We start from the raw sequence: 111,611 nt of genomic DNA, 5'->3' as shown, positions 1-111,611 counted from the left end.
ATGACGCGTCTTTCACGTCCTACCCCTGTCTCTTTTTTAGAAGGGGCACGTTTTAACACTTCATGCTGGAGGTAGCAAGGGATTGGGGCATCCCTGCCCCGGATAACGAGATGGAACGCTTAGAATTCGTAGCCAACCGCGATCTTAAAGGTACGCGGTTCGCCCTGCGTGATGTAGGTACCGGAATCGTCCACGCTGGCCCAGTAGTTTTCATTGGTCACGTTGTCGATGCCCGCACGCACCATCATCTGGTTTGCATTGTGGTTCACCGCGAAGCGATAGCGCATCCCCAGATCCAGCGTGGTGTAGCTGTCCAGCTTTTTGGTGTTTGCCAGGTCAGCGTACTGCGCACCGGAGTGGTTGACGCGGGCGGTCGCCGTCAGGCCATCAATCGGCTTGATGTCATACTCTGCACCCAATACGGCGTAAAAGTTCGGAATACCGATCGCATCGTTACCCTGATTGACACCATTTTTGGTTTTGGTCAGCTCGGCCTGCAGCCAGGTGGCGCTGGCGTTGAGGCGCATCCCGAGCATGGGTTCGCCGAAAATGTTCAGCTCCACGCCACGGTTACGCTGTTCAGCATCCAGGCCGTAGTAATTGTTGCTGTCGAGGATCGCCGACGGCATCTTGATTTCAAACAGCGCAAGCGATCCGCCTACGCGGCCAAAGTCCGCCTTTACGCCCACTTCGTTCTGCTTAGAGTGAACGATACCAGTGCTCTGGCCGTAGTTGGTGGCGGTATTAGGCGCGGTTTTGCCCGGCTGCAGCGCTTCGGTATGGTTAGCATAGAGCGAGATTTCCTCCCACGGCTTGTAGACCACGCCGTAGGTTGGCATCCAGCGGCTGCCGTCGAAGCCGTCTGCCGCGTTTTCCGCACCGGTAATTTTGTTATACCCGCGAATGACCACTTTCTGGTGGCGTGCGCCAGCGGTGAACAGCAGTTTGTCGTCCAGCACGCCCAGGGTATCGCTCAACAGCCAGCCCTGGGTACGGGTGCGTCCGCTGGTCAGCGGGTCGCTGTACTTTCCGCCAGATCCGTTGAAGTTGCTGCTGTCCGGCATATCCACGCCGGTGTTGTGGTAGATGTTGGTCGTCGGGTTATCCTTCGTCGCCGACATTTTCCACGCGATTTTTTCGTTTTTGGTCATCGCCGAATAGCCAACGTTGACCTTGTGCGAGATAAAACCGGTATCAAAGTTACCGCGAATGCCCGCCATGCCGCTGACGGAATCGCTGATGCGGTTGGTATCAAGGCGGCTGACCGTTGCCTTACCGCTTTTATCCACCAGCTTCGGCGCGCTGTAGATCCCTTCCTCGTGCGCGTGCTGCGCGCCAAGCCCGGTATAGGCGGTCCAGCCGTCGGTGATGTCGTACTCGCTGCGCCACATCCCGAACTCGTTTTCGATATTGCTGTAGGCCCACTTCTGCGAGAAGTTGCGATCGTTTTTCGGCGGCTCGGGCACGAAATCCACCGCCGATATGTTGACGCTGGTTGGGCTGCCGTGGAAAGTTTTCTTCTGATAGCCCAGATCCAGCGAGGTGCGGAAGCGGTCACCGCTGTAATCCAGGCCGGTAGAGAGCAGCGTGGTTCGGCGGCGATCGTTCGGTATACCGGTTTCCCCTTCGCGGTGCACCAGGTTCACCCGCGCGCCAAACTGGTCGTTGTCGCCGTAGCGACGGCCCGCATCCAGCGTGGTGCCAATTTGAGAATCGGAAGTGTAGTCGACGCCCACTTTCGCCTGCGGGAGTTCGCCCGCATGTTTTGGCTCAAGGTTGATCATCCCGCCCACGCCGGAGCTCGCCGCGCCGTTCATCAGGGCGTTTGCCCCTTTGAAGATCTCAATGCGCTCAACCATCTGCGTATCCACCACCTGCCGCGGCAGCACGCCGGACAGACCGCCAAAGGTCATGTCGTCACCGTCGAACTTCAGACCACGGATACGGTAGGTTTCCGCGCTGTTGCCGAAACCCTGGACGAACTGCACGCCCGCATCGTTGGCGACTACGTCAGCAATGGTTTTCGCCTGCTGATCTTCCACCAGCTTTGAGGTGTAGCTGATGATGTTGAACGGTACGTCCATGGCGTTCTGCTGGCCCAGCATCCCCATCCGTCCGCCGTTTGCCACCTGTCCGTCGAGGAAGGCCGGTACCAGCCGATCGCCACCGGGTTTGAACTCGCTGGCAGGCTTAGCCTGCACGACGAGGGTATCTTCTTTTTGATCGTCCGCCGCGAAGGCGGAATGTGTTACCGCGCCAACGGCGAGCGCCAGCAGCGTTTTGTGTATGTTGGTGTTGTTCATCGTTAACTCATTTGAAAGTGCGCGCAAAAATGACCCGTTGTCGGGCCTTAGAATGTATTGATAGCAATGCAAATGAGAACTATACGCATTATCCATGCGTTAGCAAGCGTAACTGCGAACAACAAGAAGAGATGGGGAGACAGGGGAGGAACAGCCACCCCGAACACGGGGTGGCTGCAGTGACGTTATTTTTTCTTGTAGATATTGGCCGTACCGTGAATTTTATTGTTGGTGTTCCCTGAGGTGAGCACCAGAACATCCGCGCCTTGCTTATCGGCTTTCTCAATCAGTTCTTTTTTTGCATCATCAACCGATACTTCATTTGAAGTGCTTACCGTACCGATTTTTTGATACTGAGACTCGACTTTCTTGAACTCATTTTTAGTCAGCAGTTGGGCAGCAAAAGCATTGGTCGTAAACAGTAACGCCGTTCCCAACAAAATAGCAGTCGTCTTTTTCATAACCTTTTTCCTTGAGATTAATCAGCAACTACGAAAAACCTCACGCATTATGGTGAGGTTTTATGAGCATGGTAGAGAATCTCAGGAAATGCCATTTTTTCGGGAAAATTCTTTTATAACAACCCATTGCATGAAATTATTAACGAATATTAAGAATAGTCGAATATACGCGCGGCGCCAGCAATATCAATGCGTACCGCCGTGCCCGGGTTCCATCCTGGCTGGCTGACGGTCTTCAGGGTCACGGGCTCGTGCTGCCCGGCGAGCCCAAGGGTGAGCGTCGACAGGTGGCCGGTAAAATCCACATCAAGAATGGAGATTGGGCTTTCATGTGAGGCACATGCCGTCACGCTCAGCTGCTCCGGGCGCAGCATCACTCTGCCCTGCCCTGTCGCCTGCGCGTTGTCCGTCGGCACCTCACCCAGGGCGCACAGGGCGTAGCCCGCGGTGAGCTGCGCAGGCAGGATTAACGCATCACCAAGAAACAGCGCCGTCTCTTCGTCAACGGGACGGGTGTAAACCTCATAAGGCGTCCCGACCTGCGTGAAACGTCCGGAACGCATGACGGCAACCTGCGTGGCAAAAGACAACGCTTCGTTCTGGTCGTGGGTGACCAGAATCGAGGCCACGCCCGCTTCGGCCAGCAGATCGGCCGTTGCCTTACGCGTCATCGCGCGCAGGCCGGTATCCAGCGCCGAGAACGGCTCATCCAGCAGCATCAGTGAAGGACGCTGGGCCAGCGCACGAGCAAGCGCCACGCGCTGCTGCTGTCCGCCGGAAATCTCGTGGGGCCAGTGTGTTGCGAGCTGCCTGTCCAGCGAGACCATCTCCATCAGCGCCTCAACGCGCTGGCGCTTCTCGTGGCGGGTCCCGTCCAGCCCCCAGGCAATGTTATCTGCCACGTTGAGGTGGGGGAACAGTGCGCCCTCCTGCGGCACAAAACCGATCCCGCGCTGGTGGGCTGGGACAAAACGGTTTTCATCAAACAGCGTTCTTCCCTGCATGACAATACGTCCGGTGTCGGGCGTCTCAAACCCGGCAAGAATACGCAGCAGCGTGGTTTTACCCGACCCCGACGGCCCGACAATGGCCGTTCTGCTCCCCGGCGCAACGCTCAGGTTTAAGCTGTCGAGCACCTGCACATCAGCAAACGATTTAGAAATGGCGGTTAATTCAAGCATGTCATAGCCCTGCAATTTTCTTCGACTGCATATAGAGAATGGCGGTCAGCGGGAGGGAAATCAGGATCATCAGCATCGCGTAAGGTGCCGCAGCCACATAATCAATTTCGCTGGTCAGCGCCCAGAATCCGGTGGAGAGCGTGCGCGTGCCCAGGGGAGAGAGCAACAGCGTGGCGGTCAACTCGTTGCTGACGCCGAGGAAAACCAGCGCGGCTCCCGCCGCCGCACCCGGCGCGGCCAGCCGCATCGTGACGCTCCAGAGCGCCTTCGCGGGCGTGCTGCCAAGGCTGCGCGCCACGTTTTCCAGCTCAACCGGTGCCTGCGCAATTCCCGCCCGCAGATTGATGAGCGCACGGGGCATAAACATCAGCAGATAGGCAAGGAACAGGGTTATTTCCGTCTGGTAAATGGGACGGGCGTAGTGAATGGTGACGGTGACCAGGGCCAGCGCCGTGACAATGCCCGGCAGCGAACTGGTGATATAGATGCACCCTTCCAGCATCCGGAAGATACGGTGCGGATAGCGGATACCGAGCCACGCGATGGGGATCACGCACGTCGTCGTCAGCAGCGCGCCGCCCACGCCGAGCATCAGCGTCTGGCGCAGCGAATGCCAGAGATCGGCGCTCATCCAGTTTTCCACACCGCCGAGCCAAATCCAGCGACACAGGACAACCAACGGCACGCCCAGCGCCAGCACGATCAGCACGATGAAAAACAGTTGCCCCAGCGCGGCAGCCGCAGGCTTCAGCGGCCAGCGTTTCTGTTCGCGCGCGGCACCGGCGCCAATGCGCGCGTAGCGTGCCTTTCCACGCGTCACGCCTTCCAGCACTAAGATAGCCAGGCAGCATAACGCCAGCACGCCCGCCAGCATGTTTGCCGCCGGGCCGCTGAAGGTAGACTGAAACTGGTCATAAATTGCCGTGGTGAAGGTATCAAAGCGGATCATCACGTACAGGCCATATTCCGCCAGCAGGTGCAGCGCCACCAGCAGCGCGCCGCCGCAGATAGCCAGCTTGAGCTGGGGCAACACCACGCGGAAAAAGACCCGCCACGGCGGGGTGCCGAGCGATGCGGCCACATCTTCGAGCGTCGGGTCAAGGCGGCGCAGCACCGCCGCAACCGGCATGTAGATAAAGGGATAGTAGGCCAGAACGGAGAGAAACACGCCCGCGGAGAGCCCGTGCATGGACGGAACAACGCTCACCCAGGCATAGCTTTGCACAAACGCGGGGATCGCCAGCGGGGCGACCGCCAGTGCAGACCAGATCCCTCGCCCGGCAAGCTGCGTGCGCTCGGTGAGCCAGGCTATCGCCACGCCCGTCACGATACACAGCGGAACCGCTAAAGCCGTCAGCCACAGCGTGTTGCTGAGCAGCTCAGCCACACGCGGGCGAAACACCAGCGCCTTTATCGTTTCCCAGCCCGTCTCAATGCCAATGGCAACGATAAAACCCAAAGGCAGAAGCGCCAGTAATGAAAACAAGACAGCTAACGCAACCATCGGCAGTGCAGGACGCCTGCGAGCAGGCTCCTGCACTCTGTTTTTTCCGATGTCGAGACTCAGACCAGACATAAGACGTTCACTTCACTCTCAGGATCACAGCAGACCGGCTTGCGTCATCAGCTCGATAACTTTCTTACTGTTGAGCGTTGAAGGTTCAACTTTCGGCGCATCAAGATCTTTCAGCGGAACCAGTTTCGGGTTGGAGGCCGCGTTCACACCCACGGCGTATTCAAAGGCGTTGTTGGTACGCAGACTTTCCTGACCTTCTTTGCCGGTAATGTATTTGATGAAGGCCTGCGCCTGCGCTTTGTGTTTGCTGGACGCCAGCACGCCACCGCCGGAAAGGCTTACGAACGCGCCCGGATCCTGGTGCTTGAAGTAGTAGAGCTGGGTGTTTTTGCTGTTTTCACCGGTTTTGGACTGATCGACAAAGCGGTAGTAGTGATAAATCACCCCGCCATCAATCTGACCAGCATTGACCGCTTTCATCACCGTGCTGTTACCTTTATAGGCAACGAAGTTGGCTTTCATCGCCTTGAGCCATTCCAGGGTGGCTTTTTCGCCTTTCAGGGCCAGCATCGCGCTCACGATGGCCTGGAAATCGGCGCCTGAAGGAGATGCCGCCCAGCGGCCTTTCCACTCGGGTTTCGCCAGATCCATCAGCGATTTAGGCAGCTGCTGTTCGCTCAGCTTCGCCGGGTTATAGACGAATACGGTGCTGCGGGCGGCAATGCCGATCCAGCGGCCGTGCGCCGGACGATACTCTGCCGGTACCTGCTCCAGAGTGTCGGCATCCAGCGGTGCAAACAGGTTGGCGTTATCCACCAGCACCATGGATGGCGAGTTTTCCGTCAGGAATACGTCTGCCGGCGATGCGCTGCCTTCCTGAACCAGCTGGTTACCCAGCTCGCTGTCATCACCATTACGCAAAGTCACTTTAATCCCGGTTTCTTTGGTAAAACCGTCAACCCACGACTTCACCAGGTTTTCATGCTGCGCGTTATAGACAACGATACCGTCGTTGTTATCGGCGGCAACCGATTGTGTGGAAAGGAAAAGGGATGAAGACAACAAGGCAAGCGAGAAGCAGGACAGCAGGCGAGAATTCATGAACATATCCTTAATAGACCAACGGGAGTAACCACTCATAGCTTTGTGGGACAGGATTAAAGCATACAACAACGCTAATGATAATTAGTATCAATCCAGTTTACGCGTAAAAGTGTAAAATTTCTTTTTAGCAGATTTTGTAATGATAAAAATCCAAATTTTAATGCGAGATAATTTCTAGATTAAGAAAACCTTAAGCCTGCCAACAACGAAATTCATTAGCCTTCTATTCATTATGGCGCGAAGGTAAATCTGTTATTCGCGCTCCCGGCAGATATAAAAAAGCCCCGATATTGCGGGGGCTTTTTATGGTTATCCGGAGGTAGCTAAATTTATTAGGCTACTCATTTAAAAAGCATTACATAGCCGCATGAGGGGCATACACAGGATAGGTGAAGAACAATAAATGCACGCAGTTCAGTCCAAAATGGAATAACGTTGCAACCCAGAGCCTGCCGCTCCACATCCACGCCAGGCCGTAAATAATGCCGGAGAGACTGGCAAAAATAATCAGTAGTAAACCGCCGCTAAAATGCATCAGCCCAAAGATGACTGAGGCAATCAACAACGCGACAACAGGATGAACGATCCGGGACAAGCGCTGCTGCAGGTAGCCTCTGAACAGGGCTTCCTCGGCCAAAGAGACGAAGAAAATATTCGCAAGGGCAAATTGCGCGAACCATTCTGGCGCATGTGGCTCAATTCTCAGCCCGCCCAACGCCACAGCCAGAAGTAACAGCGCGGGTACCGCAAGTACCAATATTCCCCAGCTGAGCTTGCCAATTTTATAGAGGGGTTTTGCTACGAATAGCGTTGGCATGCACGTAATTAAAAAGAACGGCACCACCGCCTTGTCCATATTAAAGTACATACTGAACGGTATGCTTTGCGGACCAACGACGACAGCATCCAGCACTTTGGGATTATGGAAGCCCGGGAGCACATGCATAACCAGGGCAACGGCGATGACCACGCACAGGCCTTCAATCAGATAAGTATATTTATCATCTTTATTACGTAGCCATTCAACAACAGACCAGCCAATAACGATTGATGCAATAACCAGCAGCGCCGGGGCGTCAAGAATGCTCTGTTTCCAGCCGAGAAATGCCGTTAATCCCAGCAGCAGGTAAGCCAGGCTTTTATTAAGGGAAAGTGCGGCAAGCGAAATCGCGAGTAGATACCACATAAATGTCCTTCATGACCGATAAATTTTAGGGTCGATGTCCCAAATATGTCCCACAACGGAAATCAGGAGGATGTGAGTGAGGCGTAACTCTATGAAATGAAATGGCACGCCCTGTAGGATTCGAACCTACGACCTACGGCTTAGAAGAACGTAGAGTACTATTTAACACACTGTAATGTCATTAGTTTTTCCGCGCTCGCACGTGATTTGTGTCATTATGTGTCGTTACATGCTTCTGCGTTTCGTTATGTGGCATCCATGTATGACACACCTGTGACACAGAGAGTGCACAGCCATGCCTGAGGGCATAGCTATGCCTTTTCCCCATCACATCACCGGACAATCATCAAACTCGCCAGAACGCGCATCGTTGATGATGTAGGTGATCACGCCGAACACTGGCCGATCGGAATCAGCCATCTCATCCTTTATCCGCAAAAACTCCTTCCTGCCATTCTCCAGATTCTCCAGATGCGGTTGCGGGTGAGTCCGGTAGCGCTTAATCCTGAATTCACCTTCGTCAGTACATACCAGCAGTGATCCGTCACACGGAGTTAGCGATGCGTCGACAACGAGAAGCGAACCAATGAGGATGCCTTCCCGGTAATGCGTCGCACCGGCTCGCATGAAGTACGTGGCCGCTGGCCTGGTGATGATGCGCTTGTCGAGTGATATGCGTTCTTCAACGTAGTCTGCTGCTGGCGATGGAAATCCCATGATGCACCTCAATAATACTGTATACGCATACAGTATTACTGATGGCAAACTTTGATCAATACTAAGATACAAAGAAACAAACTAAACTTCTCTAAGCATCTGTTATTTGGTATGTTTTATTTAGCAGCATGGTGTCAGGTTCGTTTCATTTTCTAAATTACTCACCCCCAATCAATCATTGCTCACTATGAATTCATGTAACACCGAAGAGGCTACTTAGCTATGGTGCGTGTCTTTAGTAGGATAACTTGCTTTACAATGCCTGCCCCATATTACAGAATACGCACAATCATTTTTATATAGTGAATATCAATGAATAAGAACTACAAAACGGCCCTTACTGCTGTTGCCGCGATTGCGTTTCTGACCATAATAGCAAAAATGAGAAACGGCTCTTCTCCTGAAGTGAATGACTGGCAAGCGTTCAGTAAGGAACATAAATGCATTAGAACTGATATAACGAAGGAAGGCGATCCTGTCTTTACAGCCAGTCCGGCGCTGAAAAAAATAAAATATTCATGCGAAGATGGTGATGTTTATTTCAGAGATGAGTAAAAAAAGGCCGCATAAAGCGGCCTTTTTCTATTATGCGGCAGATTCAGACATATTATCTTTCTTGGTCTTGCGTTTTATAATCCATTTACCAAAGTTCATGCCAGGAACTTCTATGTATTTGTAAGTGATGCTGGATGCAATAACTGTTAAGCCACAAGCCACAAATGCAGCGATGAGAAACTTAACTACAGGACTAACACCAATTTGATTAATATATACAAACACATGCGTGCTTTCGAGTAAATAGAGTACGATACCATGCATTAAATAAATGCTATAACTTGCTTTACCTAAGAATCTGGTAAATCTAGTGTTTATGAGAGATGGCATCCCGATGATCGAAACGGAAATCATGCCAATCCAGATCAATGAGTAAAACAGGTACATATTTACAGGGTAATCTTTAAGGCTAAAGTAATAAATAAGCAACGCAAACATCACGGTCAGCGCTATACCACTTACCATTCCAGCGTTGTTGCCCACTACCCCCCTGGCCTTTCTTAATTCAGGAAGCCATAAATATACAGCGATACCAGAGATAAAGAAAACCATATGGTTCAGGATGTTCATATAGACTTCAATACCAGTAGCGCCTGGTGCAAGTGCAATATTTGATGATACGAATATCGATATAAGCCATAGTATAGCTATGAGCTTTTTATGGTTACATAGAACAAATATAACTGGATAAAGAAGATAGAACACCCATTCAATACTCAAAGACCAGCCCGCCCATACAATACCATTCTGCATTTTTGGAACAAGATTGAACAGGAACGTACCTGACATTAACAATTCAAATAAAGAAGGAAGGTGGTTGAATGCATTGAATATAATCACACCTTCAACAAGCATTGCGAAGTAAAACAATGGTGCAAGCCTAAAAAAGCGCTTAATAAAGAATGCTTTAAAATCTGACTTGTTTATGAACTCATCATTGTATGTATATGCAATAGAGAATGCGCTGATCGCAAAAAATAATGTCACACTTGCTGTAAATCTACTGCCAATTTGCGAAACGACAGGGCCGAAATCAATACCTGATTGTGCGATAAGGTGCACAATTATCACTGATATCGCGGCAAACCCGCGTAATATATCTGGCCCTATAATTCGTTCTTTGCTTGTTGATTGCATGATAATTCGCCAAAAATATAGATAACAACATCACATCCAGCGATGCCAACCGTAAAGTGGAAACAAATATACAGGGTTTACCGTGGCATTTCTCGATCTTTTTGGCGGCATAATTTTTGATGACAGGCGTCCCTGCCATGTCGGTTTGCCAGTTAGTCTGGAAGGGAGTAGTGAATGTTCCCGAAGAAGATATAGCGTGATGTAGATGGCACGCCACGAACAGCAATGCTCCCTGTTGTGTCTATCCTAGCAGTTGCCACACTGGTCAGGAATACTCCAGATACATCCTGGCAGGTTACTGGTATATACCGCTGCTCAGTAGGCGCATAAGCCTGCGGAAGTTGTAAAATAATGGTGTTGTCCGGAACTGGTGCTGGGGTATCCATCAGGCCTGACATCGAAAACTCATTCCCGACAACAGAGAATGATGGCTTGGATGCCACACCGTAGCTTCCGGATATTGCAGAAGGTATCCATGCTGGTTTTATCGTTCTTGAGGCAATATTTTTCCTTACGTTTGAAAACATAAATCCTATCAATGCCTTTGCCCACCCCATACCTTTAAGTTCTCCACCCCATGCGCTCTGGTGCACGTTGTCCTGTACAACCGGGTCAAGTGATGTATTTCCAAGCAGGCTTGGAACTATAGCCCCCATGTCCTGGATGGGAAGCATGGCAACCTGCACGTTAAGCTCCGCCAGCTTGCGAAGCAACTGCAGGCGATAGGGTGCACCACGGTCCGCATTCGCAGTTCCCTGACCTGTTTGACCGTATGGGGCAGCCGCCGACTGGTTATAAAACATTGCAGGAATACCGATGATAGGGATCATGTTGTACGTTGTACATGTGTTTACCATGCTCACAATTGAGTTGATAAATTGCGATGCCGTAGCACCTCCCCCGATATCGTTAATTCCGACATCTATTAACGCATAATCGAATCCCCCAAGAGATTGGAAGTCAGTGCTGTTGAAAATCTGAGCTTGCTGGATAGATGTCTGCCCAGATATCGCCTGATTAAGAACAGATTTGAACTGTATACCGCCGACACCACTGGCTACTCGTATCATATGGTTAACCCATGAAAATGGGTTAACTTTATCTGCAGTTGAGTCGCCAACGGTTACTATTCGCAATGGTCGCATGCCATATGTGAAGTTGCTTTTCACCCTGGCTGGATAAGAGATGTATGCAGTATTGGTGTTGTTAGCAAATCCGGCTCCCCACCCTACTCGGATTATATTAGATGTGATCCCATCCATACGGGAGATTTCTACATGGTTACAGAGCAATGAGAATGACGTCGGTGAGTGGACTTTAATACCTATTTCAGCCACCCCCATATTATATGCGGGATTATCTGACAGAGGATTTGATATGCTTACTGATTGCACCGCAAACCCTTCAAGGAATACATATCGCGTAATCACCCCACCACCTATTGGCTGGCAATACATAATCCATCCATTCTCTGTCTGAATGTATGCTGAGGCACTTGCTGTTGCTCCAGGCATTGTGACCTGAGCGTGATACTCCCATCCAGGTCGAACAGAGAAATGGCCGACGATAAATTGGCCGCTTGGAATATTATTGAAAGACGCTATTTCTCCGTCTGCGCTTGCAGTTGCTGCAGACTGTGCGCCAGTAGATGGATTAACGGTATTGAACGCCATTTCAGTGGATGTGTTGCCACGCTCAAGAATGGGTGCTTCCCCATCTCCAGAGCTAAGCACATAGGGCTTACCAGATACAGCACCGTAGGGTGTTGGGCTTAGATGGTATGTGTAACCAAGCGTGGTAAGTTTTATTTTTAATTCTCGATTAACAACTAGCCCGGGCCCGATAAGTGGAGTGTTTGACCCAGTATGGGTCACGTCTACACCTGGATCTATGTCAAGATAATATTTAGACATGTCGGCAGAACCACCGGTGCCATTCATAAAATAACGCCCTGTTCCTCCTACTGTTTTAGGTAATCTAATTCGGCAACCGTTCGGAAAGTCGGAAATGATATTCAATAATGAGGACCAGCTATTGGTGCCAGAAGTTCCATTGTAATCATCTTTCCCTCCATATTGTTGGATAGATACCGTTTGCAGATTTATATCATGTTGGGTTATTAAGACTGAATTTGAAGTTGCTTGCTTTACCCCAACAAGAGCATCCCCCTCTCCAACATCACCACCTGCAAGTCGAGTTGTGAACTGGTCAGGGTCGTATTTAAGCACGTTAGGGTAGTAGAACTGCTGTGTCCCATAAGCATCATAGATAGCCATAGAATGGCCCTGCACAGTCACAAACTTCGCAATCTGACCATTATAGACTGGGTAGCCTCCAGCATTGATGATAAGCGGCTGAGTAACTGGGACGTGGCTTCCATCTTCGTTCTCAAGATAAACCTGAATTTGATTGGCTGGGTTAACTGGGTCGGTGTCAATATTACCGATGTAAATTCTACCATTCGCGTTTGCCTTAAATTGGCGAGCGATGGTAAAAAGTTGAGCTGGCTGGCTTACAACGACATTAGCAATGATGTCTGACATTTACTGTGCTCCGGGCGCAGCAAAGCCACACAAGCTAAAACTTGCGTAGCGTTGCATTAAGGTCGGTTATAATTGGTTTAAAGAATGGAGGATTTATGGACAGAGACTTATTAAACTTTGCGTTCTTGATGTTCGGACTTGTTGTTGGCAAGATTTTATTCACTTAAGGCTTCTGATTTAGCACCCTGAGAGAATGAGTTAACAACACGCTCAACATCAGATAGGGCTTTCTCAAATGCGGTAGAGCCTCGTGGAGTATTAGCCAGTCGAAGCATTGCATTACGTGCTGGCTCGCTCTCATACATCCTTGCAAGCAATCCATATCCTCCGCCAACCCCTAATAACGCCGGGTTAGTTACAGTTCCAATGCCCATAATGAAAGGGATCGCCTGCTGGCCGGTTGGTGTGGTCACCCCAGCCTGCCCTGCTCTCTTCGTTGACTCCAGGTAGTTCTTAAGTCCTTTCAGATAGGCAGCATCACGCCCCTTAAATGCAATTCCTGTCTGGTTAGACATCAGATTAACCTGTCGAAGGAACTGGTCAGGTGATCCACCTGATTTCTCCATTGCCTTGCCAATAATGCCATTACGCATCTGAGCTCTACCAATCTGACCGACAGAGTTATAAAGGTTCTGCACTTCTGATTTGTTCTTGCTGAAAAGCATGTTATTCACGACTTCCGGTGTTAAATCACCTTTCATCAGAACATTCTTCAAGCGTGTATTCTGGAGCTTGCTAGCCTCGTCAGCGTATACCGCATTAGCTTGCTTATAACGGCGCAGCGTGTCGTTTCCAAGGTTCTGTCCTATGGAGTTGTCTATATCTCCTGTCATAGCCTTGTAGACGCGCTGAACTGCTGCCTCTGCTGGGGGAGGCATCTGTGTCCTCTCTCCTCTAACATCCATTCTGAACTGCGTTCTTAGCCTGCTTAATTGTTCAAGATCTACGTTTCCTTTAGCTAATTCATTTCTGTAGGATTGAAGTTTACTAATTGTATCTGAGTCGGCGACCTCGCCTAATTTCTGCAGTTTTCCAATTTCGTCGTCTATTTGCTGTATGGCTCGCGTAGGCTGGAGGTTTACACCGGTCATTGCACTTTGTACCTGCTCAAGACGGTTTCCGGCTGCTTTACGAATTCCTGACGTCTTTGCCTTTAGGCTGCCAATTACGATGGATGGGTCGTACTCTCCAAATCGTGACGCAAACTCATCTACCAGTTGACTGCGAGCTTCCTGCTGGCCTGCACGCATTGAGCTAGTGCCTGCGAATGGAATATTCTCAGCTGTTGTTTGCGCCATGCGGCCGACGCGCGAATTAGGCTGCAGAACGTCAGTTGTATGCAGAGGGGCATCAGCAGAATTAGCGAATCGGATAGCCTGCTGCGCTTCTGGTGAGATTGCACCTTTAACACCACGATATGCAGCTCCAGCAACACGTCCAAGCTGATTAATAGCGCCACCCAATACAACACCAGTTCCGAGGTCGGTAGCTAGTGCTGATGGGTCATTCTGCTCACTATTCGCAGCCATAGAACCTACTGCGTTTTCTGCTAGTAAGCGGGATGCACCCTGCGCTAGACGACCGGCAATCGTCGGAGCTTGAGTGGCTACTCGTTCAGCACCTACCGGTGTGAGATATGGCAATGCTTCAGCAAAGATTTTACCTTCTGTAGTCTGTGGAGTTAGCGCCCCCTGCTGAAGCCCTAAATCCTGAGCCAAACCTTCAGTGGTTACTCGTGGCGCTGGCTGATATGTTCCATCACCTAATCCCAGCTTATTTCCCGCCCATGCACCTGCACTTACCACAGCGTCAGCCATTGATGCAGGGATGTTTGCCAGGTTAACGCCAGCCTGAAGTAAGCCTCTTCCTGTTTCTGCTGCTGCATTTCCAAGGTCAGACAGGAAGCCGCCTTGTTCTTGTGGCTGCGCTTGCTGCTGAGGTTGTTGTGCCTGCTGTGGCTCTGCTGATGGCACTGGATATGCAGCATAGAAAGCCTGTTTAGCCTGCTCTGCATTGCTGCCAGCCTGTGGAGCAACTACCTCATTAAAATATTGCTCCTGAGCTTGCGCCTTCTGCTCTGGTGCCAATGCCTGATACTGCGGAGAGGCAATAACGTCTTTCCATGCCTTAGCCATTAGTCACCCCATAGTGAAGAGAAGCCGGTGCTTTGCTGTGATTGCTGTGCTGGTTGAGATTGCTGAACAGGTTTCTGAGCAGGCGATTGCGCTGCTGGCTCTTGATAATCGAACTGCTTTTTAACACTGCCAAGCTTGCTTTCAAGCTGCGATCTAATTTTACCAATTGATGACCTGAAAGCTTCTTCGCTCATTTTCGGGCTCAATGCACCTACAGCATCAGATAACTTCTTACCCTCTGCATCTGATAAAGCCCCCATCCCCTTTAGGCTGGATACCATTGGCAGGAACGTCTGAGCCTTGAATGTATCAAGCCGCGCTTCGAAGTTGGCCGCATCAGAGCCGGGAATTGTCGGAAATGCAGAGCGAACACCAACAGCCTTCGATAGGCCTGGGCTTTTCTCAAGCTCACCAAGAGAATCCAGTGCGGTACTGAATGTATCAACCGCACCTTGGGCTGCAGCCTGACGGTCTGCTCGTGCTATATCGGCCTTTTGGCGCACATCAGCCTGCTTCTGTTTAAGATCTTCCAGTTTAATCTGGTTGGTTTCTCGTGCGATTTGACGATCGAGAACCTTATCCTGAAGCTCCGCCCGCTGAATCTCGCGAGACAATGCCGCGTTTTGTGCGCTAATGTTTTGACCTCGAATAGTAATATCCTGGCCTCTTGCCGTCAGAGCCTCTCCAGCTTGATTGCTGCGAATCTGCTCAGCAAGTTTGTCTCTGTCAATTGCGCGAACAGCTATCTTGTCCTGAGCATTAAAGTAATCAACGGGACCAAGCGCTGCCATTCCAAGGTGATCAACAAATTCACCGAACTGCTGCGGATTCTGTTGGTATGTCTGCGCTACGTCAGCAGGATTGAGTCCGACTCGCTGGAGCTCCGCCGCGTTATTCTGCAGCCATGTTCCCATTGCTTCAGGAGAAGTGGCAGCAAGGCGAGCTCCTGCAGCAAGATTACCAACCGCTTTCTGCTGGTCTTCATCGATGAATCCCATACCTTTGCGCACAGCATCAATCTGGTCTGGATACTGGGTGGCAAGTTGACGTAACGCATTGCGATCACCTGACGCATACGCATTAGCATATAACTGCTGAAACTCCTGCTGGCGCTGAGCCTGCTGATTCTTTTGATATACGTCAGCCAGTCCGCTCAATCCCTGCAGTGCCTGCAGACCGATGTTATTGGCACCTGAGCGCTCAAGGTCATTGTTCTGACGAATCAGGCTCAATGCCGTATTGGCATCACTCACTCCTGGTGCGTTGGAGTTAACACCACCAATACCAGCCAGTAATCCACCATTTGTTCCTTGCCATGTAGCCATGATTACCTCTTAGAATAGAGAGCCAAGCAGGCCTAATCCACCGCCAACTGCTGCGCCAATGCCTGTGCCAATTCCTGGGATAATGCTCCCAAGAGCAGCACCAGAGGCTGCACCACTCAATCCACCGCCAAGTGCAGACTGCAACCCTGATGGTCTATTTGCATTAGCTGCGGCTAGATTGGCCTGTTGCTGGTATAGTGAGCCCATGTTGTTAGCATAAGTCTGTCCTGCGTTAGCTTGTCCCTGTAATGCGCCAAGGCCAATGTTTGCTAGGTTTTGCGCATTCTGCATCTGACCAGAAAGCCAGTTTTGTCCTAAAGTTGGAGCGATAGCGGCCAATTGATTGCTTGTAGCAGTTGATCCAAGGCCGCCTGTTGCTTCTGCAGACTGTAATGTCTGATATCGAGCCTGGTCTGCAAGTCCTTTGTACTGCCCTGAATTGTAATAGCTGTTAAGTGCATCATTCTGACCCTGTAGTGTTGACAGTCCTTGCAATTGCTGGACATATTGCTGAGCTAGAGGGGTAAATGGCGCAAGGTTGTTCATGATGGTGTTCCACTGTTCACGCTGGAGCTCTGTTTGCTTATTCAGCGCCTTTGCCTGCGCGCCAGCCCCACCATCACCACCTTTCCCACCTTTCAGATATAGGCGATTCTCGAGGTGCTTACTCGATAATTGAAAAATGAGCATAATTTTACCTATTTTGAATGACGGGAAAGGAATTCCTGAATTTCTTCACGTGTTGCTGAGTAGAAAGTGACGTCATCGACGCCTTTGAAGTATTTGCGGATGGTTCCTACGCGTTTTAACCCGATTGAAGAGCAGTACATCTGACCATGACGGAATTTACGCGCGGCGTAGGACATCACACAGGCGAATCCGGTGTTTGCAAGCAAATATCGCCAGAACGCCATCGCAATATCGAAGCTGAATCCCCTTGCTTCTGGCAAATACATCGCGTGAGTGTCGAAGGTTAGCGGCTGCGTCTCGTGGTAATAGACGATGCCTCCGAACTCACCATGCACGTGGACTTCGAAGTATTTCGTGTCAGGCTTATAGTCGTAACCGTCACCGTTATTACTACCAGCGATGATTTCTGGATGATTTCCTACAGCCTCAACCAAATCGGCATCTCGCGTTGGCTTGAATGTAATCATCATTGCTCCGCGATAATTTTGATTGTCGTTGCTGTAAATGCACCGCCATTTGCCTGAATGGTGATAGTGCTGCCATTTGTTGCAAGGAATCCTCCCTTATCTACACTAAAGAATGTTGCAAGGAGAATGTTATCAGTAGCTGTTGCTGAGTTACGACTTGCTACTAGAGTATCAGGAACCGATCCGGAAAAAGTAAGCTGCATCGAACGGTTTGTGGTTCCTGCTGGGTAACTTCCAATCAGAGATAGTTTAAAATTCAGTGTCTTGTTCTCGTTGAATACAACCATCTTGTTCGATGTTGTATTAAAGAACGGCGAAAGCGTACCGGATGTCGGAGTAAGGGCCTTAAGCATCGTAACAAGATTTGTGGCTGTGGTAGGGATTACCTGCGATATTCCTGTATAAACAACCTCAGATTTCTTACGTGTGGTAGCATATTCCAGAGAAGCGATACGCGATTCGTGGTTTGCTAGTGTAATTTCGGCCGCATCAATACGTACTTCGTGGTCAGCAATAGTTAATTCAGCTGCTGAAATACGCTCCTCGTGATTTTCGAGTGTGATATCCTGCTCATCATTTTTAACCTGAGCATCGTAAGCACCTTGCCCTGCTTCATTTGCTTTGGCAGCAACACTGATGAAATCAACATTCTGAGACAGAATATATTGTTCATACGCTGGGCTATACCCAGTAGGTAGTGATTTTGCGCTTAAATTGGTTGCCCTAAGGGTTACTGGGTTTTTAAGGGACGGATCGGCCATCACTCAATCCTTATCTGTGCACCCGATAATGTGACAGGTGACTTAGTGATAATACGTAGTTTGAATCCAACACTTTTTCTAATGCGGCCTACGCGCTTCCAGATGACGCGCTTGTCGTAAACGAAAGGAGAGTTTTGTTCAATCATCTGCTCTCTTCCATAATTTATTCCGTCCGTTGTCACTGAAAGGAATAAACGATCTGCGTATTGTGCCACTCCTGTCGACGACTCTACCTCTAAATCAAATACCCTAGCATTATCAGCTTTGAAAAGCGGTGTGAATAACAGGTGTTCTTGATGGCTTTCGTACTGACTGGAAATGTTGAATTTAAGAGCCCCTTTCACTGATTCAAGTTTATCTCCGCAGGTGATCGCATTCCCTTCATACATAAAGTCAATAGCTCTGTACGCATCGTCATACAAGCCTGTTTTCAGGATGCACCATTGTGGGCCGCCCTGCGAAGCTGTACCGTCATATACCAACACATGGCGTGGCAAGTGAATCAACAGAAGTTCGTGAGAATCGAATCGCAGGGATTCCATAATTGATGCAGCCAGTTCATCAGCATCGTAGTCACGAAGAATTTTCTCTATACTTGCAGTTGCTATCGGAGTTGCGCGTCCAGAGTCTATGATATACACAGACGGCGCACCTGTGGCCGGATTGCTTACAATGGCATAAGCATCCATAAATACGCATTTGCAAAATGTTCCAGCGATACCTTTTGACACCATGTACGCCGGATTTGATACGTATATAGGCGCTCCAGAGTTACTTGCTCCAGTAAGTGAAAAATACTCTGTTGTTGTTGATCCGAAGCACACTACAAAGTCACGCCATGTGCCGATACCTATAATTCCGTCAGGTTGAGATTCAGCACGGTATTCTCCAGCATATCTGTCAGGGTGCGATTCATCTTCAAGGTCAGTAATAAACCAAGAATCAGAACCATCTTTCGACCATGCGTAACGACCACGTAATCTTGTTACATCGCGAGCTGAACCCAAATCATACTGTGCATATCCGCTGCTTACTGGCCAATTAAGAACGGTACTTGTCGTTCCATCATAGCGGTACTCAACTATATTGCCGTTAACGCAGACTGCTTGTGACGTTCTTCCATGTGCCATCGAAACCCTGGAAGAACCGGTAACATCTCCTACTACTAAATCACCCTTATATAGTTTTCCACCCATAACCCGATATACGACGTTTTGAGATGTGTTGTAATCGGCTCCGCGAGATGTGCCAGCAACGTCTGATACCTTGGTTATTCCCGGGAAAGATCTCATGTAACCGCTGGAATTAAGAACCTCTTTAGGAGTTGCCAGCATGTTCACCGGCAGGAAATCGACGTAATCGGCATTGGTGAAGTCTTTGCCGACCCCCTTCATTAACGGCAATTGCTGAATCGGCATTTACTCACCTATGGATTTGGAACATCACCGTCTATCGGTGGCAGATCGCCAGGGTAGTAGCGGTCAGATGTGAACACGTCATATTTGTTGCCCTGACCAACAGGGAAGTCACCACGACGGCGCATTGATGGAACGACAAGCGTGTCTGTCAGGAGTGCGTCATATGAGCGCTGAGCGTTTGTTTCTGTGCGCGGAGTTGGCTCCAGCCCGTAGTCTGTTATCATCCGCAAAATAAGCTGATAGCCAACAGCATGCTTGTATTTACGCGGCAGTCCGGAGTCGTCGTCAGGCAACGGCTCCTCACCATCCGCCGCGAAGATATATCCAATGTCACCAGGAACAATCATCCACTCGGACATCATATCTTCTAGGTCGTGAATGGCATCTTCTACAGATTGGGGCTCTACATCAGTTAGCGTCGCATTAGAAGCCAGGGCTGGCTTTCTCAATGCAAAGTTAACAATCTCACCCTTTGTTAGAGTCGTCGCCATTGTCTGCCGCCTTACGTCCGCGTTTGGTTGCTGGCTTCAGGTCATCGACTGATGCGACAAAGCCGAGCTTTTCGTAAATCGGGAAGTCTTTCTCTACGATAACGGCCTGAACATGACCCGCTTCGTTATCTGCGGTAAGGAATACGCTCATGCGATCCATATCGTCTCCTCAAAAAGAAAGGGGCCGAAGCCCCTTGTGATTACGGATTGCCGAAGAACTGTCCGCCCATGTGTGGGTTGAAGCACACGTAGGCAGGCAGCAAGTCGAAACGCATTTTCTGCACGTTAGCGTCACCGTCTGCGTATTTGTGTACGCGGATAGAGAAGCCTTCGTAGGTAGCCACTGCTGAGTCGATGCTGTTCAGTTTTGGCAGAGGGATGGTGCCGAGACCGCAGAAGAATTTGTTGTAGAACAGATTCGGCTTCATGGTCTGGCTTGCGGTACCAATCACGGTCACTGCATCACCTGCAGTTACAGCGCGGCTTACTGCGTTGTACTGTGGGTTGGTAGTGTCGTAAATCGGCACACCAGACAGCGTCACAGTAACCAGGCCGCCTGCAGTGGAGTTAGCATCAGCCAGAACTGTCGCGGTGAAGCTAATAGGCGTAGAGCCGTTATACAGAGCCTGCTTGCTCTGCTGCTGCAGCCAGTAGGTGTTGGTGAACTTAATCTGATCGCCAGCCTTCAGGAAGCCAGTGATAGATGCTGTTGCGCCAGCCAGGGTTACAGTGAACTGATAGGTATCTTTCACCGCGTTGTAGGTAACGGTAGGGGTAGAAGATACTGTCAGAGTACCGCCAAATGCGCCCTGAGTGCGAGATGCCAGGCCATTGGACATCAGAGCACGGATACCGCCAAAGTTAGAAGCAATCTGAGCCTGCTCCCATGCGGTGCGAACCAGTTGGTCAGAAGCATGCAGTCCGGACTGAGCATCCGCCAGACGCTGTGCAGACCATGGGTCCATTACCGCGTAGTTCTCACCTTCTTCCACGCCCAAATCCTTCAGGAAGGATGCTGTCTGAGCAACATCTGACCATTTGTTGATTGGGGTATTTGGGCTACCCAGTGACAGAGCGCCGTTGTTCATCATGAACTTGGCAAGCTCAGTCTCCAGGTCGGTGACGATGCGCTGACGCACAGGTGCCAGGATTTCATCCAACTGGTTAAGCTTGATAGCTTCTTCCAGTTGGCCGTATTCCACGGCGACGGTGATGTAGTTACCGACTTTGCCAGTGGCTTTACCGGAGATCAGGTTGTTCTTAGCCTGTCCTGAGATGTCACCTGTCGCAGTACGCAAAGACGCGAACTGGTGTGGGCGCTTGAAGCTTACGCTATCGCCGGTGCTGGAGTTGATTTCACCAGCCAGCAACTGGCGGTCGACGGTTTTAGCGAGTACCAGATCGGACATGAAGCCAGGCAGGAATTTTTTCAGAACGATTTGACTGACGTTACTGTTGAGATCGTTAGTAGCCATTTAGCAGTTTCCTTTATTCGATTTTTGCGCCGGGGCAGAGTTTGTTGAAGTCATCTTGTTTCGCATCAGCGCCGCCACCGCGAACTTCCGGCTCTGGTTTGATGGCTTTCTTAGGCTTCGGCGCAAGGCTTACTTGCTTGCTAATCTGGCCTAAGAGGAATGCTGCGCGAATTGGGTCTGTCTCAGCGGCTACACGCTGGCGTAGTTGTGGATTCTTACCGAGCGCATAGGCGATCAGCTCTGAACCCTCGTCTGCTGCATGAATCAGAATCTCCTGCTGAATAACTGGAAGCTCACGACGGACGATTTCCTCTGTCTCCCGATAGTCTTTAACCGGAAGCTTTGTGGCTCGTTCCTGATGCTTCTGAAGTCTCTGCTGGAACTTCTGAATGTTTTCCTGCTGCTGACGCTCCTGTTGCTGCTTATGCTGTTCGGCACGGCTCTTTTTCTCATGCCAGTCAGTCATTGCCTGTTCAAACGCTTCCTCGTCGTATTCGCACGACTCAAGAGTCGGCTTGGGCGGGATGACGTCTGTTTGCTGCTGTGGTAGCTGCTCCGATGGCCTGGATTGAACTTGCTCAAGCTGGCGGCGCAGTTCCCGTAACTCTTTATCTTTCTCGCGGTTGTTCTTGCGTAAATCTTTCACCCACTGAGGCGCAGGCTGACCATCAACATGATCGTCATCCTCTTCCGTCAGGGGGATTTCTTCATCACCGACGCGCAGGGAGTATTCTTCCGGCTGCTCTTCGGCCTGTTCACTCTCGGTCTCCGCTTTCACTTCAGATTCCTGGACTTTCTCCTCAGGTTTCGGCTGCTCAGCGGTTACTTCTTCGGCTGATTCCTGTTTTTCAGACAGGTCAATAACCTGACCGTCGATGATCAGTTCGCTTTCCATTGATTACTCCTGCTTAGCTCGGCATTGAGTCTGCCGGTGACTGTGGTGATGTAGGGATTTGTGATTGTTGCGATTGAAGGACTTCATTCAGGAGCTTGATAGCATCCATGACGCCCTGTTTGTTGATGTGTTCTGCCTGAGAAAGCTTGTAAACAACGTTAGCCTGGCTTTCCTGTGCATCCTGCTGCGCAGTAAACGCTTTGATGAGCGTGTTGCGCGTTTCGTTGTCTGCTTTCTTCTCTTCGGCTTGTGCTGCAACCAGATTAGCCTGTGCAATGAGCATTTCGGGGTTAGGCTGGTTGGCTGCTGCCTGCTGTGCCTGCATGACAATCTGCTGCTCTTTCTCGTTTCTCGGCTTAACAATGCCTGAGGTAAGCAACTGGTTGCGGTTGTACTCTTTGAAGTCATCCAGACCTTCACCATCGATGTTATCCAGGATGATTCCCTGAATAGCAGGACGCATAGGGTCGTTTGGTAGCATCGTGCTGAGGACATTCGTCAGAACGGATACGGTTGCATCACGTCTGGCTGTGTAGCTTGGACCAACATCAACAGTTACATCGTAACGACCTGTGGAAAGGTCATTCAGAGCAACTACTCGACCAGTCTGGCGATCAACTACCTGCGCATTCATTAAGGCGATGTCGTCAGTGCCGTCCTCGTTGACAACGCGAACCTCACGGTCTGAACCATAAACCTCGCGAGCCATCGACAGCCAGACTTCACCTGCACGCTTAAGGCTCTTAGCCATGTTGTCCAGGTAGATGAACGATGCCATGTCAGATCGGTTCATCAGGTTGTTAACTGTCTCCTGGGCAACGTTGCTAGGCATCTGCTGCATTGCCTGGCTGCCACCGGTTACTTCCTGAATGTCTGCGCTGGTCTGCTGGAGTAACGCGGCAAGAGCCTGGTTCATGACTGCTGGTTGCGTATATCCTGCTGGCGTTGCACCTGCGATAATGTTTCCGGCTTTATCCTTCACTTCACGTAATGGCAGGAACGCAGGACGTTTCTTATTGCGAGCCTCCCAGTGCTTCTCAAGGCCTCGTATCTGCTCCATGCCGACAATAGGAATCTGCCCAGGGTCTTGCGCAGCAGTGTCGGCCAACATAGAAACCTGAAGGTTGTAGAGCCGCTGCGGGTCCATCGCTTTTGCAATGTGACCCTCTACACGCTCTATGTCGTCAATGAACCAGCGCTTGCCATACACAGGGATGAGCGGGATATGCTCACCGGGAATGCGGCGAGGCTTCTCAAGGAAGTTCTGCCCATCAACCACTGAGACATAGACGCGGCGACGCTTAACAGAACGACGTGCAACCTCTTCGAAACCTGCAATGGCTAACTCATCCTGAATATCTTCAATCTGGTCGCTGTCGTAGGTAGCAATCTCTCCAGTTAGCGGCTGGCGATAGCTGATTACGTCTACCGACTCTTTGCGCACTTCGTAGTACTTGGCGATGTACACAACTTCAGGCTCGAACCAGTCATACTCCCAACTGGTCATCGTCGTTACATCAAGCGATGCGGGAGGAGTCTTGCCATATTCCGCTTCGTACTTCTCGGGAGAGAGCGAGTACATGCAAAACGCCCACATAGCGTCTGACTTGTCGTACTTCTTAGCGTCAGGATCAAACCAGACAGAGCGTGACGGGTCGTAGATGGGCTCAATAGCGATGCGTTGGCGCTCATCCATCGGGTCATACTCGTTGACCAGCATCGATGTTAAGCGGAAGCAGCCAAAGCCACCTGTCGCAGCATCATCAAACGCGTTATCGCAAGCCTCGCCACCGTCAGTCTCTTCGTAGTCTGCGCGGAACAGGCCGTTGAGCTTATTGGCTAACTCTTCGCTGGCCTCTTTGTCACCAGGGCGAAACTTAACGGTGATACGGTTGTTTCGGTATTCGGCGATGATGCGGTTAAGCTCGGTCGCTACCTTGTTAATCTCAAACTTTGGGTACTTCTCAAACTGATCATCAAGCTTGGTTCCCGCTGCCGTTGCTCCTTCCCATTGACCGCCAGGGACACGAGCGAATCGCGTAGCCTCAATGCACTTTTCGCGCACGTCTTGCTGCGGCGTATAGGCGCGGTCAAACCTGAGCATGACGCGCTCATGTTTTTTCTCTAATGTCTCTGCCATTTTTACCAACCGGAGGATGAGGGAACGTAGACATCCTCTTCAACTGGAGGATTCTTTATATCTGCAAAACGAATTGCATAGCGACGCATCATGTAGGCGTAACGGACGGCATCGAGAATGTCGTCGCGCACCTTCACAATCTTTCCTTTCTCGTCGCGGTGATAGAAGTTGTACTCTTCGAAGAAGTCACGCAGGCCAGAGAACACTCTGAACTTACCTCTTCGCATCAGGTCGTATATCTCGAACAATCCAGGCTCTACTGCTCTGCTGCCATCCTCCCACTGAGCATGCTCTGGAAGCATCTGGAATCCAGCTTCTTCGTAATATGACTTCTGCTGTAGTCCGGAGCCTTTCTCTGTCTGCAAGCCATCAGGAGGCCATGCAGTAGGAACATTGTCAGCCCATGCCTTAACGGCGCTGAATGCTTCTGCTGGAGATACCTGCCGCGCCTTGTAAGCGCGAGTGAGATAAAATGCTTCGTTCTCAATATCCCAGGCTAATTGCACATGTGCCTGCGGGTGATCCCAACCAAAGTCCATGCCATCAATAACAAGCCAGTGGTCAGGGATAGGAAACGGATCGCACTTAATGAAATCTTCGCCAAGGTCATAGATGCGACCATGTCCGAGCATTGGTATGCCCTTAGTTCGCATGTCCTTCTGGTGTGGAGGATAGGATTCAAGCAGGTCTTTCTTGACCTTCTCGCTCAGGTGCGGAGCATCATCCCAGCCAACGTTCATGCAATGCTGACCAGATGATGGGTTATCCATGAAGGCGATAACCAGGTCAGTTCGTCCGTTCTCTGGGGTAAACGTCAGGATGCCGCGACCACCATTTCCTTTGTCGCCGGTTGCGGTACGAGTAAGAACCTGCGGATAAATCGTCGCGTCCTTTGGCTCTTCATCGATATGGAACCAGTCGACGGCATCACCCATCAGGGCGTGTTGACCTTGCGAGTATGACCAGAACTGAATCTTTGCCAGCTGTCCTGACTTGTGCCTTATGTATGCTGAACGAACTGCATTAGGCGTGCCCTGCATTGGCTCAGTATCGACAATCAACTCTCCGGGGATTAATCCTCCTTCCCATCCATTGTCAGTACGCCGACCAAGAATAGGTGTCTGCAACAGGTCGCGGCATTTCTCACCAGAGTATCCAAGGCACCAGATGAGCGGTGCGTTGTCGAACTTATGGCCATCCCATCCTTCAGGGTAATCACCCATTGCATGTATAGCGTCGATGCCTGTGCCGGTATCGGTCTTGCCAGTACGGTTAGCTGCGATTAATGCAACCTGAGTGAATTGAGATGTTGCTGCGATGAATTTCTTTTGCCATGGATAGCGTGACTTGTAGAAGCGTTTATAACGGTATACGTTTTCACGCCGCTGCTTTTCTTCTAGAAGTTGAATTAGCTCAATCTTCTGCTCTCTGCTCAGATTGTGCCGAGGCGGAAGCTTGTCCATTTTCTAACTCCGTAAGTCTTCGATCAATTTCATCGTCACTTAGATTTTCGAAATGATGGGTATGAGCCACCTCTTGCTTATCTCGCCACTGGTCTTTCTGTCTGTTCTTGAGCCAGAAGATTGCGGCGGTTGTATCTGCTGGCGCATGACGTTCAACATCAACCACTTCAATTTCTTCTTCGTGCTGGTCAACCTTAAGTTTGAACGCCTGCTGCTCGACGTAGTTATATCCAGTTGCCTTTTGGTACAAGCTTCTTACTACTCGCTCATCGGCAATTTCCTTGGCGGCTTTTATGGAGTTGCAAAACTCTTCATGCTCAAGTTTCCAGCGATAGATAGTTGAGCGATGCACATCAAAGAAATCAGCAAGCTCATCATCTGTAGCGCCCAGCAAACAAAGCTTCTCTGCCTGCGCTGCATACTCAGGTTTGTACTGAGTAGGCTTGCCGCTGTTCCCTTCGGCATATTTGTTATCTTTGGGCGCTGCCATAAATCACCTTAAGCCTTAGTGAATGCTTGCGCGTACTCTACTGTGCGACCTGGACCCATCTGAATGACACACAGGTCACCGATAGGCAGGAAGCCTGCAGTAATCTTCGCGTTGCATTTAGTGGTGAAGTCAGCACGATCCCGGCTTGTCACGATATCGTAATCAGTAACCGCTGTGCCGCCTGTCGCTACCTGCTGGAAGTATTCAACCTTACTGGTAGTAGCGTGAACGCCTTTGATGCCGCCATTGGGATATTGAGACGCAGCGATGTGGCCTTTAACAACCGTAACGAGATTAGCGACTGAGCCTGCCGTTGCTGTCTGGATAGCAGTAATAGCCATTACTTAGCTCCTTTCTTGGGTTTCTTTTTGCCAGCCTTGTTCATGGCAATTGCGATAGCCTGGTCTTGCGGTTTCCCGGCTTTCATCTCGGTCGCGATGTTCTCGCTGATTACCTTCTTCGACTTACCTTTTTTAAGTGGCATGTCAGACTCCAGTATTGAAAAGTGCTAACGCTTCAGTGGCGATCTGAATGGCTTTATCAGTTCGTGCTACAACAGGCTCACTAGCAGCTAATGCATAACCATCGATGAACAGCTCGTGTTTGAGCTTGTCGCCACCAACGAATGCGATCGCCTTCTTCGCTGCAGCCGTATCGCGCTGAGTAAGTCGATACAAGCTCAGATTTAATTCATTCACATCTGTGATCGTGGTAATGTTTGCCATTTTTATTCCTGTTTCAGATATGGAAGGAAGTTACTAAACATACGTTCTAGCATGTAGCAGTACGTTTCGTTTGCCGCGCCTGTGTCCACGGTTACGCCATAGTCATTGCATATGAAAAATGTCGCATGCGCGCACTCGTGAACTAAAGTCGATTCCTTTCCATTGAACACGCCAAGCATGTATATATTTTCGTTTGTCGTTTCATTCTCAAAATGCCTGCACAAGCCATTCAGAGATTCTATTTTGTCAGATGACGCCCCAATGAAGTTCATTGCCTGCCTGAATTCATCTCTGCTCCTGCAAAGATAAATCCTTCCGCTATCAAATAGCGGAACGCAGTAACTAGGCAACTTAGGCCATTTGGCTTTTGCCATTGGTGGCTCCGTTGTTTTTTATCCCGTTGTGGGGATGAAAGATAGAATCAGGATGATTGATGAGGCTGCCAGTGTGATGACAGATGCGAATGCAAGCGCGTAGTGCACGAAGGTGACCAATCTGTCTTTGGCTGAGTGCTTTGGTAGAGGGTGGTTCAGAACGTCATCGCGTATAAGTGACATTCCGTAGAGCAGTGTTATTTCACGCTCTCGTTTTCGCATAGTGAATCCCACTTATCGTTGTGGGCGTTGATAGCCTTCACTGTCCTGGAATCCATCACGTCAGGATCTTTACCGTGTGTGATAATCGGCCCGAATGCAGTGCAGGCTGAATCAACGTTGATGTACTTAATCGTTGGAGTGGTACTTTGATCTGCGCATGCGGTCACGAGCAGCGTCATCAGAAAGAGACTGATTCGTTTGATCTGCATCTTTGGAAACCTTAATGATGGAGGCTTGCTTATCATTGGCTGCTTGAGATTGTTTCACGGCTTGGTTAGCAGATTCAACATCAGCCTTTGCTTTCGCTTCTGTTGTGCCTTTGCTTTTGCCAGTGAACCATGCGGCCAGCACAGCTACGATTATCCCGCCGATTCCTAAGATTAATTGCCAGCCTGACGATAGAAGTTCAGTCATTTGCCATCACCTTTATCATTTGGTGGCTTCTGAAGGGTAATTCTCGACAGAACACCAACAGCCATCAGGACAATTGCCCCTATGCGCATCCAGCTTGAGGGGAACTCTGCTTTCCATTCAGGGGGGAGCTCAAACCAGATAGTCGGAAGAGCACCAAGGGCCAGAATCACCTTTGTTGAATTCCATCTCCACCAGTGTCGCCAGTCATCAACGAGTCGAAGTTTCATAGCAGCCCCGCATATGCAGTCATTTCACCTGTGCGCATTACTTCTGCATGACGCTTAGCGCGATTAGGTGTTTGCTTAGCCCACAGGCTTGATAGCATTCCGTTTGCTGCGCCTGCATAGTTTCCTGCCGCTATCATTGCGAGCGTGTTCTTGAATCCTGCCAGACCGTTAACACCCATCTGGTAAGCCATGCTTATCAGGATGTCGAGGCGTGCCGGGTTACAGGATTTCATAGCAGCAACAATGGAAGGGTTGGCATTCATCTTGCCGATGGTGGTTTTGACGACTGACTCAAGCCATACATCACCAACATCTCGCGGAACGGTGAAGGTGTAATTGCTTAACGAAGCGCCCTTAGGGCCAATCTTGATACCGCAAGCCACTGTCGGATAGCCTTCGGTATCAATGTAAGGTTTTTCACGATAACCCTCTTCGTAGTTAAGCAGGGGGATTATTTGACTCATTGCGCCGGTCTCCGTACTGCATCCGTAGAGCGTTTTCTTCTCGGCGATCTCGTTTTCGTTGGTAATGGAGATTAATGGCGAACGTAAAGACTGCCAGAACGAAACCGCCGAGAGCCAGCCATTCATTTAATGACATACTCCCCGCCAGAAAGGTTGCCCCAGATGTGGTGTAAGCAGCGGCAGTGGTTACTTTGTCTGCCATATTTTTCATTCCAACCTCCAGAACATCAGGAGGATTTGTTCAAATTAGGATTAGGGATGATGGTGATCAGAACAAATCCAGGATACATTTTGCGGTAACGTGGTTTGTTCGTGACTAAAGGCATGAGCAAATCAGGCAAGAGGCTGTTCGAGCAGTCTCTTGCCACCCATTTTCACGAAGCCCGCCATTGAGCGGGTTTTCTTTTTTGCAAAGCGCACCGGCACCGTAGCCACAGCGGATAAGGTGAGGGTATTGTCTGTCTGGTATTTGGTGGGATGCGCTTTCAGAAAGGTCGTGCTTAAAACGCAAAAAGCCCCGAGCTATTAACTCAGGGCCTTGATGGTCACTCTCGCAACCAGTACTGCCTAGACACTTGCAGACCTCTCAGCCTGCGATGGTTGGAGTAGTCACGCAATCACGTGGTTTTACCAACTAGGCGGAATCGGTGGTGAGCCCCGCCTCTGTTATCTCACCGCCAACGAAGTCAGTTACCCATCGTTAGAATTCAGATTAAACAAATTTCGCCACTTTGTAAAGTGTCATTTCTACAGAAATCCGTTTCTGTAGAAAATATTTACTAGCGAGTGACTTTGCTCAACATCTGATTTGCGTATTCCTCCTGCTTAATACACTCACCAACCAGGCTTTCGAAGAAGTCCTTGTATGCCCTGCGCCATGTAGTTTCTGGCACATCAATCACCGTTGCGCAGATATATTGCCTGACCGCATCGGGCAGTAATCGAGCATAACCTCGCCCATTGCAGCGCTTGCATGTTTTATATGCAGGCACTCCGCCCTGTAGAATAGTTTTCTCTTTGTCTACTACCACACCTTTCCCGTTGCACTGGCATGCATTAGTCAAAACTCCCTTCCCTTTGCACTTATGACACAGCACCTTCACCGTTTCCTTGCGCTCAGTCAGATACGGCTGGCCGATGCTTTTCATCGTCATGACTTCAGCATCGACGAACTTCTTACCGGCGCAGCAATCACAAGTTCGCGTACTGGCAGCGCTGCGGGAATAGTCAGCAAACGCGAATGTTGCGAGCACTTGCATTACTTTTTGCTTAATATCATTTTCGAGCTTACGTAAGGCGGCAACCTTATCGCAATGCTCAAGTGCATATTGGGTCAGCAGTTCAATAGCTTTCTCACGGTCATTGCTGCTGATTTCCATCTTCCCTAAAAACGCAGAGAAGCCCAAAGGTGCTCTACTCTGAACCATTCCACCCGCTGCCATTACATCCGTACATGAAAGCGAATCAGATGCGGTTGCTCGTGGGGAATCGCTAATTTGAACGGTCTTGGCAGAATGGAATTTCACAAAGTTTTCCAGATTCATGCTTGAATCCCCTTTCCTCTTGCTAAATTCATCTTGTCCACACAGTCCTGAATAGACTTCTTTTGTTCAGGTGTCAGTTTTTGATAAGTCAGCATCTTTGAATCGGTTCGTTACCTGTTTCTGAATATGATTCATGGTCATTTGCAGGCAAAAAACCTTCATCCAGTGCGGAGAAAACCTGCTCAACCCAATGACTTTGATAATCCGCATTTTTAGGTTCATCGTGAAATTCTCCAGATTGTGTATGGCCAGGCGATGCCAGCGAAAAGCGATATCCATTTGAGATTGGTTTTATAGCCAAGCTCTTTCTGCCTGGTATGCGTGTATTCAGTGGTCATTCCGGCCATGAACGCATAGGCGATGAGAAGTAGAGTGATCATCTAGGCTGCCTCCGGGTCATGGTCTGGCTTATTCGTTCCGAGCCGGTTACGCACTTCCCGCAGCTGCTCCCGTACATACTCAAGACTTCGCTCAAGCTCCTGCTCTTTGCCAATCAGCACCTGCTCGTTATGCATGTCTCGCTGACGCTGCCATTTGACTTGCTGGATGTTAGTTACTGAGCACATACGGATTCTCCTACTAAGCTGTCTAACTGGCGACGCATCATCTTCAGCGCTCCATCAGGGAACGGTTGACGGGCTAAACCTGCGAAGATGGCGCGGATTTTCTTGTCGCGGATGCGCTTGAGTAACTCGTTTACTGTTGCGCGGATAGTTGCATTAATCTTGCGGTCTTCGAGCTGGGCGAATCGAACGGATAGCTCCACTGTGACCAAAGCGTCCAGATATTCCTCACAGACTTCTCTGCTTATGTCTGTCATGGCCTAACCTCTCATCAATCGTTTAAGCATTCTGTATTTTTCGGCGTATCGAATAGCTCGTATCTTTATTCCAAGCGCCCTTTTAAGCCGCTTATGCCTTACCGCCTCCATGATGAGGAAACAGAACACGGCAACGAGGTAGATTGTTAGGCACACTACGTTTGTCATGCTGCCTCACTTCTGCTGTCACGCAGGCATTTGAGCTTCTTCTGAAACTCCGTCTTAATCGCCTTGCACTCTTCGGTAGTCCAGCGATGGCGCTTATGGTCAGATTCGATTTCGTCTAAAGCCGCATGCCCGATGCGTTCGATGAGCATCACGCGATAAGGAACCAGGTTCCCGCTCTTGTGCTGATTGCACACAACGCATTGCTTATGGATATTGCGTTCATCAAATCGGAGTTGAGGTGCCGCAGCAGTTGTCCGGTAATGCCCGGCATCCCACTGAGCAGACGTGAACGTTCCGCACGAGATACATGGTAAGTCGCGGTCTCTTTCTCTGATGAAGGCGTTTACTGCTTGTTGGGCTTGTTTAATCCAGTAACTGCGGGGTTTTAAGGCGAGCTTTCGAATCTTTAACTTGTCTTTCTGCTGCTGATATTCTCGTCGTCGTTTCTTGTCTGCTGCTTTCTGTGCTTTTTCTCTCTCCTTGCTTCGTCGCTCTATTGCTAATTCAGTTCCGTGTTCCGGACTGCACCACCACTGATTTGAGAATGCAGGATGGAACCACTCATTGCAGACTTTGCATTTACGCCTCGGCGGCTTTGCCATTGTTGGCCTCCTTTGCACATAAAGCACAAATTCGCTCACGCTTCGGCCCCATAAAGTTATGGCCGCATTTTTGACATGGACCGTAGTACAGGCCTGTCGGATGGTCACGTTCAGAGCGCTCAAGCATCATCATCTTCCTCCGTCATAAATCCGTTAGGGTCGCGATACGCTATTGCCAGAGAGGCACATTCTTCACAGCAATGAACCTCGCCATCTGATAGCTCCTTCGTGCATCCAGCGCACAACGTTCGACGTATGCTCTGCTGCTCGTATGATTGGGCTTCTGATTGGCTAAGGGTGCACATAGCATTTACCTTCGCATTGATGGCAGGCTTTATGCTCAATACCGATGTTTTCCCCATGGTCAATTTGAATGAATCCATTGCCATCGCAGAAGGTGCATTTATTGGCCTTCATGAGGAACGCGATCATTGCCGTTTTTAGCGGCTCTTTCTCGCTGCCATAGTGAGACTCACCTGTTTTGGTGATTGCCTTACACCAGGCGTTTTGCGGAGGTTCGTTGCCGTCTTCATCGAAGATGATGCTGATTAAGTTGTCCTTGATGATAGGCCACGCGTCTGAAGCGTTATTGCAGTAATCCTTGTAGTCCGTGTAATCAAAATAATCGTTTCCCAATTCATTTTTGACGACATGCCAAATGTATGGGTGATCCGCTTCTGGCCAGTCCTTAACCTCTAATCCCAACGCTATCGCTACAAGTTTGTTAATTTCAAAATCTGATAACTGTGAATAGTCCATATCAATGCAACCTCGCTGCTGTGGTTTCTTCCGGTTCCTGTAACTGGATAATCATGTCGGCATCTTCGAACTGGTACATGTAGGCTTCCGCGCCATTAACCTCTATCCTTCCCTGAACATATCCGGCTACCCAGTTCATAATCATTCCGACAGAATCAACGCCGTCTCCTTCCATATCCTCAAGAAGGTCAGCGAGTCGGTCTGCGTAGTCATCGTCTAAGCTGCTCATAGCTAACTCCACATTCTGGATTGATACTGACTCCTACCCTTTGGCTCGCTGGCGTACTCTGGAAGCAAGGCAGAAACCACCCATAACCGAGGGTCTGCACTTAGCGTTCGTTGAGTTTTTACGTTGCGGGATTGGTAGGCGGTGATTAACTGAGTTGCTTCTTCGGTAGTAAGATTTAAGTGATGAAACCAGGTCATCCGCATGGCGTTATCCTGATAACTGGCTTTGCGAAACTCTGTCCGTTAAGCGTTTTTTCTTGCTCACGGAAGAGACCCATTTTTTTATCGACCCACGGATGCGCTATCACCCTGTAGAGATAGTGAAGCTCTTCGTGCTGACTAATCATGGTGAACTTATGCCCGTTGCGAACAAGGCAGAATTTCACCCCTGGCGGGATGTCTCTAACTCGTAGGCTCATAAATCCTCAAAAGAAGTTGTAGAGCTGATTCAGCACGTTCTGGTCTTTCGTCTTCCCAAACACATGCTTGATAGCTGCGTTAATCATGGCGCTGTAGCAACGCTCGAATTCATCTGCCTCCATGCTGCCGTATGACAGGCTTTTAGCCTCAGCCCTAACCTCTCCACGAATGTTCGTCACCATGTCGTAGAAGCCAGCCAGAATAGTCAGGTCTTTTCTGAACCGGTTGAACTGAGTGGTTTCGTCGGCATGTTCAAGGCCAGCCTTGTCAGCAGCCCAGTGCTGAAAGCAGAAGTTGAAGAACGCGAACATTTTTCGATGAAATGCTGGATTGCGGGTTAACTTGAATTCGGCAGTGTACATCTCGCCGTTTTGAAACTTGGTAAGGCGGGGGAGGTCATGCTCAAACGCCGGAGCGAATACTCCCCCTGCAGTCTTGATCATCTCGATTTGCATAAATTGGCCTCATACTCACTCCTTCACTTTGATTTCAGCTGCGACCGCTGCTTGCCACCCTCTCCATGCAAAGAACAAAGCATCCGCGCATGTTGATCCGTCGTAAATGTGGTCTCCGCCTATGTAGTAACCAGTCTTGTCATCGCCAATAAAGGTTGCCTTTTCCAATGTCTCTTCAAACCACTCATAGTCTGCACACATTGCGCTCTCGAAAGCCTTTCTTGATTCGTCCATATTCCTCTCCATCACAATTCATTCCCCATCACATGCGGAACCATCCCGCGACGTTCGAAGTACAGCCGAGCAAAGCCTTCCGCGACCTTTTCGTTTACCTCTATGCTTTCCCATTCAAGGATGTTAATCAGGCCTGAGCGCACGAATGGGAAGTTGTACCAGCGGACTCTTCGAAGGTGAGTTGCGTTGTACATCAGATTGTCACCAATAATGAATTTGTACCTCTTCATCACTCCTCTCCATCAATGAACCTGCTCGCCAATTGTCATCTTCACGCGCATGGTTCCGTCATCCCACTCGTGAAGCATCTCGGTTTTACCAACGCTATCCAGATAGCCGCGTACAAAGCTGAGGCAATAGTTAACGCGGTCTTCACCTGCTGCATGCACTGCCATCATTGCTTCATGAAATAACTTGTCTGCTTTCTTCTTGTTCATCATTCCTCTCCATCAGCGTGCTGGGGTGTTAGTTAAGTTGCGTAAATGTGTAATCGTCGTCATGTAGCACTTCGTCATGCACATAAACAAAGCCACCTTCTTCTGTCATGTAAACCACTCCAAATTCATCTCGCTCTGGCTCAATATGACGCTGGCAATATGGGCAATAATGCGCGTGTTCAGATGGCTCGCTCACTTCGCACCTCTCTCAATCTCTGGTTGATAAATGCAGTCAGTGGGTTAGCTGCGCCAAAGTTAAATACCGGCTTCTTGCTGTATACCCACGCGTTTTTATGGCACCAGTCACGATGGAGCTCGCCTTTTTCATGAAGGTGCTTGAGCATCTTCGTAACCAGACGCTTGTCGATTCCTGTTGCGGTTGATATCTCAACTGCCATTCCGGTTTCATGCTCGTCCAAATAGCGAAGGACGGCTTCTGTGCGCTCATGATGAAGTGACGCTAACCGGTAATACTTCACGCTCTTACTTATGCGCTCAATCTCAATCTGACCGTCTGCGATAAGGTCACGCAGTAGCAGGTTGATATGTGATTTCTGGCATCCTAGGAGTTTTGCGAATTGTGCTGCTGAGGTGGGAATGTTTGTTTCAAGGTGGTTGAGTATTTTGTCTCGTGTGTTCATACATCTGCTCCTGAATATCGCCGGCCTTTTTGTGGTGGCTGGCTTGCAGCTGTGCATTTCGCTCTGGCCTCAGTCTGGTCGCATCCAACAAAGTGTCCATTTCTGAATCCCTGATACACGGTACCCAGGGAGCCAAACCGGTTTTTCGTCACGATGATTTCTGCGTAAGGTGCGGCCGGGCTGTTTTCGTCATACACAGCCTCGCGATACAGCATGATGATTGAGTCAGCATCCTGCTCGATACTGCCTGAGTCGCGCAGGTCTGCGTTGGTTGGGCGTTTGTTCGGGCGTTTCTCAACTTCTCGTGAAAGCTGGCTGAGCGATACGACAGGGGTTTTAAGCTCCTTCGCCATAGCCTTCAGGCTTCCGGAGATGTGGGCAATAGCCAGGTCGTTTCGTTCTGCCTTTGGCTTCTGAATGAGGCCGAGGTAGTCAGCCATGATTAGCGACAGGTGTGGATTCTCCTGCTTCACGCGTTCTGCGATTGACCTGATTTCCTCAACAGTAAGGCGACACGCATCGACCACCCAAACATCTAGACCTGCAAGGCGCTTCATACCTTCCGCCACCCTTCCCCACGCTTCGTCGTTCATGCGCGTTGGGTTTCTCAGTGCGCTAACAGACATCATCCCTGCACCGGCAATGCTTCGCTCTGCAATCTGCAGTGCGCTCATCTCCATCGAGAAAATCAGCACTCCGCGTTTTTGCTCTGAGTTAGGCAATGTCCTGCTTGCCACGCTTTCTGCCAGCTTGAGAGAGAATTCCGTTTTGCCCATGCCAGGTCGCGCTGCAACGATGATCAGGTCTTCGGCGTTAATCCCACCAAGGATTGCGTCAAGCTCGTCGATACCTGTCTTGAGGTTGTCTGACTCTTCACCGTTACGCAGGCGCTTATCAAGCGTTTCAGTGTAGTCTGTGATGATATCGCCAAGGTGGACAGGTTTAATCTCGTCACGTGGCTTCCTGATGGCTGACAGGCGCTTCACAAGCTCATCCATAGCCTGTCCTGACGTATCGATGGTTCCGTTCTCGATAGGGTCACGCATCTCGCTAATAAGCTGCAGCACAAGGCGGCGATGATAATTATCAGCAACCATGCTGGCATAACCTTTCAGGTTTGCAGCGCTTGGGCATGAACGCGCAGTCATCATCACGTCGGTAGCGTGCTCATCACCGCATTCCTCAGCGACCATCAAAGCGTCAATCAGGTTTCGATTACGAGCTTGCTTGCAGATAACCTCAAAGGCTTTCCGATAGAGCGGGATGGAGAATGCTTCCGGCTCAAGCGTAGCCAGAACGTCTCCAGCTGCAGGCGTTAATCCACCCAGGAGAAGTCCGCCGATAACGCTGGCCTCGATATCCTGTCTCATAGTGTTCCCTCACGAATTTTTGTTAATACTTTAGGGCGAAGCAGATAATCAAAATCAGCGGACCAGCCGCGATCGTTATCGCCAAAGTGGAAAGGTCTTGCCATGCGCATAAACGCATTGACGTATGCCTTGAAGCCATCAAGGTTTTTTGTCGCCAGAGACCCGATAAGTGTTTTCAGCTTGCGCTTTCTCTCAGCGTTGGCTTCTACAGCGTGAGGAAGCCTGTCACCAACGATTTCGTTATAGGCATCTAGGTACTCTTCGTAGTTGATGCGAACAGTCTTTCGTCTTGCAGGTTTAACCGGCGAGCGGTCATCGCAAGATGACTGTGTGTTTTCTTTTCTTTCTGTCTTTTGAATATTGTCTTTTGTGTTTAGCTGAGTTGGCTTATACCCATTAGCTGACTTGGCTAATGTTTTATTAGCCGTCTTAGCTAATGTTAAGCTGTCTTGGCTAATCCACTCTGAGACCACCTTGTTAATGCCAATTCTCACGCCGTCTGCAATGAGAAACTTGCGCTCAATCAGTTGGCGTTTTGCTGCGCAGATATGCGTGTGGTGAATGCCGGTCATCGCTGCTATCTGCGTGTTTGTGAGCCTGTCCATTGGCTTATTGAAGCCGTATGTCTTGCGCATGATAGCGAGCATTACCTTCAACTGCCGGGCGGTTAAATCAGCCATCAGTAAGCTGTCTGTAAGCTCGTTAGCAACACGCATGAAACCATCTTCGGTATCTGCCACGCGATGCTCCACCGCCTCCAGATGAGGCCGTATAGGTGTGACTTTCTCATACGCCAGATTCATCTTTCTTCTCCTTTCCATCTCCTTTAATCATGATTTCGACGCAAAGAAGAATGCATTCATCGCATATAGAAACGCCAGGGCCAGCAATCATGTGCTTAACCTCGAGGTTCGTTTTATCGCAAAAAGAACACTTATGAGTTGGCGCGATTTTTTGAATGTTACTCATGACCTTTCTCCTTCTGCATCAGCTTCACTTTCTCCAACTCAGCCCGAAATCGACCAGGCTGCTTGAAGCTGGACAGGAAGCGATCACGTAGTATGTTTTTGTGCATTTTGTCCTGGTAAGGACTGAGTGTTTTTGCCATAATGATTCCTGTGGTTATTGACGTAACACAGTGTTCTTAGGCCTCGAATGAGTTACCGCTCATCGGGGCCTTTTCTTTTGTGAGATAACTAGCCAGCCGCTTTGTCAGCTCAGCCATTTCCTCGTCTTCGATTCCGTATTCAAGAACCGCCAGCATCATGCTCATGGTCTTGAAGAAGCTGTTCTTCTCCCTTCCCTTTGCCACCTTCATGCGGCAAATCTGCGCTTCGTCTATGCCGGTTAGCTTTGAAAGCTTCGACTGACCAAACGCGGCGATCTTGTTAAGCAATGTTGATTCGATTTGCATTGCTTTCTTGCGATACATTGATTCTTCCATTTGTAATACTTCCTTTAGTTAATAAGTGTTTACGCATCTGTTGATGCGTTGGTTTATCCCCGCATTTCGGCGGGAATGAGGCCAGAGCTGTTAAAGAGCGGTACTGCTTAAGCTGCTTTCAGTTCAGGTGGAAACACATCATCTAACTGAACCTTTGCGCCAAAACTGTTGAGGGCATCAACGAGCTGGCGGCACATTTTCAAATCTGGATGTCGTCGACCCGATTCGTAGTGCCCAATTGCTCCCTGTGTGCACCCAACCTTTTCAGCCAGAATGGCTTGAGAAACCTTCATGGTTTCCCGGATTTTCCGAAGATTACTCATCGGTTCATCTCCTCAGGATGGTACGTAATACAATAATACAAACCGTACTGAAGGATTGCAAGGAGATTAATACATTTTGTGCGTTGTGACTGTTAATACAACCCGTAATAATCGTGGTATGAAAACACCGTGGAACGAACTGGCTAAAGCCAGGATGAAGCAGATTGGGATCACCCAGGATAAGCTTGCCGAAGCTCTTGGAAAAACTCAGGGAGCGATAGGGCATTGGCTAAACGGCCGCCGCGAGCCTAGCATTGATGACATTGCATCAATCATGAAGCAGCTCGGCCTTAAGGAGTTGGTGCTAAGCTCTGATGGGATGGTTGACTATCCAGATTCTGATTTTGGTAATGTCACGAATCCACGCCCTAACACTGAGGTAAGGAGATTCCCTCTGATTAGCTGGGTTAGCGCTGGAAACTGGTGCGAGGCGGTTGAGCCTTATCAGCTTCAAGAGATTGAGGTATGGCCTGAAACAACCGCACATGCAAGCGAGAGATCCTTCTGGCTAACGGTTAGGGGTGATTCCATGACATCGCCTACCGGCCTGAGCATACCTGAGGGAATGCAGATACTTGTTGATCCAGCAATTGAGGCAACGAATGGTCGGCTTGTAGTTGCAAAGCTGGATTCTGAGAACGAGGCTACATTCAAGAAATACGTAGTAGATGCTGGGCAGAAATACCTAAAACCCCTCAACCCCAGCTACCATATGTTCCCTATTGATGGGAACTGCCGAATCATTGGCGTAGTTATAGAAGCCAAATGGCAAGGCCTGTAATTTAAAACTTTCCCCACAAACCCGCTTCGGCGGGTTTTTTAATACCCAAAATTTATTTTCCCTTTCCATTCATACACTTCGTACATTCTCGCAAATTTTAAGTACATATTGTATTGACGATGTTCAGTACATTTTGTATTGTTAACCCATCAGCAGGACGCGCTACTCACCAGGACGGTGAATCGCTCTTTAACATTGATGGGATTGTCCCGCCGAAATGCGGGAACCAAAGAATAGTTGGCTTTGGGGAAGAGAGAGATGGAGCTAAGGGTGCTGCGCATCTGACCTATGAAGTCTCTTAAATTCGTGGATGTCACAGGCTGCGACTCTTCCACCAAAGCCAATCATCGGAGGTCAACATGATAATCGTTACTTACCTGGCTGATGATAACGCCAGAAATCGCCGCAGAGCACGCAGACAAGCTCAACGTGAACAGGCAATGCAGGACGCTTCTCTTGCTCGCCGGGTAGCAAATAGCACATGCAGTACACGCGTAACCAACGCCATTTCGCTTGCCGGAACGCGTCAGAAGGAAGTTGAAGTAATAGCGGTTAAGCAGAATCGCACCTACTACCGGGATGCTAACCCGCTCGGTAACAAAATCCACGCCGTTCAGCGCATGAAGCTGAGCAGTAAGCCACTTATTTGAGGTGCACTATGAAGTACAAAGTTGGCGGAGTTTATAAGTACGCGCTGTGTGAAAAAAGGTTTGTAGTGTTTAGCGTTAATGAAACAGCGGCTGGAACATCCGTTTGGTTGCGTCAATTAGATCAAAAAATACCCGATGATTTTGTTGGAACATGGAATTTAACGGCAGATGAATGCGAAAGTGTCATTGATGTTTCGATGGGGATTTCTTCATTACTTTCTACCGGCCATATGCGTATATCTGACGCTAAAGAAATAATGACGAAGAGATTTGGTTTGAGAATTAAAGGTAGGTCTTTAGTCGACGTAATAAAATCTCTTACAGAAATATCTCACGCACAGGCCGCATAGTCGGCCTTCTTTTGGCAGCAAGCCACAGAGGTGAATATGAAAAGATTTGAGGGAAGTCCAGCGCCTTGGAGAATTAACGGCGTTGATTATCACGATTACGGATTAATCGATGCTGAAGGCGGTGAAATTATGCTTCTCAAGGCTGAGTGTGAACAGGATGACCATAATGCCGCGTTGATAGCAGCAGCTCCTGATTTGCTCGAAGCTCTGCAATCAATCATTGAGCTGCAGACTCGCGGATATGTTGTTCTTGGTGACAAATATACAGGCATGGCTCGCGCAGCCATCAGCAAGGCTCTGGGGGAGGAGTGATATGAACAAGCCAATTCAACCAACAGAAGAGATGATTCAGGCCGGTATTGAGCAGCTTCTTACAGAATTACCTGGCCTTGAGGATGATGTTGATGAGGAGCAATTAAGCGATGTTGTTTGCTTTGTTTGGCAAGCAATGTGGGAGGCTGGTTAAGGCCAGTAGCAGCTGATAGCTAATTCTCTGAGTTAGCTATTGGGTGTAATACCGCACCACATCATCTAAAGGAGACGATAGGTGATGTTCTGATTGATACCCCCTTGTTGTCATCTTAGCCCGGCTTATGTCGGGCATTTTTTTAACCGCATACCCATAGCACTTCATTCGAGGTGTTTTCGCTATGCCAATCAATTTAAAAGGAGCACACCATGCAACAGTTCGCTATTGCAGGGGCGGCATCGGTTCGCCCTTTCGACCCTATCTTATCTGTCCAGCATTCACGCCAGAACATCATCACCGGCGCAGACTTCAAGCAGCCTCGCGTTAAGAGCTTGCTGGAGCGTCTTGTTGAGTTCCTGAATCAAAAGGTGCAGCCGTGACTGGTGCTGAGCAGAGATGGAGTGACGAGGAGTTATATCAACTCCTTAAAGACGTATTTCCGGTTCCGCGTGAGGAGAATAACCATGCGCCTGACGATGACAGACAAAACAGAGATTAAGCAAATCATCGCGAGCTTTAACGACGATGACAATGCAGCGATTGATAAGCAGGTTGAGATGCTGTGCGCGAACATGCGGCCGGTGCTCAACATGCTGGAAGCACATAAACCTGACGACCACACGAAAGCGGCTGTTGAGTGGCTTGGCGAAGACGACTGCAGCTATCAGGAATTCGCTGGCGAGGTTATGTGGGACATATTCAGACCGCGCGTAGAAGTTGAGTATGCGATCGGCATTTTCCTGCGTAGGCACACATTTGGGGAAGCAGCATGAGCAATATCGTTGAGTTCGTTAAGCAGCAGGAGCCGCTATTCTGCGGCGCACTGACAGAACAGACAGTAACATGGGCAAAGGAAAGCCAGTTTGCAATTCAGTACTTCCAGAAGAATGACTTCCTCGCCAAAACCGCCCTATCCAACCCTACCAGCGCACAGAACGCGATCATCAACGTTGCAGCCATTGGTATCACGCTGAATCCGGCGAGCAAGCTAGCGTATCTGGTGCCGCGCGACGGCATGGTGTGTCTCGATATCAGTTACATGGGATTGCTGCATCTGGCGCAGTCTACAGGCTCCATCAAGTGGGGTCAGTGCAAACTGGTGTACTCAGCCGACACCTATGAGTCAAACGGCCTTGATAGCGCTCCTACGCACAAATACAACGCATTTGGTGAGCGTGGCGAAGTTGTCGGCGGTTACTGCACAGTTAAGACTGCTGACGGTGACTACCTGACGGAAGAAATGAGCCTGGCAGAAATTAAGGCAGTGGAAGCTACCAGCAAGGCGAAGAACGGCCCATGGAGAACATTCTGGGAAGAAATGGCGCGTAAGACCATTGTCAAGCGTGCCAGCAAATATTGGCCTAAGGCTCAGCGCCTGGATAACGCGATTCACCTGCTCAATGAGGATGAAGGCATGCATCAGGAGCCTGTTATGCCGCATAAGTCAGAGGAAGATATCCGTGAGGATGAGCGCAAACGCCAGCAGGAAATCATCGAGCACGTACAGGTGCTTTGCGATGAGATGGCACTGGCTGAAACCATGGATGACCTTAAGCGCATCTTCGCTGATGCTTACAGGCGCACTGCCGGCATGAAGCTACAGCAAAATGTCCAGGCGATTTACTCAGAGTGCAAGTCAAAACTGGAGGCCGCCAGTGAGCAAACTGTATGAGATTGCCAACGATTACGCGAGGCTGATGGATGCCGACTTTGAAGCCGACGAGATAGCCGACACACTGGAAGGTATGGAAGGCGAGCTTACAGATAAGGTTGAGCAGTTGCTTGCTATCTGTAAGAACGAAACCGGATATGCAGAGCGCCTCAAGGAAGAGGCTAAGGCACTCAATGAGCGTGCGGCAGTAATCAACAACAAGGTCGATAGCATCATGACCTACATAGCTAATTCGCTTGAGATGATTGGCAAGAAAAAGATTCGCGCTGGCATCCATCAGGTAACCGTTCGCTCTCCTGTGGAGTCGGTAGAAATCACAGATGAAGGCTCCCTGCCACCTGAGTACGTTGAATATGTCACTACGGTCAAAGCCGACAAGTTAGCTATCAAGCATCAACTCAAGGCCGGTAACGCTATTCCTGGCGCATCACTCAAGCTCGGTAAGCCAACTCTTCTCATCAAATAACCAATGCGAAAACTAAACGTCACTCCTGAAGAAATGAAGGCGGTGTGCGGCCGTATGGTCGCGCCCCGCGCAGCTGACCAGCTCGGCCTTACGTTAGCCCAATTCTATTACCTCGCTCAGAAGTATTCGTTATCTACAGCCTGCACACAGAGCCCATGGAGTACTCAAGACGAAGAGACGCTAGCCGCTCTTTATCGCCAGGGATACCTGCAAAAGGACATCGCCGAAATGATGGGCAGAGGTTACACGGCTGTCAGGTCAAGAGTTACAAGGCTTCGCAAGCGAGACATGAACATGAGGAAAGCAGCATGATCGGAAATTACTACGACCCGTTTATCACTCCCAATGAGTTAATCGCCGGACACCGCTTCAAACCCATCAACGATATCCCACGCGAAGAAATGCTGAAGCGTCAATCATTCCCAAGCGTGAACGAGAACAAATTCCTGACAGCGTGGTTAAACCAGAGGGCGAAGAAATGAAATCATTTGAAATGGAAGGCTTTCTGCGTGGCAAGTGCTTACCGGGCGACATGAAAGTCAACGAAACGAACACCGAGTACCTGGTGCGTAAGTTCACAGAGCTAGAGCAGAAGCTTGCAGAGTCTCAGCGCGAGTTCCGTGCTGCTGATGCGACTATCGAGAATCTGCAGATGCAGCTTGAGAAGCTGGCTGCGGAGAATGCCTGCCTGAAACAGAGCATCGAAGAGGTGGCAGAGGCATTTGAAACCGGTACTGATGCCGCTCTTGCTGCTGCTGTTGACGAGTCTTTAAACCTGCTCACTCCGGAAACTGATGCGGTACTGAAAAGGATTCAGGCGCAGGGTGTGGAAATGTTTGCCGCACATAAGCGAGAGCGACAGCAGGCTCTGCGCAGCCGAAGCATGAGGATGTCTGAAGAGGCTGCTGGCATGGCCGCAGATGCTGAGAACTTCGCCGACGAGCTTCGCAAAGGAGTGCAGTCATGAGCGATAGATTTTACATGCTTTGTACTCGCGAAACGGTTGGCAGTAACGCGTCATTCCACTGCCACAACGGCAACGGATATAGCTCCAATATCGACCGCGCCCACGTGTACACCCGTGAAGAAGCTCAAAGAAGCTGGGAATTGGGTAGAGAGATTGATCAGCCGGTTTGCGCTGACAGTGTTGATTCCATGGCTGTCTGGCATGTCGATTGTCAGTACATACCTACCGAAAGCGTTATTGAGCCTGGATGTGAGTCCTATGTTGCATACAAAAAAGGCAGTTGGAACGGTAACGATGTGTACTGGTTGCAACATGGAGGCCTTCCAACTGACGACTTCAGTAAGGCATTCGTTTTTGTTTCCGCCAACACGGCAGAGCCAGGCATTGTCTGGATTCCTTTCGCTTTGGCCGATAACGCTAAGCGCCGCACGTTCAGTATAAATGAGTTTAACCGGCGCACCATGGTTCAGGCGGCAGGGTTGGTCATGCCTGATTGGTTGAAGAAGCACAATCGAAAGAAAAAATCTCGTAGTGGAAAAGTTCGTTGGAATTGCCCTTGCTGCGGAAAGATTAGCTGGCAGTTCAACCCATACGATTTTGACGGTTGTCGTGACATTGAATGTGAAGGATGGAGGGCCGCCCAATGAGCAACATCGACAAACAATGGCTGCAGCAGAAAATTGCCGACATGGAAGCTGCCCGCGATGAAATCCCGTTCGGCCTGGACGAAGACGACAGCAACACCCTGGCGGCGCTGCGTATCGCGCTGGCATCGCTCGAAGCGGAGGCTGTGGCGTGGAGACATTTTCAGGAAACTCCAACTGATGGCGGTTACTGGGTTTTAAATGATTACAAGCCCAACTGCTCAGGCGTTGAGCCGCTTTACACCGCCCCTACAGCGCCGCAAAAAACAAAGGAGTAGCAAATGTCTGATGTTGTCTCTCTTGAGGAACTTAAGCGTCTTTTCTTTTATGACCCTGAAACTGGAAATTTTTATCGACTAAAAAGCATTCGGAATCTAAGGAAGGGAGATATCGCAGGGAGCCTAAACAAGTCGGGATACATCGAAATTTATATTAACAGTAAGAGATATAGGGCTCACAGACTGGCTATTTTCTATATGACTGGTAGGTGGCCTAAAGCGGTTGATCATAAAAACAGAATAAGGAATGACAATCGCTGGTGCAACATTCGCCCATGCACACTTGCTGAAAACAATCAGAATCCTGGAATCAGCAAAAGGAATAAGTCCGGCGCGATAGGCGTTCATTGGCATGGCCGGCAAAGGAAATGGATAGCGGCAATACAAATTGATGGCAAGAAGCTGCACCTTGGAAGCTTCTCAACGAGAGAGGAAGCAATGCTGATTGCCAATACCGCCAGTAGAGTAAGGGATGCTTTGCTAGATAGTGTCCTTTACAGGAAATACGCAGCATAACAAACCCGCACATCGCGGGTTTTTCTTTATCCGGAGTCACCATGCAATACAACCTTATCCTGGCTGCCATCGCGGGTCTTATTGCATGGGCGGCTATCTCTTCACTCATTCACATGTCAGAGGGCTTGTTATGGCTAAATTTGCTGTGGGCGCGTTAGTGCAGCTTAAGTCTGGAGGCATCAGAGGGATGGTTGAGAGCCAGATTGAGCCGGATAGCGACCATCCGAAATACTGGTGCAAATGGGATGACGGTAACTTCGATATTCGCCACGAACACGAACTTCGCGCGGCTACTGTTGATGAGCCTCGCGTGTATAAGAAATTAGCGTAGAATGGATGCATAAGGGCTCAATCATGCGAGGTATTTATGGATTTATCTAGGTTTATTGCGCCAGTAAAAACTGATGAGGTTGAGTATGTGATCATTGGCGGAAGGCGTGATGGTGAGAGAGGAATTATGGATAAAAAGGTCCACACCATCAACGGAGACGGTATCTACCATAAGAAGCAAATAACCTGCGGTGGGTATACTGCAACCTTCTTTGTTTCATCCGATATGGGTGACGCAACACCTGGTGAAGTAATGTCTGTGCTGTGCCACGGATACCGAAAGCCAAAATGAGTTAACAAGAGGTCGCTAAGGCGGCCTTTTTTACGCATCGACTAGACCGCCGCAATGGCGGTTTTTTATTGGAGATAGATAATGATTCCTTTTGTATCAGACTTCGTCGCCCACTTTAATAATGCCCGAGCCTGTGTAAAACAAATCAGAAATGGTGAGTGGGTGCCGGAATATAACTCCATAAGCAGAACGCACCACACCGCCAGCAGGAATGGCTATCGCCTTTGGTTATCTAACGGACCATTTTTCTGTGAAGTTGATGAATTCGAGGGGGAAAGATGCGCTTACGCATTCGGGTGGCTTTTCAGGCACTACGTATGGTTTGCTGCTGCTAGAAGCTTAAAGATTAAAGCTGATTCAAGCAGTAAAGGCGCAAAACATCATCCACTTCTTTAATTGCGCAGTAACCATGGAATCACACAGCCTCACACTCGATGAGGCCTGTGCATATCACATAAGACCGCCACAAGGCGGTTTCTTTTTGTCTGGAGTACATGATGGTTGAAGCCAAAACGCTGACCGCCAGACAGGCGGCAGAGCTCCTTATAACCTCGCCGCGTACCGTCTATCGGCTCATCGACTCAGGCCAGCTTGCCGGCAAGAAGGTCGGTAACAAATACCGCACAACCGATGTCGCCTGTATTGCGTATTTACATGACCCGCGCGATCCTGTTGCCGCGAGCGCGGGTGAACATAAAGGAGAGTATTTATGTCAATCACCCTCAGAGGCGGAGTGTGGCACTGTCATTTCGTTACACCGTCAGGGAAAAGAATTAGACAATCTCTTGGTACGGGGGACAAGAAACAAGCTCAGGAGTTGCACGACAGGCTGAAGGCAGAAGCGTGGCGTGTGGATAAAATCGGGGAGTTGCCAACAAGGACGTTTGAGGAGTGTTGCATCAGGTGGATTCGCGAGAAAGAGCACAAGCGGTCTCTCGATGATGACAAGACCAAAATCGAATACTTCCTGCGGCATTTCTCAGGCAGGGATGTTTCGACCATCACGGCGGAACAAGTCTATGACGCCGTATCAAAGATGGTAAACCGCAAGCATATTCAGGTGTGGGAGTCGCGCAGGGACGCAGCCATACGCAGGGGAAAGGAGCCACCTCCGTATGTTGAAAAGCCAGTGAGTCAGGCGACTAAAAGCCAGCACCTGTCTTTTATGCGGTCACTGCTGAAAACTGCAGCCAATGACTGGGGATGGATAAAGGCGGCCCCCGTCATTAAGACCAAAAAGCCTATCAGCAAACGTATCCGCTGGCTAACCAGGGATGAGGCTGAACGGCTTATCGCGTGCATGCCGGAGTCGATAAAGCCAGTGGTGATATTTGCGCTGGCAACCGGCCTGCGCCGCTCCAACATCATTGATCTGGAGTGGCAGCAGGTCGATATGCAGAGAAAGGTTGCATGGGTAAATCCGGAGAACGCGAAGGCGGGCAAAGCTATCGGCGTAGCTCTGAATGATACCGCATGCAGAGTGTTAAGGGATCAGATCGGGAAAAGTTCCAGGTGGGTATTCGTTCACACGAAGCCATCAACGCGCCCGGATAAAACTGTCACTCCGGCGGTAAGGAAGATGCGCGTGGATGATAACAGCGCCTGGCGCATTGGCCTGGCAAAAGCGGGTATAGAGGACTTCCGTTTTCACGACCTCCGGCATACCTGGGCGAGCTGGTTAATTCAGTCAGGTGTACCGCTTTCCGTGTTGCAGGAAATGGGAGGCTGGGAGTCGATCGAAATGGTCCGTCGTTATGCTCACATGGCACCGAACCATTTAAGCGAACACGCACGGAAAATAGATGCCATTTTTGGCAACCATGACACAAATACGACACAAGGAGAAAATCAGGCTGGTTTGAAACTGGCGTAAGTGCCTGTTTCTAAATGGCACGCCCTGTAGGATTCGAACCTACGACCTACGGCTTAGAAGGCCGTTGCTCTATCCAACTGAGCTAAGGGCGCACTGAGAAGCGTGTACTTCGCGGCGGTGAAACGCGAAGAATTATACGGTCAATGGCAGGTGAGTCAATGCCTTTTCCATTTTCAGGGGCAATTACCGCTAGCCGATTGTAAATACGGCTATTTTCTCAACATTTATCCGCGATTTACCGTAAAATTTAGCACTGCGAAAAGGCTTAGTTGCATTTAAGTAACGCCTGCTGTTTTCCTGTACGTCAGCTCGTCACACTAGAGTCAGGTATCCCGGCCGCCTGGAGGCTGACAGACAACAGGACAATGGAGTGACAGCGCAAAACCTGATCGATACGCCCCCCCGGTTACAGTACCTATCTCAGGACATCGTCGGCATTAAGCTTGAGCCCATCGTCGCCCTTACCTCCTTGCGCCAGGTTGGCGTCGAGGTCCTTAGCGTTCTGGCCGACACGCGGCACAGTGAGGACTTTTTTTGCGATCGGTCCGCTGAGTGGTCGATAACGCTGCTTGAAGCGCAGCTTGCCACGTTAAAAAATACGCCGCACGGTCATAACCTTTTTATTAATCTGCCGATAACCGTCCTGACAGAGCCTGCGTCCTTTCAGCGTCTTATCAGACTCCCCTGCGTGCCGCTCAATATTGAGTTTGTCGACCCTGCGGCTTTTTTGGCGCTGTCTGTCGCGCGCAAGCAGCATGTGGTTCAGAATCTGCAGCAGCTGAGCAGACAGGGGCACGCAATCTGGCTGGATGACATCGATGACGTCTTAGTGCAGTCGTTTTTATCCTGTCGACTCCCGTTAAGCGGCATCAAAATAGATAAGGAAGCATTCTGGCGTTTACGCGATACCCCTGCGCTGAGGCACCTGGTTTCCCTTTGCTTTCAGCTTGCCGGGAAAGTGCTTATCGAAGGTATTGAGACTGAACGCGATCGTACCTGGGCACTGCAGGCAGGCGCAGACTTCGGCCAGGGATATTACTGGCCGTCCTGGACATGGCCGGAGGATTAAAACGCCATTTCCAGGAGGGAGACCATGCGAATGACAGTGCGCCGTTACCGGCGGCGGCGTACAGGAAGTGATGCACTGGGATTTACGCGCTCACCTTTTGCTCCCCCCTTTTTCGACCGGCTCGAATTCTTGAGCCAGTCCATCAGCCAGCCCCGCAAAACAGACGCCCCGTTTATCCTTCTGGTGACGGAGGATCACTATCTGCGCACCGGTTTTCTCAACGGGCAGTTCCCGCTGAGCAGCTGCTGTGACTACGCCACGCTGGATGACGCCCTTGTCGCGCAGACGCAGTGGCCCTCTGCCCGTCTGGTCGTGGATATTGAAAGCCGGTCCACGGGGCTTCTGGAGAAACTGGATCAGTTGAGACGCCACAGCCTGTTTCCGCCTTTCCTTACGCCCTGGCTGTTAGTCCGGGCCGATAATTACGACACCCGCCTCTTCTGCAAAGCGGCAGGTCCTTTTCATGTGCTCGAACGCCAGCTGAACGCCGCGGCACTCCAGCACAGCCTGCTGGATACCCGCCCCCCACAGGGCTCCGACAAAGACTGGTTCTCCCGCAACGAATGGCCGATCCTGCAGGAACTTTCCCGGGGCAAGACGTTACGTCAGATTGCCCTTATGCAGAATCGTCCCTATAGCCGCATTATCTATCGTCTCAGCTGCATCCTGGTGAAACTGGGGCTGAGTCATCGGCAGGAATTACTTCACCTTCTTAATAACCTCTCAGACTGCACGTTTACACTCACCTCCTAACCCCTTATTTCCTAAAGCGCTTTAGGAATTTACTTACCATTCGTGTTTCAAAAATGTTAATTTTTAACAATAAAGTCGAAATTATAACTATTCCTAATTTATGGCCGCGAACCTTGCGAAATGCCACAAATTGAACGAACGGCAGCACTTTCCTCCATCCGTTAAGTGAATGCAGACAGCGTTAACAAGATGATAATGATGTAAAAACAAGCAGGTTAGCGGGAACGCTCAGGAGGAAAAAGCGAAGCGGATAGCATGTTCTCCTGTGCATGAGATGTGGGCCTTCGGGTCAACCTGCGCGCTTTCAGATGAAGGTCTGACGGCCTGCGAGGGCAATTGTTGTCCTCATCAGCGTGGGTTTGTCCCCCTGAATGATGCGTATTTTTGTTAACAATTGATCAACATAAAGAGATATGTGTTATTTTTTGTTATTACATAAAGATGAAAATATGCGGTAAATGAGATAACAGGATATTTCCGCTAAATTTAAAAAAATAGCGATTCAGATCCAGAAGATAATACAAACCCATAAGCGGATATTAATTTACAGGGTTTTCGGAAAAAACTTACCCTGTATAATAAGATGCGTACCAAATCTGAATAAGAAAAACCTTTTTGCCAACACCAGCCAAATGAGATGACCGCGCTGAGGCATAGTTCTTTTCATTACGTAAACAAGGATGCTTTCGCTCTTTCCAGGGAAATACTACGGTATAGGGATCTGCACATTATATCCTTCCGGCATTTCGAGAGTTTTACCAAACTCTGCATAACGCTTTTAACAATCTGAGGCATTAAAAATGAAACCGGCATCCGTTATCATTATGGACGAACATCCTATCGTCAGAATGTCGATAGAAGTCCTGCTACAGAAAAATAAGAATATCACAGTCAAGCTCAAGTCTGGCGATAGCCATGAAGTTCTTGACTGTATCCGTAATCACCCTATCGATCTGGTGATCCTTGACATTGAACTCACGGGCACGGATGCTTTCGCTTTACTTAAGAGAATCAGAAACTTAAACAAAGACATTAAGGTTCTGTTCCTCTCGTCTAAATCAGAGTTATTTTACGCGGGTCGCGCTATTCGCGCCGGGGCAAATGGCTTCGTCAGTAAACGTAAAGATTTGGGTGAGATCTACAACGCCGTAGAAATGATCCTGATGGGCTATTCCTTTTTCCCGTCGGAAACGCTGAACTTTATAAACCATTTGGGTTCAGGGAAAGGGATGGCTGTCGATATGCCATTATCGAATCGCGAGGTCACGGTATTACGGTATCTGGCGAATGGATTATCCAATAAGGAAATTGCTGAACAGCTACTATTAAGCAACAAAACCATTAGCGCGCATAAATCCAATATTTATTCCAAACTGGGTGTGCAAAGCATCGTGGAATTAATTGATTACGCCAAAGCGCACGAGCTGCTTTAACCTGAATTCACTCCCTGCAGCTTATCTGAGCTGCAGGGAGTGCGGTCAGTGCTAATTATAGTTAATCATAAAGGTGGCATCCGCATCGGCTCGTCCGGGCTGAGGGTTATCTGCAGTGGCAATATAGTTGGCATAAAACGACAATGTTGCATTCCCCTGCGCATCAACCGAGACCGGCTGGCTGGCCTGCTGGAGAGCCAGACGCGTTTTATCCGCATCCCTGATCTCTACCGCGACACGGCTCGCTGTACTGGCGTCGTTCAGCGCCAGCAATCCGTTATTGCTCCCGTCGGCTTTACCCGAAAACGTAATGGACGCCGCGCCCGGCGGACAGCCGGTCAGCTTCAACGTAAACGGCATGGGCTGCGTGCGGCTCCCGGTCGTGCTGAGCTGTTTCGTGGGCCAGGTGCCCAGCGTAACGGTCTTGTCGCTGTCGCTCCCCTCGGCGACGCAGGTAAAATCGACAATGTTGCCGTAGAGCCGAATGTTAATTTCGCCCAGCGCGGTGTCCGCCTGAGCCTGTGTGCAAAGCGCAAAAAGCGCCACGGTGATAAAACGGATCCCGTTTCGCATATCGGCTCCTTAGTCGTAATCCACACGCAGATACCCGCGCGAGGTAAAACGCCCTTCCGCTGGCTTATTGCCCGTCACGCTCACCGGCCAGACCCGGATCCCCACCTGTGCCTGCGCGCTATCGTCGAGGCGGAACGGAATTTTGCTTGTCAGGTTGTTAGGCGTCAGCGGCGCCCCGCTCTCGTTAGCGATGATAAACCCGACGTCCGGGTTATCCGACACCAGCACATTATCAGAGACTTTTTCCGCCTCAACGCGCATCGTCAGCATGGCGTTCGCCTCCACGTTGGTGCATTTGATCGCAATGGTTTTGCTTTGCGATGAGACGCCCTCCGGTTTGTTACCTACACCCGCCTTGCTGAACAGGGAGGCACCAATGTCACCGAAATCAAACTCCACCACGTTACCGGCATTGATGGCGCAGCTTTGCGGCACCTGAATGGTTCCGCTGTAGCTAATGGTATAGACCGGCGTGGTGAGCGGATCGGAGGAGGTGGTAGTGACGTAAACGCGGAACATGGTGGCGCGCGGGATCACGACCATGTTAATAAAACGCCGGGTCACCTTAAGGCGGAAGACAAGGCTGGAGTCCTGCACGCCAAACGGTTTGTTTTTCGAGACGTTAGGGTGGCTCCCCATCTGGATATAGTTTTTAGGCGGATAAAACACGCCAGCATAGCTGTCCGTGATTTTCATGGCCCCGTCCAGATAGTCGTTAAGCTTCAGATACTGATAGCCATCGCTCGTTCCCGTTACCGGGTAGTCGGTCACATAGCTACGCTTGGTGGTATTCCCGACGGTGCCCTTCGGGCAGACGGCATTCACCCCTACCCACTGCGACTTCTCGCTGAGCGTCACGACCTGTCCAATCTGGTTATTCGAGCTATTGAATTTATCCGTCAGGTCGTAATGCACCTCCGTCGGCACGCCCTTTTCATTGACGCACACGGTAGCGAATGCGTTTGTCGCAGGCAGTAACGCCAGAAGCGACAAGGCAAAGATGTGGGTTTTATTCACAGCGAATCCCCTTCAGTGTGATTGCCTGTTGCAGGCTCTTTTCAGGCAAGCTGTAAGGCGCGCGACACTGGGACTTTGCCCCGTCGCCCCACTGGATCAGCAGTTCGCCTTCCAGCGGCAGCCCGCTCAGGTAAATTTGCCCGTCGTCCCCCACCATGCTGGTGACACCGCTCCGGGTCTCACGGACCACTGCGCCGAACGGCACGGGCTGGTTACCGCGCATCACCGTCAGCAGGGCGCGCACGCCAATGCGGGTATCAAAGCTGGCGCGCACCAGCGCGCCTTTGGTCGGCACCACGCTACTCACGTTGTTTTCGATGTCGGTGTTGTTGCTCATGGTGTTGGTATCCAGCGCCACGCGGTTATAGCGGTAGACGGTGGCATACGGCATCACCGCATAGCCTCGCCAGTCGGTTCTCACGCCGGTCTGGTTTTCCACGCTGACGCCGGATGCCCCCGGGGCTTTGATCAACACGTTGGTGTCGCCCAGCGGCTGGCTGAAGGTCACGCCGTCGGCATGACCGACGACCCCGCCGGAGAGCTGCCAGTTAAGATCGTGCTGATCGTCGCTGTAGTTGTAGCCCACGCCCAACGTGCCGTAGGTCGCCTGCCAGTTGGCGCTGGCGCTTCCGCTTGCGCCGTTGGTGCTGGTGTGTCCCTGGGTCACGCTGTAGTTCAGGTTGCGGTCCTCCAGCAGCGTGCCGCTGACGCCGGTTTGCCAGCTCGTGTCACCATCGCTGTTCCGGCTGGCAGATGCCGTGGCATAGGCGCGGTCAATCGCGCTGTCCCGGCGATAGCCCTGGCGAGTAAAGATACTGAACGGCACGGAGACGTTAAACGACGCGATCCGGTCGGTTCCGTCGATCCCGACGGATTTGTTCCACGACCACGAAACGGAGTAGTTGATCCCCTTCACGCCCCCCGCATAGCCCAGCTGGTACCAGAGGTTCGACTCGTCGGTTCCCCAGTAGGTCTGCTCGCTGCCGGAGATATAGATCGAGCCGTAGTCCCCCAGAGACTGAGATACGTTGAGCTGGAAGCGGCCTTTTTTATTCCACGTCAGGTTGTGATAACTCTGCACGTCCGGCACGCCGTCATTATCCTGGCTGTCGGCATACTGATAGCCTTCCATTGAGCGCCAGGCCACATCGTCCAGGGTGTAAAATCCTTTTGTGGAGTAGCGGTAGCCCAGCAGCTGGAAGTTGGTGCCGAAACCGTTAAGGGATTTCGCATAGAGGAAGCGCAGGGACTGTCCTTCATGCTTGCTGTCGTCCGCGAGCTGGCTGCGGGCGTGGGTGATATCGAGCGAAACCGCGCCCCAGTCGCCCAGGTTTTTTCCGGCCCCGACGGCGACCGCGGTATAGCGTGAGGCCAGCTGCGTTCCGCCGTAGAGCGTAAAGCCGTTGGCAAGTCCGGTAATCAGGGTGCCCTGGGTGAAGAACGGCGTGTCCTGATCGCTGTTACCGCTGCGGTAATCCCCCGCGACGAGGTCATACTTCCAGCGCCCTTCACGTTGCAGAAGCGGCACGGTGGAGTACGGCACGGTATAGCGCTGCTGGCTGCCGTCTTTCTCTTCCACCGTCACTTCCAGGTCACCGCTTGAAGAGGTGGGGTTGAGATCGGTAATCGCAAAGGCGCCCGGCTGCACATAGCTTTGATAGATCACGTAGCCATTCTGACGGACCACCACTTTGGCGGGCGTACGTGCGATCCCGCGCACGGTGGGCGCGTAGCCCTGCAGGCTGTCCGGATACATGCTGTCAGACGAGAAGAGCCGTCCGCCGCGGAACCCCATGCTGTCGAAGACGTCATTGCCGGTATTGCTGTCGCCCAGGACCAGTTCGCTTTTCAGCGGGATCACGGTGCGCTGTGCCCAGGTGCCAATATTCTGCCACTCGCTGTGTCGCTGCCCGTTGGTCTGCGTGTATCGCCATGCGCCGTTGTTACGCAAGCGCCAGGCGCCATAGTTCAGACCGCTCTGCAGGTTGAGATAATAGCTGTCGTCTTCGCTGCCCCGGTTGCCGGAGAAGCTGTAGTTCAGCAGCGCGGCGGGAATGCCCTCATCCCACTGTTCAGGCGGAATGTAGCCCCGGGCGCTGTTCTGTAATGCCACCTGCGGCAGGCTGACGTTCAAACGCTGTGAGGCAAAGTTGAATACCGTTTCGCTGCCGGGAATGGCCGTGGTCAACGGGACGCAGGTCTCGCCCTGGACCTGAGCCAGCTCGGGAAACGCCGCGACGTTGACGCCAAAGCGGTCGAGCATCGCCCGCGTAATACACGGCGATAACCCGCCCGCCACCGGCGGCGTGTTCTCAGCCTGCTCAAAACGCACGTCCTGAGTTCCGATAAATTCATCGTTACGCCAGATATCCACGCGATAAACGCCGGGTGCCTGCTGGTGCCCTTGTTCAAAACGCGACAAATCCGCCACGCTGGCGGTGTCGTCGGACAGGAAGGCCGGGTTGAAATAGCTTTCGCTCCAGCCAGCCTGCGGCCAGAGCGCAGCCATCAGCGCCAGCGCAACCGGGCAGTAACGTCCCTGATGGTTTTTCATCGCCCTGACTCTGCTCACAGGTTGACGCTACGCGCCGGCGTGATGGCACCGTAGTCATTCACGCTCTGCCAGGAGAGCGTGCCGCCGGCACCGGCTGGCAGCACCTGCTGTGCCGCGCTTTTCGGCGCCACCATCAGGTTATCCAGCGTCTGACCGCCCAGCTTAAGATTGACGAGGGTGATGTAATACGGAGACGCGTTGCTGACTTTGAGATGGTTACCCGCGCGCTCAAACCGCAGCTGGGAAAGCGCCTCTTCCGGCTGCATCGCCAGGTTGTTCGGTCGCACAAACAGCTTGATGCGCGAGAGAATAGCCAGCTGCAGCACGTTATTGTTTTCCGTTTTGGCTTTGTTCACTGACGGGATCGCTTTCACGTTCATGTAAAACAGCGATTCACGGTCGGCAGGCAGCGCAGGACCGGCGTAAATAATGCGCAGCGTGTTCTCACTGTCCGGCTCGCTAACAAACAGGGGCGGCGTGACGGCAAACGTTTTTTCTTTTTGCCCGTTCGCATTTTCAATCCACGCGTTAATTAAATAGCGTTCCTGTTTATTGCTGTTGGTGATTGCCAGCGACGTTTGCTTCGCCTCTGCGGGATAAATAACGCGGGTGGCTCCCAGCGCAATACCGCCGGATGCATTCGCGCAGGCAGAAACCATCATTAAAATAAACGATAAAAAAAGTCCTGGTTTAATTAGGGTATTCATCACAACCGTACCTTTAATAATGTGTTCGCAGGTGTTATGGATAAATCAACGTAAACCAGACATCCGACTGAATTTTGCCTGGCTCGAGGTGTTCGGAAATAGCCCGATAGCGGGCGCTAAAATGGAACGCCAGCTCGCGGGTATCGATCGGCAGCCAGCTGACGGCCGTGGCATTCGGGATAATCTGACGTTGCTGTTCGTCAAAGAGCGCCAGCCCGACGCCGCTGCTGACAGGCGTTTCACCTGGCCGCGATGTCGCCAGAAAGACCTGCGGATCCTCTGCGGGTGTGACGCCCTGAAACTGGATCCCCACGGTGCGCGAAACATCAACGCTGCAGTCCAGCAACCGCACGGTGAACGGCACATTCACCGTGGAAAAACTGCCCACGCCGGAAAATGAGTTGGTTCGGTACTGCCCCATATCGATGCGCATGTTCTGACTGTCGGGCGCCACGGCGCAGCCGCCGTTCACCAGTTCACCGCGGAGATGAACCTTGCCGCCTTCGATCACCACGGTATGCGCCGATGCCGGGCAAGCCATCGCAAGGGTTAACAGCAGTAGTGTTCCTGTCCTTGTCATCCTTCGTTCCTGGCAATAGCGTATGACGGGCCTCGTCCCTGAGGCCTGAACATCCCTGTGCGGAGGAATTATTCGTATTTCATTACGAAGGTGGCGTCAGCGTTCGCCTGGCCTGGCTCGGTAGTCGCAGCCGTTGATTTATAACGCGCGGTGAACTTCAGGGTGTTTGTCCCTTCGATCAGCGTCTGCGCAGCAGAGAAGGTCGCACCGTCTGGGGTCAGAACGCTGGATTTGCTGTCGAGGATCTCGATACCCACGCCTTTCGCGGTGTTGTCGTTGCTGCCGGAGGTGACGGCCAGCAGGGTTTTGTCGGTTGGGTCGATCTGACCGGTGAACGCAACGGCTGCGGTTTTGGCGACCAGCGGATCGCAATCGTTCAGTTCAATGTTGAACGGAATATTAGAGGTGGTGTCGCCCACTTTGGTGAATTTCGCGGTACGATACTGACCCAGATTAACGGTCTGCTCGGAAGAATCAGTATTGACTGAACAAGCCGCATTAACCAGCTCACCTTTAAAATGTACGGTACCGCCATTTACGGAAACCGGGGCAGCAGGATCTGCGGCATTTGCGGCACCCGCAACCAGGGCCAAAGTTGCAATAACAGTAGAAGCAATGTTGCTGAGTTTCATGTCTATTCCTTTAAAATGTAAATAACCCTTCCCGCGAATAATCGGGAATAAGAAATACGTTCAATTGATGAATTGAAAGCTTATTTCGGAGGAGACAAAGTAGCTCAGGAGGCGATTTTTAAATATGTCAAAACGCTGCCATTTCGCCAGGTCACATCCTAATCCCGCCTAAGAAATTGACCATCCCTTAAGAAGGGTTTTTGCGGCTTGCTGATAAAAACGCGCAAAGGGTGACTGACAGCGAGGCTCGCTTCTGACAAAATACACGCATCCCCCCTTTTCGAACGTTACAGACGGAATCTTCTCTCTGATGGCAGCAAAGATTATTGACGGTAAAACGATTGCGCAGCAGGTGCGCTCTGAGGTCGCGGAAAAAGTGAAGGCGCGTAAAGCCGCCGGAAAACGCGCCCCCGGGCTGGCCGTTGTGCTGGTTGGCAGTAACCCGGCATCGCAGATTTATGTCGGCAGCAAGCGCAAAGCGTGTGAAGAGGTCGGCTTCGTCTCCCGCTCTTACGATTTGCCGGAAACCACCAGCGAAGCAGAACTGCTGGAACTTATTGACACTCTGAATGCCGATAAAGAGATCGACGGTATTCTGGTTCAGCTGCCGCTGCCAGCCGGTATCGACAACGTGAAGGTGCTGGAGCGTATCGCACCGGATAAAGACGTGGACGGTTTCCATCCGTACAACGTGGGCCGCCTGTGCCAGCGTGCGCCGCGTCTGCGTCCGTGCACGCCGCGCGGTATTGTGACGCTGCTGGAGCGTTATAACATCGATACTTACGGCCTGAACGCCGTGGTCATTGGCGCGTCCAACATCGTGGGCCGTCCGATGAGCATGGAGCTGCTGCTGGCCGGCTGCACCACCACCGTTACCCACCGCTTCACCAAAAACCTGCGCCACCACGTTGAGAACGCCGATCTGCTGATCGTCGCGGTCGGTAAGCCGGGCTTTATTCCGGGCGAGTGGATTAAAGAAGGTGCGATTGTCGTGGACGTCGGGATTAACCGTCTGGAAAACGGCAAAGTGGTCGGCGACGTGGTGTATGAAGATGCCGCCGCGCGTGCCTCGTACATTACCCCAGTACCGGGCGGCGTAGGCCCGATGACCGTCGCAACGCTGATTCAGAATACCCTGCAGGCATGCGAAGAATATCACGACGTAGAGGACGCGTAAGATGGCCACATTTTCATTAGGCAAACACCCGCACGTTGAGCTGTGCGATCTGCTCAAGCTGGAAGGCTGGAGCGAAAGCGGTGCGCAGGCGAAAATTGCCATTGCCGACGGGCTTGTCAAAGTGGACGGTGCGGTGGAAACCCGCAAGCGCTGCAAGATTGTTGCGGGCCAGACCGTGAGCTTTGAAGGCCAGAGCGTAACCGTTACGGCCTGAGCCCCCTCACCCTAATCCTCTCCCCAACGGGGAGAGGGAACAGTCCGAACTCCGTTTCCAGGCCGGGTAAGGCGAAGCCGCCACCCGGCAATGTCTCTCATCATCCCCTCACACCCATCACGGTTATTTATCGATCCACTTCAAATAATCACTATTTCATCTGTTGAAAAGTGAAAATTCAGTTGCGCGTTTTTCACTCTTTGCCCACGATAAGTAGAACGTTCTACTAAAACGTTCTACTTACAATAACAGCGCCAAAAAAAGCGCTACTCGGGGGAAATCAGCATGAGTCTGATATCAGGGTTTGTTAAATCGCTGTCTAAGTTATCGATGATTGGTCGCGCCTTAATGCTGCCAATTTCACTGCTTCCCGCTGCGGGCCTGCTGCTGGCCTTTGGCGATAAGTTCCATCTGCCGCTGATGATGAACGCGGGCGGGGTTATTTTTGATAACCTGCCGATGCTATTTGCCATTGGTTCTGCCGTGGGCCTGGCGTCAGAATCCGGTATTGCCGCGCTGTCTGCGGCGGTCTCGGTGTTTGTCACCAATATCACCATCAGCACCGTGCTGAGCATCACGCCGGAAATGGCTTCCCAGGGCGGGAAATACGCCATGGTGGTGGGCATTCCGACGCTGCAGATGGGCGTCTTCGGCGGCCTGATCTGCGGTATTCTCGCGGCCTGGTGCTACAACCGCTTCCACACCATGCAGCTTCCGGAATTCCTGGGCTTCTTCTCCGGCAAGCGCTTTGTGGCGATTGCAACGGCGTTCCTCTCGTTCCTGATGGGGCTGCTGCTGCCGTATGTCTGGCAGCATATCCAGGCCGGGATCGACGCCCTCTCCGTGGTCGTTAACGGCGATAATCAGGCGGCCTCGACCTTTATCTTCGGTCTGGTGGAACGCGCGCTGATCCCGCTCGGTCTGCACCATATCTGGTATCCGTCGTTCTGGTATTCGTTTGGGGATTACACCACCCAGGCAGGCCAGGTGATCCACGGCGACCAGACCATCTGGTTCAAGATGCTGGAAGAAGGGGTGAAATCCTTCAGCAGCGACACCTACCAGAACGCCGGCAAGTTCATGCAGGGTGAATTCCCGTTGATGCTGTTCGCGCTGCCTGCGGCGTGCCTGGCGATGTATCACGAAGCCCATACGAAGAATAAAAAAATCGCGGCCGGTATTCTGTTCTCCGCGGCGCTCACCTGCTTCCTGACGGGGATCACCGAACCGGTTGAGTTTACCTTTATCTTCGTGGCACCGATTCTGTACGTCTTTAACGCCATCATGGCGGGCCTGGCCTACATGACCATGTACCTGCTGCATGCGCATATCGCCAAGTCGTTCTCTGCGGGCTTTATCGACTATCTGTCATTCGGGATCCTGCCGTCGTTTAACGGCTACCAGACCCACTTCCTGAGCGCCATTATCATCGGCATTCCAATGGGCCTGATTTATTACTTCACGTTCCGCTTTGTGATCCGTCGTTTCGACGTGAAAACGCCGGGCCGCACCGAAGTAACCGCCAACGCGGATGAGAAATCGGATTCTGAACTCGCGACCGAGATCATCACCCTGCTGGGCGGCGCGCATAACATCGACTCCGTCGGCGCCTGTATCACTCGTCTTCGCCTGGAAGTCACAAAAAGCGAGGCGGTGGATAAAGACGGCCTGAACGGGCTCGGCGCGCGCGGCGTGGTGTTTGTCGGCGACAACGGTATTCAGGTGATTTTCGGTGCCAGAGCACAGTTTATCGCCCAGACCATGTCCACCATGATCGGCAAATAATAAGATGCCTGAACGACACGTCTCCTGTACGCTGGGAGACGTGTTTTATCTGGCTGATAATCGGTAAATTTCAGGGAGCGGTTTTGAAGAAAGTCAGCATTATTGATGTCGCGAAGCACGCGGGCGTGTCGGTTTCCACCGTCTCGCTGGTGCTGCGCCAGAAAGGGAAAATCTCAGAGGCAACGATCGAGAAGGTCAACGCTGCCATCAATACCCTGGGCTATGTTCATAACGTTGCCGCTGCCAACCTTCGCGCCAATACCTCCAACCTGATTGGCCTGATCCTCCGTGACTTTAGCGACAGTTTCTCCATCAAGGTGATGGCGAGCATCGTTCAGGATCTTGAAAAACAGGGGTATATGGTTTTTCTCGGTCAGCCCCAGAACGACCATGACCATCTTGAGCGCTGCCTGCTGTCGTTTAAGCAGCAGGGCGTTGCAGGGGTGATCTATCTGGCCTCGGATACCCGCACCGCCACCCTCCCGGAAAAGATTCGCCACTGCCCGCTGCCGCTGGTGGTGGTCTCGCAGTCGCTGCTGGATGAAAAATGCAATCTGGTGATGCGCGATAACCGACAGGCGGCCAGTCTGGCGGTGCGTTATCTTATCGAGCGCGGTCATCGTAATATCGCCTACATTGGCGGACGCGAAGGCTGCCTTATCCGCGAACAGCGCCTGCTCGGTTTTCGCAGCGCGATGGCGCAAAACGGGCTGGTCTGGCGCGATGAATACTCTCCGGCCTGCAGCGATGACACGCTGGCAGCGGGTTTCGCGACCCGCCAGCTGCTGGAAAAAAACAATACCATCACCGCCCTGCTCTGCCACTCGCCGGATGCCATGATCGGCTCCATCTCCGGTATTCATCAGGTCGGGCGTACGGTGGGTAAAGATGTGTTTCTGACGCAGCAGGTCGCCCTGGTCGGTTTCGAAGATATGCTCCACGTTAACCTCACCTCACCCTCGTTTACCTACGTTTCGTCCGCCAGCGAAGAGACGGGGCGTCAGGCGGCCGGGCTGATTATTCGCACGCTGAAGGAGCCGGCACTGCAAACCCAGCGCATTACGCTTTCCGGGCAGCTTATCGCACGCGAGTCGGCGTAAAATCAGAATTTCGCACAGGTTTTTTAGTGCGAAATGACTGCTATATTTCCATGATTTGCCATGGATAATCACAATGCCTACCGTCATTACACACGCTGCTGTTCCGCTTTGCCTGGGCTTAGGCTTGGGGACAAAAGTTATCCCACCCCGCCTGCTGTTTGCCGGCATTGTTCTCGCCATGCTGCCAGATGCCGACGTGCTGGCATTTAAGTTCGGCGTCGCGTATGGCAACGTTTTCGGCCATCGCGGCTTTACCCATTCCCTGCTGTTTGCCTTCGTGGTGCCGATACTTTGCGTACTGACTGGACGACGATGGTTCAGGACCAGCCTGACGCGGTGCTGGCTGTTTCTAACCGTGTCACTGCTGTCGCACAGCCTGCTGGATTCGATTACCACAGGCGGGAAAGGCGTCGGCTGGCTGTGGCCGTGGTCTGATGAACGCTTCTTTGCGCCGTGGCAGGTGATTAAGGTCGCGCCGTTTGCGCTCTCACGCTATACCACGCCGTACGGGCATCAGGTGATTATTTCAGAACTGCTGTGGGTGTGGCTGCCGGGGGTGGTGCTGATGGGAATGTTGTGGTGGAAAAGAAGGTAAAAAAAAGCCGGGTGGCGGCTGCGCCTTACCCGGCCTACTTTTGCCTGTTGGCCCGGCAAGCGTGAGCGCCACCGGGCGTTACAGACTTACTTACGGCGCCAGGTAGTGCCCTGTGGGCCGTCTTCCAGAATAATACCCATCTCGGTCAGACGGTTACGCGCCGCATCTGCCGCCGCCCAGTCCTTCGCCTGACGCGCTTCCAGACGCGCTTTGATCAACGCTTCAATCTCCGCCACTTCACCGTCATCCGCCTGCGCACCGCTCTGCAGGAACGCGTCCGGCTCCTGCTCCAGCAGGCCAAGCACGGCAGAGAGCTTACGCAGATGGGACGCCAGCGCATTCGCCGCGGCCATATCTTCTGACTTCAGGCGGTTCACTTCGCGCGCCATGTCGAACAGCACGGAGTAGGCTTCCGGGGTGTTGAAGTCGTCGTTCATCACCTCAACGAAGCGTGCTTCGAACGCTTCACCGCCTGCCGCCGGAACAGACTTGTCGGTTCCGCGCAGCGCGGTGTAGAGACGCTCCAGCGCCGAGCGCGCCTGTTTCAGGTTCTCTTCGCTGTAGTTCAGCTGGCTGCGATAGTGGCCGGACATCAGGAAGTAGCGCACGGTTTCCGCATCGTAGTATTTCAGCACGTCGCGCACGGTAAAGAAGTTACCCAGCGATTTCGACATCTTCTCGCGGTCAACCATTACCATCCCGGAGTGCATCCAGTAATTTACGTACTCGCCGCCGTGGGCGCAGGTGGACTGCGCGATTTCGTTTTCGTGGTGCGGGAACATCAGGTCTGAGCCGCCGCCGTGAATGTCGAAGTGTTTGCCCAACTGCTTGCAGTTCATCGCAGAACATTCAATGTGCCAGCCCGGACGGCCTTCGCCCCACGGGGATGGCCAGCTTGGCTCACCCTCTTTGGACATCTTCCACAGCACGAAGTCCATCGGGTTACGCTTCACGTCAACCACGTCAACGCGGGCGCCGGCCTGGAGCTGATCCAGATCCTGACGGGAAAGCGCACCGTAGGTTGGGTCCGTCGGCACGGAGAACATCACATCGCCGTTGTCGGCAACATATGCATGACCGCGGGCGATCAGCTTTTCGGTGATCTCGATGATTTCGTGAATATGGTGGGTCGCGCGCGGCTCGCTGTCCGGACGCAGAATATTCAGGGCGTCGAAGTCTTTGTGCATCTCAGCGATCATGCGATCCACCAGCGCGACAAAGCTTTCGCCATTTTCATTCGCGCGCTTGATGATCTTATCGTCGATGTCGGTGATGTTGCGCACGTATTTCAGGTTGTACCCCAGAAAACGCAGGTAGCGTGACACCACGTCGAAGGCGACAAAGGTACGGCCATGGCCAATGTGACAGAGATCGTAAACCGTAATACCACACACGTACATGCCGACTTCCCCGGCATGGATAGGTTTAAATTCCTCTTTTTGGCGCGTCATTGTATTAAAGATTTTTAACATCGAAGATTCCATGTAAACACGTGTGTGGTTGAAAACCGGCTATTCTACCCGTAATTCAAACCCGAAGCAGCACACAATGCAAGGTGATCGCATCCTGTGGTTATGCTATAACAAGCCCCTATAGATGACCCGAAGGCGGGTCGACGTACCACAATAACGGAACAGGATGCAAAAATGGTTACTTTCCACACTAATCATGGCGATATCGTAATCAAAACCTTTGATGACAAAGCGCCTGAAACAGTTAAAAACTTCCTGGACTACTGCCGCGAAGGTTTCTACAACAACACCATTTTCCACCGCGTGATCAACGGTTTTATGATCCAGGGCGGCGGTTTCGAACCTGGCATGAACCAGAAAGCCACTAAAGAGCCGATCAAGAACGAAGCGAACAACGGCCTGAAAAACACTCGCGGCACGCTGGCGATGGCACGTACTCAGGCGCCTCACTCTGCTACTGCACAGTTCTTCATTAACGTGGCGGACAACGACTTCCTGAACTTCTCCGGCGAAAGCCTGCAGGGTTGGGGCTACTGCGTATTCGCAGAAGTGGTTGAAGGTATGGACGTAGTTGACAAGATCAAAGCCGTCTCTACTGGCCGCAGCGGTATGCACCAGGACGTTCCAAAAGAAGACGTTGTGATTACAAGCGTGACCGTCAGCGAGTAATTGGTGGCGACACTCTTTATTGCGGATCTTCATCTGCAAACAGAAGAACCGGCGATAACCGCCGGTTTTCTGCGTTTTTTACGCGGTGAAGCGAAAAGCGCCGATGCGCTGTACATCCTGGGCGACCTCTTTGAAGCCTGGATTGGCGACGATGACCCTAACCCGCTGCACCGTGAAATGGCCGCCGCCATTCACGCGCTGGTGGATTCGGGCGTCCCCTGCTACTTCATTCACGGCAACCGTGATTTCCTGATCGGCAAGCGCTACGCCCGTGAAAGCGGCATGACGCTGCTGCCGGAAGAACAGGTGCTCGACCTCTACGGCCGCAAGGTGCTGATCATGCACGGCGACACGCTCTGCACCGACGATACCGGCTACCTGGCGTTTCGCGCCAAAGTCCACACCCCGTGGATCCAGAAAGTGTTCCTTGCCCTGCCGCTGTTTATCCGCAACCGCATCGCCGCCAGAATGCGCGCAGGCAGTAAAGCCGCCAACAGCAGCAAATCCATGACCATCATGGACGTCAATCCACAGGCGGTCGTGCGGGTGATGGAAAAGCATGATGTTCAGTGGCTCATCCACGGTCATACCCATCGTCCTGACGTGCATTCCCTCCTCGCCAACGGCCAGCCCGCACACCGCGTGGTGTTGGGTGCCTGGCACACCGAAGGCTCTATGGTCAAAGTCACGCCTGAGGGCGTGGAGCTGATCGCGTTTCCGTTTTAACCCCCTTCATATCATTCTATTTTTTTGAACAATATTGGCAAATTGTTTCGATTTTAATCAGCCCGTGGTCGGCCTATTATTTATCACATCAGGGCAACACGCCCTATCCCAGACAAAACACTTAAGGAATACGACCATGAAATCCATCAAAACTTTCGTTGCAGTTGCGGCTCTCTCCCTGGTTTCTTTCGGTTCTTTCGCGCAGAGCGTGAGTGCAACCGCCTCTACCCTTGACCGCGCAGAAGCGAAAATCGCTGCACAGGCTGCTGAACAGGGCGCGTCTTACAAAATCACCAGCGCGAAGGTCGACAACCGCGTCTATATGACCGCAGAACTGACGAAATAATGATTGCCCTTCGACAAAAACAGACCGCCAGAATGCGGTCTGTTTTGTTATGAGTTGATGGCAACAACGGCTCAAAATTTAACCGCGCAACCGTTTTCCTTGCCCGTATAACATGCTATTCTCTGTGCCCTCGAAAGCAGTGTGTTTCGCACCACAGGAGTTTTAAGACGCATGTCTTCCCGCAATAATCCGGCGCGTGTCGCCATCGTGATGGGGTCCAAAAGCGACTGGGCTACCATGCAGTTCGCCGCCGAAATCTTTGACATCCTGAATGTTCCGCACCACGTTGAAGTGGTCTCCGCGCACCGTACACCGGACAAACTGTTCAGCTTCGCCGAAAGCGCCGAAGAGAACGGTTATGAGGTGATCATTGCCGGTGCGGGCGGCGCAGCACATCTGCCGGGCATGATTGCCGCCAAAACCCTGGTGCCGGTGCTGGGCGTCCCGGTACAAAGCGCCGCGTTAAGCGGTGTGGACAGCCTCTACTCCATCGTTCAGATGCCGCGTGGCATTCCCGTCGGCACGCTGGCGATTGGTAAAGCGGGCGCCGCCAATGCCGCCCTGCTGGCCGCGCAGATCCTGGCGACGCACGATAAAGACTTACACCAGCGTCTGGCGGCGTGGCGTAAAGCCCAGACCGACGAGGTGCTGGACAATCCAGACCCACGGGGTGCCGCATGAAGCAGGTTTGCGTTCTCGGTAACGGCCAGCTAGGCCGCATGCTGCGTCAGGCTGGCGAACCGCTGGCGATTTCCGTCTGGCCCGTCGGCCTGGACGCCGAGCCGGAAGCGGTACCGTTCCACCAGAGCGTCATTACCGCTGAGATCGAACGCTGGCCGGAGACCGCCCTGACCCGCGAGCTTGCGCGTCATAACGCCTTCGTTAACCGCGACGTATTCCCGATCATTGCCGACCGTCTGACGCAAAAGCAACTTTTCGACAAGCTGGGCCTCGCAACCGCACCGTGGCAGCTCCTGTCTGATAAAAGCGAGTGGAACGACGTCTTCGCCATGCTGGGCGAACTGGCGATCGTGAAGCGCCGCGTGGGTGGCTACGACGGCCGCGGCCAGTGGCGCCTGCGCGCAGGCGACACCGCCGAGCTGCCGGATGATTGCTACGGCGAGTGCATTGTTGAGCAGGGCATCAACTTTAGCGGTGAAGTGTCGCTGGTTGGCGCGCGCGGTCATGACGGGCATACCGTGTTTTATCCGCTGACGCATAACCTCCATCAGGACGGCATTCTGCGCACCAGCGTGGCCTTCCCGCAGGCCAATGCTGACCACCAGGCGCAGGCGGAAGAGATGCTCTCTGCCATCATGCACGAGCTCGGGTACGTGGGTGTGATGGCGATGGAGTGCTTTATCACCCCGTCTGGTCTGCTGATCAACGAGCTGGCACCGCGCGTGCACAACAGCGGCCACTGGACGCAAAACGGCGCCTCCATCAGCCAGTTCGAGCTGCACCTGCGCGCAATTACCGACCTGCCGCTGCCGCAGCCGGTGGTGAACAGCCCGTCGGTGATGATCAACCTGATCGGAACCGATCTGAACTACGACTGGCTGAAGCTGCCGCTGGTGCATCTGCACTGGTATGACAAAGAGGTTCGTCCGGGTCGTAAGGTTGGCCACCTGAACCTCAACGACAGCGACACGGGCCGTCTGAGCGCCACGCTGGAAGCCATGATCCCGCTCCTGCCGCCGGAATACGCGAGCGGTATTGTCTGGGCACAGTCAAAGCTTAAATAGTTATCCCTCCGCCGGGGAGTTGACCTCCTCTTTCCCCGGCGTACAATTCCCGCCCATTGCTGCTTAGCTTTCTTCTGGAATAACCATGAACGATGGAATGGACTATCGCGCGATCCTCGCGTCCGATACCCCTTTAATCGACGTTCGCGCGCCGATCGAATTTGCCCAGGGCGCGATGCCAGCGACAGTCAACCTGCCTTTAATGAATGATGACGAGCGCGCCGCCGTCGGCACCTGTTATAAACGTCAGGGACCAGACGCCGCGCTGGCGCTCGGCCATCGTCTGGTGAGCGGCGACACGCGTGAGGCCCGCATCACCGCCTGGCGCGAGGCCAGCCTTGCCCATCCTGAGGGCTTTCTCTGCTGCGCGCGCGGCGGCCAGCGCTCGCATATCTCGCAGGCCTGGCTGAAAGAGGCGGGTATCGACTACCCGCTGATCCGCGGTGGCTATAAGGCCCTGCGCCAGACGGCAATTCAGGTGACCATTGAGCAGTCGCAAAAGCCGATGGTGCTTATTGGCGGCTGTACCGGGAACGGTAAAACCCTGCTGGTGAAGCAGCATGCACAGGGTATCGATCTGGAAGGACTGGCGCACCATCGCGGTTCATCGTTTGGTCGCACGCTGACGCCGCAGCTTTCCCAGGCCAGCTTTGAAAATCACCTTGCGGTTGAGCTATTGAAAAAAGACGCCGCGCGCTGGGTGCTGGAAGATGAAGGCCGGATGATTGGCTCTAATCACCTGCCAGCCTGCCTGCGCGACCGCATGGTTGAAGCCCCTATCGTGGTGGTAGAGGATCCGTTTGAGATCCGTCTTGAACGTCTGCGCGAAGAGTATTTCGACCATATGTGGGCGGATTTTTCTGCCGCCTACGGCGAGGAAGCAGGCTGGAAAGAATACAGCCAGTACCTGCATCACGGCCTGTTCGCCATTCGTCGCCGCCTGGGGCTGCAGCGCTTTGCGGAATTTACCGCGCTGTTAGATTCCGCGCTGTTGGAACAGCAACGATCTGGCCGCACGGACGCGCACTTCAGCTGGCTTGTACCGCTCCTGAACGACTATTACGACCCGATGTACGGCTATCAGCTGGAGAAAAAGGCGGAAAAGATTGTCTATCGCGGGACGTACGAAGAAATTGCTGAGTGGCTTGATCGCTGAAAAATAAAGCCGGGTGGCGGCTACGCCTTACCCGGCCTACGCGTACTGTTGTAGCCCCGGTAAGCGCAGCGCCACCGGGGAACAGACGGCTTAGAAGTCGTAACGCAGACGCACCAGGTTCATGTCGCCCAGGTTGTCGGTGCTGGAGGTGAACACGTGTTCGTAATCCACGCGGAAACCGTAATCCAGCTGGAAGCTAATACCCACGCCGTTGTCGATGCGCTGGTAGTTACGGCCGTTCACGTACTCAATGCGGTCACCCATGAAGTAAGGCTGGATGGATTTAACCGCATACTGACCGATTGGGAATTTATAACCTGCGAAGTACTCAATACCCCACGCGTCGCCCGCAAAGTAATCGTTAACAGACACTTTTTTGGTGGTCAGGAAGTTCTGGTACCAGCCGCCGCCTGCGGAGAAGGTCCAGTTGTCCGGGGTCCAGCTCAGCGCGGTACCGAGGATATTCTGGTCGTAGGTTTTGCTGTCGCCGTTGTCCGGGTTACGCATGTCGGCGCGGGTGTAGTTCCACGCGGCGCCCCAGGTCAGGTCGGTAGTCAGGTGGTAATCCAGGCCCAGTGAACCGCCGCCTTTACGCTTGTAGCGCAGGCCGTTGCCCGGCAGGTATTCACTGTCTTCAAACAGGTAGGATGCATAAATATCAGCATCGCCCACGGTTTTCTTATATTTCAGCATCTGGCGTGAACGGTAAGAACCGTCGTAGTCGCCGTTGATCCCGTTACCTGGCGCCTGAGCGATCATGTCGTAGTCCCAGATATCGGTTTTCGCGCCCACCACATCATAGTAAACGCTGTTCTGTTGACCGAAGGTCAGCGTACCCCAGGTGTCGCTCTTCAGACCGGTGTAGAGCATACGACGCGTGGTGTCGTGTGCGCCTTCGGCGTAGTGGTGATCCCAGTTAAACTGCGCAGGAATGTTCACACCCAGCTCGTAGTAGCTGATCCAGCTGATGTCATCAAACAGGTAGTAATCTGCAGCGAAACGGAAACGGGTGCCGCCGTCAAAGCCGTTACGCTTGTAGCTGTTTTTACCGTCGTCGCCGGTCATGTTCTGGAACTGAGGACGAATACTGCCGCCAACGGTGAAGTTCAGGCGGCTCAGCGGGTTACCCGCCTGAGGATCCTGCTTAAGAACGGTGATTTCCGCCTGAGAAGCGAAGGTCGTTAATGCCACTGCCGCGCCGATCGTTGCCGCCAGCGCTGATTTTTTTATAGTCATTATTTTTCCTTAATAGACACGCTGCTAAATATTTAGCGGGTGAATATTAACTGGAAATAATCGGGCTGTGTGGTTGGGTTTTTAATGTTTTGTGCTACTAAATGAGTGGGTATTATCACTTTGTGCTATTTAAACACTACGCACCGGCATAAAAATCCGGTGCGTAATTATCACCATACTAAATCAACTCGCAAACTGACGGAACAGGGCTTTGCCCTTTAACAGCCGCGTGCCGAGCCAGCCTCCGCAGAGAGAAAGTAGCGCAGCGCCGCACAGAGGCAGGATCAACCAAAGACGCCAGTCAGGCTCCCACGGGAAGTCGAAGACCTTTGTCTGCAGCACCGCCAGCGCCGTCTCTGCGCCAATGGCGGCCACCAGACCGGCCACCAGCCCCAGTAGCGCAAATTCGCTCCAGAGCGTCATTCGCAGCAGCCGCTTACCGGCCCCCAGCGTGCGGTATACCACCAGCTCCTGATGGCGCTGGCGCATGCCCACCTGCACCTGGGCCAGCAGCAACAGCACGCCGCAGATCGTCACCAGCACCACCATCACCTCCAGCGCGCGGCTCACCTGCTCCAGCACCTGCCCCACCTGCTTCAGGATCGCCCCAATATCCAGCAGGCTGACCGTCGGAAACTCCCGGTTAAGCTGGGTCAGCATGCCGTTGCCGTTCTCCCAGCGGAAGCTGGTCAGCCAGCTCTGGGGCTGCCCGTCCAGCGCCCCCGGCGGGAAGATAAAGAAGAAGTTGGGCCGCAGGCTTTCCCAGTCCACTTTACGCAGGCTGGTCACTTTCGCGGTGAAATCCTGGGTATCCCCTGTGAAGGTAACGCTGTCTCCCAGCTTCACGTTCAGGCGCGTCGCCAGTCCCTCCTCCATCGACACTTCTCCCGCTTTCGGCGGCCAGGTGCCGGCGGTTATCGGATTGTGGTCAGGGCGTTTCTCCTGCCAGGTGAGGTTCAGCTCGCGGTTCAGCGACTCGTCCTTGTTCCCCTCCGTTGGCTGCCCGTTGATCTGCGTCAGACGCGCGCGAACGATGGGATAGAACGACTCAGGGATGATGTGATGCTCCGCCAGGAAGCCCTTCAGCGGCGTAACCTGCTCAGGGGCGATATTGATCAGGAAATAGTTCGGGCTTTCCGGCGGAAGCTGCTGCTGCCAGCGATCGAGCAGATCGCCGCGCAGCACCAGCAGCAGCGCCAGCAGCATAAACGACAGCGAGAACGCCGACAGCTGGCTGAGCGTAGACCAGGGCTGGTGCAGCAGACGGTTGACCGCCAGGCGCACGGGCAGGGATTTTACCGTCACCCTTTTCAGGAGGTTAAGCAGTATCCAGCCCAGCACGCCGCACAGCAGCGCCAGCACAACCGCCCCGGCCAGCACCGCCCACAGCAGCGTGCTGCCGCCCATCAGCCACGCCAGCAGCCCCACCGCCACCGCAATAATCACCGGTAGGTAGAACTTCAGCGGCCAGACGTTCGCCACGACATCGTTGCGAAGCACGCGCAGCGGCTGCGTGGCGAGCAGCAGGCGGTAAGGCCGGAGCCCCACCAGCACCGAGATCACCGTCATCGCGCCCATCGCCCACAACCACGGCCAGAGGCTGGCCGGCGGCAATGCGGCCGGGAGCACCGATTTCAGCATCACCATCAGCAGTTTTTCAAACAGCAGCCCCATTATTCCGCCGGTCAGCGCCGACAGGACCAGCAGCATCAGCCACTGGCCGACGATCAGCTTGCGCAGCTGCGCCCGGCCCGCCCCGAGGGTTTTGAGGATCGCCACCAGGTCGTAGCGGCTGCGGCAGTAGTGCCCCATCGCCACGGCCACCGCCGCCACCGCCAGCAGCAGGGTCAACAGGGCCGACAGCAGCAGGAACTGCTGAGAGCGCTCCAGAGATTTACCGAGCGCCCCCTCGTCCTGCTCCAGCCCGTACCAGCGGTGTTCCGGTTTGAGCTGCGGCAGAAGCCATTTTTCATAGGCGTCAAGCTGGGCGGGCGTGCCGCCAAATTTATAGCGCCAGGTAACGCGGCTGCCCGGCTGTACCGCATGGGTGGCCGCGACATCCGCGGTGTTCATCAGCAGGCGCGGCGCAAGCTGGAACGGGTTAAATCCGCCGTCGGGCTCCTGTACCACTTCCCCGGCAATCCTGAGGGTAGCGTCACCGACGTCGATACTGTCGCCGGGTTTCAGGTTCAGCAGCGCCATCAGACGCGATGCCAGCAGCACCGTACCGGGCGTCGGCTTTAATCCCGGCGGGCGGGTCTGCAAGTCACCGTACATCGGATAGATATCATCGACGGCCTTGACGCTCGCCAGCTGCGGCGTGTCGCCCGCGAAGGTCATGGTCTGGAAGGTGAGCTGCTCCCCCACCTTCAGCCCTTCTTTGCGCGCTGCTTCAATCCAGCCCGGCGGCACGGGGCGGGAGCTTTCCAGCGCCCTGTCACCCGCCATAAACTCCCGGCTCTGCTGGCTGAGCCCTTTTTCCATGCGGTCACTGACGCTGCCGAGCGCCAGCACGCAGGCCACCGCCAGGCTGAGCGCCAGCCAGACAATCAGCAGCGAGGGCGAGCGCCACTCGCGCCAGAACCAGCGGGTAATCATGCTTCCTCCTGCAGAACACCGTTGACCAGCCGCAGGCGACGGTCGCAGCGCGCCGCGAGCTGCGGATCGTGGGTCACGAGGATAAGCGTAGTGCCGTGCTCGCGGTTGAGCGAAAACAGCAGGTCGGCAATCCGGTCTCCGGTTTTACGGTCAAGGTTGCCGGTAGGCTCATCGGCAAACAGCACCTCAGGGCGGCCGTTAAACGCGCGGGCCAGCGCCACGCGCTGCTGCTCACCGCCGGAAAGCTGGGCGGGAAGATGGTCGAGACGTTTCCCCAGACCGAGCTGTTCCAGCAGCGCCTTCGCGTGAGCGCGACTTTCACGGCTATTTTCACCGCGCAGCAGCGCAGGGAGCTCGACGTTTTCCAGGGCGTTCAGGGTCGGGATCAGCATAAAGGACTGAAAGACAAAACCAACGTGACGCGCGCGCAGCGCGGCCCGCGCCTCTTCATCAAGCTGATGCAGCGGCTGCCCGACAAGGTGGACCTCACCGCTGCTGCCTTCGTCCAGACCGGCTAAAATCGCCAGCAGCGTGGACTTACCGGAACCGGATTCGCCAATCAGCGCAATGGTTTCAGCGCGTTTGACAACGAGTTCAACTCCGGTAAGGATGGAAAGCTCGTGCTCCCCCTGACCGACGGACTTCTTAAGATGATGAACTTCAACACTGTTTTCCGCTGGCATTTGCCCTTCCTGTTTTTGATTCTGATGACTTTCCGCGCGGCGGCAGCGGACACGTTACTGGTTCTCGGCGACAGCCTGAGCGCAGGCTATCGTATGGCGGCCAGCGCGGCCTGGCCCGCTCTGCTCAATGACAAATGGCAGAGCAAAACGGCTGTAATCAACGCCAGCATCAGCGGCGACACCTCGCAGCAGGGGCTGTCGCGCCTGCCTGCGCTGCTCAAACAGCATCAGCCACGGTGGGTGCTGGTTGAGCTTGGCGGTAATGATGGCCTGCGCGGTTTCCAGCCTCAGCAAACGGAGAATACGCTGCGCACCATTTTGCAGGACATCAGGGCGGCAAACGCCCAGCCGCTGCTGATGCAAATTCGCCTGCCCGCCAACTACGGTCGTCGGTATAATGAGGCCTTTAGCGCGATCTACCCCAAGCTTGCCAAAGAGTTTGATATTCCGCTGCTGCCATTTTTCATGGAAGAGGTCTATCTCAAACCCCAGTGGATGCAAGACGACGGGATCCACCCCAATCGCGATGCGCAGCCGTTTATTGCCGACTGGATGGCAACGCGGCTGGCTCCTTTAGTTAAACATGACTCCTGATTAAGCGGAGATCCTGACAGGTAAAGTTATGCAAAAATCGGTCTTAATTACAGGATGTTCCAGCGGAATCGGCCTGGAAAGCGCGCTCGAATTAAAGCGCCAGGGGTTTCGGGTTCTGGCGGCCTGCCGCAAACCCGACGATGTCGAACGCATGAACGGTCTGGGCTTTACCGGCGTGCTGCTGGATATGGACTCGCCGGAGAGCGTTGAGCGCGCCGCAGATGAGGTGATCGCACTGACCGGTAATCGTCTGTACGGCCTGTTTAATAATGCCGGTTACGGCGTGTATGGCCCGCTGGACACCCTCTCCCGCGAAACGCTGGAGAAGCAGTTTTCGACCAACTTCTTCGGCGTGCATCAGCTCACCATGCGTCTGCTCCCCGCGATGCTGCCGCACGGTGAAGGGCGCATCGTGATGACGTCGTCGGTGATGGGGCTAATTTCCACCCCGGGCCGCGGCGCCTACGCCGCCAGCAAATATGCGCTGGAGGCCTGGTCCGACGCCCTTCGCATGGAGCTACGCCACAGCGGCATTAAGGTCAGCCTGATTGAACCCGGCCCGATCCGCACCCGCTTTACCGAAAACGTTAACCAGACGCAGGCAGATAAACCGGTCGAGAACCCCGGCATCGCCGCACGTTTTACCCTCGGGCCAGAGGCGGTGGTGGCCAAAGTGCGCCATGCTTTTGAGAGTGACCATCCCAAAATGCGCTATCCGGTGACGCTGGTCACCCATGCCGTCGGCTGGTTAAAACGCCTGCTGCCGGGCCGGATAATGGACAAAATTTTACACGGTTGAGTTGAAGCGCCGACGCGCATCCCCATGTAAAGAACAAACCGACAAAAGAGAAAGCCGCATGTCCGTACAGAATATCGTCAATATCACAGAAGCTAACCTGCAACAGACGCTTGAACAGTCGATGACCAAACCGGTCCTGTTCTACTTCTGGTCTGAACGTAGCCAACACTGTCTGCAGCTGACGCCGGTGCTGGAAAGCCTTGCCGCCCAGTACAACGGTCAGTTCATTCTCGCGAAGCTGGATTGTGACGCCGAGCCGATGGTCGCGTCTCAGTTTGGTCTGCGCGCCATTCCTACCGTCTATCTGTTCCAGAACGGCCAGCCTGTTGATGGCTTCCAGGGACCACAGCCGGAAGACGCTATCCGCGCCCTGCTGGATAAGGTGCTGCCGCGCGAAGAAGAGCTGAAAGCGCAGGAAGGCATGGCGCTGATGCAGGAAGGCAAATACGACGAGGCGCTGCCGCTGCTCAAAGACGCATGGCAGCTGTCAAAACAGAACAGCCAGATTGGCCTGCTGCTGGCGGAAACGCAGATCGCCCTGCACCGCTCAGAAGACGCAGAAGCCGTACTCAAGACGGTTCCGCTGCAGGATCAGGACACTCGCTATCAGGGGCTGGTTGCACAAATTGAGCTGCTTAAGCAGGCGGCAGATACCCCGGAAATTCAGCAGCTGCAGCAGCAGGTTGCCGACAACCCGGCGGACGCCGCGCTGGCAAGCCAGCTGGCGCTGCAACTGCATCAGGTGGGGCGTAACGAAGAGGCGCTTGAGCTGCTGTTCAGCCATCTGCAAAAAGATTTAGCCGCCGCAGACGGTCAGGCGCGCAAGATGTTCCAGGAGATCCTGGCCGCGCTGGGCACCGGAGACGCGCTGGCGTCGAAGTATCGTCGTCAGCTTTACGCGTTGTTGTATTGATGCACTTTGCCCGGTGACGGCTTCGCCTTACCGGGCCTACAAAAGAACGAATCGTAGGCCGGGCAAACGCAGTGCCGCCCGGCACAATCACCGCACCTTTTTCAACTGCGTCACCACCAGCTGGTGACGCGCGTTGTAGAACTTCCGATAGGTCAGGTAGCAGGCAATGATGGTGGACAGGCTTGCCGTGGAAAGCAGCATAAACGTCACCATGATCTGATACTTAATCGCTTTTACCGGATCGATACCGGCAAAAATCAGCCCCGACATCATGCCCGGCAGGCTCACCAGCCCCACCGTTTTGGCGGAATCTACCGTAGGGATCAGCGATGAGCGAATGCTCTCGCGAATCAGCCGCGCCGAGGCCACTTTTGGCGTTGCCCCCAGGCTTAGTTTCTCCTGCAGCTGCTGCTGTTCGCTACTGAAACGCTGGCCGAGGTTGTTATAACAGAGCCCAACGGCCACCATCGCGTTCCCCGCAATCATCCCGGAAATAGGGATAACCTGCATCGGCGTAAACTCAATCGAGCCGGAAAGTACCAGCACCGCCAGCGTGAGCGCCGTTCCGGTGGTAATCGCGATAAACGATGAAACAAACGCCTTATCGATGTATTTACTGCGCTTTTGCGCATTCCACGCCGCGTTAAAGCAGATAAAGAGCACCATCAGCAGCGTCAGCACCGCGTGGTTAACGTTGAAGATATACTTCAGCACATAGCCGACGATGATGAGCTGAATCACCGCGCGGCAGATACTCCATACGATATCTTTTTCCAGCCCCAGCTTTTCGCGGTAGCTGACCACAATCGCAATCAGCACCAGCACCATCGAAAAGGCCAGCGATTCGTTGGTAATGTTGTGTTCACCCACGGTTTGCCTCCTGCATTTTCCCGCCGTGCGGCTGGAGCGTAATAACGTCATCCGCATGGGTTATTTCGTTAGCGTCGTGCGTCACCCACAGCACGGCAATGTTCTGCTCCCGGGCGTAACGATGAATAATCTCGTTAACGTTGCGCTTGTTGACGTCATCGAGCGCGCTGGTGATTTCATCCAGCAACAACACCTTCGGTAAAAACTGCAGGTTGCGGATCAGCGAGACCCGCTGCTTTTCGCCGCCCGACAGCGCGTTGATGGATTTGCTCAGCGTCTCCTGCGCCAGGCCAAAGCGGGCCAGATCCTGGATAAACTTTTCCGGCTCCGGCGTTTTATTGCGGATTTGCCACGGGAAAATCAGGTTGTCATAGACCGTATCGCCAAAAAGCACGGGCGTTTGCACGCAGTACGAGACCTGCTGGCGATAGCTTTCCGGAGAAAGCGAGGCGATATCCTCGCCTTCAAACAGAATGGCGCCCTCCGTCGGGCTGAGGAGTGACGCCACAATCTTCAGCAGCGTGCTTTTACCACAGCCTGAGGGACCCGTGATTAATTTAAACTCGCCCGGCGACAGGCTAAACCCGACGTGCTGCAGGATCGTGTTTTCCCCGACTCGAAATCCGACATCCCTGAGCAGTAATACGTTTCTTTTATCGTTCATCGCGCTTCCGTTGACCGCTTCGTGTAATAACCGCCTGTAGCATAATCCTTTCGCCCGCACAGCGCGAATAGCCTCACGCTGAAGCAAGTGTTAAACTTTTTGTTTGCGAATTGTCACCTCCATCACTACAGGAAGTATGTGACATGGCACATATCTTTTATGAGTTTCCCTCCCTGAAGCCTGGTGTTCCTGATGTCGAAACATTAATGGAAGTCATCAAATCGTCGGAGCTGACGCGTTTTGTGATAGGTGCAGAGGTGGTGGACTTTGTTAAGAAGGCGCTCATCGTGAACACCACGATCGGCAGCTTCAAAAATTGCTATTTCGCCTTCGACAACGGAACACACTTCCTTGAATTTGACGGTGAAGGCAAATCAAAACGCTTCAATGAGGTGCCGGACTGGTTCGTCTCTCCGGCGGAATTTTCACGCACCCAGTGGCTTATCAACCACAATCTTGCGGATGTGAAAGCCACACAGTTCATTGACGTCCTGATGTCCTACCCGCTGAAAGCGCGCCGCGCGCACTGCAATTTGCTATTCGGACTGGAGCTGGAAAAGGTGAACGCGGTTCCGGCAGCGGCGTCAGCGGCAGGTAAAATCGGCAATAAAAACGGTAAAACCACCAAGCCCCGCGTCACCGATCTGGGCTCGTTCGAGCTGTTCAGCCAGTTCTTTGCACGCATGAAAACCGCCGTGCTGGCCGATGAGTTCCCGACTCTGCAGATCCTGACGGGCATGGATAACCTGGCAAAAGCGCCGCATAATTTAAAGCAGGGCATCAGAACCTGGTTTAAAGCCATCGCGGGCGACCTTCCACCGAATAACAAACGCGTTGAAGCGGGGAATGCCGTTCTGTTCTGCGCCCCCATTCGCGAACAGATCCAGCGTATCGAAGCGCTGGGGCTGGAGAATTACTACCAGGGATTATCGAAAGCCATTGCTGAAGCGGGTGATGGATTCATCTCTGACTTTACCTATACTTACGAGCAATAAACACACACTTTCACTCGCCACAGCATGCAAAACAGGAGGTTTTTATGCTTATCGTTGTTCCCGTCCTTATTTTCGTTGCGCTGGTTATCGTAGGCGCCGGCGTCAAAATTGTCCCTCAGGGTTATCAGTGGACCGTCGAGCGTTTCGGCCGATACACCAACACACTCCAGCCAGGCTTAAGCCTGATTGTTCCGTTCATGGACAGAATTGGTCGCAAGATCAACATGATGGAGCAGGTTCTGGACATTCCGTCCCAGGAAGTGATCTCCAAGGATAACGCCAACGTCACCATCGACGCCGTCTGCTTTATTCAGGTGATTGACGCGCCGAAAGCGGCCTATGAGGTCAGCAACCTGGAGCTGGCGATCGTCAACCTGACGATGACCAACATCCGTACCGTGCTCGGCTCGATGGAGCTGGACGAGATGCTTTCCCAGCGCGACAGCATTAACACCCGCCTGCTGCACATTGTCGACGAGGCAACGAACCCGTGGGGAATCAAAGTTACCCGCATCGAGATCCGCGACGTGCGCCCGCCGGCGGAGCTGATCGCCTCCATGAACGCCCAGATGAAAGCCGAGCGAACCAAGCGCGCCTATATTCTGGAAGCCGAAGGGGTGCGCCAGGCGGAGATCCTCAAAGCGGAAGGGGAAAAACAGTCGCAGATCCTGAAAGCGGAAGGCGACCGTCAGTCCGCGTTCTTGCAGGCGGAAGCGCGTGAGCGTTCCGCCGAAGCGGAAGCCCGCGCGACCCAGATGGTGTCCGAGGCGATTGCCGCCGGCGATATTCAGGCCGTGAACTACTTTGTCGCGCAAAAATATACCGACGCGCTGAAAGAGATTGGGTCGGCGAACAACAGCAAAGTGGTGATGATGCCGCTGGATGCCAGCAGCCTGATGGGCTCTATCGCGGGCATAGCCGAACTGATCAAGGACAGCGGAAACGAGCGTAAAAAATGATTGAGCTGATCGTTGCACATCCTCATGCCTTCTGGCTAAGCCTCGGCGGCTTATTGCTGGCGGCGGAGATGCTGGGCGGCAACGGCTACCTGCTCTGGAGCGGTGTTGCTGCCGTCATTACCGGTCTTCTGGTCTGGATCCTTCCCCTGGAGTGGGCGTGGCAGGGCGCGCTGTTTGCCGTGCTGACGCTGGTGGCCGCCTGGCTGTGGTGGCGCTGGCTCAACCGGCGGGTTAACGAGCAGAAACCGGTGGACGCCCACCTTAACCAGCGCGGACAGCAGATTGTCGGCAAGCGTTTTACGCTCGACAGCACGCTGGTGAACGGACGTGGGCACATGCGGGTAGGTGACAGTTCGTGGCCGGTGGTGGCCGACGATGACCTCAGCGCCGGCACGCGGGTGGAGGTCATCGCGGTGGAGGGCATTACCCTGCGGGTAAAAGCCTGCTAAGCGTGGGTTTTGCGGTGGCAGCAGCCGGCAAGATTATCGATGATCGGGCAGTCGGCGCTGTCATCCCCCGGACAGGACGCCGCGAGCTGCAGCAGCTGTTCGCGCATCGCCTGTAGCTCGACGATGTGGCGTTCAATTTCGGCCACCTTTTCCAGCGTGCGTTTTTTCACGTCGGCGCTGTGACGCTTTGGATCGTTGAACAGGTTAACCAGCTCGCCGCACTCTTCCAGATTAAAACCGACCTGTCTGGCCTGGCGCAGCAGCGTCAGTTCATCCAGATGCAGCTGCGTGTAGCTACGGTAGCCGTTTTCACTGCGCAGCGGCGGCGTCACCAGTCCCTTCTCTTCATAAAAGCGAATCGCTTTGCTGGTTAAGCCGGTTTTTTTTGCCACATCACTGATATTCACATTTCCCCCTTGACCTTCCCCTTGATGGAAGGTTTAACCTTCATAACAGTTAGTGAAAAGCGTTACTCCGGTCAACAACTGACCAAAATATTATACGGGAGTTTTGTTATGTCTCACACTATTGACCTGACGCTGGACGGCCTCTCCTGCGGCCACTGCGTCAAACGCGTTAAAGAAAGCCTGGAACAGCGCCCTGATGTGGAAAGCGCTGATGTGACTATCGATCATGCCGCTGTGACCGGCAGCGCCAGCGCGGATGCGCTGATCGATACCATCAAGCAGGCCGGTTACGGGGCGGAGTTAAGCCACCCAAAGGCTAAACCGCTGGCAGAGTCATCATCCCCGTCGGAAGCACTGACAGCGGCCACTCCTGAGCTTCCGGCAGCGGATGATATTGATGACAGCCAACAGCTGCTGATCAACGGCATGAGCTGCGCCAGCTGCGTCTCCCGGGTACAAAACGCCCTGCAGGCGGTACCGGGCGTCGCGCAGGCACGGGTGAATCTTGCGGAGCGCACTGCGCTGGTGATGGGCAGCGCCTCCGCCGCAGAATTAGTGCAGGCCGTTGAAAAAGCGGGCTACGGCGCGGAGGCCATCGAAGATGATGCCGAACGCCGCGAGCGCCAGCAGGAAACGGCTATCGCCACCATGAAGCGCTTCCGCTGGCAGGCCATCGTCGCCCTGCTGGTCGGTATTCCGGTGATGGTGTGGGGCATGCTCGGCGACAACATGATGGTCACCGACGACAACCGCACGCTGTGGCTGGTGATTGGTTTGATTACCCTTGCGGTGATGGTGTTGGCAGGCGGACATTTCTATACCAGCGCCTGGAAGAGCCTGAAAAATCGTACCGCGACGATGGATACCCTGGTCGCCCTCGGGACCGGCGCGGCGTGGCTCTATTCGATGAGCGTGAACGTCTGGCCCCAGTGGTTCCCGATGGAAGCGCGGCATCTCTATTACGAAGCGAGCGCGATGATTATCGGCCTGATTAACTTAGGCCATATGCTGGAAGCCCGCGCCCGCCAGCGCTCCTCGAAAGCGCTGGAAAGATTGCTCGATTTAACCCCACCGACGGCCCGCGTGGTCACGGACGAAGGGGAGAAAAGCGTCCCGCTGGCGGAAGTTCAGCCCGGCATGACGCTGCGCCTGACGACGGGCGATCGCGTTCCCGTTGACGGTAAGATAACCCAGGGCGAAGCCTGGCTGGATGAAGCGATGCTGACCGGGGAGCCTATCCCTCAGCAGAAATCAGACGGCGACGCCGTGCATGCCGGTACGGTCGTGCAGGACGGCAGCGTGCTGTTCACCGCCAGCGCCGTCGGCAGCCACACGACGCTGTCGCGTATTATTCGCATGGTGCGCCAGGCGCAGAGCAGTAAACCAGAAATTGGCCAGCTTGCTGATAAAATCTCGGCCATTTTTGTGCCGGTGGTGGTCGGCATTGCCCTGCTGAGTGCGGCGATCTGGTACTTCTTCGGCCCGGCGCCGCAGATTGTGTATACCCTGGTGATCGCCACCACGGTGCTGATCATCGCCTGCCCTTGCGCCCTTGGTCTGGCGACGCCAATGTCGATTATCTCCGGCGTAGGCCGCGCGGCCGAATTTGGCGTGCTGGTGCGGGACGCGGACGCGCTGCAGCGGGCCAGCACCCTGGACACGCTGGTGTTTGATAAAACCGGCACGCTGACGGAAGGTAAACCGCAGGTGGTCGCCGTCCACACAGTGGGCATTTCGGAAGAGGATGCACTGCGTCTCGCCGCCGCGCTGGAGCAAGGCTCCAGCCATCCGCTGGCGCGCGCCATTATTGATAAAGCCAATGCGTCTGCCCTGCCGCAGGTGAATCAGTTCCGCACCCTGCGCGGGCTCGGCGTGAGCGGTGAAGCAGAAGGCCACGCGCTGCTGCTGGGCAACCAGGCATTGCTCAATGAAAACGGCATTGATACCGCCGCGCTGGACAGTGAGCTCAAGGCGCAGGCGTCACAGGGCGCCACCCCGGTTCTGCTGGCGGTGGATGGCAAAGCCGCCGCGCTGCTGGCCGTGCGCGATCCGCTTCGCCAGGACAGCGTGGATGCCTTACAGCGCCTGCACCATGCGGGATATCGTCTGGTGATGTTGACCGGGGATAACCCGACCACCGCCAACGCCATCGCGAAAGAAGCCGGTATTGATGAGGTGATTGCGGGCGTACTGCCGGATGGCAAAGCGGACGCCATTAAAAACCTGCAACGCCAGGGCCGTCAGGTGGCAATGGTCGGCGACGGCATCAACGATGCCCCGGCGCTGGCCCAGGCGGATGTGGGGATCGCAATGGGCGGCGGCAGCGACGTAGCCATCGAAACCGCGGCCATCACGCTGATGCGCCACAGCCTGATGGGCGTGGCCGATGCGCTGGCCATTTCGAAAGCCACGCTGCGCAACATGAAGCAGAACCTGCTGGGGGCGTTTATCTACAACTCGCTCGGTATCCCGATTGCTGCCGGCATTTTGTGGCCGCTGACCGGCACGCTGCTTAATCCGGTCGTCGCGGGTGCGGCGATGGCGCTCTCCTCCATCACCGTGGTCAGCAACGCCAACCGGCTGTTGCGGTTTAAACCGAAGGATTGAACCTTGTACCCGTACGCGCTAGCATGAACCTTTCCGTTTATGGAGCGCGTATGGGTCTGTTTCATCGTATAAAAACATCGTTTCGCGCCCTTTTCCCTCGCCGTTACGCCTGGCCCGGTCTGGATATTTCGCTTCCCGGCGGGCAACACCTGCACCTGGTCGGCAGCATCCATATGGGCACGCAGGATATGTCTCCCCTGCCTCCCGGCCTGATTAAACTGCTGAAACACGCCGATGCGCTGGTCGTTGAGGCGGACATTTCGGGTCAGGAGTCACCGTTTGCCGGGCTCGAGAGCGATCTCACCCTGGCGGAGCGCCTGGATGAAACCCAGCTTGCGGAACTGACGCGCGTCGCCGAGGAAACCGGCGTCTCGCTCTCCATGATTGACACCCTGCCGCTGTGGCAAATCGCGATGGTATTGCAGGCTACGCAGGCGCAGCGTCTGGGGCTGCGGGGTGATTACGGCATTGATTACCAGCTGCTGAACGTGGCAAGGGCGCGCAGCCTGCCCATCATCGAGCTGGAAGGAACGGACAGCCAGATTGCGCTCCTGCGACAGCTTCCCGACGACGGTCTGATGCTGCTGGATGATACGCTGACCCACTGGCATACCAACGCGCGCCTGCTGCAAACCATGATTGGCTGGTGGCTGGATGCGCCGCCCGCGGACGGCAGGCTGGCGTTACCGTCGACGTTCAGCGAATCGCTGTATGATGTGCTGATGAATGCGCGCAATAAAGCCTGGCGGCAGACACTGCATGCCTTACCTGCGGGGCGTTACGTGGTGGCGGTCGGGGCGTTACATTTGTACGGAGAAGGGAACTTGCCGTCGTTGCTGAAATAAAAAAATGGCCAATATTTCTATTGGCCCGTCAAAGAGGAATTTCATCGTTTTTATTATGCCGAAGGAGACCTTCGGTTGAGCCGATTGTCGCTCAAAGTGACCATCACTGCCAACACTATTGCGCAAGATGGTGCTATTTTTTAGACAAACGTCAGGCGTATGCTGTTGGCATGATTTGTCTGTCGTAAGAAGGATAGCTATGACTCCCGCCGTTAAATTACTCGAAAAAAACAACATTTCTTTCCGGATCCACACCTACGATCACGATCCGAATGAAACCAACTTTGGTGATGAAGTGGTGCGCAAGCTGGGGCTGAACGCGGACCAGGTTTATAAAACGCTGCTGGTGGCGGTGAACGGCGATATGAAGCACCTCGCCGTGGCGGTGACGCCCGTGGCAGGACAGCTGGACCTTAAGAAAGTCGCCAAAGCGCTGGGGGCGAAGAAGGTGGATATGGCGGATCCGATGGTGGCGCAGCGCACCACGGGCTACCTGGTGGGCGGCATCAGTCCACTCGGGCAGAAAAAACGCCTACCGACGCTGATCGATGCCCCTTCGCAGGAATTTGACACCATCTTTATCTCCGGCGGCAAACGCGGGCTGGACATTGAGCTGGCCGCGGGCGATCTGGCAAAAATGCTGGACGCGAAGTTTGCGGATATTGCCCGCCGGGAGTAAAAAAAGCCGGGTGGCGGCTACGCCTTACCCGGCCTACATTTTGCACCCGTAGGCCCGGTAAGCGCAGCGCCACCGGGCAACACAACCGCACTACTGCCAGCTCACCTCACCTTTCGGCTCATACGCATTCACGTCAATCGGCGAATTCTGCTCGATATACTGCTTCAGCACTTCCGCGTCGATAAAGCCGGTGTTCACGTATCCCGGTTTATTATCAATATGCGGATAGCCGTCGCCGCCGGTGGCGTTAAAGCTTAACGTCGCCAGACGGTAGGTTTTCGCCGGGTCAACCGGTTCGCCTTTGATCTTCAGGTCGTTAAGCTTGCCGTCTTTCGCTACGAAGCTCACGTTGGCAAACTGCGGATAGGCCCCGGAATCCGGCTTCATCTGCGCCACGGCGGTCAGGTACTCAACAACCTCCTTCCCGCTCATGTCGGCATAAACCACCACGTTACCGAACGGCTGCACCTTCAGAACGTCTTTATAGGTGATGTTTCCACCTTCGATGGAATCACGAATGCCACCGCCGCTCATCACGCCAAAGTCAGCCCCGGTGCGCGCCATTTGCGCCGCGAGCACCAGGTGGCCCATGTTGGTCTGCACGAAGCGAACTTTACTGCGGTCCCCCTCCAGACGACCGTTCAGCGTTCCGATTTTCACATCCAGCTGCGCCTTGCCTTTGTTCTGGAACGGCGTCAGCAGGGAGAGCATCTGCTGGTTTTCTGGAATCTCTGGGGTGTAAAGTACGCGCTCGCTTTTCCCGTCCGGGTAAGTGACTTTCTTCTTCAGGTTGACCGGAATGAGTTGGTAGTGGACCAGCTTCATCTCGCCGTTACGGAACTCAAAGTCTGCCCGCCCCACGTATTTGCCCCACTCGTGCGCCTGCACAATCCAGATACCGTTTTGACGGTCTGGCGCACACGGCGTGCCCGGGACGTAGTCCACCTGCTTTTTGTTCTCGGATGCCATGCACACCGGATCCTGTGAGTGACCACCCACAATCATCGCCAGAGACCCCTCAGGCAGGCTGCGCGCCATCTCCACGTCACCGGGCGCGTTAGAGCCGTGCTCACCGTTGTCGTAGTGCCCCATGTGCGTGGTGGCGATAATGACGTCCGGCTTTTCGTTTTGCTGCAGCTCCTGAATCACCAGCTTCGCTTCGTCTGCCGGTTTGCGGAATTCGATATCGGTGAAGAACTCAGGGTTGCCAATTTTCGCCGTATCGTCGGTGGTTAAGCCGATGACCGCGATCTTCAGATCCTGACGTTTAAACAGCGCCCACGGCTTAAACAGGCGCTCGCCGGTACTTTTCTGGTAAATATTGGCGGAGAGGAACGGGAATTTGGCCCATTTTTCCTGCTGACGGAGTACGGTCAGCGGATTATCAAATTCATGGTTACCGACGGCCATCGCGTCGTAGCCAATCAGATTCATGCCGCGAAAGTCGGGTTCGGCGTCCTGCAAATCGGATTCCGGCACGCCGGTGTTGATATCGCCGCCTGAGAGCAGCAGCACGCTGCCGCCCTGAGCTGCGACCTCTTTACGAATGCCGTCCACCAGCGTTTTTTGTGCCGAGAGGCCATATTCGCCGTATTCACTGCGCCAGAAATGACCGTGGTGGTCGTTGGTATGCAGAATGGTAATTTTATAGGTTTTGTCTTTTTCATACGCCTGCGCAGGCAGGCTTACCAGCCCCCACGCCGCGATGAGCGCCAGCGCGACGCCCCGCTTCATTAACTTCATCTTCTCTCTCCCTGACCAATAGACAAAGGCAGAAATTACAGTGACTAATAAGAATAGACAAATAAGTTTTCATAATTGCGACTTTCTTCAAATGTCGCAGGCGGGTATGTTAGTCGGATAATAATTACTCCCTGCACTTCTGCTAACAAAACGTGGTATTTATGGCAATCAGTGAATCAACCCAGCCCGTTTCGGGCGCGCCGGCGTCGCGCACCTCCTTTAAAGTCTTAGGTGCAATCAGTCTTTCACACCTGCTCAACGACATGATCCAGTCGTTGATTCTGGCAATTTATCCGCTGCTGCAGTCCGAGTTTTCGTTAACCTTCGTGCAGATCGGGATGATCACCCTGACCTTCCAGCTGGCTTCCTCGCTGCTACAGCCGGTGGTGGGCTACTGGACGGATAAATACCCGATGCCGTGGTCGCTGCCGATCGGCATGTGCTTTACCCTAAGCGGTCTGGTGCTGCTCGCCATGGCCGGGAGTTTTGAAGCCGTGCTGATCGCCGCCGCGCTGGTGGGTACCGGCTCGTCCGTGTTCCATCCGGAGTCCTCCCGCGTGGCGCGGATGGCGTCCGGTGGTCGTCACGGCCTGGCGCAGTCACTTTTCCAGGTGGGCGGTAACTTTGGTAGCTCTCTCGGCCCGCTGCTGGCCGCAGTGATTATTGCCCCTTACGGTAAAGGCAACGTGGCGTGGTTTGTGCTGGCCGCGCTGCTGGCGATTATCGTGCTGGCCCAAATCAGCCGCTGGTATGCCGCTCAGCATCGCGTCAATAAAGGAAAACCTAAAGCGAAGGTTATCAATCCCCTGCCGCGCAATAAGGTTATCCTGGCGGTGGCCGTCCTGTTGGTGCTGATTTTCTCGAAATACTTCTATATGGCGAGCATCAGCAGCTATTACACCTTTTATCTGATGCAAAAATTCGGATTATCGGTACAAAATGCGCAGATTCACCTGTTTGCCTTCCTGTTCGCCGTTGCGGCCGGCACGGTCATTGGCGGGCCTGTGGGGGATAAGATTGGGCGTAAATATGTCATTTGGGGCTCTATCCTCGGCGTAGCGCCCTTTACCCTCATTTTGCCGTACGCCAGCCTTGAATGGACGGGAATTTTAACCGTGATTATTGGTTTTATCCTCGCTTCCGCGTTTTCCGCCATTCTGGTCTATGCCCAGGAGCTGCTGCCTGGCCGTATCGGTATGGTTTCCGGACTCTTTTTCGGTTTTGCCTTCGGCATGGGCGGGCTGGGTGCAGCGGTGTTAGGGATGGTTGCGGATCACACCAGCATCTTCCTGGTTTATAAAATTTGCGCTTTCCTGCCACTTCTTGGGATGTTGACCATATTCCTGCCTGATAACCGCCACAAAGCGTGAATTACGGGCAGCCAAAGTTTGACGTTGGCTGCCTGACACCCTGATGCCATAAGGGTTTCTTCTTTCTCCTCTCGCTGAATTTATCAAAATGCGCTTTTTTACGCGCATATTGCTGTTTTATTCAAACTTCAACAATTATTCATAAACATAAGAGTAAAAATTGTCATAAACTATTACTCGGTTTTTTTGGTTTTTCACCAAAAAGGAACACCCACAACGAAAGGAGACGGAATGCACCACGCCACACCGCTTATCACCACCATTGTTGGTGGACTTGTGCTCGCTTTTATCCTCGGCATGATTGCCAATAAACTGCGTATTTCTCCTCTTGTCGGCTATCTGCTGGCAGGTGTGCTGGCGGGACCGTTTACGCCAGGTTTCGTTGCGGATACCAAACTGGCCCCTGAACTGGCGGAATTGGGCGTGATTCTGCTGATGTTTGGCGTCGGTCTGCACTTTTCCCTGAAGGATTTGATGGCGGTAAAGTCGATTGCCATACCGGGAGCGATCGCCCAGATAGGGGTGGCGACGCTGCTTGGGATGGCGCTTTCGGCCGTGCTGGGCTGGTCGTTAATGACCGGTATCGTATTTGGGCTGTGTCTCTCAACCGCCAGTACCGTGGTGCTGCTGCGCGCGCTTGAGGAGAGACAGCTGATTGACAGCCAGCGCGGGCAGATCGCGATTGGCTGGCTGATTGTTGAAGATCTGGTTATGGTCCTGACGCTGGTGCTGCTGCCCGCCGTCGCCGGAATGATGGAAAAAGACAATGTCGGCTTTGCCTCGCTGGCGCTGGATATGAGCATCACCATCGGTAAAGTGGTGGCGTTTATCGCCATCATGATGCTGGTGGGCCGCCGTCTGGTACCGTGGATCATGTCCCGCAGCGCGGCGACCGGCTCCCGCGAGCTGTTCACCCTCTCCGTGCTGGCGCTGGCGCTGGGCATCGCCTTTGGTGCCGTTGAGCTGTTTGATGTCTCCTTTGCCCTGGGCGCGTTCTTCGCCGGAATGGTGCTGAACGAATCCGAGCTGAGCCACCGTGCGGCGCACGATACGCTGCCGCTGCGCGATGCGTTTGCCGTGCTGTTCTTCGTCTCCGTCGGGATGCTGTTTGACCCGCTGGTGCTGATCCAGCAACCGCTGGCCGTGCTGGGCACGCTGGCGATCATTATTTTTGGTAAGTCGCTCGCCGCCTTCTTCCTGGTGCGAATGTTCGGTCACTCCCCGCGGACGGCGCTGACCATTGCCGCCAGCCTGGCGCAGATTGGCGAGTTCGCCTTTATTCTGGCCGGTCTGGGCATGGCCCTGAACCTGCTGCCGCAGGCGGGGCAAAACCTGGTGCTCGCGGGGGCGATCCTGTCGATTATGCTGAACCCGGTCCTGTTTGCCTTGCTGGAAAAATACCTCGACAAAACCGAAACGCTGGAAGAGCAGACGCTCGAAGAGGCCATCGAAGAAGAGAAGCAGATCCCGGTGGATATTTGCAATCACGCCCTGCTGGTCGGCTTTGGCCGCGTGGGCAGCCTGCTCGGCGAGAAGCTGATGGCGCAGGGTATTCCGCTGGTGGTGATTGAAACCTCACGCACCCGCGTCGACGAGCTGCGCGAGCGCGGTATTCGCGCGGTGCTGGGCAACGCGGCGAACGAAGAGATCATGAATCTGGCGCATCTGGACTGCGCCCGCTGGCTGCTGCTCACCATACCCAACGGCTATGAAGCGGGTGAGATTGTGGCTTCCGCGCGCGCGAAGTGCCCAACGATTGAGATTATCGCCCGGGCGCACTATGACGACGAGGTGGAGTACATTACCGAGCGCGGTGCAGATAAGGTGGTGATGGGCGAGCGCGAGATTGCTAACACCATGCTGACGCTACTGGAGAAACCGCCGGTTGAAGAGGCGGTGACGGGGTAGGTTTGGTGCGGCCTGATGCCCTCACCCTGGCCCTCTCCCACGGGGAGAGGGAACAAACATTAAAAAAGGCAACTTACGTTGCCTTTTTACATTTACCGATCCCAATACGCCTCTTCGAGGCTGTCTTCCCGTTCCGGCAGGCCACGCGTTAAGCGCGGTGAGTGCTGGTTCAGCACCTGATAGCTTACGCGGTTGGCGTACTTGCACACCTGCGCCAGCGACGAATAGGTCAGCCAGCTGAACTTATGCTTGCTGGAATTCGGCACGTTGGTTTTGTGGTAGGCATTGGCGGTAATGTCGTGCAGCAGCGCGGCCAGCGCGCCGTCGCCTGCGCCGTTGGTGTTCATGATCTTCTCCGGACCGCCCATGTAGGGGGCGATGTGAGAATAAATACGCAGCGGATTCACGCAATCCTTGTAACGCATGCCGCGGCTGAACTCGTACTGGTTAAACTCGGCAATCGCGCCGGGCAGCAGCGGATGCTGGGTTTTGCGTTTGCTCTCTTCCTCCGTGAAGCCGGCCATATACAGTCCGACAGGGCCCGCGGTGCAGAGCACCAGATCCACCCAGTCCAGCGCTTTATCGGACGCCAGCAGCGGATCGCTTTCACCGGTCAGCGCTTCGGCCTCCTCTTCGTTCATCGCCAGAATCGAGACGTGCTCTTTCAGGAACGCCTGCCACCACTCTGGGTTATCGGCAATCACGAATTTGGTGCCCAGCGTCAGAACGACCGGCACGTCGTACTTCTTCGCGTACTCAATCGCCTTCATGGTCGCTTCAGGCATCGGCTCGCCCGGCTTGCAGCGCACCAGGTAGGAGGTCAGCACCAGCGCCGAGGCGCCCGCAATCACCTCTTCGGGAATGCTTTCCGCGCGCAGCTTGTTCATATGCCCAGGACTGATGGCAAAGGTCCGCTCGCCGGATTCGCCGATCAGCGTAAAGCAGCGGCCAATCGGGCCGTCGACGCCCTGAAGATAGTTCAGATCGGTACGGCTGGAGGTGTTGCACAGATAGCGGTAAGCGTAGCCGCCGATTTCAATGTTGCTGCACATCACGCCAAGCAGTACTGAACGGTCGTCGGCCAGCACGGAGTAGTTATGCATGGTGTTACCGATGGTACCGCCGGCGAACTGATGGGTAATCAGGTTTTCGCGCACCAGCTCCTGGTACAGCGCTTCAGCAACGTCATCCTCAATCACCAGCGAGTGCCCGGCGCTCAGACCGTAACGGGCGACAAACGCATCATCCACTTTCGCCTCAATGTCCACCAGCGTCTGATCGATACCGACGACCCACGCCGCGCTGGTTTCATTTTCTGGCTGGATTTGCTGCAGGAGCGGATCGCGGGCATCGACGGGGAAGTAGTGTTTGGATTTACGTTTACCGGGAAATTTCATGGTCTGAACTGTACGAAGAATATGGGCCGGGAATGGTAGCACAAACCCGGCCCGAAGTGCGATCAGCGGCTGTTCGTCACCAGTGAGACCATCATGTCGATATGTTCAGGCGAGTCGTTAAGCGCTGGAATGTACTCGTACTTTTCGCCGCCAGCCTCCAGGAAAAATTCCCGGTTTTGCACCGCGATCTCCTCCAGCGTTTCCAGACAGTCTGCCGAGAAGCCCGGCGACATCACCTGAATATGCTTCACGCCCTTCTCGCCGAGCATTTTGAGGGTTTCATCGGTGTACGGCGTCAGCCACGGCTCGCGGCCGAAGCGCGACTGGAAGGTCATCATCACCTTCTCCGGCGGCAGGCCAAGGGCGGAGACCAGCTCGCGGGTGGTATCGCGACAGCGCTGCGGGTAATCATCCCCTTCGTTAGCGAAACGCTGCGGGATCCCGTGATAGGAGAGCAGCAGCAGATCCGGTTCACCGTGCTTTTCAAACGACGCGCGCGCGCTGTTAGCAAGCGCCTTGATGTACAGCTCGTTATCCGCGTAGTCGCGAATAAAGGTCACGCCCGGAATGCGGCGGCGGGTCGCCAGAATGCGCGCCAGTTCGTCCCAGACGGCGGCCACCGTCGAGCAGGAGTACTGCGGGTAGAGCGCCAGCACCACGATATGGTCCACGCCCTGCGCCAGCAGGGATTCTACCGCGCTTTCCAGAGAGGGTTTGCCGTAGCTCATGCCGAGCGCGACGGGCATCTCCGGCAGGCGGGCGGCCAGCGCTTTTTCCTGGCGACGGCTGTAGACCATCAGCGGCGAGCCCTCTTCCATCCATACGGACTGATAGAGTTTGGCGACGCGCGGAGAACGAATCGGCAGAATGACGCCACGCAGCAGCGGCCACCACAGCAGTCGCGGAAAATCCACGACGCGCGTGTCGCTTAAAAATTGTCGCAGGTAGCGTTTTACCGCGTCTGATGTAGGTGCTTCTGGAGTGCCCAGATTGGCAAGCAGGATGCCGGTTTTCGCCTGACTCATTCACGCCTCTTAACCATTTGAATGGTTGTCAATTGTAGCGGAAATGCGTTTAAACGGAACCCATTGCTGCAATAGGTAAGATGAGAATATTTCTCACCCGGAGGACCCGGGTGAGAGAAGTGCAATTAGCCGAGGATTTTTTCCAGCTCTGCACGTACGTCAGCCACGGCTTTGGTGCCGTCGACTTTGGCGTATTTGGTGTTACCCGCCTGCGCTTCTTTGGTGTAGTAGCCGATCAGCGGCGCGGTCATCTGATGGTATTCCACCAGGCGCTTGCGCACGGTCTCTTCCTGATCGTCTTTACGGGTGGTCAGCTCTTCGCCGGTCACGTCGTCTTTGCCTTCAACCTTAGGCGGGTTGAATTTGATGTGGTAAACGCGGCCAGAAGCAGCGTGTACGCGACGGCCAACGATGCGGTCAACGATCAGCTCGTCCGGTACGTCGAACTCCAGAACGTAGTCCACGTTGATGCCCGCTTCTTTCATGGCGTCAGCCTGAGGAATGGTACGTGGGAAGCCGTCCAGCAGGAAACCGTTACGGCAGTCTTCCTGAGCAATGCGCTCTTTGACCAGAGCAATTACCAGCTCGTCGGTCACCAGCTTGCCTGCGTCCATGATGTCTTTCGCCTGTTTACCCAGCTCGGAGCCAGATTTAACAGCGGCGCGCAGCATATCACCGGTGGAGATTTGCGGAATACCGTATTTCTCCATGATGAACTGAGCCTGAGTTCCTTTACCCGCGCCCGGAGCGCCAAGCAGAATAATACGCATTGCGAAAATCCCCTCAAAAGTCGTTTCAATTTTTCAAAAGCGCTAAACAATACCACCAGAACGGGCATCGCTCAAGGAAGGCAGGAAGGCTGAAACGGTTAACGGGGGGAGATAATTTGGGATAGTGCGAGAATGCCCCCTCACCCTAACCCTCTCCCCAAAGGGGAGAGGGGACGATTATACCCTCCCCCCTTTGGGGAGAGAGCCAGGGTGAGGGGCAGGTGTTTAATTACGCCAGCAGCAGCGCATTCACACGTTTAATGAAGAGGTTAGGATCTTCCAGCGTGCCGCGTTCGGCCAGCAGGGACTGATCCAGCAGGAGTTCAACCCACTCGGCAAAGCGGGCGTCGTCCTGGGTATCCGCCGCGCGTTTCACCAGCGGATGATCCGGATTAAGCTCAAAGATATATTTCACTTCCGGTACCGCCTGGCCCGCCGCCGCGAACAGCTTCGCCATCTGGGTGCTCATTTCGTCGGCATCGGTCGTGACGATGGCAGGGGTGTCGGTCAGACGGTGAGTGAAACGCACCTCTTTCACGCGGTCGCCCAGCAGGGTTTTCACGCGCTCAACGAACGGCTCCAGCGCCTTCTCGGCTTCTTTCGCGTTCTCATCCACTTCATCCGCCAGCTTGTCGATAGATTCGTCGGCTTTGGCAACGGACTGGAACGCCTTACCGTCGAACTCGGTCAGGTAGTTCATCATCCACTCATCGATGCGGTCAGAAAGCAGCAGCACTTCGATGCCTTTCTTACGCAGCAGCTCCAGGTGCGGGCTGCTCTTCGCCGCGGCGTAGCTGTCGGCGGTGATGTAGTAGATCTTCTCCTGCCCTTCTTTCATGCGGGAGACGTACTCTTCCAGCGACACGGTCTGCGCGGAGGAGTCGGTGTGCGTAGAGGCGAAGCGCAGCAGTTTGGCGATGGTTTCAACATTCGCGGTGTCTTCTGCCGGGCCTTCTTTCAGCACCAGGCCGAACTGTTTCCAGAAGGTCTGATATTTTTCCGCATCGTCTTTCGCCAGTTTTTCCAGCATCTGCAGCGCACGTTTGGTCAGGGCGTTGCGCAGGTTACGGGTGACGGTGCTGTCCTGCAGAATTTCACGGGAGACGTTCAGCGGCAGATCGTTGGAATCGATCAGGCCGCGGACAAAGCGCAGGTAGTTCGGCATGAACTGCTCGGCGTCGTCCATGATGAAGACGCGCTGCACGTACAGCTTCAGGCCATGCTTGTGATCGCGGTTCCACATGTCCCACGGCGCCTGTGCCGGGATGTACAGCAGGCTGGTGTACTCCTGCTTACCTTCCACACGGTTGTGGCTCCAGGTCAGCGGGTCGGTAAAGTCGTGGGCGATGTGCTTGTAGAATTCGTTGTACTCGTCGTCTTTAATTTCAGACTTGTTGCGCGTCCACAGCGCCTGCGCCTTGTTGATTTTCTCCCAGGAAACCACGGTTTCACCGTCTTTCTCTTCCTGTTTTTCAATCTCAACCGGCAGGGCGATGTGGTCGGAATATTTGCTGATGATGGAGCGCACGCGCCAGTCGTTCAGGAAATCATCTTCCCCTTCACGCAGGTGCAGGGTGATTTCGGTGCCGCGGTCCGCTTTGGTGATGTCATCAACGGTGTATTCGCCTTCCCCTTTGGATTCCCACAGCACGCCGTTTTCAGCGCTGTCGCCCGCCGCACGGGTGCGCACGGTGACTTTGTCCGCCACGATGAACGCCGAGTAGAAACCGACGCCGAACTGGCCGATGAGCTGGCTGTCTTTCGCCTGGTCAGAGCCCATGGACTCCAGGAACGCCTTGGTGCCGGATTTCGCGATGGTCCCGAGGTGGTCGATCACCTCGTCGCGGTTCATCCCGATGCCGTTATCGGCGATGGTCAGGGTGCGGTTCTCTTTATTAAACGAGACGCGCACGCGCAGCTCGCCGTCGCCTTCGTACAGTTCCGGGTTAGACAGCGCGCGGAAGCGCAGCTTGTCCGCCGCATCCGAGGCGTTGGAAATCAGCTCACGCAGGAAAATTTCTTTGTTGGAATACAGGGAATGGATCATCAGGTGCAGAAGCTGTTTTACTTCTGACTGGAAACCACGGGTTTCTTGTCCTTTCATCTATGTCGACCTCAACAATGCCATTTAATGGGGTTTTAAAACGTTGAGTGAGAGATGGGGATACGGGGGGAAATTTTCAAGCGGAGGCCGCGCGCGCAGCCTCCGTTTGGTCAGAAAATAATCTTGTGACGTCCGGCCAGAGAGTGCGAAAGCGTGGTGCCGTCCACCATCTCCAGCTCGCCGCCGACCGGCACGCCATGGGCGATGCGGCTGGCGTCAACGCCATACTGCGAGCACAGCTCGGCGATGTAGTTGGCGGTTGCCTCCCCTTCCACCGTGGGGTTGGTGGCGAGGATCACCTCTTTGATCGTTTCGGACTCAAGACGCTGTTCAAGGCGGTCAAGACCGATATCGTCCGGGCCAATACCGTCCAGCGGGGAGAGATGCCCCATCAGCACGAAATAGCGGCCGGAAAACTGCCCGGTTTGTTCGATGGCGTAGATGTCCGCCGGACTCTCCACCACGCAAATCTGGCCGTTTTCCTGACGACGCGGGTTCGTGCAGATGTTACACACATCCTGCTCGGTAAAGGTACGACAATCCGCACAGTGACCGATTTCTGACATGGCGCGGGTTAAAGCCTGCGCCAGGCGCATCCCGCCGCTGCGGTCGCGCTGCAATAGCGTAAACGCCATACGCTGCGCCGACTTCGGGCCAACGCCCGGCAGGCAGCGCAGTGCTTCCATTAACTGCGTGAGCAGCGGACTGGTTTGCATCAGAACGGCATCTTGAAGCCAGGCGGCAGCTGCATGCCGCTGGAAACGGAGGCCATTTTCTCTTTCTGGGTTTCGTCGATACGGCGAGCGGCATCGTTAAACGCGGCTGCAACCAGATCTTCCAGCATCTCTTTGTCGTCTTCGAGCAGGCTCGGGTCGATTTCCACGCGACGGCAGTTGTGCGCACCGTTGATGGTCACCTTGACCAGACCGGCACCGGATTCACCCGTGACTTCCAGCTGAGCGATCTCTTCCTGCATCTTCTGCATTTTTTCCTGCATCTGCTGAGCCTGCTTCATCAGGCCACCCAGACCGCCTTTTCCACCAAACATAGGCTTCTCTCTTCTTTCACGTTTAAGGATTACAACCGTAAGTCAGACTCACGATCAAATGGGGCGAATACTCTCTTCATCCAGATCGGCGTCGAAGAACCGCCGCAGGGTCTGAATGTTGTTATCCGCAATAATCGCCTCGCGCGCCTGCGCGAGCTTCTCTTCATAAATGGCCTGGCGCCACTCGAGCGGCGTTTTCACTGCCGGATTATCATCTTCAATGATAGTCAATTCAACCGGTGCCCCCTGTAAAGCGGCAAGCGCCTCGGCCAGCGCCTTTTGCGCGCCCGGGGAATTCAGGTGACGCTGGCCCGGACGCAGGTGCAGACGCACCTGATTGCCGTCCTGCTCTTTCCAGGCGTTCAGCGCGACCTGCTCGACCAGCTTCGGCAACTGGAGTTTGCTGACCTCGGCGGCCCAGGCATCGCGCGCAATCGACTCTTCGGCAAGCTTCGCGGAAAGCTCCGGCGTTTTTTCATGCTCCAGCGCCTTTTTCAGCGCTTTCGGCGTGGCCACCTCCTCCTTCACGGTTTCGGTGATAGTGGTTGCCTTCCAGCGGTAAGCCTCTTCTTTCACCGGGGCTTTCTGCTCGAGCGCGGACGGTGCCGGACGCGACTGTACGCGCTCCGTTACCGAGGCCAGTCGTTCAAGCGCGGCGTTGTTCACCGGCCGCGCTCTTCCTGGCGCTGCCGGTTCACTCTTTTTTGGTTTGGTTACTCCCTGGGCACGCTGCAGCTGGCTGCGCGCGGCAAGCACCGAACTGGTGGCATCCGACAGCGGTACGTTCTGCTGCGGTGGCGGCGTCGGCTGCGGCGGCACCTGCTGCGGTGACATCACCGCCGTGGGCGCGACCGGCGCGAAAGACTGTCGCGGCACTTCCGGCTCCGGCAGCGGCATGCGCGGGTGGAACGCCAGCGCGCGCAGCAGCGTCATTTCAACGCCCATCCGCGGATCCGGCGCAAACGGTAACTCTTTGCGGCCAATCAGCAGCGTCTGGTAATAAAGCTGGACGTCGGCAGGCGGCACGGTGCGGGCAAGCTCACGCATCCGCTGTTCAATGGCCGCCATATCCGCACCAATCGCGGAGGGAGAAAGCTGCAGCATCGCCACGCGGTGTAGCAGGCTGAGCATCTCAACCAGCAGCCCTTCCCACTCAATACCGCGGGCAGCGGCCGCGTTCACCTGCGACATCACGCGTTCGCCGTTAGCGGCAATCATCGCTTCGATAAGCGACAGCGCCTGATCGTCATCCAGCGTACCGAGCATGGTGCTGACCGCCTCGGTGGAAAGCTTTCCGTCACCGCTGGCAATCGCCTGGTCGGTCAGGCTTAATGCATCACGCAGGCTGCCGTCCGCCGCGCGGGCCAGCAGCTGCAGGGCGCGCGGTTCGTGGACAATCTTCTCTTCATCAAGAATATGCTCAAGCTGCGCACGGATCTGCTCAACGTCCAGCGCCTTCAGGTGGAACTGCAGGCAGCGCGATAAAATCGTGACCGGCAGCTTTTGCGGATCGGTGGTCGCCAGCAGGAACTTCACGTGCGCGGGCGGCTCTTCCAGCGTCTTCAGCAGGGCGTTAAAGCTGTGGCGCGACAGCATGTGCACTTCATCGATCAGGTAGACCTTGAAGCGGCCGCGCGCCGGGGCGTACTGCACGTTGTCGAGCAGGTCGCGGGTATCTTCCACTTTGGTGCGCGAAGCGGCATCGATCTCGATCAGATCGACAAAACGCCCCTGCTCGATCTCCCGACAGTTATCACACACGCCGCACGGCGTGGCGGTGATCCCGGTTTCGCAGTTGAGACCTTTTGCCAGCAAACGGGCAATAGAAGTCTTACCGACGCCGCGGGTGCCGGAAAAAAGATAGGCGTGATGGATGCGACCTAGCGACAAGCCGTTCGCCAGGGCCGTCAGCACATGTTCCTGACCGACAACGTCAGCAAAGGTTTGTGGTCGCCATTTACGGGCTAACACCTGATAACTCATGGGCAGGCTCTGCAACGCTGGAAGGTGAATTTATGGAGGGGAATGCTATCACAACCTCACCCATTGAGCGAGGTTGTGAAAACCGGGATTAGTGACCCGGGAAAGGCACCAGGCTGTAGCTGGTAATACCCTGTTTTTCCAGGCGCTGTTCACCGCCGAGATCGAACAGGTTGATGATGAAGGCCGCGTCGGTCACTTCCCCACCCAGACGGCGGATCAGCTTCACGGTCGCTTCAATGGTGCCGCCGGTCGCCAGCAGATCGTCAACCACCAGCACTTTGTCGCCAGGCTTGATCGCGTCAACGTGGATCTCCAGCTGATCGGTGCCGTACTCCAGCTCGTAGCTTTCTGCAATGGTTTCACGCGGCAGCTTGCGCGGCTTACGCACCGGCACAAAACCTACGCCCATCGCCAGCGCAACCGGTGCGCCAAACAGGAAGCCACGGGCTTCGGTACCTACTACTTTGGTGATCCCGGCGTTTTTATAACGCTCGACCAGCAGTTCAATGCTGAGCGCGTACGCTTTCGGGTCTTCCAGCAAGCTGGTGACATCACGGAAAAGAATGCCAGGCTTTGGATAGTCCTGGATGCTTTTGATGCTGTTTTTCAGATATTCAAGCTGCTGTGCAGTTGCGGTCATCGGTTTGTGCCTAAATGAAACAGTGTTACTCACGGCGCGCAACGAGTCGGCAAAGGTAACAATTGTTTAACCTTTAACCAGGCGCGCCAGTGCTCGAAAACGGTCGAATTTACTGGCTGTACGCAATAATTGCAACAGCCATGATAAGGCTTCAGTGCTTTTGTTGCTTTTCATCAACCACAGGGATCCGCCACATGAAGATAAGCAGGCAGGTCAGGATGACCAGCAGCAGGATCCGCACCCACATCATTTTCACCAGCCATAATGAAATGGCGAAGGTGATGAGGATCACCGCGATCGCGCGCGGCTTCGCGCCGGGCGGCATGGCCCGGTGTTTTTGCCAGTGCCGCAGATAGCCGCCAAACCATGAGCGATAGAGCAGCCAGTGGTGAAAACGCGGTGACGAGCGGGCGAAGCACCAGGCCGCCAGCAGGATAAACGGCGTGGTCGGCAGCAAGGGTAAAACCACACCCAGCGTGCCAAGCACTACCGCGAGCCAGCCAATGATGATTAAAATAGTACGCTGCATAATGCGAATCGTTATCAAACTGAACGGCTACTTTACCATTGGAGAGCGCCTTGAAAACAGCACTGCTTCTTGAGAGGCTGCAAAATCAGCTGATTGCTCTGCGGGAGCAGGCCACGCCGCTGATGGGGCACGCCACGCTGAAACCGCGCTTTGACCGGCAGCTTTTTCGTACCCGCAGCACCGTTATTCAGGATTACCTGGCTGAAGCGCAGACGAACCTCGACGAGCTTCGCCATGCGGTTGAGCATGAACAGCAGGAACAGGTGGCGTGGCTTGCGGCGCATCTCAGCGAGCAGATCACCGCGCTGCATCGCGAAATCGCCGCCTGGCCGCTGCGCGCCTGGGACAGCGCCTCACCGGGGCTCGGCAAATGGCAGCGCAAGCGGCTGGAGAACCAGGAATTTGAACGCCGACTGTTTGAGATGAAGCGCGAACGCGAGGTGCGCCTGAACAACAGCGAAACGCTGGAAGAGCAGCAGCTATTGATGCGCGAGATTAGCGCGCTGGAAGGACGCATCGTCCGCTGCCGTCAGGCGCTGGATGACATTGAACGCGTCATAGAACGTTTGACCCGTTAACAGGAGCCACACCCATGTCACTGGAAAATGCACCCGATGAGGTCAAGCTGGCCGTCGATTTGATTATGCTGCTGGAGAATCATGAGATCCCCGCCGGGACGGTGCTTAAGGCACTGGAGATTGTACGGCGGGATTTTGAGGGGAAACTTACCCCTCACCCTGCCCTCTCCCCTGAGGGGAGAGGGAAAATAGATTAAGCCGGAGTTGGGTCGTCGCCCTTAATGTCGCGCTTCACTTCCGTATGCTCATCACCTTTCTCGTTACGCAGGTGAACCTCAAGCTGGTTGAAGGCGATATTAATATCGTTTTCACGGCACAGACGATCGATAGAGCGGTTAAGCTCATCCACCGTGTAGCTGCGGTCACGCAGTTCACGCACGTATAAACGCAGCTCGTGATCCAGCGTACTCGGCCCAAAGGTGGTGAAGAAGACCGCAGGAGCCGGATCGTGCATCACTTTCGGATGTTCAGACGCCGCCTTCAGTAGCACCTCTTTCACCTTATCCAGATCCGATCCATAGGCCACGCCCAGGCGGATCACCACGCGCGTCACCGTATCCGAGAGCGACCAGTTGATCAGACGCTCGGTCACGAACGCTTTGTTCGGGATGATCACCTCTTTGCGATCGAAGTCGGTGATGGTGGTCGCACGAATACGGATCTTGCTGACCGTTCCCGAGAACGTGCCGATGGTGACGGTATCGCCGATACGTACCGGACGTTCAAAGAGGATGATCAGGCCGGAGACAAAGTTACCGAAGATCTCCTGCAGGCCAAAACCTAGACCGACCGAGAGGGCGGCCGCCAGCCACTGCAGTTTATCCCACGAGACGCCAAGCGAACCAAAGACCGTCATCGCTCCAACAATAATGATGACGTAGTTGAGGATCGTGGTGATGGCGTAGGACGCCCCCTGGCGAAGATTGAGACGTGACAGGAGTAGCACTTCGAGCAGGCCAGGCAGGTTGCGGATCAGCGCCCAGGCGACCACCGACGACACCAGCGCAAACAGCAGGCTGCCCATGGTCACGCTTTTCATGACCGCCGCACCGGCTTCGGTTCCGTTGTATTGCCAGAGGGTAATACTGTCGAGATAGGCGAAAACGGTAATAAGATCGGACCAGATCGCCCAGAACATCACGGCAAACAGGGCGATCATCACCAGCATGGTGATGCGCAGCGTCTGCTGGTTAACCTGCTCCAGCGCGATGGTCGGCTCTTCCTGAGGCTCCGCGCCCTCGGCCCCCTCTTTCACCTGATGCTGACGACGCGCGATGGCACGGCGATAGGCAATGCGGCGGGCCGCCACGCTCAGGCCGCGCAGCACGGTCTGATAGAGCAGGTTCCAGACGATCACCAGATAGACCGTTTCAATCCAGCGCCCGGACAGGCGCAGCGTGGTATAGAAGTAGCCCGTTGCCGTCAACACCATCAGCGCCAGCGGAATGATCGCCAGCACGGTCACGGTGGCCAGACGGATATTGTGGGACTCTTTATCACGCCAGCTGTCGCGGCACATCGGCCACATCAGGATAGCAATCAGCAGCAGGTTCAGCAGGATGACCAGCTGGCCCAGCACATCATCCATCAGATGCAGCGGGGAAAGCTCAGAGACAACCGACCAGAAGTGCAGCGGCAGCAGCGCCAGGCTGATGCGCACAATCTGACGACGCCAGTGGCTGGTCAGCTGAGCCGGCATGTTGAAATGACGCACCGCCACGCCGTCTTTTTCCAGCACCTTCCAGCACACGCCAAACACCAGCCAGAACAGCGCCAGTTTTTTACTGAACGCCCACAGCAGATCGCTGACGTTGAGCTGCATGGTGAGCAGGATCAGGCCCACGGCCAGAATAATCAGGCACACCGGCAGGGCGCGAATGAGATCGATCAGAATCGCTTTTGGCGTGTGGAGCTGGCTATCGTTACGCAGCTGCCCCACTTCGGACGCCAGCTTCGCCTGGTATTTTTTCAGCCAGCCCAGACGCCAGCGAATCAGGCCTGCGATCAGCAGCAGCGGTAGCCCCGCCAGCAAGGCAATCATCACCGCAGGCCAGGCTTTCTCCCAGTTCACGGTGATCTTCATGCTCTTGATCTGCGTTTTCAGCGTCTCAGGGAAGGATTTAATCCAGTCCCAGTCCATCGGTTTGTTGCTGTTTACCCAGAAAATCTGCTGAGTCAGGATCTCCTGCAGACTTTTCGAAACGCTCACCAGCTGCTGCTGGTTGATTTGCAGGTTAATGGCCATCATCAGCTGGTTGCCCAGCTGCTTGTTGAGCTGATCCAGCAGCTCGCGACGCATATCCACGACCTGGAGCAGCGCGTCGTGCACTTCCGGGTTCACGTCGCTGGAGTGCCCTTCTTCAATTTTGGCGACAAAGGTATCGCTCTGGAAAAGAGCATCGCGCTGCTGGTTGACGTCAAACTGTTCCAGACGTAAATCCGCAATGCGGTTGGTCATGTCTTCCAGCTCATCGGCGGACGGAAGCGTCTGCTGCTGCTGGTAGAGAATACGCGACAGCAGGAGGCTGCCTTTCAGGACCGCGATCTGCTCTTTGATGTTGCGTTCCGCCTGCAGGGCGCGATCCAGCCAGTTCTTCACCTTGATATTTTGCTGAACCAGCGAGTTGCCGTTTTCGGTCGCCAGTATCAGGCGCTGGCTAAGCTGGTGGTTGGCTTCGAGCTCCTGCTTCACCAGCGGGTTGGCCTGGATGCGGGCGGTTTCGTCAGGGGATACGGCCTCCTGGGCGGTTTTTTCCGTCAGCGTCAGGCGCTTGCTGTTAACCGCTTCCTGCAGCAGCTGTAGCTGGTGCTCCAGACGATTAATGTTTGCGGTGACGTAATCGCGCTGTTTCTGCAGGGTGTCCTGCAGCACCGTATTCCCTTCCAGACTTTTACGCTGCTGTTCAATCTGCGCATTGAGCAACGTCTGCTGCACCAGCAGCAGGGTTTGCTGCGTCGGGCGCAGCGTGCCCTCTCCTACCGTTGTGCCGTTGAGGCGGTTGCGGATCTGCTGCAGCTGCTGAGACGCGGCGTACATCGCATTTTGCACGCGCTCGGGCTGGGTCTGCAGGGAGACAAGCTGGCTGTTGTAGGTGGCGAGATCGGACTGCGCCGTTTGCAGGTCGTCGAGCAGTTGCGCCACGCGCGATTCGAGCTGGCGTAAGGAGAGCGCCGCGAGCGTTTTGCGTGTTTCGTCGTCGTTATCCACGTCGCTCAGGGCATTCAGCGATTCCGTCGCTTTGCGCATGTTTTCTGGGGCCTGCGCCACCTTCTGACGGAGCTGTGCGGTTTCTGCCTTAACGCGTTCAATTTTATCCAGCGTTTCCAGCGTTTCCGTCAGATCCTGCTGCGTCAGTTTTTCCTGAGGAGAGAGTTCTTTTTGTTTGTTCAGCGTGTCGAGCTGCGACTGAACATCCGCACGCGTGGGGATATCGTTGCTGTTGTCGGCGCGGGCCCAGGTCAGCGGCGCCGTGGCGAAGAAAAACAGCATCGCAAAGAGCAATGCAAAAACAGGATGTTGCGAGCGATTGATGGGCAGCATAGTTGTGAATGATGTCAGAAGATGACCGAAAATAGTCCGGCGTGAAGAATATCACGCTCGCCGGAAGCAGAATAGCGCGAACGTGAGCCTCTGAGATAAATCCTGGAAATGAGTCAGGCGGTTAGCGACGGCACGTCACTGCGCAGCGTCGGGCAGAGCTGTAGCATTTCCAGTAAAATCGCGACGTAGCTGCGGGCCTCCGCTTTAAGATCAAACGACTGTGGCGCAAACAGCCAGTTTTCCATCAGACCGGAAATGTAGCTACGCATCAGAATCGCCGCCCGGCGGGTCAACAGGTTGGCAGGCAGCAGTTTTGCCTGCATGCACTGATTCAGGTTGTATTCAATACGGTCATAGCTCTCCAGGCTGAGGCTGCGTTGCGCCTGCTGAACAATCGCCATCTCGCCCACGAACTCGCATTTATGAAAGATTATTTCCATCATTAATCTGCGACGTTCTTCAACTACCGTAGCTTCAAGGATATATACTAATATTTCTCTCAATACTGAGAGTGGATCGTCAGGGAATTTTGCCCGATACTCACTCTCGAGATCGCTAATGCTGGACTCTGAAAGCTCCCAGATTTCACTGAACAGATCTGACTTGTCTTTAAAATGCCAGTAAATCGCTCCCCGCGTCACACCGGCAGCCTGAGCAATTTGTGCCAGCGAGGTAGATGAAACACCCTGCTGCGAGAACAAACGTATTGCCACATCCAGAATGTGTTGTCGGGTTTCCAGCGCTTGTTGTTTAGTTTTTCGTGCCATAGGTGGGTGAATTTACAGGAGTCAGATTTACATACATTTGTGAATGTATGTACCATAGCATGACGATAATATAAACGCAGCAATGGGTTTTTAGACTCAGGACCCTTGATCAATTTGAAATCGGACACTCGAGGTTTACATATGAACAAAAACAGAGGGTTAACGCCTCTGGCGGTCGTTCTGATGCTCTCAGGCAGCTTAGCGCTAACAGGATGTGACGACAAACCGGCTCAACAAGGAGCTCAGCAGGCGCCAGAAGTAGGCGTTGTGACGCTCAAATCTGAACCTCTACAAATCACTACCGAATTACCCGGCCGTACAAATGCTTACCGCATTGCGGAAGTGCGTCCTCAGGTTAGCGGCATTATCCTGAAACGTAACTTCACCGAAGGCGGTGATGTAAAGGCCGGTGAGTCTCTGTATCAGATTGATCCCGCAACCTATCAGGCGTCTTATGAAAGCGCGAAAGGCGATCTGGCTAAAGCACAGGCCGCGGCTAAAATTGCTCAGCTGACGCTGAACCGCTATCAAAAACTGCTCGGTACCAAGTACATCAGTCAGCAGGATTACGATACCGCCCTGGCGGATGCCCAGCAGGCTAACGCAGCCGTGGTGGCAGCCAAAGCGGCCGTCGAAACCGCGCGCATTAACCTGGCCTATACCAAAGTGACCTCGCCTATCAGCGGTCGTATTGGTAAATCTTCCGTGACGGAAGGGGCTCTGGTGCAGAACGGTCAGACCACTGCGCTGGCGACCGTGCAGCAGCTCGATCCGATCTACGTTGACGTCACGCAGTCCAGCAATGATTTCCTGCGCCTGAAACAGGAGCTGGCTAACGGCACCCTGAAACAGGAAAACGGCAAAGCCAAAGTGGAGCTGATTACCAACGACGGTATCAAGTTCCCGCAGGAAGGTACCCTGGAATTCTCTGATGTGACGGTCGACCAGACCACCGGTTCCATCACCTTACGTGCAATTTTCCCGAACCCTGACAAGAATCTGCTGCCAGGTATGTTCGTTCGCGCGCGTCTGGAAGAAGGAACGAATCCAACCGCACTTCTGGTTCCACAGCAGGGTGTGACCCGTACGCCTCGCGGCGATGCGAGCGCGCTGGTTGTTGGAGCAGATGACAAAGTCGAAACGCGCAATATCACCGCCACGCAGGCGATTGGCGATAAATGGCTGGTGACGGAAGGTCTGAAAGATGGCGATCGCGTGATTGTTTCTGGTTTGCAAAAAGTTCGTCCTGGCGCGCAGGTTAAAGCACAGGAAGTGAAATCTGACGATAAACAACAAGCTTCGGCCGCTGGCCAGTCAGAACAAACCAAGTCTTAACTTAAACAGGAGCCGTTAAGACATGCCTAATTTCTTTATCGATCGCCCCATATTTGCGTGGGTGATCGCCATTATCATCATGCTGGCCGGGGGACTTGCGATCCTGAAGCTGCCTGTCGCGCAATATCCAACGATTGCGCCACCGGCGGTGACTATCTCCGCAACCTACCCGGGGGCTGATGCGAAAACGGTGCAGGACACCGTCACTCAGGTTATCGAACAGAACATGAACGGTATCGATAACCTGATGTACATGTCCTCAAACAGTGACTCTACCGGTACAGTTCAGATCACCCTGACCTTCCAGTCAGGTACGGATGCTGACATTGCGCAGGTTCAGGTGCAGAACAAACTGCAGCTGGCGATGCCTCTGCTGCCGCAGGAAGTACAACAGCAGGGTGTGAGCGTCGAGAAATCGTCCAGCAGCTTCCTGATGGTTGTCGGTGTTATCAACACCAACGGCACCATGACGCAGGAGGATATTTCCGACTACGTGGGTGCCAACATGAAGGACGCCATCAGCCGTACTTCCGGTGTGGGTGACGTTCAGCTGTTCGGTTCTCAGTACGCGATGCGTATCTGGATGGATCCGAACAAACTGAACAACTTCCAGCTGACCCCTGTTGACGTGATCAATGCGATTAAAGCGCAGAACGCCCAGGTAGCAGCCGGTCAGTTGGGCGGTACGCCGCCGGTGAAAGGCCAGCAGCTTAACGCCTCGATCATCGCACAGACCCGTCTGACCTCTGCCGATGAGTTCAGCAAAATTCTGCTGAAAGTGAATCAGGACGGTTCCCAGGTTCGCCTGCGCGACGTGGCTAAGGTCGAGCTGGGCGGTGAGAACTACGACATCATCGCGAAGTTCAACGGTAAACCGGCTTCCGGTCTGGGTATCAAACTGGCGACAGGGGCTAACGCCCTGGACACCGCCACGGCGATCCGCGCAGAGCTGAAGAAGATGGAACCGTTCTTCCCGTCAGGTCTGAAAATCGTTTACCCGTATGACACCACGCCGTTCGTCAAAATTTCGATTCACGAAGTGGTTAAAACGCTGGTAGAAGCCATCATCCTGGTGTTCCTGGTGATGTACCTGTTCCTGCAAAACTTCCGCGCGACGCTTATCCCAACGATTGCCGTGCCGGTTGTTCTGCTCGGGACCTTTGCGATCCTGTCGATATTTGGCTACTCGATAAACACCCTGACGATGTTCGGGATGGTGCTCGCCATCGGCCTGCTGGTGGATGACGCCATCGTCGTGGTCGAGAACGTCGAGCGCGTAATGGCGGAAGAAGGTCTGCCGCCGAAGGAAGCGACCCGTAAATCAATGGGTCAGATCCAGGGCGCGCTGGTCGGTATCGCGATGGTGCTGTCTGCGGTATTTATCCCGATGGCTTTCTTCGGGGGCTCTACCGGTGCGATTTACCGTCAGTTCTCGATTACCATCGTTTCCGCGATGGCGCTGTCGGTGCTGGTCGCATTGATCCTGACCCCTGCCCTGTGTGCCACCATGCTGAAGCCGATTCAGAAAGGCGGTCACGGCGAGCATAAAGGGTTCTTCGGCTGGTTTAACCGCATGTTTGATAAGAGCACGCACCACTACACCGATAGCGTGGGCAACATCCTGCGCAGCACCGGTCGTTACCTGCTGCTCTATATCATCATCGTCGTGGGGATGGCGTTCCTGTTCGTTCGTCTGCCAAGCTCGTTCCTGCCGGATGAAGACCAGGGCGTGTTCCTGACGATGGCACAGCTTCCTGCGGGCGCGTCGCAAGAGCGAACCCAGAAAGTGCTGGACGAAGTGACGGACTACTACCTCACCAAAGAGAAAGACAACGTTGAATCCGTGTTTGCGGTTAACGGCTTTGGCTTTGCGGGTCGTGGTCAGAACACCGGTATTGCCTTCGTTTCTCTGAAAGACTGGTCTGAACGTCCGGGCAAAGAGAACAAGGTTGAAGCCATTACCGGCCGTGCGATGGGCACCTTCTCGCAGATTAAAGATGCGATGGTGTTCGCCTTCAACCTGCCAGCGATTGTTGAACTGGGTACCGCGACCGGCTTCGACTTCCAGCTGATTGACCAGGGCGGTCTGGGTCACGAAAAACTGACGCAGGCGCGTAACCAACTCTTTGGCGAAGTGGCTAAGCACCCTGACCTGCTGGTCGGCGTGCGTCCGAACGGCCTGGAAGATACGCCGCAGTACAAAATCGACATCGACCAGGAGAAAGCCCAGGCGCTGGGCGTATCCATCAGTGACATTAATACCACGCTGGGCGCCGCCTGGGGCGGTAGCTACGTTAACGACTTCATCGACCGCGGTCGCGTGAAGAAAGTGTACGTGATGTCCGAGGCGCAATACCGTATGTTGCCAAACGATATCAACAGCTGGTTCGTGCGCGGCAGCAATGGTCAGATGGTACCGTTCTCGGCGTTCTCAACGTCTCGCTGGGAATACGGTTCGCCGCGTCTGGAACGCTATAACGGTCTGCCATCGATGGAGATCCTGGGTCAGGCCGCTCCGGGTCGAAGCACCGGTGAAGCCATGAACCTGATGGAAGAGCTGGCGAGCAAACTGCCTTCGGGTATCGGCTACGACTGGACCGGTATGTCCTATCAGGAACGCCTGTCCGGAAACCAGGCCCCTGCCCTGTACGCGATTTCACTGATCGTCGTCTTCCTGTGTCTGGCAGCGCTGTACGAGAGCTGGTCAATTCCGTTCTCCGTTATGCTGGTGGTACCGCTTGGGGTTATCGGTGCGCTGCTTGCGGCAACGTTCCGCGGACTGACCAACGACGTGTACTTCCAGGTAGGCCTGCTGACAACCATTGGCTTGTCGGCGAAGAACGCGATACTTATCGTTGAATTCGCCAAAGATCTGATGGAGAAAGAAGGTAAAGGTCTGATTGAGGCAACGCTTGAGGCTGTTCGTATGCGTCTGCGCCCAATCCTGATGACATCACTGGCGTTTATCCTCGGCGTACTGCCGCTGGTTATCAGCTCCGGTGCTGGCTCCGGTGCGCAGAACGCGGTTGGTACAGGCGTTATGGGTGGTATGGTTACCGCAACCGTACTCGCTATCTTCTTCGTCCCGGTGTTCTTCGTGGTGGTTCGCCGCCGCTTCAGCCGGAAAAATGAGGATATTGAACACACGCATTCGGTAGAACCTCACTGATACCGGTTTCACATGATAAAAAGGCCGCATTAGCGGCCTTTTTCATTTTCAGAAAAAATCATAAATTACGCTTATTGTGGTTCTATTTATTTTCTGCCATCTTAATTAGACATATCATAATTAACTGATAACTTAATCGGTGAATTCAGGATTTTTTTAATTTCATTTCCCCGCTTAAGCTATTAGGAATATTCCTAATAAGAAGTTCTGACAAAGAGAAGTTCGAATCTGAACTTTTCAGGCCGTTTTGCTAAGCCAATGAAACGTAAGGAAGCGATAAAAAATCGCGTTAATTTGGATAAAAAAAGGGTGTCCAGGACGGAACATTGCGTACATGCTCGCAGTCTACGGTTTTATTTGTAATTTTTCGTAATAGCGCGATGAAATCCAGGAAGGAGTGGCTTATAGTTAAGTTATCAGGAACACAGCACTCATGTAGCTAAGTCAGTTGTATCCATCCCGACTATGATGTTCGGTGAGTAAGAAATCACTCAGAAGGGGATGCGCTATGGACGAGTACTCGCCAAAAAGGCATGATATCGCGCAGTTGAAATTTCTCTGCGAATCCTTGTACCATGACTGCCTTGCCAACCTTGATGAAAGTAACCATGGCTGGGTAAACGACCCAACGTCTGCCATCAATTTACAGTTGAATGAGCTGATAGAGCATATCGCAACCTTCGCACTTAATTATAAAATTAAGTACAATGAAGATAATAAGCTCATTGAGCAAATTGATGAATACCTGGACGACACCTTTATGTTGTTCAGTAGTTACGGCATTAACGCCCAGGATTTGCAAAAATGGCGTAAATCGGGAAACCGGCTATTCCGCTGTTTCGTCAACGTGAGCAGAGCTAACCCGGTTAGTCTTTCCTGTTAAAATTATTACAATTACTAAGGTGAATTTATGTCTGATAAACCACTCACAAAAATCGATTATTTGATGCGCTTACGACGTTGTCAGTCAATTGACACGCTCGAACGCGTCATTGAAAAGAATAAATACGAGCTTTCTGATAATGAACTGGCCGTATTTTATTCAGCCGCGGACCATCGTCTTGCTGAACTGACCATGAATAAGCTGTATGACAAAATCCCTACTTCTGTATGGAAATTTGTCCGTTAATGTTTGAAGGGTGTCTGTAGAGTTCTACGCCACGTTCTAAGCTGTTTTTACCTATCCCTTTATGCTCCCTGTGCCCAGGCCAGGTCTCCGTGTTAAACGTGTTTATCAGCAACATTGTTGTGACGCCAGTCACATCGGCTTTTCGGGAACGTTCCCCTCCTGGCCTGTTCCTATTACCCTGCGGTAATCTTTTCCAGAGAGGTTTCCTATGAGCGTAGAAAAACAGAAGATGATTGCCGGTGAACACTACCGCCCCGGCGATGAGACGTTACGGGCCGACAGACTGCGGGCCCGCCATCTGGTGTACCGCTATAACCACACCGCGCCCGATGAAAAGACAGAACGCCAGAACATCCTGGCGGAACTGCTGGGGCAAAGCGAAGGCGCTTATATCGAACCGAGCTTCCGCTGCGACTATGGATATAACATCTCTCTGGGTAAAAACTTTTACGCGAACTTCGACTGCGTGATGCTGGATGTCTGCCCCGTTCGTATCGGCGATAACTGCATGCTCGCGCCGGGTGTGCATATTTATACGGCCACCCATCCGCTGGATGCAGAGGAACGGAACAGCGGCGTGGAGTTTGGCAAACCCGTCACCATTGGGAATAATGTCTGGATCGGTGGTCGGGCGGTTATTAACCCTGGCGTCACCATTGGTGATAATGTGGTGGTGGCCTCCGGAGCCGTGGTGACGAAAGACGTCCCGGCTAACGTTGTCGTGGGCGGCAATCCGGCAAAAATCATCAAAACGCTGTGAGGGAGTGGGGAGCCAACTGTTATGGTCTTTTAGCGCCAGACTGTTACTTTTTTCAGCCCAATGGCTCCCCTAAAATTGGCAGACACCCTGTATTGTCAACTCTCATAAAGGCAAAAAATGACCGAGATACAGCGCCTGCTCACCGCCACCATCGACGATCTTAACCTCCGCGAAAAGCGCGACAATCGCCCGCGCTTTAGCATTAGCTTTATTCGCAAACATCCTGGACTGTTTGTCGCCATGTATGCCGCCTGGCTGGCGACGCTTATTGTGATGCTGAAGTCTGAAACGCTGGTGGACTCCGTCTGGCTGCTGGTTGTGCTGTTTGTGGTCTTTAACGCCTTTTTCTTTTTCGACGTGAATCCGCGCTACCGTTACGAAGATATCGACGTCCTCGATTTCCGGGTCTGCTATAACGGCGAATGGTACAACACGCGTTACGTGCCAGAGGAGTTGATCGACAGCATCCTGCACTCTCCGGCCGTTGAAACCGTGCAAAAAGAGAAGCTGCAGAAAATGGTCTCTACCAAAGGTCAGCTCTCTTTCTATGACGTCTTTACCCTTTCGCGCCCTGCTGCTGCGTAATTAACGCCTGCAGACGCCGGATCCCCGGCGCAAACTGAGAAGCAGAGGTATTGCCGTAACCTAAAACCAGACCGGTTTGCCCCTGCTTCGCCTCCAGGTAGTACCCGCTCAACGCAGCGGGTGCCAGCTGAAACGCCCTCGCCTGCTCCACCAGTTTCTGGTCATCAATATCGTCTATCGCCAGCGTCAGATGCATCCCGCCTTCACCGGCCAGAATACGGTGCGGCGCATGAAGCTCTGCGCCCAACACCTCCCGCAGCTGGCGGTATCGTTTACGATAGAGTCGACGCATGGCGGCAAGATGACGGGCATAATGACCTTCTTCGATAAACAGCGCCAGCGTGCGCTGTTCGGCACGATGCCCACCGCGCAACAGCGAGCCGATGGCCGGACGAACCGCCTTCGCCAGCGCAGGCGGCAAGACCATGAACCCTATTCGGAGCGACGGAAACAGCGTTTTACTGAACGTCCCGAGATAAACCACGGGCGCATTGTTGACCATTCCCAGCATCGCAGGCACGGGCTCACCGGCATAACGGAATTCGCTGTCGTAATCGTCTTCTATGATCCACGCGTTGTGCTGCCGGGCGAGCTCCAGCAGCGCCAGACGCCGTCGGGCGCTGAGCACGCTTCCGTAGGGGAACTGGTGTGAAGGTGAGGTAAAAATTAACGAGGGAGAAGGGGCATTCAATCCCTCCCAGCACATCCCCTCGTCATCAACCGGGATCCCCATCATGGTCAGGCCGGTTTTAACAAACGCGCTTTTTGCCCCGCTATAGCCGGGGTTTTCTACCCAGGCTATATCCCCCGGCTCACTCAGCAGCATCGTGCACAGGTTGACGCCCTCAAGCGCGCCTTCCGTGATCACAATCTGGCTCGCGTCGCAGTCGATACCGCGGGACAGGGCGAGATGCCGGGCAATCGCTGCCCGCAGCGACGGTTCACCGGCCGGGTCGCCATACCCCAGCAGGGCATTTCCCTCCTCCCGCATCACGCGATCGTATAATCGCCGCCACAGCGGCAGAGGGAAATAGTTGATGGCGGGTGTCCCCGGCGTAAATGCCAGTACCGGGGTATCCCGTTGCACCGGCGCAGGCAGCAGGCCAACCCGCCGGGCGAGCCTGATGTCAGGGTCAGGCAATGTCCGGGTGGCCGAGCGGTAAGCCAGCTGTGCCACCCGCGTTCCCTGGCGGTTACGCTGCAAATACCCTTCCAGCGTGAGCTGGTCCAGCGCCGCATTGACGGTATTGCGGGAAAGGGAGAGCTGCTGGGCCAGCGTTCGCGAACCGGGAAGCTGGCTGCCGGACAGGAGCCTTCCGCACAGAATCGCCTCCCGTAAAGCAAGATAAAGCGCGCGCTGGAGCGTCTCTTGCCCGCGTTTTTTCAGGGCTGCGTTGAGCAAGGTATAAAATTCATCACCCGGTATATTCATCTCGTCTCCTCGTGGCACCATCAAAACATAGCGCAGTGGTTCTTTTTAAGGAACCAGCAATTCACTAGTCTGAAGCTCTTTTCAACGTCACGGAAATGAAGATGAAGACATTCAATCAGTTCGGACAGCCAGTGGGTGAAGCGCTTAGCGACTGGCAACCTCGTCAGCCCCCATCCCGGGTCGTGCTTCAGGGCCGGTATTGTCGCCTTGAACCGCTGCGCGTGGAGCATGCCAACGCGCTATTCTCCGCCTATTCCCTGGCCGGAGATACGCGCAGCTGGACGTGGCTACTGCGTGAACCCGACGCTACCGCAGAGGAGTTTGCCGAATGGGTGGCGAGCGTGAGTGAGTTATCCGACCCCATACACTTTACCGTTATCGATAACCAGACCCGGTCTCCGGTCGGAACGCTGTCCCTGATGCGGATCGATCCTAAAAACGGGGTCGTGGAGGTGGGGCACGTTCACTTCTCGCCTCTTTTAAGCCGCACGCCCATGTCAACAGAGGCGCAATATCTGCTGATGCGGTATGTGTTCGATACCCTGGGCTACCGGCGTTATGAGTGGAAGTGCAATAGCCTGAACG

Annotated in this window: 126 protein-coding genes, 1 tRNA gene, 1 pseudogene and 1 other annotated feature (2 of these 129 cut by a window edge); of the genes and pseudogenes, 53 read left to right on the top strand and 75 right to left on the bottom strand. The window is 53.7% G+C overall.

The genetic code is table 11. The annotated features are described in order from the left end of the window. The 8 genes from pheP to BFG58_RS18700 form a co-directional block, all read right to left on the bottom strand. Positions 1–16, bottom strand: partial view of a phenylalanine transporter gene (pheP, locus tag BFG58_RS18735; protein ID WP_069720313.1) — the beginning only. The gene continues 1,373 nt to the left of window position 1, outside the view; 16 of the gene's 1,389 nt are visible here — the first part of the coding sequence; its start codon is at positions 14–16; the stop codon falls past the left edge of the window. A 103-nt stretch (positions 17–119) separates the two neighbouring features. Further along, positions 120–2,303 carry a TonB-dependent siderophore receptor gene (locus tag BFG58_RS18730; RefSeq protein WP_069720312.1) on the bottom strand — a complete coding sequence of 728 codons (2,184 nt, stop codon included), beginning with the start codon at positions 2,301–2,303 and terminating at the stop codon, positions 120–122. Between the two features lie 185 nt (positions 2,304–2,488). Then, the gene (yahO, locus tag BFG58_RS18725; RefSeq protein WP_021241596.1) at positions 2,489–2,764 is read right to left on the bottom strand and encodes a DUF1471 family periplasmic protein YahO; all 276 of its coding nucleotides are present in this window, start codon (positions 2,762–2,764) and stop codon (positions 2,489–2,491) included. Positions 2,765–2,913: 149 nt separating this feature from the next. Beyond that, positions 2,914–3,945 (bottom strand): ABC transporter ATP-binding protein, encoded by a 1,032-nt coding sequence (locus tag BFG58_RS18720; RefSeq protein WP_069720311.1) that lies wholly within the window; start codon positions 3,943–3,945, stop codon positions 2,914–2,916. 1 nt (position 3,946) lies between these two features. Next, positions 3,947–5,521, bottom strand: a complete 1,575-nt coding sequence (locus BFG58_RS18715; RefSeq protein WP_069720310.1) for an iron ABC transporter permease — start codon at positions 5,519–5,521, stop codon at positions 3,947–3,949. 24 nt (positions 5,522–5,545) lie between these two features. Next, complete coding sequence (locus tag BFG58_RS18710) at positions 5,546–6,562, bottom strand: iron ABC transporter substrate-binding protein (RefSeq protein WP_069720309.1); 1,017 nt, start codon at positions 6,560–6,562, stop codon at positions 5,546–5,548. Between the two features lie 358 nt (positions 6,563–6,920). Beyond that, positions 6,921–7,751, bottom strand: coding sequence for a CPBP family intramembrane glutamic endopeptidase (locus tag BFG58_RS18705; RefSeq protein ID WP_069720308.1), 831 nt, complete (start codon positions 7,749–7,751; stop codon positions 6,921–6,923). 327 nt (positions 7,752–8,078) lie between these two features. Continuing rightward, positions 8,079–8,468 (bottom strand): S24 family peptidase, encoded by a 390-nt coding sequence (locus BFG58_RS18700; RefSeq protein WP_069720307.1) that lies wholly within the window; start codon positions 8,466–8,468, stop codon positions 8,079–8,081. A 312-nt stretch (positions 8,469–8,780) separates the two neighbouring features. Here BFG58_RS18700 and BFG58_RS18695 point away from each other — a divergent pair, with 312 nt between their 5' ends. Continuing rightward, on the top strand, positions 8,781–9,023 hold the full coding sequence (locus tag BFG58_RS18695; RefSeq protein ID WP_069720306.1) for a hypothetical protein: 243 nt from the start codon (positions 8,781–8,783) through the stop codon (positions 9,021–9,023). A gap of 30 nt (positions 9,024–9,053) precedes the next feature. Here BFG58_RS18695 and BFG58_RS18690 read toward each other — a convergent pair whose 3' ends face one another. From BFG58_RS18690 to BFG58_RS18495, 40 genes and pseudogenes are all read right to left on the bottom strand, one after another. Continuing rightward, the gene (locus BFG58_RS18690) at positions 9,054–10,160 is read right to left on the bottom strand and encodes an acyltransferase (RefSeq protein WP_069720305.1); all 1,107 of its coding nucleotides are present in this window, start codon (positions 10,158–10,160) and stop codon (positions 9,054–9,056) included. A gap of 152 nt (positions 10,161–10,312) precedes the next feature. Then, entirely contained in the window at positions 10,313–12,703 is a 2,391-nt protein-coding gene (locus BFG58_RS23535) for a phage tailspike protein (RefSeq protein ID WP_083261531.1), read from the bottom strand. Positions 12,704–12,858: 155 nt separating this feature from the next. After that, entirely contained in the window at positions 12,859–14,838 is a 1,980-nt protein-coding gene (locus BFG58_RS18675) for a DNA transfer protein (protein WP_069720302.1), read from the bottom strand. Beyond that, on the bottom strand, positions 14,838–16,163 hold the full coding sequence (locus BFG58_RS18670; RefSeq protein WP_069720301.1) for a phage DNA ejection protein: 1,326 nt from the start codon (positions 16,161–16,163) through the stop codon (positions 14,838–14,840). The genes BFG58_RS18675 and BFG58_RS18670 overlap by 1 nt, the downstream gene beginning before the upstream one ends. A 9-nt stretch (positions 16,164–16,172) precedes the next feature. Then, a complete protein-coding gene (locus BFG58_RS18665; RefSeq protein ID WP_069720300.1) occupies positions 16,173–16,853 on the bottom strand; it encodes a DNA transfer protein in 681 nt (226 codons plus the stop codon). 8 nt (positions 16,854–16,861) lie between these two features. Continuing rightward, positions 16,862–17,320, bottom strand: coding sequence for a DUF2824 family protein (locus BFG58_RS18660; protein WP_069720299.1), 459 nt, complete (start codon positions 17,318–17,320; stop codon positions 16,862–16,864). After that, positions 17,320–18,081, bottom strand: a complete 762-nt coding sequence (locus tag BFG58_RS18655) for a tail needle knob protein (RefSeq protein WP_069720298.1) — start codon at positions 18,079–18,081, stop codon at positions 17,320–17,322. The genes BFG58_RS18660 and BFG58_RS18655 overlap by 1 nt, the downstream gene beginning before the upstream one ends. Further along, on the bottom strand, positions 18,081–19,499 hold the full coding sequence (locus BFG58_RS18650; protein WP_069720297.1) for a packaged DNA stabilization protein: 1,419 nt from the start codon (positions 19,497–19,499) through the stop codon (positions 18,081–18,083). Before BFG58_RS18650 ends, BFG58_RS18655 begins: the two co-directional genes overlap by 1 nt. Positions 19,500–19,507: 8 nt before the next feature. Continuing rightward, a complete protein-coding gene (locus BFG58_RS18645; protein WP_069720296.1) occupies positions 19,508–19,990 on the bottom strand; it encodes a packaged DNA stabilization gp4 family protein in 483 nt (160 codons plus the stop codon). Beyond that, positions 19,965–20,150: a hypothetical protein gene (locus BFG58_RS18640; RefSeq protein WP_069720295.1), complete on the bottom strand. Its 186-nt coding sequence runs from the start codon at positions 20,148–20,150 to the stop codon at positions 19,965–19,967. Before BFG58_RS18640 ends, BFG58_RS18645 begins: the two co-directional genes overlap by 26 nt. A 40-nt stretch (positions 20,151–20,190) precedes the next feature. Next, complete coding sequence (locus BFG58_RS18635) at positions 20,191–21,465, bottom strand: P22 phage major capsid protein family protein (RefSeq protein ID WP_069720294.1); 1,275 nt, start codon at positions 21,463–21,465, stop codon at positions 20,191–20,193. 13 nt (positions 21,466–21,478) lie between these two features. Further along, entirely contained in the window at positions 21,479–22,360 is an 882-nt protein-coding gene (locus tag BFG58_RS18630; RefSeq protein ID WP_069720293.1) for a phage capsid protein, read from the bottom strand. Between the two features lie 13 nt (positions 22,361–22,373). After that, complete coding sequence (locus tag BFG58_RS18625; protein WP_069720292.1) at positions 22,374–24,500, bottom strand: portal protein; 2,127 nt, start codon at positions 24,498–24,500, stop codon at positions 22,374–22,376. A gap of 2 nt (positions 24,501–24,502) precedes the next feature. After that, positions 24,503–25,963 (bottom strand): terminase family protein, encoded by a 1,461-nt coding sequence (locus BFG58_RS18620; protein ID WP_069720291.1) that lies wholly within the window; start codon positions 25,961–25,963, stop codon positions 24,503–24,505. Then, the gene (locus BFG58_RS18615) at positions 25,914–26,453 is read right to left on the bottom strand and encodes a hypothetical protein (RefSeq protein ID WP_069720290.1); all 540 of its coding nucleotides are present in this window, start codon (positions 26,451–26,453) and stop codon (positions 25,914–25,916) included. The genes BFG58_RS18620 and BFG58_RS18615 overlap by 50 nt, the downstream gene beginning before the upstream one ends. Before the next feature lie 8 nt (positions 26,454–26,461). Then, positions 26,462–26,794: a DUF1737 domain-containing protein gene (locus tag BFG58_RS18610; protein ID WP_069720289.1), complete on the bottom strand. Its 333-nt coding sequence runs from the start codon at positions 26,792–26,794 to the stop codon at positions 26,462–26,464. Then, positions 26,794–26,937 carry a hypothetical protein gene (locus BFG58_RS24125; protein WP_175430182.1) on the bottom strand — a complete coding sequence of 48 codons (144 nt, stop codon included), beginning with the start codon at positions 26,935–26,937 and terminating at the stop codon, positions 26,794–26,796. Before BFG58_RS24125 ends, BFG58_RS18610 begins: the two co-directional genes overlap by 1 nt. 1 nt (position 26,938) lies before the next feature. Beyond that, positions 26,939–27,178: a DUF2560 family protein gene (locus tag BFG58_RS18605; protein ID WP_069720288.1), complete on the bottom strand. Its 240-nt coding sequence runs from the start codon at positions 27,176–27,178 to the stop codon at positions 26,939–26,941. 722 nt (positions 27,179–27,900) lie between these two features. Next, a complete protein-coding gene (locus BFG58_RS18590) occupies positions 27,901–28,188 on the bottom strand; it encodes a hypothetical protein (RefSeq protein WP_069720285.1) in 288 nt (95 codons plus the stop codon). After that, a complete protein-coding gene (locus BFG58_RS18585) occupies positions 28,185–28,415 on the bottom strand; it encodes a hypothetical protein (RefSeq protein WP_069720284.1) in 231 nt (76 codons plus the stop codon). The genes BFG58_RS18590 and BFG58_RS18585 overlap by 4 nt, the downstream gene beginning before the upstream one ends. Then, on the bottom strand, positions 28,412–28,945 hold the full coding sequence (locus tag BFG58_RS18580; RefSeq protein WP_368072909.1) for a glycoside hydrolase family protein: 534 nt from the start codon (positions 28,943–28,945) through the stop codon (positions 28,412–28,414). Before BFG58_RS18580 ends, BFG58_RS18585 begins: the two co-directional genes overlap by 4 nt. Next, complete coding sequence (locus BFG58_RS24460) at positions 28,854–29,081, bottom strand: holin (RefSeq protein ID WP_074170492.1); 228 nt, start codon at positions 29,079–29,081, stop codon at positions 28,854–28,856. The genes BFG58_RS18580 and BFG58_RS24460 overlap by 92 nt, the downstream gene beginning before the upstream one ends. A gap of 577 nt (positions 29,082–29,658) precedes the next feature. Beyond that, positions 29,659–30,423, bottom strand: a complete 765-nt coding sequence (locus tag BFG58_RS18575; RefSeq protein WP_069720283.1) for an antitermination protein — start codon at positions 30,421–30,423, stop codon at positions 29,659–29,661. A gap of 88 nt (positions 30,424–30,511) precedes the next feature. Beyond that, positions 30,512–30,724 (bottom strand): hypothetical protein, encoded by a 213-nt coding sequence (locus BFG58_RS23975; protein WP_139125325.1) that lies wholly within the window; start codon positions 30,722–30,724, stop codon positions 30,512–30,514. A gap of 79 nt (positions 30,725–30,803) precedes the next feature. Continuing rightward, positions 30,804–30,989 carry a hypothetical protein gene (locus BFG58_RS18570; protein WP_069720282.1) on the bottom strand — a complete coding sequence of 62 codons (186 nt, stop codon included), beginning with the start codon at positions 30,987–30,989 and terminating at the stop codon, positions 30,804–30,806. Next, entirely contained in the window at positions 30,977–31,243 is a 267-nt protein-coding gene (locus BFG58_RS18565) for a hypothetical protein (protein ID WP_069720281.1), read from the bottom strand. Before BFG58_RS18565 ends, BFG58_RS18570 begins: the two co-directional genes overlap by 13 nt. 164 nt (positions 31,244–31,407) lie before the next feature. Further along, positions 31,408–32,013 carry a recombination protein NinG gene (locus BFG58_RS18560; RefSeq protein WP_069720280.1) on the bottom strand — a complete coding sequence of 202 codons (606 nt, stop codon included), beginning with the start codon at positions 32,011–32,013 and terminating at the stop codon, positions 31,408–31,410. Positions 32,014–32,132: 119 nt separating this feature from the next. Then, complete coding sequence (locus BFG58_RS23525; protein ID WP_083261530.1) at positions 32,133–32,318, bottom strand: protein NinF; 186 nt, start codon at positions 32,316–32,318, stop codon at positions 32,133–32,135. Beyond that, entirely contained in the window at positions 32,305–32,772 is a 468-nt protein-coding gene (locus BFG58_RS18555) for a phage protein NinX family protein (protein ID WP_069720279.1), read from the bottom strand. The genes BFG58_RS23525 and BFG58_RS18555 overlap by 14 nt, the downstream gene beginning before the upstream one ends. 1 nt (position 32,773) lies before the next feature. Continuing rightward, a complete protein-coding gene (locus BFG58_RS18550) occupies positions 32,774–33,001 on the bottom strand; it encodes a hypothetical protein (protein ID WP_069720278.1) in 228 nt (75 codons plus the stop codon). A gap of 424 nt (positions 33,002–33,425) precedes the next feature. Next, complete coding sequence (locus BFG58_RS18540) at positions 33,426–33,875, bottom strand: DUF1367 family protein (protein WP_063858612.1); 450 nt, start codon at positions 33,873–33,875, stop codon at positions 33,426–33,428. Positions 33,876–33,890: 15 nt separating this feature from the next. Further along, the gene (locus BFG58_RS18535; RefSeq protein ID WP_139125324.1) at positions 33,891–34,109 is read right to left on the bottom strand and encodes a hypothetical protein; all 219 of its coding nucleotides are present in this window, start codon (positions 34,107–34,109) and stop codon (positions 33,891–33,893) included. A gap of 242 nt (positions 34,110–34,351) precedes the next feature. Continuing rightward, a complete protein-coding gene (locus BFG58_RS18525) occupies positions 34,352–34,549 on the bottom strand; it encodes a hypothetical protein (protein WP_254665207.1) in 198 nt (65 codons plus the stop codon). 176 nt (positions 34,550–34,725) lie between these two features. Beyond that, complete coding sequence (locus BFG58_RS18520) at positions 34,726–35,187, bottom strand: hypothetical protein (RefSeq protein ID WP_069720274.1); 462 nt, start codon at positions 35,185–35,187, stop codon at positions 34,726–34,728. Then, on the bottom strand, positions 35,184–36,557 hold the full coding sequence (locus BFG58_RS18515; protein WP_069720273.1) for a replicative DNA helicase: 1,374 nt from the start codon (positions 36,555–36,557) through the stop codon (positions 35,184–35,186). Before BFG58_RS18515 ends, BFG58_RS18520 begins: the two co-directional genes overlap by 4 nt. Further along, complete coding sequence (locus BFG58_RS18510) at positions 36,554–37,360, bottom strand: replication protein (RefSeq protein WP_069720272.1); 807 nt, start codon at positions 37,358–37,360, stop codon at positions 36,554–36,556. The genes BFG58_RS18515 and BFG58_RS18510 overlap by 4 nt, the downstream gene beginning before the upstream one ends. A 28-nt stretch (positions 37,361–37,388) precedes the next feature. Next, a pseudogene (locus tag BFG58_RS18505) lies at positions 37,389–37,526 on the bottom strand (ClpX C4-type zinc finger protein); the annotation flags it as partial. Next, the gene (locus tag BFG58_RS23970; protein WP_139125323.1) at positions 37,519–37,665 is read right to left on the bottom strand and encodes a DUF2740 family protein; all 147 of its coding nucleotides are present in this window, start codon (positions 37,663–37,665) and stop codon (positions 37,519–37,521) included. The gene BFG58_RS23970 and the pseudogene BFG58_RS18505, both read right to left, overlap by 8 nt. A gap of 36 nt (positions 37,666–37,701) precedes the next feature. Then, the gene (locus tag BFG58_RS18500) at positions 37,702–38,001 is read right to left on the bottom strand and encodes a CII family transcriptional regulator (RefSeq protein WP_069720270.1); all 300 of its coding nucleotides are present in this window, start codon (positions 37,999–38,001) and stop codon (positions 37,702–37,704) included. A gap of 107 nt (positions 38,002–38,108) precedes the next feature. Continuing rightward, positions 38,109–38,324, bottom strand: a complete 216-nt coding sequence (locus BFG58_RS18495) for a helix-turn-helix transcriptional regulator (RefSeq protein ID WP_069720269.1) — start codon at positions 38,322–38,324, stop codon at positions 38,109–38,111. Between the two features lie 118 nt (positions 38,325–38,442). Here BFG58_RS18495 and BFG58_RS18490 point away from each other — a divergent pair, with 118 nt between their 5' ends. The 18 genes from BFG58_RS18490 (at position 38,443) to BFG58_RS18430 (ending at position 47,612) form a co-directional block, all read left to right on the top strand. Beyond that, positions 38,443–39,105 carry a LexA family transcriptional regulator gene (locus tag BFG58_RS18490; RefSeq protein ID WP_069720268.1) on the top strand — a complete coding sequence of 221 codons (663 nt, stop codon included), beginning with the start codon at positions 38,443–38,445 and terminating at the stop codon, positions 39,103–39,105. Positions 39,106–39,464: 359 nt separating this feature from the next. Further along, positions 39,465–39,755 (top strand): hypothetical protein, encoded by a 291-nt coding sequence (locus tag BFG58_RS23515; protein ID WP_083261526.1) that lies wholly within the window; start codon positions 39,465–39,467, stop codon positions 39,753–39,755. Between the two features lie 8 nt (positions 39,756–39,763). Beyond that, complete coding sequence (locus BFG58_RS23965) at positions 39,764–40,105, top strand: hypothetical protein (RefSeq protein WP_139125322.1); 342 nt, start codon at positions 39,764–39,766, stop codon at positions 40,103–40,105. Between the two features lie 36 nt (positions 40,106–40,141). Further along, a complete protein-coding gene (locus BFG58_RS18485) occupies positions 40,142–40,417 on the top strand; it encodes a hypothetical protein (RefSeq protein WP_069720267.1) in 276 nt (91 codons plus the stop codon). A 1-nt stretch (position 40,418) separates the two neighbouring features. Further along, complete coding sequence (locus tag BFG58_RS24120; RefSeq protein ID WP_175430181.1) at positions 40,419–40,571, top strand: hypothetical protein; 153 nt, start codon at positions 40,419–40,421, stop codon at positions 40,569–40,571. Positions 40,572–40,783: 212 nt separating this feature from the next. After that, entirely contained in the window at positions 40,784–40,954 is a 171-nt protein-coding gene (locus BFG58_RS24115; protein ID WP_172621903.1) for a hypothetical protein, read from the top strand. An 84-nt stretch (positions 40,955–41,038) separates the two neighbouring features. Beyond that, positions 41,039–41,347: a hypothetical protein gene (locus BFG58_RS18480; RefSeq protein WP_069720266.1), complete on the top strand. Its 309-nt coding sequence runs from the start codon at positions 41,039–41,041 to the stop codon at positions 41,345–41,347. Then, entirely contained in the window at positions 41,344–42,246 is a 903-nt protein-coding gene (locus tag BFG58_RS18475; RefSeq protein WP_069720265.1) for a recombinase RecT, read from the top strand. Before BFG58_RS18480 ends, BFG58_RS18475 begins: the two co-directional genes overlap by 4 nt. Then, a complete protein-coding gene (locus BFG58_RS18470; protein ID WP_069720264.1) occupies positions 42,230–42,712 on the top strand; it encodes a siphovirus Gp157 family protein in 483 nt (160 codons plus the stop codon). Before BFG58_RS18475 ends, BFG58_RS18470 begins: the two co-directional genes overlap by 17 nt. A gap of 308 nt (positions 42,713–43,020) precedes the next feature. After that, positions 43,021–43,194, top strand: coding sequence for a DUF2737 family protein (locus tag BFG58_RS23510; protein WP_083261523.1), 174 nt, complete (start codon positions 43,021–43,023; stop codon positions 43,192–43,194). Further along, positions 43,191–43,679 carry a hypothetical protein gene (locus BFG58_RS18460; RefSeq protein ID WP_069720262.1) on the top strand — a complete coding sequence of 163 codons (489 nt, stop codon included), beginning with the start codon at positions 43,191–43,193 and terminating at the stop codon, positions 43,677–43,679. The genes BFG58_RS23510 and BFG58_RS18460 overlap by 4 nt, the downstream gene beginning before the upstream one ends. After that, on the top strand, positions 43,676–44,326 hold the full coding sequence (locus BFG58_RS18455) for a hypothetical protein (RefSeq protein WP_069720261.1): 651 nt from the start codon (positions 43,676–43,678) through the stop codon (positions 44,324–44,326). Before BFG58_RS18460 ends, BFG58_RS18455 begins: the two co-directional genes overlap by 4 nt. After that, positions 44,323–44,601: a hypothetical protein gene (locus BFG58_RS18450; RefSeq protein ID WP_069720260.1), complete on the top strand. Its 279-nt coding sequence runs from the start codon at positions 44,323–44,325 to the stop codon at positions 44,599–44,601. The genes BFG58_RS18455 and BFG58_RS18450 overlap by 4 nt, the downstream gene beginning before the upstream one ends. Before the next feature lie 3 nt (positions 44,602–44,604). After that, complete coding sequence (locus tag BFG58_RS18445) at positions 44,605–45,117, top strand: HNH endonuclease (RefSeq protein ID WP_069720259.1); 513 nt, start codon at positions 44,605–44,607, stop codon at positions 45,115–45,117. A gap of 130 nt (positions 45,118–45,247) precedes the next feature. After that, complete coding sequence (locus BFG58_RS18440) at positions 45,248–45,448, top strand: hypothetical protein (RefSeq protein WP_062676596.1); 201 nt, start codon at positions 45,248–45,250, stop codon at positions 45,446–45,448. Between the two features lie 36 nt (positions 45,449–45,484). After that, positions 45,485–45,739: a hypothetical protein gene (locus BFG58_RS18435; protein WP_069720258.1), complete on the top strand. Its 255-nt coding sequence runs from the start codon at positions 45,485–45,487 to the stop codon at positions 45,737–45,739. Between the two features lie 494 nt (positions 45,740–46,233). Next, positions 46,234–46,572 carry a helix-turn-helix domain-containing protein gene (locus BFG58_RS23500; protein ID WP_368072908.1) on the top strand — a complete coding sequence of 113 codons (339 nt, stop codon included), beginning with the start codon at positions 46,234–46,236 and terminating at the stop codon, positions 46,570–46,572. After that, positions 46,455–47,612, top strand: coding sequence for a site-specific integrase (locus BFG58_RS18430; protein WP_254665209.1), 1,158 nt, complete (start codon positions 46,455–46,457; stop codon positions 47,610–47,612). Before BFG58_RS23500 ends, BFG58_RS18430 begins: the two co-directional genes overlap by 118 nt. A gap of 15 nt (positions 47,613–47,627) precedes the next feature. Here the strand turns inward: BFG58_RS18430 and BFG58_RS18425 are convergent. Further along, positions 47,628–47,704 (bottom strand) — tRNA-Arg (locus BFG58_RS18425). 278 nt (positions 47,705–47,982) lie between these two features. On the opposite strand from BFG58_RS18425, the gene BFG58_RS18420 reads away from it, so the two are divergent. From BFG58_RS18420 to fimZ, 3 genes are all read left to right on the top strand, one after another. Next, positions 47,983–48,681, top strand: coding sequence for an EAL domain-containing protein (locus tag BFG58_RS18420; protein ID WP_045909720.1), 699 nt, complete (start codon positions 47,983–47,985; stop codon positions 48,679–48,681). Positions 48,682–48,705: 24 nt separating this feature from the next. Next, a complete protein-coding gene (locus tag BFG58_RS18415) occupies positions 48,706–49,434 on the top strand; it encodes a response regulator transcription factor (protein WP_048225963.1) in 729 nt (242 codons plus the stop codon). An 800-nt stretch (positions 49,435–50,234) separates the two neighbouring features. Further along, complete coding sequence (fimZ, locus tag BFG58_RS18410) at positions 50,235–50,867, top strand: fimbria biosynthesis transcriptional regulator FimZ (RefSeq protein WP_008499339.1); 633 nt, start codon at positions 50,235–50,237, stop codon at positions 50,865–50,867. A gap of 51 nt (positions 50,868–50,918) precedes the next feature. On the opposite strand, the gene sfmF is transcribed toward fimZ, so the two are convergent. The 6 genes from sfmF to fimA all read right to left on the bottom strand — a co-directional run bounded on the left by sfmF (position 50,919) and on the right by fimA (position 56,930). Beyond that, positions 50,919–51,440, bottom strand: coding sequence for a fimbria assembly protein (gene sfmF, locus BFG58_RS18405; RefSeq protein WP_045909722.1), 522 nt, complete (start codon positions 51,438–51,440; stop codon positions 50,919–50,921). Positions 51,441–51,449: 9 nt separating this feature from the next. Beyond that, positions 51,450–52,457, bottom strand: a complete 1,008-nt coding sequence (gene fimH / locus BFG58_RS18400; protein WP_045909723.1) for a type 1 fimbria D-mannose specific adhesin FimH — start codon at positions 52,455–52,457, stop codon at positions 51,450–51,452. Next, complete coding sequence (locus tag BFG58_RS18395; protein WP_069720256.1) at positions 52,450–55,011, bottom strand: fimbrial biogenesis usher protein; 2,562 nt, start codon at positions 55,009–55,011, stop codon at positions 52,450–52,452. The genes fimH and BFG58_RS18395 overlap by 8 nt, the downstream gene beginning before the upstream one ends. Positions 55,012–55,025: 14 nt before the next feature. Beyond that, entirely contained in the window at positions 55,026–55,718 is a 693-nt protein-coding gene (gene fimC / locus BFG58_RS18390; RefSeq protein WP_063621032.1) for a type 1 fimbria chaperone FimC, read from the bottom strand. Positions 55,719–55,752: 34 nt separating this feature from the next. After that, complete coding sequence (gene fimI / locus BFG58_RS18385; protein ID WP_023310642.1) at positions 55,753–56,298, bottom strand: type 1 fimbrial protein subunit FimI; 546 nt, start codon at positions 56,296–56,298, stop codon at positions 55,753–55,755. 68 nt (positions 56,299–56,366) lie between these two features. Next, complete coding sequence (gene fimA, locus BFG58_RS18380; RefSeq protein WP_008499333.1) at positions 56,367–56,930, bottom strand: type 1 fimbrial major subunit FimA; 564 nt, start codon at positions 56,928–56,930, stop codon at positions 56,367–56,369. A gap of 310 nt (positions 56,931–57,240) precedes the next feature. On the opposite strand from fimA, the gene folD reads away from it, so the two are divergent. The 5 genes from folD (at position 57,241) to BFG58_RS18355 (ending at position 61,801) form a co-directional block, all read left to right on the top strand. Then, positions 57,241–58,107 (top strand): bifunctional methylenetetrahydrofolate dehydrogenase/methenyltetrahydrofolate cyclohydrolase FolD, encoded by an 867-nt coding sequence (folD, locus tag BFG58_RS18375; protein ID WP_008499332.1) that lies wholly within the window; start codon positions 57,241–57,243, stop codon positions 58,105–58,107. Between the two features lies 1 nt (position 58,108). Next, a complete protein-coding gene (gene ybcJ, locus BFG58_RS18370) occupies positions 58,109–58,321 on the top strand; it encodes a ribosome-associated protein YbcJ (protein WP_004143016.1) in 213 nt (70 codons plus the stop codon). Positions 58,322–58,606: 285 nt separating this feature from the next. Further along, entirely contained in the window at positions 58,607–60,106 is a 1,500-nt protein-coding gene (locus BFG58_RS18365; RefSeq protein ID WP_045909726.1) for a PTS transporter subunit EIIC, read from the top strand. 83 nt (positions 60,107–60,189) lie between these two features. Continuing rightward, on the top strand, positions 60,190–61,206 hold the full coding sequence (gene malI, locus BFG58_RS18360) for a Mal regulon transcriptional regulator MalI (RefSeq protein ID WP_069720255.1): 1,017 nt from the start codon (positions 60,190–60,192) through the stop codon (positions 61,204–61,206). A 73-nt stretch (positions 61,207–61,279) separates the two neighbouring features. Further along, positions 61,280–61,801, top strand: a complete 522-nt coding sequence (locus BFG58_RS18355; protein ID WP_045909728.1) for a metal-dependent hydrolase — start codon at positions 61,280–61,282, stop codon at positions 61,799–61,801. 86 nt (positions 61,802–61,887) lie between these two features. On the opposite strand, the gene cysS is transcribed toward BFG58_RS18355, so the two are convergent. Further along, positions 61,888–63,273: a cysteine--tRNA ligase gene (gene cysS / locus BFG58_RS18350; protein WP_045909729.1), complete on the bottom strand. Its 1,386-nt coding sequence runs from the start codon at positions 63,271–63,273 to the stop codon at positions 61,888–61,890. A 174-nt stretch (positions 63,274–63,447) separates the two neighbouring features. Between cysS and ppiB the strand changes: the two genes are divergently transcribed. The 6 genes from ppiB (at position 63,448) to mnmH (ending at position 67,915) form a co-directional block, all read left to right on the top strand. Beyond that, complete coding sequence (gene ppiB, locus BFG58_RS18345; RefSeq protein ID WP_008499327.1) at positions 63,448–63,942, top strand: peptidylprolyl isomerase B; 495 nt, start codon at positions 63,448–63,450, stop codon at positions 63,940–63,942. 3 nt (positions 63,943–63,945) lie between these two features. Next, on the top strand, positions 63,946–64,668 hold the full coding sequence (gene lpxH / locus BFG58_RS18340; RefSeq protein ID WP_069720330.1) for a UDP-2,3-diacylglucosamine diphosphatase: 723 nt from the start codon (positions 63,946–63,948) through the stop codon (positions 64,666–64,668). A gap of 136 nt (positions 64,669–64,804) precedes the next feature. Continuing rightward, positions 64,805–65,014: a YdgH/BhsA/McbA-like domain containing protein gene (locus tag BFG58_RS18335; protein WP_008499325.1), complete on the top strand. Its 210-nt coding sequence runs from the start codon at positions 64,805–64,807 to the stop codon at positions 65,012–65,014. A gap of 171 nt (positions 65,015–65,185) precedes the next feature. Continuing rightward, positions 65,186–65,695, top strand: coding sequence for a 5-(carboxyamino)imidazole ribonucleotide mutase (purE, locus tag BFG58_RS18330; RefSeq protein WP_023616863.1), 510 nt, complete (start codon positions 65,186–65,188; stop codon positions 65,693–65,695). Next, positions 65,692–66,759, top strand: coding sequence for a 5-(carboxyamino)imidazole ribonucleotide synthase (gene purK, locus BFG58_RS18325; RefSeq protein ID WP_048030139.1), 1,068 nt, complete (start codon positions 65,692–65,694; stop codon positions 66,757–66,759). The genes purE and purK overlap by 4 nt, the downstream gene beginning before the upstream one ends. Before the next feature lie 85 nt (positions 66,760–66,844). Beyond that, on the top strand, positions 66,845–67,915 hold the full coding sequence (gene mnmH / locus BFG58_RS18320) for a tRNA 2-selenouridine(34) synthase MnmH (protein WP_069720254.1): 1,071 nt from the start codon (positions 66,845–66,847) through the stop codon (positions 67,913–67,915). Positions 67,916–68,005: 90 nt separating this feature from the next. Here mnmH and BFG58_RS18315 read toward each other — a convergent pair whose 3' ends face one another. From BFG58_RS18315 to ybbA, 3 genes are all read right to left on the bottom strand, one after another. Continuing rightward, positions 68,006–69,151, bottom strand: a complete 1,146-nt coding sequence (locus BFG58_RS18315; RefSeq protein ID WP_048030137.1) for a porin — start codon at positions 69,149–69,151, stop codon at positions 68,006–68,008. Positions 69,152–69,334: 183 nt separating this feature from the next. After that, positions 69,335–71,749, bottom strand: coding sequence for a putative ABC transporter permease subunit YbbP (gene ybbP, locus BFG58_RS18310; RefSeq protein ID WP_069720253.1), 2,415 nt, complete (start codon positions 71,747–71,749; stop codon positions 69,335–69,337). Further along, positions 71,746–72,432, bottom strand: coding sequence for a putative ABC transporter ATP-binding protein YbbA (ybbA, locus tag BFG58_RS18305; protein ID WP_069720252.1), 687 nt, complete (start codon positions 72,430–72,432; stop codon positions 71,746–71,748). The genes ybbP and ybbA overlap by 4 nt, the downstream gene beginning before the upstream one ends. Between ybbA and tesA the strand changes: the two genes are divergently transcribed. The 3 genes from tesA to BFG58_RS18290 are packed head-to-tail and all read left to right on the top strand — an operon-like array spanning position 72,403 to position 74,738. Then, positions 72,403–73,026, top strand: coding sequence for a multifunctional acyl-CoA thioesterase I/protease I/lysophospholipase L1 (tesA, locus tag BFG58_RS18300; RefSeq protein ID WP_028015818.1), 624 nt, complete (start codon positions 72,403–72,405; stop codon positions 73,024–73,026). The two genes, ybbA and tesA, sit on opposite strands and share 30 nt — an antisense overlap. A gap of 28 nt (positions 73,027–73,054) precedes the next feature. Continuing rightward, positions 73,055–73,825, top strand: coding sequence for an SDR family oxidoreductase (locus BFG58_RS18295; RefSeq protein ID WP_048225946.1), 771 nt, complete (start codon positions 73,055–73,057; stop codon positions 73,823–73,825). 58 nt (positions 73,826–73,883) lie between these two features. Continuing rightward, the gene (locus tag BFG58_RS18290; RefSeq protein WP_069720251.1) at positions 73,884–74,738 is read left to right on the top strand and encodes a co-chaperone YbbN; all 855 of its coding nucleotides are present in this window, start codon (positions 73,884–73,886) and stop codon (positions 74,736–74,738) included. 87 nt (positions 74,739–74,825) lie between these two features. Here the strand turns inward: BFG58_RS18290 and fetB are convergent, their stop codons facing one another. After that, complete coding sequence (gene fetB / locus BFG58_RS18285; protein ID WP_023617520.1) at positions 74,826–75,608, bottom strand: iron export ABC transporter permease subunit FetB; 783 nt, start codon at positions 75,606–75,608, stop codon at positions 74,826–74,828. Further along, entirely contained in the window at positions 75,601–76,272 is a 672-nt protein-coding gene (gene fetA, locus BFG58_RS18280) for an iron ABC transporter ATP-binding protein FetA (RefSeq protein WP_048030129.1), read from the bottom strand. The genes fetB and fetA overlap by 8 nt, the downstream gene beginning before the upstream one ends. Before the next feature lie 143 nt (positions 76,273–76,415). Here fetA and BFG58_RS18275 point away from each other — a divergent pair, with 143 nt between their 5' ends. Genes BFG58_RS18275 through BFG58_RS18265 form a run of 3 tightly spaced genes read left to right on the top strand, consistent with a single transcriptional unit; the run spans position 76,416 to position 78,675 of the window. Next, complete coding sequence (locus BFG58_RS18275; protein ID WP_045909737.1) at positions 76,416–77,267, top strand: hypothetical protein; 852 nt, start codon at positions 76,416–76,418, stop codon at positions 77,265–77,267. 44 nt (positions 77,268–77,311) lie between these two features. Next, complete coding sequence (locus BFG58_RS18270; RefSeq protein WP_008499312.1) at positions 77,312–78,226, top strand: SPFH domain-containing protein; 915 nt, start codon at positions 77,312–77,314, stop codon at positions 78,224–78,226. Further along, positions 78,223–78,675, top strand: coding sequence for an NfeD family protein (locus BFG58_RS18265; protein ID WP_048225940.1), 453 nt, complete (start codon positions 78,223–78,225; stop codon positions 78,673–78,675). Before BFG58_RS18270 ends, BFG58_RS18265 begins: the two co-directional genes overlap by 4 nt. Here the strand turns inward: BFG58_RS18265 and cueR are convergent. After that, complete coding sequence (gene cueR, locus BFG58_RS18260; RefSeq protein ID WP_045909739.1) at positions 78,672–79,082, bottom strand: Cu(I)-responsive transcriptional regulator; 411 nt, start codon at positions 79,080–79,082, stop codon at positions 78,672–78,674. The two genes, BFG58_RS18265 and cueR, sit on opposite strands and share 4 nt — an antisense overlap. 108 nt (positions 79,083–79,190) lie before the next feature. On the opposite strand from cueR, the gene copA reads away from it, so the two are divergent. From copA to ybaK, 3 genes are all read left to right on the top strand, one after another. Beyond that, a complete protein-coding gene (gene copA / locus BFG58_RS18255; protein ID WP_069720250.1) occupies positions 79,191–81,689 on the top strand; it encodes a copper-exporting P-type ATPase CopA in 2,499 nt (832 codons plus the stop codon). 50 nt (positions 81,690–81,739) lie between these two features. Continuing rightward, positions 81,740–82,534: a TraB/GumN family protein gene (locus BFG58_RS18250; protein ID WP_063621001.1), complete on the top strand. Its 795-nt coding sequence runs from the start codon at positions 81,740–81,742 to the stop codon at positions 82,532–82,534. Positions 82,535–82,733: 199 nt separating this feature from the next. Next, a complete protein-coding gene (gene ybaK, locus BFG58_RS18245; protein WP_045909742.1) occupies positions 82,734–83,213 on the top strand; it encodes a Cys-tRNA(Pro)/Cys-tRNA(Cys) deacylase YbaK in 480 nt (159 codons plus the stop codon). A gap of 90 nt (positions 83,214–83,303) precedes the next feature. Here the strand turns inward: ybaK and ushA are convergent, their stop codons facing one another. After that, complete coding sequence (gene ushA / locus BFG58_RS18240) at positions 83,304–84,956, bottom strand: bifunctional UDP-sugar hydrolase/5'-nucleotidase UshA (protein WP_069720249.1); 1,653 nt, start codon at positions 84,954–84,956, stop codon at positions 83,304–83,306. A 161-nt stretch (positions 84,957–85,117) separates the two neighbouring features. Here ushA and BFG58_RS18235 point away from each other — a divergent pair, with 161 nt between their 5' ends. Together BFG58_RS18235 and ybaL are read left to right on the top strand one after the other, a co-directional pair. Continuing rightward, positions 85,118–86,326, top strand: coding sequence for an MFS transporter (locus tag BFG58_RS18235; RefSeq protein WP_048030121.1), 1,209 nt, complete (start codon positions 85,118–85,120; stop codon positions 86,324–86,326). A 231-nt stretch (positions 86,327–86,557) separates the two neighbouring features. Next, a complete protein-coding gene (gene ybaL, locus BFG58_RS18230; protein ID WP_045909744.1) occupies positions 86,558–88,234 on the top strand; it encodes a YbaL family putative K(+) efflux transporter in 1,677 nt (558 codons plus the stop codon). 92 nt (positions 88,235–88,326) lie between these two features. On the opposite strand, the gene BFG58_RS18225 is transcribed toward ybaL, so the two are convergent. The 9 genes from BFG58_RS18225 to BFG58_RS18185 all read right to left on the bottom strand — a co-directional run bounded on the left by BFG58_RS18225 (position 88,327) and on the right by BFG58_RS18185 (position 97,730). Next, positions 88,327–89,631: an inosine/guanosine kinase gene (locus BFG58_RS18225; RefSeq protein WP_047716279.1), complete on the bottom strand. Its 1,305-nt coding sequence runs from the start codon at positions 89,629–89,631 to the stop codon at positions 88,327–88,329. A 62-nt stretch (positions 89,632–89,693) separates the two neighbouring features. Continuing rightward, entirely contained in the window at positions 89,694–90,656 is a 963-nt protein-coding gene (gene hemH / locus BFG58_RS18220) for a ferrochelatase (RefSeq protein WP_045909746.1), read from the bottom strand. A gap of 125 nt (positions 90,657–90,781) precedes the next feature. Then, positions 90,782–91,426, bottom strand: coding sequence for an adenylate kinase (gene adk, locus BFG58_RS18215; RefSeq protein WP_006809841.1), 645 nt, complete (start codon positions 91,424–91,426; stop codon positions 90,782–90,784). A 229-nt stretch (positions 91,427–91,655) separates the two neighbouring features. After that, positions 91,656–93,530 carry a molecular chaperone HtpG gene (gene htpG, locus BFG58_RS18210; protein WP_063620995.1) on the bottom strand — a complete coding sequence of 625 codons (1,875 nt, stop codon included), beginning with the start codon at positions 93,528–93,530 and terminating at the stop codon, positions 91,656–91,658. A 110-nt stretch (positions 93,531–93,640) separates the two neighbouring features. Continuing rightward, complete coding sequence (recR, locus tag BFG58_RS18205; protein ID WP_008499298.1) at positions 93,641–94,246, bottom strand: recombination mediator RecR; 606 nt, start codon at positions 94,244–94,246, stop codon at positions 93,641–93,643. Then, entirely contained in the window at positions 94,246–94,578 is a 333-nt protein-coding gene (locus BFG58_RS18200) for a YbaB/EbfC family nucleoid-associated protein (protein WP_003858972.1), read from the bottom strand. The genes recR and BFG58_RS18200 overlap by 1 nt, the downstream gene beginning before the upstream one ends. A gap of 54 nt (positions 94,579–94,632) precedes the next feature. Next, on the bottom strand, positions 94,633–96,561 hold the full coding sequence (dnaX, locus tag BFG58_RS18195) for a DNA polymerase III subunit gamma/tau (RefSeq protein ID WP_048030118.1): 1,929 nt from the start codon (positions 96,559–96,561) through the stop codon (positions 94,633–94,635). After that, positions 95,239–95,303: a sequence feature (DnaX frameshifting element), on the bottom strand. Its footprint overlaps the gene before it by 65 nt. Before the next feature lie 88 nt (positions 96,562–96,649). Then, positions 96,650–97,201 carry an adenine phosphoribosyltransferase gene (gene apt / locus BFG58_RS18190; protein ID WP_000127359.1) on the bottom strand — a complete coding sequence of 184 codons (552 nt, stop codon included), beginning with the start codon at positions 97,199–97,201 and terminating at the stop codon, positions 96,650–96,652. A 151-nt stretch (positions 97,202–97,352) separates the two neighbouring features. Next, complete coding sequence (locus BFG58_RS18185) at positions 97,353–97,730, bottom strand: DUF454 family protein (protein ID WP_013095896.1); 378 nt, start codon at positions 97,728–97,730, stop codon at positions 97,353–97,355. 50 nt (positions 97,731–97,780) lie between these two features. On the opposite strand from BFG58_RS18185, the gene priC reads away from it, so the two are divergent. Further along, entirely contained in the window at positions 97,781–98,308 is a 528-nt protein-coding gene (priC, locus tag BFG58_RS18180) for a primosomal replication protein N'' (protein ID WP_069720248.1), read from the top strand. Between the two features lie 14 nt (positions 98,309–98,322). Continuing rightward, the gene (gene rsmS, locus BFG58_RS18175; RefSeq protein WP_063620991.1) at positions 98,323–98,505 is read left to right on the top strand and encodes a pleiotropic regulatory protein RsmS; all 183 of its coding nucleotides are present in this window, start codon (positions 98,323–98,325) and stop codon (positions 98,503–98,505) included. Here rsmS and mscK read toward each other — a convergent pair. Then, on the bottom strand, positions 98,502–101,849 hold the full coding sequence (mscK, locus tag BFG58_RS18170) for a mechanosensitive channel MscK (protein ID WP_048030113.1): 3,348 nt from the start codon (positions 101,847–101,849) through the stop codon (positions 98,502–98,504). The two genes, rsmS and mscK, sit on opposite strands and share 4 nt — an antisense overlap. Before the next feature lie 113 nt (positions 101,850–101,962). Further along, entirely contained in the window at positions 101,963–102,616 is a 654-nt protein-coding gene (gene acrR, locus BFG58_RS18165) for a multidrug efflux transporter transcriptional repressor AcrR (protein ID WP_069720247.1), read from the bottom strand. Between the two features lie 141 nt (positions 102,617–102,757). On the opposite strand from acrR, the gene acrA reads away from it, so the two are divergent. The 6 genes from acrA (at position 102,758) to BFG58_RS18135 (ending at position 109,594) form a co-directional block, all read left to right on the top strand. Beyond that, entirely contained in the window at positions 102,758–103,951 is a 1,194-nt protein-coding gene (gene acrA / locus BFG58_RS18160; RefSeq protein WP_045909753.1) for a multidrug efflux RND transporter periplasmic adaptor subunit AcrA, read from the top strand. 22 nt (positions 103,952–103,973) lie between these two features. Continuing rightward, positions 103,974–107,120 (top strand): multidrug efflux RND transporter permease subunit AcrB, encoded by a 3,147-nt coding sequence (gene acrB / locus BFG58_RS18155; protein ID WP_045909754.1) that lies wholly within the window; start codon positions 103,974–103,976, stop codon positions 107,118–107,120. 508 nt (positions 107,121–107,628) lie between these two features. Beyond that, positions 107,629–108,003: an Hha toxicity modulator TomB gene (gene tomB / locus BFG58_RS18150; protein WP_008499288.1), complete on the top strand. Its 375-nt coding sequence runs from the start codon at positions 107,629–107,631 to the stop codon at positions 108,001–108,003. 27 nt (positions 108,004–108,030) lie between these two features. After that, complete coding sequence (locus BFG58_RS18145) at positions 108,031–108,249, top strand: HHA domain-containing protein (protein ID WP_008499287.1); 219 nt, start codon at positions 108,031–108,033, stop codon at positions 108,247–108,249. A 208-nt stretch (positions 108,250–108,457) separates the two neighbouring features. Then, on the top strand, positions 108,458–109,009 hold the full coding sequence (maa, locus tag BFG58_RS18140; protein ID WP_045909755.1) for a maltose O-acetyltransferase: 552 nt from the start codon (positions 108,458–108,460) through the stop codon (positions 109,007–109,009). Between the two features lie 117 nt (positions 109,010–109,126). Next, the gene (locus tag BFG58_RS18135) at positions 109,127–109,594 is read left to right on the top strand and encodes a YlaC family protein (RefSeq protein WP_045909756.1); all 468 of its coding nucleotides are present in this window, start codon (positions 109,127–109,129) and stop codon (positions 109,592–109,594) included. Here the strand turns inward: BFG58_RS18135 and BFG58_RS18130 are convergent. Further along, positions 109,566–111,026: a PLP-dependent aminotransferase family protein gene (locus BFG58_RS18130; protein ID WP_069720246.1), complete on the bottom strand. Its 1,461-nt coding sequence runs from the start codon at positions 111,024–111,026 to the stop codon at positions 109,566–109,568. The two genes, BFG58_RS18135 and BFG58_RS18130, sit on opposite strands and share 29 nt — an antisense overlap. Positions 111,027–111,127: 101 nt before the next feature. On the opposite strand from BFG58_RS18130, the gene BFG58_RS18125 reads away from it, so the two are divergent. After that, on the top strand, positions 111,128–111,611 hold the 5' portion of the coding sequence (locus BFG58_RS18125) for a GNAT family N-acetyltransferase (protein WP_069720245.1). 227 nt of this gene lie beyond the right edge of the window; only the first 484 of its 711 coding nucleotides appear in the window; it begins with the start codon at positions 111,128–111,130; its stop codon lies off the right edge, out of view.

The organism is Enterobacter sp. ku-bf2 (assembly GCF_001742765.1).
GTDB lineage: Bacteria > Pseudomonadota > Gammaproteobacteria > Enterobacterales > Enterobacteriaceae > Enterobacter > Enterobacter quasiroggenkampii.
The sequence above is the reverse complement of the archived record's forward strand: the minus strand, read 5'-3'. Positions and strand labels throughout refer to the sequence as shown.

Excerpts from the sequence above, each read along its gene's own strand:
- BFG58_RS18730 (WP_069720312.1), bottom strand. The coding sequence starts at position 2,303 with ATGAACAACACCAACATACACAAAACGCTGCTGGCGCTCGCCGTTGGC.
- yahO (WP_021241596.1), bottom strand. The coding sequence starts at position 2,764 with ATGAAAAAGACGACTGCTATTTTGTTGGGAACGGCGTTACTGTTTACG.
- BFG58_RS18720 (WP_069720311.1), bottom strand. The coding sequence starts at position 3,945 with ATGCTTGAATTAACCGCCATTTCTAAATCGTTTGCTGATGTGCAGGTG.
- BFG58_RS18715 (WP_069720310.1), bottom strand. The coding sequence starts at position 5,521 with ATGTCTGGTCTGAGTCTCGACATCGGAAAAAACAGAGTGCAGGAGCCT.
- BFG58_RS18710 (WP_069720309.1), bottom strand. The coding sequence starts at position 6,562 with ATGAATTCTCGCCTGCTGTCCTGCTTCTCGCTTGCCTTGTTGTCTTCA.
- BFG58_RS18705 (WP_069720308.1), bottom strand. The coding sequence starts at position 7,751 with ATGTGGTATCTACTCGCGATTTCGCTTGCCGCACTTTCCCTTAATAAA.
- BFG58_RS18700 (WP_069720307.1), bottom strand. The coding sequence starts at position 8,468 with ATGGGATTTCCATCGCCAGCAGCAGACTACGTTGAAGAACGCATATCA.
- BFG58_RS18695 (WP_069720306.1), top strand. The coding sequence starts at position 8,781 with ATGAATAAGAACTACAAAACGGCCCTTACTGCTGTTGCCGCGATTGCG.
- BFG58_RS18690 (WP_069720305.1), bottom strand. The coding sequence starts at position 10,160 with ATGCAATCAACAAGCAAAGAACGAATTATAGGGCCAGATATATTACGC.
- BFG58_RS23535 (WP_083261531.1), bottom strand. The coding sequence starts at position 12,703 with ATGTCAGACATCATTGCTAATGTCGTTGTAAGCCAGCCAGCTCAACTT.
- BFG58_RS18675 (WP_069720302.1), bottom strand. The coding sequence starts at position 14,838 with ATGGCTAAGGCATGGAAAGACGTTATTGCCTCTCCGCAGTATCAGGCA.
- BFG58_RS18670 (WP_069720301.1), bottom strand. The coding sequence starts at position 16,163 with ATGGCTACATGGCAAGGAACAAATGGTGGATTACTGGCTGGTATTGGT.
- BFG58_RS18665 (WP_069720300.1), bottom strand. The coding sequence starts at position 16,853 with ATGCTCATTTTTCAATTATCGAGTAAGCACCTCGAGAATCGCCTATAT.
- BFG58_RS18660 (WP_069720299.1), bottom strand. The coding sequence starts at position 17,320 with ATGATTACATTCAAGCCAACGCGAGATGCCGATTTGGTTGAGGCTGTA.
- BFG58_RS18655 (WP_069720298.1), bottom strand. The coding sequence starts at position 18,081 with ATGGCCGATCCGTCCCTTAAAAACCCAGTAACCCTTAGGGCAACCAAT.
- BFG58_RS18650 (WP_069720297.1), bottom strand. The coding sequence starts at position 19,499 with ATGCCGATTCAGCAATTGCCGTTAATGAAGGGGGTCGGCAAAGACTTC.
- BFG58_RS18645 (WP_069720296.1), bottom strand. The coding sequence starts at position 19,990 with ATGGCGACGACTCTAACAAAGGGTGAGATTGTTAACTTTGCATTGAGA.
- BFG58_RS18640 (WP_069720295.1), bottom strand. The coding sequence starts at position 20,150 with ATGGATCGCATGAGCGTATTCCTTACCGCAGATAACGAAGCGGGTCAT.
- BFG58_RS18635 (WP_069720294.1), bottom strand. The coding sequence starts at position 21,465 with ATGGCTACTAACGATCTCAACAGTAACGTCAGTCAAATCGTTCTGAAA.
- BFG58_RS18630 (WP_069720293.1), bottom strand. The coding sequence starts at position 22,360 with ATGGAAAGCGAACTGATCATCGACGGTCAGGTTATTGACCTGTCTGAA.
- BFG58_RS18625 (WP_069720292.1), bottom strand. The coding sequence starts at position 24,500 with ATGGCAGAGACATTAGAGAAAAAACATGAGCGCGTCATGCTCAGGTTT.
- BFG58_RS18620 (WP_069720291.1), bottom strand. The coding sequence starts at position 25,963 with ATGGACAAGCTTCCGCCTCGGCACAATCTGAGCAGAGAGCAGAAGATT.
- BFG58_RS18615 (WP_069720290.1), bottom strand. The coding sequence starts at position 26,453 with ATGGCAGCGCCCAAAGATAACAAATATGCCGAAGGGAACAGCGGCAAG.
- BFG58_RS18610 (WP_069720289.1), bottom strand. The coding sequence starts at position 26,794 with ATGGCTATTACTGCTATCCAGACAGCAACGGCAGGCTCAGTCGCTAAT.
- BFG58_RS24125 (WP_175430182.1), bottom strand. The coding sequence starts at position 26,937 with ATGCCACTTAAAAAAGGTAAGTCGAAGAAGGTAATCAGCGAGAACATC.
- BFG58_RS18605 (WP_069720288.1), bottom strand. The coding sequence starts at position 27,178 with ATGGCAAACATTACCACGATCACAGATGTGAATGAATTAAATCTGAGC.
- BFG58_RS18590 (WP_069720285.1), bottom strand. The coding sequence starts at position 28,188 with ATGACTGAACTTCTATCGTCAGGCTGGCAATTAATCTTAGGAATCGGC.
- BFG58_RS18585 (WP_069720284.1), bottom strand. The coding sequence starts at position 28,415 with ATGAAACTTCGACTCGTTGATGACTGGCGACACTGGTGGAGATGGAAT.
- BFG58_RS24460 (WP_074170492.1), bottom strand. The coding sequence starts at position 29,081 with ATGGCAGACAAAGTAACCACTGCCGCTGCTTACACCACATCTGGGGCA.
- BFG58_RS18575 (WP_069720283.1), bottom strand. The coding sequence starts at position 30,423 with ATGAATCTGGAAAACTTTGTGAAATTCCATTCTGCCAAGACCGTTCAA.
- BFG58_RS18570 (WP_069720282.1), bottom strand. The coding sequence starts at position 30,989 with ATGTGCTCAGTAACTAACATCCAGCAAGTCAAATGGCAGCGTCAGCGA.
- BFG58_RS18565 (WP_069720281.1), bottom strand. The coding sequence starts at position 31,243 with ATGACAGACATAAGCAGAGAAGTCTGTGAGGAATATCTGGACGCTTTG.
- BFG58_RS18560 (WP_069720280.1), bottom strand. The coding sequence starts at position 32,013 with ATGGCAAAGCCGCCGAGGCGTAAATGCAAAGTCTGCAATGAGTGGTTC.
- BFG58_RS23525 (WP_083261530.1), bottom strand. The coding sequence starts at position 32,318 with ATGTGCACCCTTAGCCAATCAGAAGCCCAATCATACGAGCAGCAGAGC.
- BFG58_RS18555 (WP_069720279.1), bottom strand. The coding sequence starts at position 32,772 with ATGGACTATTCACAGTTATCAGATTTTGAAATTAACAAACTTGTAGCG.
- BFG58_RS18550 (WP_069720278.1), bottom strand. The coding sequence starts at position 33,001 with ATGAGCAGCTTAGACGATGACTACGCAGACCGACTCGCTGACCTTCTT.
- BFG58_RS18540 (WP_063858612.1), bottom strand. The coding sequence starts at position 33,875 with ATGCAAATCGAGATGATCAAGACTGCAGGGGGAGTATTCGCTCCGGCG.
- BFG58_RS18535 (WP_139125324.1), bottom strand. The coding sequence starts at position 34,109 with ATGGACGAATCAAGAAAGGCTTTCGAGAGCGCAATGTGTGCAGACTAT.
- BFG58_RS18525 (WP_254665207.1), bottom strand. The coding sequence starts at position 34,549 with ATGATGAACAAGAAGAAAGCAGACAAGTTATTTCATGAAGCAATGATG.
- BFG58_RS18520 (WP_069720274.1), bottom strand. The coding sequence starts at position 35,187 with ATGAACACACGAGACAAAATACTCAACCACCTTGAAACAAACATTCCC.
- BFG58_RS18515 (WP_069720273.1), bottom strand. The coding sequence starts at position 36,557 with ATGAGACAGGATATCGAGGCCAGCGTTATCGGCGGACTTCTCCTGGGT.
- BFG58_RS18510 (WP_069720272.1), bottom strand. The coding sequence starts at position 37,360 with ATGAATCTGGCGTATGAGAAAGTCACACCTATACGGCCTCATCTGGAG.
- BFG58_RS23970 (WP_139125323.1), bottom strand. The coding sequence starts at position 37,665 with ATGGCAAAAACACTCAGTCCTTACCAGGACAAAATGCACAAAAACATA.
- BFG58_RS18500 (WP_069720270.1), bottom strand. The coding sequence starts at position 38,001 with ATGGAAGAATCAATGTATCGCAAGAAAGCAATGCAAATCGAATCAACA.
- BFG58_RS18495 (WP_069720269.1), bottom strand. The coding sequence starts at position 38,324 with ATGAGTAATCTTCGGAAAATCCGGGAAACCATGAAGGTTTCTCAAGCC.
- BFG58_RS18490 (WP_069720268.1), top strand. The coding sequence starts at position 38,443 with ATGAAAACACCGTGGAACGAACTGGCTAAAGCCAGGATGAAGCAGATT.
- BFG58_RS23515 (WP_083261526.1), top strand. The coding sequence starts at position 39,465 with ATGATAATCGTTACTTACCTGGCTGATGATAACGCCAGAAATCGCCGC.
- BFG58_RS23965 (WP_139125322.1), top strand. The coding sequence starts at position 39,764 with ATGAAGTACAAAGTTGGCGGAGTTTATAAGTACGCGCTGTGTGAAAAA.
- BFG58_RS18485 (WP_069720267.1), top strand. The coding sequence starts at position 40,142 with ATGAAAAGATTTGAGGGAAGTCCAGCGCCTTGGAGAATTAACGGCGTT.
- BFG58_RS24120 (WP_175430181.1), top strand. The coding sequence starts at position 40,419 with ATGAACAAGCCAATTCAACCAACAGAAGAGATGATTCAGGCCGGTATT.
- BFG58_RS24115 (WP_172621903.1), top strand. The coding sequence starts at position 40,784 with ATGCAACAGTTCGCTATTGCAGGGGCGGCATCGGTTCGCCCTTTCGAC.
- BFG58_RS18480 (WP_069720266.1), top strand. The coding sequence starts at position 41,039 with ATGCGCCTGACGATGACAGACAAAACAGAGATTAAGCAAATCATCGCG.
- BFG58_RS18475 (WP_069720265.1), top strand. The coding sequence starts at position 41,344 with ATGAGCAATATCGTTGAGTTCGTTAAGCAGCAGGAGCCGCTATTCTGC.
- BFG58_RS23510 (WP_083261523.1), top strand. The coding sequence starts at position 43,021 with ATGATCGGAAATTACTACGACCCGTTTATCACTCCCAATGAGTTAATC.
- BFG58_RS18460 (WP_069720262.1), top strand. The coding sequence starts at position 43,191 with ATGAAATCATTTGAAATGGAAGGCTTTCTGCGTGGCAAGTGCTTACCG.
- BFG58_RS18455 (WP_069720261.1), top strand. The coding sequence starts at position 43,676 with ATGAGCGATAGATTTTACATGCTTTGTACTCGCGAAACGGTTGGCAGT.
- BFG58_RS18450 (WP_069720260.1), top strand. The coding sequence starts at position 44,323 with ATGAGCAACATCGACAAACAATGGCTGCAGCAGAAAATTGCCGACATG.
- BFG58_RS18445 (WP_069720259.1), top strand. The coding sequence starts at position 44,605 with ATGTCTGATGTTGTCTCTCTTGAGGAACTTAAGCGTCTTTTCTTTTAT.
- BFG58_RS18440 (WP_062676596.1), top strand. The coding sequence starts at position 45,248 with ATGGCTAAATTTGCTGTGGGCGCGTTAGTGCAGCTTAAGTCTGGAGGC.
- BFG58_RS18435 (WP_069720258.1), top strand. The coding sequence starts at position 45,485 with ATGGATTTATCTAGGTTTATTGCGCCAGTAAAAACTGATGAGGTTGAG.
- BFG58_RS23500 (WP_368072908.1), top strand. The coding sequence starts at position 46,234 with ATGATGGTTGAAGCCAAAACGCTGACCGCCAGACAGGCGGCAGAGCTC.
- BFG58_RS18415 (WP_048225963.1), top strand. The coding sequence starts at position 48,706 with ATGCGAATGACAGTGCGCCGTTACCGGCGGCGGCGTACAGGAAGTGAT.
- fimZ (WP_008499339.1), top strand. The coding sequence starts at position 50,235 with ATGAAACCGGCATCCGTTATCATTATGGACGAACATCCTATCGTCAGA.
- sfmF (WP_045909722.1), bottom strand. The coding sequence starts at position 51,440 with ATGCGAAACGGGATCCGTTTTATCACCGTGGCGCTTTTTGCGCTTTGC.
- BFG58_RS18395 (WP_069720256.1), bottom strand. The coding sequence starts at position 55,011 with ATGAAAAACCATCAGGGACGTTACTGCCCGGTTGCGCTGGCGCTGATG.
- fimC (WP_063621032.1), bottom strand. The coding sequence starts at position 55,718 with ATGAATACCCTAATTAAACCAGGACTTTTTTTATCGTTTATTTTAATG.
- fimI (WP_023310642.1), bottom strand. The coding sequence starts at position 56,298 with ATGACAAGGACAGGAACACTACTGCTGTTAACCCTTGCGATGGCTTGC.
- fimA (WP_008499333.1), bottom strand. The coding sequence starts at position 56,930 with ATGAAACTCAGCAACATTGCTTCTACTGTTATTGCAACTTTGGCCCTG.
- folD (WP_008499332.1), top strand. The coding sequence starts at position 57,241 with ATGGCAGCAAAGATTATTGACGGTAAAACGATTGCGCAGCAGGTGCGC.
- ybcJ (WP_004143016.1), top strand. The coding sequence starts at position 58,109 with ATGGCCACATTTTCATTAGGCAAACACCCGCACGTTGAGCTGTGCGAT.
- BFG58_RS18365 (WP_045909726.1), top strand. The coding sequence starts at position 58,607 with ATGAGTCTGATATCAGGGTTTGTTAAATCGCTGTCTAAGTTATCGATG.
- BFG58_RS18355 (WP_045909728.1), top strand. The coding sequence starts at position 61,280 with ATGCCTACCGTCATTACACACGCTGCTGTTCCGCTTTGCCTGGGCTTA.
- cysS (WP_045909729.1), bottom strand. The coding sequence starts at position 63,273 with ATGTTAAAAATCTTTAATACAATGACGCGCCAAAAAGAGGAATTTAAA.
- ppiB (WP_008499327.1), top strand. The coding sequence starts at position 63,448 with ATGGTTACTTTCCACACTAATCATGGCGATATCGTAATCAAAACCTTT.
- BFG58_RS18335 (WP_008499325.1), top strand. The coding sequence starts at position 64,805 with ATGAAATCCATCAAAACTTTCGTTGCAGTTGCGGCTCTCTCCCTGGTT.
- purE (WP_023616863.1), top strand. The coding sequence starts at position 65,186 with ATGTCTTCCCGCAATAATCCGGCGCGTGTCGCCATCGTGATGGGGTCC.
- purK (WP_048030139.1), top strand. The coding sequence starts at position 65,692 with ATGAAGCAGGTTTGCGTTCTCGGTAACGGCCAGCTAGGCCGCATGCTG.
- mnmH (WP_069720254.1), top strand. The coding sequence starts at position 66,845 with ATGAACGATGGAATGGACTATCGCGCGATCCTCGCGTCCGATACCCCT.
- BFG58_RS18315 (WP_048030137.1), bottom strand. The coding sequence starts at position 69,151 with ATGACTATAAAAAAATCAGCGCTGGCGGCAACGATCGGCGCGGCAGTG.
- ybbP (WP_069720253.1), bottom strand. The coding sequence starts at position 71,749 with ATGATTACCCGCTGGTTCTGGCGCGAGTGGCGCTCGCCCTCGCTGCTG.
- tesA (WP_028015818.1), top strand. The coding sequence starts at position 72,403 with ATGAACTTCAACACTGTTTTCCGCTGGCATTTGCCCTTCCTGTTTTTG.
- ybbA (WP_069720252.1), bottom strand. The coding sequence starts at position 72,432 with ATGCCAGCGGAAAACAGTGTTGAAGTTCATCATCTTAAGAAGTCCGTC.
- BFG58_RS18295 (WP_048225946.1), top strand. The coding sequence starts at position 73,055 with ATGCAAAAATCGGTCTTAATTACAGGATGTTCCAGCGGAATCGGCCTG.
- BFG58_RS18290 (WP_069720251.1), top strand. The coding sequence starts at position 73,884 with ATGTCCGTACAGAATATCGTCAATATCACAGAAGCTAACCTGCAACAG.
- fetA (WP_048030129.1), bottom strand. The coding sequence starts at position 76,272 with ATGAACGATAAAAGAAACGTATTACTGCTCAGGGATGTCGGATTTCGA.
- BFG58_RS18275 (WP_045909737.1), top strand. The coding sequence starts at position 76,416 with ATGGCACATATCTTTTATGAGTTTCCCTCCCTGAAGCCTGGTGTTCCT.
- BFG58_RS18270 (WP_008499312.1), top strand. The coding sequence starts at position 77,312 with ATGCTTATCGTTGTTCCCGTCCTTATTTTCGTTGCGCTGGTTATCGTA.
- BFG58_RS18265 (WP_048225940.1), top strand. The coding sequence starts at position 78,223 with ATGATTGAGCTGATCGTTGCACATCCTCATGCCTTCTGGCTAAGCCTC.
- copA (WP_069720250.1), top strand. The coding sequence starts at position 79,191 with ATGTCTCACACTATTGACCTGACGCTGGACGGCCTCTCCTGCGGCCAC.
- BFG58_RS18250 (WP_063621001.1), top strand. The coding sequence starts at position 81,740 with ATGGGTCTGTTTCATCGTATAAAAACATCGTTTCGCGCCCTTTTCCCT.
- ybaK (WP_045909742.1), top strand. The coding sequence starts at position 82,734 with ATGACTCCCGCCGTTAAATTACTCGAAAAAAACAACATTTCTTTCCGG.
- ushA (WP_069720249.1), bottom strand. The coding sequence starts at position 84,956 with ATGAAGTTAATGAAGCGGGGCGTCGCGCTGGCGCTCATCGCGGCGTGG.
- BFG58_RS18235 (WP_048030121.1), top strand. The coding sequence starts at position 85,118 with ATGGCAATCAGTGAATCAACCCAGCCCGTTTCGGGCGCGCCGGCGTCG.
- ybaL (WP_045909744.1), top strand. The coding sequence starts at position 86,558 with ATGCACCACGCCACACCGCTTATCACCACCATTGTTGGTGGACTTGTG.
- BFG58_RS18225 (WP_047716279.1), bottom strand. The coding sequence starts at position 89,631 with ATGAAATTTCCCGGTAAACGTAAATCCAAACACTACTTCCCCGTCGAT.
- hemH (WP_045909746.1), bottom strand. The coding sequence starts at position 90,656 with ATGAGTCAGGCGAAAACCGGCATCCTGCTTGCCAATCTGGGCACTCCA.
- adk (WP_006809841.1), bottom strand. The coding sequence starts at position 91,426 with ATGCGTATTATTCTGCTTGGCGCTCCGGGCGCGGGTAAAGGAACTCAG.
- htpG (WP_063620995.1), bottom strand. The coding sequence starts at position 93,530 with ATGAAAGGACAAGAAACCCGTGGTTTCCAGTCAGAAGTAAAACAGCTT.
- recR (WP_008499298.1), bottom strand. The coding sequence starts at position 94,246 with ATGCAAACCAGTCCGCTGCTCACGCAGTTAATGGAAGCACTGCGCTGC.
- BFG58_RS18200 (WP_003858972.1), bottom strand. The coding sequence starts at position 94,578 with ATGTTTGGTGGAAAAGGCGGTCTGGGTGGCCTGATGAAGCAGGCTCAG.
- dnaX (WP_048030118.1), bottom strand. The coding sequence starts at position 96,561 with ATGAGTTATCAGGTGTTAGCCCGTAAATGGCGACCACAAACCTTTGCT.
- apt (WP_000127359.1), bottom strand. The coding sequence starts at position 97,201 with ATGACCGCAACTGCACAGCAGCTTGAATATCTGAAAAACAGCATCAAA.
- BFG58_RS18185 (WP_013095896.1), bottom strand. The coding sequence starts at position 97,730 with ATGCAGCGTACTATTTTAATCATCATTGGCTGGCTCGCGGTAGTGCTT.
- rsmS (WP_063620991.1), top strand. The coding sequence starts at position 98,323 with ATGTCACTGGAAAATGCACCCGATGAGGTCAAGCTGGCCGTCGATTTG.
- mscK (WP_048030113.1), bottom strand. The coding sequence starts at position 101,849 with ATGCTGCCCATCAATCGCTCGCAACATCCTGTTTTTGCATTGCTCTTT.
- acrR (WP_069720247.1), bottom strand. The coding sequence starts at position 102,616 with ATGGCACGAAAAACTAAACAACAAGCGCTGGAAACCCGACAACACATT.
- acrA (WP_045909753.1), top strand. The coding sequence starts at position 102,758 with ATGAACAAAAACAGAGGGTTAACGCCTCTGGCGGTCGTTCTGATGCTC.
- acrB (WP_045909754.1), top strand. The coding sequence starts at position 103,974 with ATGCCTAATTTCTTTATCGATCGCCCCATATTTGCGTGGGTGATCGCC.
- tomB (WP_008499288.1), top strand. The coding sequence starts at position 107,629 with ATGGACGAGTACTCGCCAAAAAGGCATGATATCGCGCAGTTGAAATTT.
- BFG58_RS18145 (WP_008499287.1), top strand. The coding sequence starts at position 108,031 with ATGTCTGATAAACCACTCACAAAAATCGATTATTTGATGCGCTTACGA.
- maa (WP_045909755.1), top strand. The coding sequence starts at position 108,458 with ATGAGCGTAGAAAAACAGAAGATGATTGCCGGTGAACACTACCGCCCC.
- BFG58_RS18135 (WP_045909756.1), top strand. The coding sequence starts at position 109,127 with ATGACCGAGATACAGCGCCTGCTCACCGCCACCATCGACGATCTTAAC.
- BFG58_RS18130 (WP_069720246.1), bottom strand. The coding sequence starts at position 111,026 with ATGAATATACCGGGTGATGAATTTTATACCTTGCTCAACGCAGCCCTG.